The sequence below is a fragment of the Bordetella sp. H567 genome, assembly GCF_001704295.1.
GTDB lineage: Bacteria > Pseudomonadota > Gammaproteobacteria > Burkholderiales > Burkholderiaceae_B > Bordetella_C.
Map to the genome: position 1 here is coordinate 2957502 of NZ_CP012334.1, position 113931 is coordinate 3071432.

At 67.7% G+C, this 113931-nt stretch carries 97 protein-coding genes and 3 pseudogenes (2 of these 100 running past the window's edge); 49 read left to right on the top strand and 51 right to left on the bottom strand.

Features of this window, described 5'->3' with window-relative positions; translation table 11 throughout:
* Positions 1–822, top strand: the 3' portion of a protein-coding gene (locus AKI39_RS13315) for an NAD(P)-dependent oxidoreductase (RefSeq protein WP_066636696.1). The gene continues 141 nt to the left of window position 1, outside the view; the window shows 822 of its 963 coding nt (coding positions 142–963); its start codon lies off the left edge, out of view; it ends in the stop codon at positions 820–822.
* A gap of 29 nt (positions 823–851) precedes the next feature.
* A complete protein-coding gene (locus AKI39_RS13320) occupies positions 852–1994 on the top strand; it encodes a mandelate racemase/muconate lactonizing enzyme family protein (RefSeq protein ID WP_066636701.1) in 1143 nt (380 codons plus the stop codon).
* Between the two features lie 23 nt (positions 1995–2017).
* Here AKI39_RS13320 and AKI39_RS13325 read toward each other — a convergent pair whose 3' ends face one another.
* On the bottom strand, positions 2018–2929 hold the full coding sequence (locus AKI39_RS13325) for a LysR family transcriptional regulator (protein ID WP_066636707.1): 912 nt from the start codon (positions 2927–2929) through the stop codon (positions 2018–2020).
* Between the two features lie 146 nt (positions 2930–3075).
* On the opposite strand from AKI39_RS13325, the gene AKI39_RS13330 reads away from it, so the two are divergent.
* The 4 genes from AKI39_RS13330 to AKI39_RS13345 all read left to right on the top strand — a co-directional run bounded on the left by AKI39_RS13330 (position 3076) and on the right by AKI39_RS13345 (position 7017).
* Positions 3076–3930 carry a polysaccharide deacetylase family protein gene (locus AKI39_RS13330; protein WP_066642930.1) on the top strand — a complete coding sequence of 285 codons (855 nt, stop codon included), beginning with the start codon at positions 3076–3078 and terminating at the stop codon, positions 3928–3930.
* A 97-nt stretch (positions 3931–4027) separates the two neighbouring features.
* Positions 4028–4999, top strand: coding sequence for a Bug family tripartite tricarboxylate transporter substrate binding protein (locus AKI39_RS13335; RefSeq protein ID WP_066636710.1), 972 nt, complete (start codon positions 4028–4030; stop codon positions 4997–4999).
* A 131-nt stretch (positions 5000–5130) separates the two neighbouring features.
* Positions 5131–6396, top strand: coding sequence for an Hsp70 family protein (locus AKI39_RS13340; RefSeq protein WP_066636714.1), 1266 nt, complete (start codon positions 5131–5133; stop codon positions 6394–6396).
* Between the two features lie 72 nt (positions 6397–6468).
* Positions 6469–7017: a hypothetical protein gene (locus AKI39_RS13345; RefSeq protein WP_083228834.1), complete on the top strand. Its 549-nt coding sequence runs from the start codon at positions 6469–6471 to the stop codon at positions 7015–7017.
* Positions 7018–7029: 12 nt separating this feature from the next.
* Here the strand turns inward: AKI39_RS13345 and AKI39_RS13350 are convergent, their stop codons facing one another.
* The 17 genes from AKI39_RS13350 to AKI39_RS13430 all read right to left on the bottom strand — a co-directional run bounded on the left by AKI39_RS13350 (position 7030) and on the right by AKI39_RS13430 (position 24756).
* Positions 7030–7371 (bottom strand): cytochrome C oxidase subunit IV family protein, encoded by a 342-nt coding sequence (locus tag AKI39_RS13350; protein ID WP_066636715.1) that lies wholly within the window; start codon positions 7369–7371, stop codon positions 7030–7032.
* A 61-nt stretch (positions 7372–7432) separates the two neighbouring features.
* Positions 7433–8065, bottom strand: a complete 633-nt coding sequence (locus tag AKI39_RS13355) for a cytochrome c oxidase subunit 3 (protein ID WP_066636718.1) — start codon at positions 8063–8065, stop codon at positions 7433–7435.
* A 73-nt stretch (positions 8066–8138) separates the two neighbouring features.
* Positions 8139–9731: a cytochrome c oxidase subunit I gene (ctaD, locus tag AKI39_RS13360; protein WP_066636720.1), complete on the bottom strand. Its 1593-nt coding sequence runs from the start codon at positions 9729–9731 to the stop codon at positions 8139–8141.
* On the bottom strand, positions 9728–10675 hold the full coding sequence (gene coxB / locus AKI39_RS13365; protein ID WP_066636722.1) for a cytochrome c oxidase subunit II: 948 nt from the start codon (positions 10673–10675) through the stop codon (positions 9728–9730). The genes ctaD and coxB overlap by 4 nt, the downstream gene beginning before the upstream one ends.
* Positions 10672–11511, bottom strand: a complete 840-nt coding sequence (locus AKI39_RS13370) for an SCO family protein (RefSeq protein WP_066636723.1) — start codon at positions 11509–11511, stop codon at positions 10672–10674. The genes coxB and AKI39_RS13370 overlap by 4 nt, the downstream gene beginning before the upstream one ends.
* Positions 11508–11825, bottom strand: coding sequence for a hypothetical protein (locus AKI39_RS13375; protein ID WP_066636724.1), 318 nt, complete (start codon positions 11823–11825; stop codon positions 11508–11510). Before AKI39_RS13375 ends, AKI39_RS13370 begins: the two co-directional genes overlap by 4 nt.
* A 38-nt stretch (positions 11826–11863) precedes the next feature.
* Positions 11864–13045, bottom strand: coding sequence for a hypothetical protein (locus tag AKI39_RS13380; RefSeq protein ID WP_145925271.1), 1182 nt, complete (start codon positions 13043–13045; stop codon positions 11864–11866).
* On the bottom strand, positions 13042–13689 hold the full coding sequence (locus AKI39_RS13385) for a c-type cytochrome (protein WP_235610643.1): 648 nt from the start codon (positions 13687–13689) through the stop codon (positions 13042–13044). Before AKI39_RS13385 ends, AKI39_RS13380 begins: the two co-directional genes overlap by 4 nt.
* Positions 13686–14234, bottom strand: a complete 549-nt coding sequence (locus AKI39_RS13390; RefSeq protein ID WP_066636733.1) for a DUF3341 domain-containing protein — start codon at positions 14232–14234, stop codon at positions 13686–13688. The genes AKI39_RS13385 and AKI39_RS13390 overlap by 4 nt, the downstream gene beginning before the upstream one ends.
* Positions 14231–15652 carry an NrfD/PsrC family molybdoenzyme membrane anchor subunit gene (nrfD, locus tag AKI39_RS13395; protein ID WP_083228836.1) on the bottom strand — a complete coding sequence of 474 codons (1422 nt, stop codon included), beginning with the start codon at positions 15650–15652 and terminating at the stop codon, positions 14231–14233. The genes AKI39_RS13390 and nrfD overlap by 4 nt, the downstream gene beginning before the upstream one ends.
* Entirely contained in the window at positions 15645–18665 is a 3021-nt protein-coding gene (locus tag AKI39_RS13400; protein WP_066642937.1) for a 4Fe-4S dicluster domain-containing protein, read from the bottom strand. Before AKI39_RS13400 ends, nrfD begins: the two co-directional genes overlap by 8 nt.
* An 11-nt stretch (positions 18666–18676) precedes the next feature.
* On the bottom strand, positions 18677–19327 hold the full coding sequence (locus AKI39_RS13405; RefSeq protein ID WP_066636736.1) for a cytochrome c3 family protein: 651 nt from the start codon (positions 19325–19327) through the stop codon (positions 18677–18679).
* A 272-nt stretch (positions 19328–19599) separates the two neighbouring features.
* Entirely contained in the window at positions 19600–20796 is a 1197-nt protein-coding gene (locus AKI39_RS13410; RefSeq protein ID WP_066636738.1) for a fumarylacetoacetate hydrolase family protein, read from the bottom strand.
* 146 nt (positions 20797–20942) lie between these two features.
* Entirely contained in the window at positions 20943–21959 is a 1017-nt protein-coding gene (locus tag AKI39_RS13415; protein WP_066636739.1) for a tripartite tricarboxylate transporter substrate binding protein, read from the bottom strand.
* A gap of 92 nt (positions 21960–22051) precedes the next feature.
* Positions 22052–22459: a GFA family protein gene (locus tag AKI39_RS13420; protein ID WP_066636742.1), complete on the bottom strand. Its 408-nt coding sequence runs from the start codon at positions 22457–22459 to the stop codon at positions 22052–22054.
* 117 nt (positions 22460–22576) lie between these two features.
* Positions 22577–23746, bottom strand: a complete 1170-nt coding sequence (locus tag AKI39_RS13425) for an alpha/beta hydrolase family protein (RefSeq protein WP_066636745.1) — start codon at positions 23744–23746, stop codon at positions 22577–22579.
* Positions 23747–23757: 11 nt separating this feature from the next.
* Positions 23758–24756 carry a tripartite tricarboxylate transporter substrate binding protein gene (locus AKI39_RS13430; RefSeq protein WP_066636747.1) on the bottom strand — a complete coding sequence of 333 codons (999 nt, stop codon included), beginning with the start codon at positions 24754–24756 and terminating at the stop codon, positions 23758–23760.
* A 146-nt stretch (positions 24757–24902) separates the two neighbouring features.
* Here AKI39_RS13430 and AKI39_RS13435 point away from each other — a divergent pair, with 146 nt between their 5' ends.
* Complete coding sequence (locus AKI39_RS13435) at positions 24903–25823, top strand: LysR family transcriptional regulator (RefSeq protein WP_158515177.1); 921 nt, start codon at positions 24903–24905, stop codon at positions 25821–25823.
* Positions 25824–25841: 18 nt separating this feature from the next.
* On the opposite strand, the gene AKI39_RS13440 is transcribed toward AKI39_RS13435, so the two are convergent.
* On the bottom strand, positions 25842–26789 hold the full coding sequence (locus AKI39_RS13440) for a LysR substrate-binding domain-containing protein (RefSeq protein ID WP_066636754.1): 948 nt from the start codon (positions 26787–26789) through the stop codon (positions 25842–25844).
* A 149-nt stretch (positions 26790–26938) separates the two neighbouring features.
* Here AKI39_RS13440 and AKI39_RS13445 point away from each other — a divergent pair, with 149 nt between their 5' ends.
* On the top strand, positions 26939–27940 hold the full coding sequence (locus AKI39_RS13445) for a Bug family tripartite tricarboxylate transporter substrate binding protein (protein WP_066636756.1): 1002 nt from the start codon (positions 26939–26941) through the stop codon (positions 27938–27940).
* A gap of 13 nt (positions 27941–27953) precedes the next feature.
* Positions 27954–29099 carry a mandelate racemase/muconate lactonizing enzyme family protein gene (locus tag AKI39_RS13450; RefSeq protein WP_066636759.1) on the top strand — a complete coding sequence of 382 codons (1146 nt, stop codon included), beginning with the start codon at positions 27954–27956 and terminating at the stop codon, positions 29097–29099.
* A 2-nt stretch (positions 29100–29101) separates the two neighbouring features.
* Here the strand turns inward: AKI39_RS13450 and AKI39_RS13455 are convergent, their stop codons facing one another.
* The 4 genes from AKI39_RS13455 to AKI39_RS13470 all read right to left on the bottom strand — a co-directional run bounded on the left by AKI39_RS13455 (position 29102) and on the right by AKI39_RS13470 (position 32855).
* A complete protein-coding gene (locus tag AKI39_RS13455; protein WP_066636762.1) occupies positions 29102–30067 on the bottom strand; it encodes a Bug family tripartite tricarboxylate transporter substrate binding protein in 966 nt (321 codons plus the stop codon).
* A gap of 95 nt (positions 30068–30162) precedes the next feature.
* Complete coding sequence (locus tag AKI39_RS13460) at positions 30163–31305, bottom strand: acyl-CoA dehydrogenase family protein (protein WP_066636765.1); 1143 nt, start codon at positions 31303–31305, stop codon at positions 30163–30165.
* 98 nt (positions 31306–31403) lie between these two features.
* A complete protein-coding gene (locus AKI39_RS13465; protein WP_066636768.1) occupies positions 31404–32015 on the bottom strand; it encodes an enoyl-CoA hydratase/isomerase family protein in 612 nt (203 codons plus the stop codon).
* A gap of 3 nt (positions 32016–32018) precedes the next feature.
* Positions 32019–32855 carry an enoyl-CoA hydratase-related protein gene (locus AKI39_RS13470; RefSeq protein WP_066636771.1) on the bottom strand — a complete coding sequence of 279 codons (837 nt, stop codon included), beginning with the start codon at positions 32853–32855 and terminating at the stop codon, positions 32019–32021.
* 224 nt (positions 32856–33079) lie between these two features.
* On the opposite strand from AKI39_RS13470, the gene AKI39_RS13475 reads away from it, so the two are divergent.
* Positions 33080–34069, top strand: a complete 990-nt coding sequence (locus AKI39_RS13475; protein ID WP_066636779.1) for a Bug family tripartite tricarboxylate transporter substrate binding protein — start codon at positions 33080–33082, stop codon at positions 34067–34069.
* 100 nt (positions 34070–34169) lie between these two features.
* Here AKI39_RS13475 and AKI39_RS13480 read toward each other — a convergent pair whose 3' ends face one another.
* On the bottom strand, positions 34170–34820 hold the full coding sequence (locus AKI39_RS13480; RefSeq protein ID WP_066636781.1) for a TetR/AcrR family transcriptional regulator: 651 nt from the start codon (positions 34818–34820) through the stop codon (positions 34170–34172).
* Between the two features lie 180 nt (positions 34821–35000).
* On the opposite strand from AKI39_RS13480, the gene AKI39_RS13485 reads away from it, so the two are divergent.
* From AKI39_RS13485 to AKI39_RS13495, 3 genes are all read left to right on the top strand, one after another.
* Complete coding sequence (locus AKI39_RS13485) at positions 35001–35795, top strand: enoyl-CoA hydratase/isomerase family protein (RefSeq protein ID WP_066636783.1); 795 nt, start codon at positions 35001–35003, stop codon at positions 35793–35795.
* A gap of 177 nt (positions 35796–35972) precedes the next feature.
* Positions 35973–36866, top strand: a complete 894-nt coding sequence (locus tag AKI39_RS13490; protein WP_066636786.1) for an HpcH/HpaI aldolase/citrate lyase family protein — start codon at positions 35973–35975, stop codon at positions 36864–36866.
* A 5-nt stretch (positions 36867–36871) separates the two neighbouring features.
* Positions 36872–39028, top strand: a complete 2157-nt coding sequence (locus AKI39_RS13495; protein ID WP_145925273.1) for an AMP-binding protein — start codon at positions 36872–36874, stop codon at positions 39026–39028.
* On the opposite strand, the gene AKI39_RS13500 is transcribed toward AKI39_RS13495, so the two are convergent.
* Positions 39000–39623, bottom strand: coding sequence for a cysteine dioxygenase (locus AKI39_RS13500; protein ID WP_066636792.1), 624 nt, complete (start codon positions 39621–39623; stop codon positions 39000–39002). The two genes, AKI39_RS13495 and AKI39_RS13500, sit on opposite strands and share 29 nt — an antisense overlap.
* 76 nt (positions 39624–39699) lie before the next feature.
* On the bottom strand, positions 39700–40614 hold the full coding sequence (locus AKI39_RS13505) for a LysR family transcriptional regulator (protein ID WP_066636796.1): 915 nt from the start codon (positions 40612–40614) through the stop codon (positions 39700–39702).
* A 265-nt stretch (positions 40615–40879) separates the two neighbouring features.
* Here AKI39_RS13505 and AKI39_RS13510 point away from each other — a divergent pair, with 265 nt between their 5' ends.
* The 3 genes from AKI39_RS13510 to AKI39_RS13520 all read left to right on the top strand — a co-directional run bounded on the left by AKI39_RS13510 (position 40880) and on the right by AKI39_RS13520 (position 44855).
* Complete coding sequence (locus AKI39_RS13510; protein ID WP_066636800.1) at positions 40880–41842, top strand: Bug family tripartite tricarboxylate transporter substrate binding protein; 963 nt, start codon at positions 40880–40882, stop codon at positions 41840–41842.
* A gap of 78 nt (positions 41843–41920) precedes the next feature.
* Positions 41921–43006, top strand: a complete 1086-nt coding sequence (locus AKI39_RS13515; protein WP_066636803.1) for a mandelate racemase/muconate lactonizing enzyme family protein — start codon at positions 41921–41923, stop codon at positions 43004–43006.
* A 289-nt stretch (positions 43007–43295) separates the two neighbouring features.
* The gene (locus tag AKI39_RS13520; protein ID WP_066636806.1) at positions 43296–44855 is read left to right on the top strand and encodes an ABC transporter substrate-binding protein; all 1560 of its coding nucleotides are present in this window, start codon (positions 43296–43298) and stop codon (positions 44853–44855) included.
* A gap of 83 nt (positions 44856–44938) precedes the next feature.
* Here AKI39_RS13520 and AKI39_RS13525 read toward each other — a convergent pair whose 3' ends face one another.
* The gene (locus AKI39_RS13525) at positions 44939–45853 is read right to left on the bottom strand and encodes a LysR substrate-binding domain-containing protein (protein ID WP_066636809.1); all 915 of its coding nucleotides are present in this window, start codon (positions 45851–45853) and stop codon (positions 44939–44941) included.
* 83 nt (positions 45854–45936) lie between these two features.
* On the opposite strand from AKI39_RS13525, the gene AKI39_RS13530 reads away from it, so the two are divergent.
* Genes AKI39_RS13530 through AKI39_RS13565 form a run of 8 tightly spaced genes read left to right on the top strand, consistent with a single transcriptional unit; the run spans position 45937 to position 53833 of the window.
* Positions 45937–47064, top strand: coding sequence for an NAD(P)/FAD-dependent oxidoreductase (locus AKI39_RS13530; protein WP_066636812.1), 1128 nt, complete (start codon positions 45937–45939; stop codon positions 47062–47064).
* Positions 47045–47341, top strand: coding sequence for a (2Fe-2S)-binding protein (locus AKI39_RS13535; RefSeq protein WP_066636814.1), 297 nt, complete (start codon positions 47045–47047; stop codon positions 47339–47341). The genes AKI39_RS13530 and AKI39_RS13535 overlap by 20 nt, the downstream gene beginning before the upstream one ends.
* Positions 47338–48738, top strand: a complete 1401-nt coding sequence (locus tag AKI39_RS13540; RefSeq protein ID WP_066636817.1) for an NAD(P)/FAD-dependent oxidoreductase — start codon at positions 47338–47340, stop codon at positions 48736–48738. Before AKI39_RS13535 ends, AKI39_RS13540 begins: the two co-directional genes overlap by 4 nt.
* Positions 48735–49970 carry an NAD(P)/FAD-dependent oxidoreductase gene (locus AKI39_RS13545; protein ID WP_083228840.1) on the top strand — a complete coding sequence of 412 codons (1236 nt, stop codon included), beginning with the start codon at positions 48735–48737 and terminating at the stop codon, positions 49968–49970. The genes AKI39_RS13540 and AKI39_RS13545 overlap by 4 nt, the downstream gene beginning before the upstream one ends.
* Positions 49967–50908 carry an ABC transporter permease gene (locus AKI39_RS13550; RefSeq protein WP_066636819.1) on the top strand — a complete coding sequence of 314 codons (942 nt, stop codon included), beginning with the start codon at positions 49967–49969 and terminating at the stop codon, positions 50906–50908. Before AKI39_RS13545 ends, AKI39_RS13550 begins: the two co-directional genes overlap by 4 nt.
* The gene (locus tag AKI39_RS13555; RefSeq protein WP_066636822.1) at positions 50905–51783 is read left to right on the top strand and encodes an ABC transporter permease; all 879 of its coding nucleotides are present in this window, start codon (positions 50905–50907) and stop codon (positions 51781–51783) included. The genes AKI39_RS13550 and AKI39_RS13555 overlap by 4 nt, the downstream gene beginning before the upstream one ends.
* Positions 51780–52772, top strand: a complete 993-nt coding sequence (locus AKI39_RS13560; RefSeq protein WP_066636824.1) for an ABC transporter ATP-binding protein — start codon at positions 51780–51782, stop codon at positions 52770–52772. The genes AKI39_RS13555 and AKI39_RS13560 overlap by 4 nt, the downstream gene beginning before the upstream one ends.
* Complete coding sequence (locus tag AKI39_RS13565; RefSeq protein ID WP_083228841.1) at positions 52769–53833, top strand: ABC transporter ATP-binding protein; 1065 nt, start codon at positions 52769–52771, stop codon at positions 53831–53833. The genes AKI39_RS13560 and AKI39_RS13565 overlap by 4 nt, the downstream gene beginning before the upstream one ends.
* Before the next feature lie 11 nt (positions 53834–53844).
* Here AKI39_RS13565 and AKI39_RS13570 read toward each other — a convergent pair whose 3' ends face one another.
* Positions 53845–54492 (bottom strand): IclR family transcriptional regulator, encoded by a 648-nt coding sequence (locus AKI39_RS13570; RefSeq protein WP_066636826.1) that lies wholly within the window; start codon positions 54490–54492, stop codon positions 53845–53847.
* A 104-nt stretch (positions 54493–54596) separates the two neighbouring features.
* On the opposite strand from AKI39_RS13570, the gene AKI39_RS13575 reads away from it, so the two are divergent.
* From AKI39_RS13575 to AKI39_RS13590, 4 genes are all read left to right on the top strand, one after another.
* The gene (locus AKI39_RS13575) at positions 54597–56648 is read left to right on the top strand and encodes a hydantoinase/oxoprolinase family protein (RefSeq protein ID WP_066636834.1); all 2052 of its coding nucleotides are present in this window, start codon (positions 54597–54599) and stop codon (positions 56646–56648) included.
* Complete coding sequence (locus AKI39_RS13580) at positions 56645–58654, top strand: hydantoinase B/oxoprolinase family protein (RefSeq protein ID WP_066636836.1); 2010 nt, start codon at positions 56645–56647, stop codon at positions 58652–58654. Before AKI39_RS13575 ends, AKI39_RS13580 begins: the two co-directional genes overlap by 4 nt.
* Positions 58655–58689: 35 nt before the next feature.
* Positions 58690–60024 (top strand): NAD(P)/FAD-dependent oxidoreductase, encoded by a 1335-nt coding sequence (locus tag AKI39_RS13585; protein WP_066636839.1) that lies wholly within the window; start codon positions 58690–58692, stop codon positions 60022–60024.
* A 162-nt stretch (positions 60025–60186) separates the two neighbouring features.
* Complete coding sequence (locus tag AKI39_RS13590) at positions 60187–61179, top strand: Bug family tripartite tricarboxylate transporter substrate binding protein (protein ID WP_066636842.1); 993 nt, start codon at positions 60187–60189, stop codon at positions 61177–61179.
* A gap of 309 nt (positions 61180–61488) precedes the next feature.
* Here AKI39_RS13590 and AKI39_RS13595 read toward each other — a convergent pair whose 3' ends face one another.
* From AKI39_RS13595 to AKI39_RS13605, 3 genes and pseudogenes are all read right to left on the bottom strand, one after another.
* Complete coding sequence (locus AKI39_RS13595; RefSeq protein ID WP_066636845.1) at positions 61489–61935, bottom strand: hypothetical protein; 447 nt, start codon at positions 61933–61935, stop codon at positions 61489–61491.
* On the bottom strand, positions 61925–62944 hold the full coding sequence (locus AKI39_RS13600; RefSeq protein WP_066642944.1) for an AraC family transcriptional regulator: 1020 nt from the start codon (positions 62942–62944) through the stop codon (positions 61925–61927). Before AKI39_RS13600 ends, AKI39_RS13595 begins: the two co-directional genes overlap by 11 nt.
* 316 nt (positions 62945–63260) lie before the next feature.
* Positions 63261–64070: pseudogene (locus AKI39_RS13605) on the bottom strand (isocitrate lyase/PEP mutase family protein); the annotation flags it as partial.
* 266 nt (positions 64071–64336) lie between these two features.
* Between AKI39_RS13605 and AKI39_RS13610 the strand changes: the two are divergent.
* Entirely contained in the window at positions 64337–64885 is a 549-nt protein-coding gene (locus AKI39_RS13610) for a DUF1003 domain-containing protein (protein WP_235610646.1), read from the top strand.
* Here the strand turns inward: AKI39_RS13610 and AKI39_RS24925 are convergent.
* Positions 64874–65404, bottom strand: a complete 531-nt coding sequence (locus AKI39_RS24925; protein ID WP_076879698.1) for an MOSC domain-containing protein — start codon at positions 65402–65404, stop codon at positions 64874–64876. The two genes, AKI39_RS13610 and AKI39_RS24925, sit on opposite strands and share 12 nt — an antisense overlap.
* Positions 65405–65631: 227 nt before the next feature.
* Here AKI39_RS24925 and AKI39_RS13615 point away from each other — a divergent pair, with 227 nt between their 5' ends.
* The 5 genes from AKI39_RS13615 (at position 65632) to pdxR (ending at position 70652) form a co-directional block, all read left to right on the top strand.
* Positions 65632–65946 (top strand): high-potential iron-sulfur protein, encoded by a 315-nt coding sequence (locus AKI39_RS13615; protein ID WP_066636851.1) that lies wholly within the window; start codon positions 65632–65634, stop codon positions 65944–65946.
* Positions 65947–66229: 283 nt separating this feature from the next.
* Positions 66230–67261, top strand: a complete 1032-nt coding sequence (gene tauA, locus AKI39_RS13620) for a taurine ABC transporter substrate-binding protein (RefSeq protein ID WP_066636853.1) — start codon at positions 66230–66232, stop codon at positions 67259–67261.
* Between the two features lie 21 nt (positions 67262–67282).
* Positions 67283–68104, top strand: coding sequence for a taurine ABC transporter ATP-binding protein (locus tag AKI39_RS13625; RefSeq protein WP_201258505.1), 822 nt, complete (start codon positions 67283–67285; stop codon positions 68102–68104).
* Positions 68097–68924 carry an ABC transporter permease subunit gene (locus AKI39_RS13630; RefSeq protein WP_066636856.1) on the top strand — a complete coding sequence of 276 codons (828 nt, stop codon included), beginning with the start codon at positions 68097–68099 and terminating at the stop codon, positions 68922–68924. Before AKI39_RS13625 ends, AKI39_RS13630 begins: the two co-directional genes overlap by 8 nt.
* A gap of 189 nt (positions 68925–69113) precedes the next feature.
* Complete coding sequence (pdxR, locus tag AKI39_RS13635) at positions 69114–70652, top strand: MocR-like pyridoxine biosynthesis transcription factor PdxR (RefSeq protein WP_066636859.1); 1539 nt, start codon at positions 69114–69116, stop codon at positions 70650–70652.
* 80 nt (positions 70653–70732) lie between these two features.
* Here the strand turns inward: pdxR and AKI39_RS13640 are convergent, their stop codons facing one another.
* Together AKI39_RS13640 and AKI39_RS13645 are read right to left on the bottom strand one after the other, a co-directional pair.
* Entirely contained in the window at positions 70733–72058 is a 1326-nt protein-coding gene (locus AKI39_RS13640; RefSeq protein WP_066636861.1) for an MFS transporter, read from the bottom strand.
* A gap of 106 nt (positions 72059–72164) precedes the next feature.
* A complete protein-coding gene (locus tag AKI39_RS13645; protein WP_066636864.1) occupies positions 72165–73781 on the bottom strand; it encodes a GMC family oxidoreductase in 1617 nt (538 codons plus the stop codon).
* A 251-nt stretch (positions 73782–74032) separates the two neighbouring features.
* Between AKI39_RS13645 and AKI39_RS13650 the strand changes: the two genes are divergently transcribed.
* From AKI39_RS13650 to AKI39_RS13660, 3 genes are all read left to right on the top strand, one after another.
* A complete protein-coding gene (locus tag AKI39_RS13650; protein ID WP_083228842.1) occupies positions 74033–74842 on the top strand; it encodes an IclR family transcriptional regulator in 810 nt (269 codons plus the stop codon).
* A gap of 147 nt (positions 74843–74989) precedes the next feature.
* Positions 74990–75967 (top strand): AAA family ATPase, encoded by a 978-nt coding sequence (locus AKI39_RS13655; RefSeq protein ID WP_066636868.1) that lies wholly within the window; start codon positions 74990–74992, stop codon positions 75965–75967.
* A complete protein-coding gene (locus tag AKI39_RS13660) occupies positions 75964–77706 on the top strand; it encodes a cobaltochelatase CobT-related protein (RefSeq protein WP_066636870.1) in 1743 nt (580 codons plus the stop codon). The genes AKI39_RS13655 and AKI39_RS13660 overlap by 4 nt, the downstream gene beginning before the upstream one ends.
* Here the strand turns inward: AKI39_RS13660 and pta are convergent.
* Entirely contained in the window at positions 77592–78659 is a 1068-nt protein-coding gene (gene pta / locus AKI39_RS24930; RefSeq protein WP_076879699.1) for a phosphate acetyltransferase, read from the bottom strand. The two genes, AKI39_RS13660 and pta, sit on opposite strands and share 115 nt — an antisense overlap.
* 80 nt (positions 78660–78739) lie before the next feature.
* Positions 78740–80551, bottom strand: a complete 1812-nt coding sequence (xsc, locus tag AKI39_RS13670) for a sulfoacetaldehyde acetyltransferase (protein ID WP_066636876.1) — start codon at positions 80549–80551, stop codon at positions 78740–78742.
* A 236-nt stretch (positions 80552–80787) separates the two neighbouring features.
* Between xsc and AKI39_RS13675 the strand changes: the two genes are divergently transcribed.
* Together AKI39_RS13675 and AKI39_RS13680 are read left to right on the top strand one after the other, a co-directional pair.
* Positions 80788–81177, top strand: a complete 390-nt coding sequence (locus AKI39_RS13675; protein WP_066642950.1) for a nuclear transport factor 2 family protein — start codon at positions 80788–80790, stop codon at positions 81175–81177.
* A gap of 131 nt (positions 81178–81308) precedes the next feature.
* The gene (locus AKI39_RS13680; RefSeq protein WP_235610829.1) at positions 81309–82667 is read left to right on the top strand and encodes an NAD(P)/FAD-dependent oxidoreductase; all 1359 of its coding nucleotides are present in this window, start codon (positions 81309–81311) and stop codon (positions 82665–82667) included.
* A gap of 12 nt (positions 82668–82679) precedes the next feature.
* On the opposite strand, the gene AKI39_RS13685 is transcribed toward AKI39_RS13680, so the two are convergent.
* The gene (locus AKI39_RS13685; protein ID WP_066636882.1) at positions 82680–83432 is read right to left on the bottom strand and encodes an IclR family transcriptional regulator; all 753 of its coding nucleotides are present in this window, start codon (positions 83430–83432) and stop codon (positions 82680–82682) included.
* Between the two features lie 38 nt (positions 83433–83470).
* Entirely contained in the window at positions 83471–84235 is a 765-nt protein-coding gene (locus AKI39_RS13690; protein ID WP_066636884.1) for an IclR family transcriptional regulator, read from the bottom strand.
* A gap of 204 nt (positions 84236–84439) precedes the next feature.
* Between AKI39_RS13690 and sauS the strand changes: the two genes are divergently transcribed.
* The 3 genes from sauS to AKI39_RS13705 all read left to right on the top strand — a co-directional run bounded on the left by sauS (position 84440) and on the right by AKI39_RS13705 (position 88986).
* The gene (sauS, locus tag AKI39_RS13695) at positions 84440–85888 is read left to right on the top strand and encodes an acylating sulfoacetaldehyde dehydrogenase (protein ID WP_066636887.1); all 1449 of its coding nucleotides are present in this window, start codon (positions 84440–84442) and stop codon (positions 85886–85888) included.
* A complete protein-coding gene (locus AKI39_RS13700) occupies positions 85885–87504 on the top strand; it encodes an AMP-binding protein (RefSeq protein ID WP_066636890.1) in 1620 nt (539 codons plus the stop codon). Before sauS ends, AKI39_RS13700 begins: the two co-directional genes overlap by 4 nt.
* Before the next feature lie 126 nt (positions 87505–87630).
* A complete protein-coding gene (locus tag AKI39_RS13705) occupies positions 87631–88986 on the top strand; it encodes an MFS transporter (RefSeq protein WP_066636893.1) in 1356 nt (451 codons plus the stop codon).
* A 9-nt stretch (positions 88987–88995) separates the two neighbouring features.
* Here the strand turns inward: AKI39_RS13705 and AKI39_RS13710 are convergent, their stop codons facing one another.
* The 3 genes from AKI39_RS13710 to araD are packed head-to-tail and all read right to left on the bottom strand — an operon-like array spanning position 88996 to position 92535.
* Positions 88996–89985 carry a Bug family tripartite tricarboxylate transporter substrate binding protein gene (locus AKI39_RS13710; protein WP_066636896.1) on the bottom strand — a complete coding sequence of 330 codons (990 nt, stop codon included), beginning with the start codon at positions 89983–89985 and terminating at the stop codon, positions 88996–88998.
* 39 nt (positions 89986–90024) lie between these two features.
* Entirely contained in the window at positions 90025–90744 is a 720-nt protein-coding gene (locus AKI39_RS13715) for a ribonuclease activity regulator RraA (RefSeq protein WP_066636899.1), read from the bottom strand.
* A gap of 60 nt (positions 90745–90804) precedes the next feature.
* Positions 90805–92535 carry an L-arabinonate dehydratase gene (gene araD, locus AKI39_RS13720; RefSeq protein ID WP_066636902.1) on the bottom strand — a complete coding sequence of 577 codons (1731 nt, stop codon included), beginning with the start codon at positions 92533–92535 and terminating at the stop codon, positions 90805–90807.
* A gap of 184 nt (positions 92536–92719) precedes the next feature.
* Between araD and AKI39_RS13725 the strand changes: the two genes are divergently transcribed.
* Positions 92720–93421 (top strand): GntR family transcriptional regulator, encoded by a 702-nt coding sequence (locus tag AKI39_RS13725; RefSeq protein ID WP_066636910.1) that lies wholly within the window; start codon positions 92720–92722, stop codon positions 93419–93421.
* A gap of 107 nt (positions 93422–93528) precedes the next feature.
* On the opposite strand, the gene ydiK is transcribed toward AKI39_RS13725, so the two are convergent.
* The 3 genes from ydiK to AKI39_RS13740 form a co-directional block, all read right to left on the bottom strand.
* On the bottom strand, positions 93529–94725 hold the full coding sequence (ydiK, locus tag AKI39_RS13730) for an AI-2E family transporter YdiK (protein WP_066642952.1): 1197 nt from the start codon (positions 94723–94725) through the stop codon (positions 93529–93531).
* Positions 94726–94941: 216 nt separating this feature from the next.
* Positions 94942–96366, bottom strand: coding sequence for a tetratricopeptide repeat protein (locus AKI39_RS13735; protein WP_158515178.1), 1425 nt, complete (start codon positions 96364–96366; stop codon positions 94942–94944).
* A 115-nt stretch (positions 96367–96481) separates the two neighbouring features.
* Positions 96482–97258 (bottom strand): helix-turn-helix domain-containing protein, encoded by a 777-nt coding sequence (locus tag AKI39_RS13740; protein ID WP_235610648.1) that lies wholly within the window; start codon positions 97256–97258, stop codon positions 96482–96484.
* 434 nt (positions 97259–97692) lie between these two features.
* Between AKI39_RS13740 and AKI39_RS13745 the strand changes: the two genes are divergently transcribed.
* Positions 97693–98064: a TraR/DksA family transcriptional regulator gene (locus tag AKI39_RS13745; protein WP_066636914.1), complete on the top strand. Its 372-nt coding sequence runs from the start codon at positions 97693–97695 to the stop codon at positions 98062–98064.
* Positions 98065–98085: 21 nt separating this feature from the next.
* Positions 98086–98565 carry a MarR family winged helix-turn-helix transcriptional regulator gene (locus AKI39_RS13750; RefSeq protein ID WP_083228844.1) on the top strand — a complete coding sequence of 160 codons (480 nt, stop codon included), beginning with the start codon at positions 98086–98088 and terminating at the stop codon, positions 98563–98565.
* 90 nt (positions 98566–98655) lie between these two features.
* Here the strand turns inward: AKI39_RS13750 and AKI39_RS13755 are convergent, their stop codons facing one another.
* From AKI39_RS13755 to AKI39_RS13765, 3 genes and pseudogenes are all read right to left on the bottom strand, one after another.
* Entirely contained in the window at positions 98656–99750 is a 1095-nt protein-coding gene (locus AKI39_RS13755; RefSeq protein WP_066636917.1) for an NAD(P)H-dependent flavin oxidoreductase, read from the bottom strand.
* A gap of 89 nt (positions 99751–99839) precedes the next feature.
* Positions 99840–100730, bottom strand: a pseudogene (locus AKI39_RS13760) (LysR family transcriptional regulator).
* A 63-nt stretch (positions 100731–100793) separates the two neighbouring features.
* The gene (locus AKI39_RS13765; protein ID WP_066636920.1) at positions 100794–101945 is read right to left on the bottom strand and encodes an iron-containing alcohol dehydrogenase; all 1152 of its coding nucleotides are present in this window, start codon (positions 101943–101945) and stop codon (positions 100794–100796) included.
* A 150-nt stretch (positions 101946–102095) separates the two neighbouring features.
* Here AKI39_RS13765 and AKI39_RS25900 point away from each other — a divergent pair.
* Positions 102096–103346, top strand: a pseudogene (locus AKI39_RS25900) (aconitase X); the annotation flags it as partial.
* A 27-nt stretch (positions 103347–103373) separates the two neighbouring features.
* Positions 103374–104024 carry an aconitase X swivel domain-containing protein gene (locus AKI39_RS25905; protein ID WP_201258595.1) on the top strand — a complete coding sequence of 217 codons (651 nt, stop codon included), beginning with the start codon at positions 103374–103376 and terminating at the stop codon, positions 104022–104024.
* 93 nt (positions 104025–104117) lie between these two features.
* Here AKI39_RS25905 and AKI39_RS13775 read toward each other — a convergent pair whose 3' ends face one another.
* Both AKI39_RS13775 and AKI39_RS13780 read right to left on the bottom strand, forming a co-directional pair.
* Positions 104118–105566: an AMP nucleosidase gene (locus tag AKI39_RS13775; RefSeq protein WP_443103619.1), complete on the bottom strand. Its 1449-nt coding sequence runs from the start codon at positions 105564–105566 to the stop codon at positions 104118–104120.
* A 256-nt stretch (positions 105567–105822) separates the two neighbouring features.
* Positions 105823–106950 (bottom strand): branched-chain amino acid ABC transporter substrate-binding protein, encoded by a 1128-nt coding sequence (locus AKI39_RS13780; protein WP_066642974.1) that lies wholly within the window; start codon positions 106948–106950, stop codon positions 105823–105825.
* Between the two features lie 269 nt (positions 106951–107219).
* On the opposite strand from AKI39_RS13780, the gene AKI39_RS13785 reads away from it, so the two are divergent.
* Both AKI39_RS13785 and AKI39_RS13790 read left to right on the top strand, forming a co-directional pair.
* Complete coding sequence (locus AKI39_RS13785) at positions 107220–107807, top strand: RBBP9/YdeN family alpha/beta hydrolase (RefSeq protein ID WP_066636926.1); 588 nt, start codon at positions 107220–107222, stop codon at positions 107805–107807.
* 327 nt (positions 107808–108134) lie between these two features.
* Entirely contained in the window at positions 108135–111521 is a 3387-nt protein-coding gene (locus AKI39_RS13790; RefSeq protein ID WP_066636929.1) for a hypothetical protein, read from the top strand.
* Here AKI39_RS13790 and AKI39_RS13795 read toward each other — a convergent pair.
* Positions 111518–112468, bottom strand: a complete 951-nt coding sequence (locus AKI39_RS13795; protein ID WP_066636931.1) for a LysR substrate-binding domain-containing protein — start codon at positions 112466–112468, stop codon at positions 111518–111520. The genes AKI39_RS13790 and AKI39_RS13795 overlap by 4 nt on opposite strands.
* A gap of 51 nt (positions 112469–112519) precedes the next feature.
* Positions 112520–113931 carry the 3' portion of an ATP-dependent DNA helicase RecG gene (gene recG / locus AKI39_RS13800; RefSeq protein WP_076879700.1) on the bottom strand. It continues 682 nt past the right edge of the window, so only the last 1412 of its 2094 coding nucleotides appear in the window; its start codon lies off the right edge, out of view — the gene reads right to left on this strand; its stop codon occupies positions 112520–112522.

Below are 113931 nucleotides of genomic sequence, written 5' to 3' on the forward strand. Positions count from 1 at the left end.
TTGGTCGTACGCAACGTGCTGCCCGCCGATATTTTCGATGGAGCCTCCCGCCTGAAAGGCGTGGTGCGGCATGGCGTGGGCCTGGACATGATTCCCATGGAGGCGGCCAACCGGCATCGCATCCCGGTCGCCAACATCCCGGGATCCAACACCGCTTCGGTGGTCGAATACTGCCTGGCCGCGATGCTGCATCTGCGGCGCCGCTTGCCGGCGGTGGACGCGATGCTGCGCGCCCAGGGTTGGGCGCCGGCGCGCGCCTACGGCGAAGGCGGCGGCGAGCTGGCCGGCGCGACCTGCGGCATCGTGGGCGTGGGCGCCATCGGCGGACGGCTGGCGGCCCTGGTGCAAGCGATGGATATGCGCGTGCTGGGCTTGACCCGCCGCCCCCAGACCCTGCCGGCAGGTGTGCAGGCGGTCGACAAGGCCACCCTGATGCGCGAATCCGATGTGATCGTGCTGGCCTGCCCGCTGAACGAACAGACGCGCGGGCTTATCGACGCGCCGGCCCTCGCCCTGTCCAAACCGGACGCGCTGTTGATCAACGTGGCGCGGGGGCCCGTGGTGGACGCCGCGGCGTTGCTCGCGGCGATTCGCGAAGGCCGGCTGGGCGGCGCCGCGCTGGACGTGCACGATGTCCAACCCCTGCCGGTCGATGCCGAGGTGTTCCGGCATCCCGGCATTCTGCTGACGCCGCACCTGGCCGGTACCACCACCGCCAGCATGCGCCGCATGAGCCAGGGCGCGGTCGACGAAATGCTGCGCATTCTGCGCGGGGAAGCGCCCGTGAACTGGGTGAACAAGGACGCAATGGCCCAGGCCTGAGCCGCGGGCCAGTTCGAGAGGAAGACACTATGCGAATCACCGATCTCAAAGCCGTCCCAATCTCCTTTCCTGTTCCGGAGAACAAATCCGTGCGCCTGGGCATCGGCCGCAGCGTCAAGCGCGACGCCGTGCTGGTGCGCGTGGAGACCGACGAAGGCGTCGTCGGCTGGGGCGAAGCCCATCACGGCCGCTGCCCTGGCGCCATCGCCAAACTGATCGATACCACCATGCGTGAACTGGTCCTGGGCATGGACCCGCGTGACGTCAGCGGCGTCACGGCGCGGGTCCTGAAGATGCAGTTCGCCAGCCACGGCATGGGCGCCGCCGCCGCGCTGGCCTTGAGCGGGGTGGACCTGGCGCTGTGGGACATCCGCTGCCAGCTCACCGGATGGCCGCTGTATCGCCTGCTGGGCGGCGCCGCGCGGCCGGTCAAGGCCTATGCGGGCGGGATCGCGCTGGGCTGGCAGGCGCCCGAAAGCCTGGCGCAGGAAGCCCTGGGCCTGGTGGAGCAAGGCTACCGCGCCCTGAAGCTGCGCGTCGGGGACACGCCGGCACGCGACATCGCGCGCGTGCGCGCCGTGCGGGCGGCGGTGGGCGAAGACATCGACATCCTGGTCGACGCGAATACGAACTATCGCATCGAGGACGTGCGCCGCGTCATGCCGGCCTACGATGAATGCCAGGTCGTCTGGCTTGAAGAGCCCTTTCCCGCCCATGATCATCACGCCTACGCGGTGGCCGCCCGGCTGGGACGCGTCCCGCTGGCCGCCGGTGAAAACCACTACACCCGCTACGAATTCGGCCCGCTGCTGGCATCGGGCAGCGTGGGATACGTGCAGCCCGACCTGTCCAAGGTGGGCGGCGTGACCGAGGCGATGCGCGTGGCCGCCATGGCCGGCGCGCTGAAACTGACGGTGAACCCGCATACGTCGGCAACCGCGATCAATATGGCGACGTCCATCCATTACCTGTGCGCGGTGGACAATCCCGGCTACTTCGAGGCGGACGTCACGGCGCTGAATCCCTTCCGGGACGAGATGATGGACCAGGCGCCGTATGCGCTGGATCAGGACGGCTGCGTACAGCCGCACGACGGCGTGGGCATCGGCCTGCGCATCGACCAGGACTTCCTGGCCGCCCATCCGTTGATCGAAGGGCCTTGCTACGTGTAAGCCGGACCACGGCATCGACCGGGCTATATAAGGCTGGTCGCGCCGCGCGCCCGCGCGAATTCGGCCAGGCTTTTCAGCATGAGCTCGTGCATGTGTACCGCGGCCGGCAGCAGCGATTGCTCAGCGCGCCGCAGCGTACCGATGATGCGCGTCACGCGCGGCGCGGTCAGCGGCACGAAGGCCAATCCGTGCGACGCCGGCGGACGCGCCAAGGTCGGCAGTACGGTAATGCCCAATCCGGCCTGAACCGCGGCGATGAGCGAGCCGCGATTCTGCAAGACGAGATCGGGCGTTTCCAGCCACCTGCCCAGATCATGCCCCTGCAAGGCATGAAAAGTGGTGTTGCTGATCAGCGTCTCGTCGCGCAAGGCTTTCCACGGCACCGATTTGCCCGCCGCCGCGATGCGATGATCGGGCCTGCAGACCACCCCGAAGGTATCGCGCGCCACCGGCGTGGCGCGCAGCAGCACGTTGGGTGTCGCCAGGCCGGCCACACCCAGTTCCGCCAGGCCACTTTCCACCATTTCCGCCACGCGCGGCGAGGACACGTCGGCGGCGTGGATCTTGACCCCAGGATGCGCCTGGCGATAGCGGCGCAGGATGCCGGGCAGCCATTCCTCGGCCAGCGAGGGCATCAAGGACAGCGTCACCGACCCCTGCTCGCCCCGAACGATGCGGCGCATCTCGTTCTGCACCCGGTCGTGCACCGTGATCAGTTCAGTCAGCAGCGGCAGCAGCGCCTGGCCCAAGGGCGTCAAGCGCGCCTGATGGCCGTCCTCGAACAATTGGCCACCGGCTTCCTCCTGCAGGGCGCGCATGGCCAGGGTGATGGCGGCCTGCGAACGATGGGTTTCCAAGGCCGCGACGCGGAAGCTCTGGTTGCGGGCGGCGATGACGAACTGGCGCAATTGCTGGATCTTGAGCGGCGCGGCCATGGCAAGTCCCTAGGAAACCTTAATTTTAATTATGAAAATTCAAATTGTGTTTGGAGCGCCCGAATCGCATAGTGCAGGCGGCGCGGTTGCACATTGCCGCGAATGAACGGCTGCCCCCCCTGACGCAACCTTTTTCCGGATGCACGATGCCCTCCACCCCTACGCTATGGCCCAATGGCGCCCGTACCGCCGTCGTCCTGACATTCCTGGTTGAAAGCTGGTCCGAGGGCAAGGCCCCGCCCTATTCCCCGATGACCAGCCCGCCCAGGCCCGGCGCCCTGGACTTGACGGGCATTCAATGGTCCGAATACGGCGCCCGGGCGGGCGCCTATCGGCTCATGCGCCTGGCGCGCGACCATGGCCTGCCCGCCACCTTCTGCGTCAACGCCCGCGTGGCGGAGCTGTTCCCGGCCGTGGTCAAGCAGATCGTCAAATCAGGCTTCGAACTGGCCGGCCACAACTATGCGCAGGATCAAGTGCTGCCCGGCTTGAACGAGCGGGAAGAGCGGGACGTGATCCACGGCAGCCTGGATATCCTGGAACGCGTGTCAGGCGTGCGTCCGTGCGGCTGGCTGAGCTCGACGATCGCGGTCACGGAGCGCACGTCCTCGCTGCTCGCCGAGGCCGGCATGCTGTGGCACGGCGATTACAACTATCTGGACCTGCCCTGCAAGCTGGATACGCCCAAGGGCCGCCTGGTGGCGATCCCGCACAGCGACTATGCCGACAACCGCGTGCTGCGGGCCTCGCCGCGCGATTTCCTGCAGTGCTACCTGGACACCTTCGAATACCTGCACCGCAAGGAACCGAACGGATTCATCAACATCACGATGCATGGCCACTTCGGCGGGCGTCCGCTGATCAGCGCCATGCTGGATCGGATCCTGACCCAGCTGCGCGCCTTTCCGGATGTCTGGTTCCCCCGCCATGACGAACTGGCGCACTGGGTAAACCGCAACGATATCCGCGAACTGAGCTACGCCGACCGCTTCGAACTCTAGCCGTGACGGCAGGCCGGCGCCAGCGCGCGCGACGGCCCGGGCAGGCGAGCCGGATGCGCGAACAGAAAGGCCCGCTGGCTGGCCCCGAGGAGACATCATGAAGCCCATCATCCGTCTTGCCGTCGCAGCCCTGTGCGCCCTGCCGCTTCCGGCCTGGAGCCAGTCCTCCTATCCGGACCACGCCATCCGCATGGTGGTTCCCTTCGCGGTCGGCGGCGCCGCCGATACGGTGGCGCGGTCCATCGCGCAGCGCATGGGCATGGACATGGGGCAAAGCGTGATCGTCGACAACCGCGCCGGCGGCAATAGCCTGATCGGCTCGGATTTCGTGGCCCGCGCGCAGCCGGACGGTTATACCCTGCTGATGCAGGTGGGACCGCCGCACACCACGCTGCCCTTCTTTACCCGCAACATGCCCTTCGATCCAGTCAAGGACTTCACCCCCATCGCCGTTGTCGGCACGGCGCCGCAGGCGCTGGTGGTCAATGCGTCCTTGCCTATCGGCAACATCAAGGAGCTGATCGCCTATGCGAAGGCGCATCCGGGAAAGATGTCCTATGCCACGGCTGGCATAGGCACGTCGCAGCATCTGGGCGGGCAGCTGCTCAACGCCATGGCGGGCATCGACCTGATGCACGTGCCCTACAAGGGCGGCGCGCCGGCACTGAACGACGTCGTGGGCGGCCAGGTGCCGGTCGGCATCCTGGTGCTGTCCAACGTCCTGCCCTTCGTCAAGACAGGCAAGCTGAGGGTGCTGGGCGTACTGGAGGCGCAACGCGCCAAGGCCGCCCCCGATGTCCCGACCTTGGCCGAAGCAGGCGTACCAGGCTTTGCGTTGCCCAATACCTGGGTCGGCCTGCTGGCCCCGGCAAAGATGCCGCCACAGGTGGTCGCGAGGCTGCACGACGAAGTCGAAAAGGCGATGCGCACGCCAGCCGTGCGCGAACAACTGGACACCGCCGGCTTCGAAGTGGCCGGCGGTTCGGCCGCGGACTTCGATCGGCTGATACGGAGCGGGACCTCGGTGTATCAAGGCATCGTGGAAAAGGCCGGCATCCGGCCGGAGTGAAGCGACGCGACACCATGGCCGGCACTACGGCCCACGGGCCGCCGCGGTACCAGACGACGGCCGGTCGTACAATTCGCCTTCACTAGCCTGACATGAGCCCCGCGTCGGATCGGCGCGGGGCGTTCGCATTTATGACTATCCCCTCGCCCGCGCTTGCCTGCGGGATCGATTTCGGCACTTCCAATTCCGCCGTGGGTTGGAAACGGCCCGGCCATGCTCCCCTGCTGCCGCTCGAAGACGGCAAGCCGACGATGCCGTCGGCGATTTTCTTCCATGACGAAGACGCGGCGGTCAGCTACGGACGCGCCGCGCTGGCCGACTACCTGGCCGGCTACGATGGTCGCCTGATGCGATCCATGAAAAACCTGCTGGGCAGTTCCCTGATCGACGGCCACACGGAGATCCGCGGACGCGGGGTGCCGTTCCGCGCGCTGCTGACCCACTTCATCGCACAGTTGCGGCTGCGCGCGCAGGAGGCCGCGGGCCGCGAATTCACATCGGCGGTATTCGGCCGGCCGGCCTACTTCGTGGATGGCGATGCGGCCGCCGACCAGCTCGCGCAGGACACGCTGGGCGAAATCGCCGCGGCGGTGGGATTCACCCATGTCGAATTCCAGTACGAACCCCTGGCCGCGGCGTTCGACTACGAATCCCAGATCTCCCGCGAGGAACTCGTCCTGGTCATCGACATCGGCGGCGGCACTTCCGATTTCTCGCTGATCCGCCTTGGCCCTGGCCGCGCGGCCATGCCGGACCGGCGCGCGGACATCCTGGCCCATGGCGGCGTCCATATCGGCGGCGGGGACTTCGACCGGCAATTGAGCCTGCATAGCTTCATGCCGCTGCTGGGCTTGGGCCGCCAGCTGCGCAGCGGCAAGGACGTGCCGTCCACGCAGTACTTCAACCTGGCCTCCTGGCATACGATCAACTTCGCGTACACCAACAAAGCCTGGGAGCATCTCTCCTACATTCACGCCAATGCCGCGGAGCGCGACAAGATCGAATTGCTGCTGCACCTGGTCAAGGAACGTGCGGGACACTGGCTGGCGCTGCAGGTGGAAAAGGCCAAGATAGAACTTTCCGAGGCCGCATCCACCTGCGCGGACCTTGGACGCATCGCCGGCGGCCTCGCCCTGGACCTGACACGCGCGGACCTGGAGCGCGCCACCGCCCCCTTGATCGACCGCATAGAGAATACCGTCGCCGCCCTGCTGCGCGATGCGGATGTCGCCGCGCAAGGCATCGATACCGTATTCTTCACTGGCGGTTCCAGCAGGATTTCGCGATTGCGCGAACGCATTTCCGCGCTGCTGCCCCACGCGCGCAGCGTCGAAGGCGACCTCTTCGGCAGCATTGGTGCCGGTTTGGCGCTGGATGCGGCACGCAAATTCGGCTGAGCCGGATGCGAGCGCCGGATGGACGACGGGTGTTAATCTGCCCGTGATCTCGCCCAACATCGGGAGAACATCATGGCCAGATGGCTATCCTTGCTGGTTTTCCTGCTCCTGGGCTGCGCCGCCCACGGCGATAAGCGTTACACCGCGGATGGGCACCCGACGGCGGGCCGGCCAGATGCCGGCAAAGAGAGGATATCGATGGCACAGGCATGGCAGTATCAGGTGCGGATGAACGTTTCCCAGGAACTGGCCGATGCATACCGGGAAAAACGGAACACGCCGCAGCTCGCGAGGCTGTACGCGGTGCTGGCCACGCATCACGCGACGTTCATTTCCCAGTACGACGCCTTCGCCGGCTATGTGGCCGAAGCCGAGCGTGAAGGTGTCCAGGGATACCCGCTGTACCAATGGACGTTGGACACCATCCGGAATCCCGCCAAGCAGTCGAAGTACCAGCGGGTTTTCACGGTGTACGTGGGGGACAAGGCCGTCTACGGCGAGGACGTCGCGGATGCCTTGCGCGCGGACTTGTCGGCGCTGGGTGAGCCGGCCGGTATCCTGGAGGTGACGAAGCTCGACACCAATCCGGCCAACAGTCCGCAGCCGCCGGGCAAGCGCTAGCCCGATCGTGCGCTAGCGCGATATGGCAGGGGCGCCCGCCCGCGGAACGTCGGGCCGGCCGTCGCGGGTGTAGTAGTCCACGCCGCTGAGCGCGAACATGACGATCAACATGGTCGCCGCGATGATGCCGATCATGCGGGGTACGGCATAGGGGCTGGCCAGGTGCATGAAGAACACCGCGATCAGCACGGCCTTGATGGCGGCGATCAGGATGTTGATGGCCATGTTGGCCGCGCCCAGCGGAATATAGGCCGTGCCGACGGTCAGCGCGGCGAACAGCACCAGCGCAAGCCACACGGCCAGTACGCCCAGCAGCCGCCTTCGAAGTTCGGGCGTCAGGGTACCGCCGCTCATGATGATCTCCTTGCCACGCTCGAATTCCCCGCCCGAGATCGCGCAGCCGTCGCGCCGTCCGTCATGACGCCCTCCCCGCCAGGTACAGGATGGGAAAGAGGAACACCCACACGATATCGACGAAATGCCAGTAGAGGCCGGTGGCTTCCAGCCGCCGCAGCACCGGAACGGCCGGCGCCCGCGCGGCCTGGCGCAAGACGGCCAGCACCAGGCAGATGCCCACCGTCAGGTGGACCGCGTGCAGCCCGGTGGCGACGAAATAGAGGAAAAAGAACAGCCGCGCGCCGGCTTCCCCGGCCAGGCCGGCCGCATGGAAGCCCGCGGCGGGAAAAAGGCCTTCCCGCACATCCTTGACGTACTCGTAGCCCTTGATGGCCAGGAACACGCAGCCCAGCACGACCGTCAGCCACATCAGCCGCCGCGCCAGGCGCATGGCGCCGCCGCGCGCGCACTCGGTCGACGACGCGATCGCGGCGCTGCTGGTCAGCAGCACCATCGTATTGATCGTACCCAGCACCACGTCGGTATGATGACTGGCCGCGGTGAAGGCGTGCGGCAGATGCAGGCGGCCGACCGCGTAGGCCAAGAAGATGGGCCCGAAGAACATCATCTCGGTGGCCAGGAACACCCACATGCCCAGGCGCGCCTGGTAGGCGCGCGCGGTGTCCGGCAGGTCCAGGGCGGTCTCGCTCATGGGGAACTCCTGTAGGCCGCGCTCACACGGGTTCCCCTGGCGGGACCCGCGAGCCATGGCTGGCACGCAGGGTTCATGAAGCGCTCCTCGACGCATAGTCATAGGGATCATGGCCGCCATCGGGCGGCGTGTCGAAATTGTTCTTGGGCGGCGGCGAGCGCGTATGCCATTCCAGGCCGCTGGCGTCCCAGGGGTTGTCGCCCGCAGGCTGCCCGCGGAACCACGACCACAGCAGGTAGCACAGCGGCAGCAGATAGCCCACCGCCAGCACCGCCGCGCCCATGGACGACAGGATATTCAGGACCTGGAATTCCGGCGGGTAAGCATGGTAGCGGCGCGGCATGCCGTCATAGCCCAGGATGTATTGCGGAAAGAACGTCAGGTTGAAGCCGAAGAAAATCGTGACGGCGGCGATGCGCCCCAGCATTTCCGGGTACATGCGCCCGCTGATCTTCGGCCACCAGAAATGCAGCCCACCCAGGTAGGCCATGACCGCGCCGCCCACCATGATGTAGTGGAAATGCGCGACGACGAAATAGGTGTCGGTGACGTGGACGTCGATGGCCAGCGTGGCCAGGAACAGGCCGGTCAGGCCGCCGATCATGAACAGCCCCACGAAACCCAGCGCGTACAACATGGGCGCGCCGAAGGTGATGGATCCCTTGTACAGGGTGGCTGTCCAGTTGAAGACCTTGATGGCCGACGGCACGGCCACCATGAAGCTGAGCAGCGAAAACGTCATGTTGGCGTAGACGGACTGCCCGCTGACGAACATATGGTGTCCCCACACCAAAAAGCCGATCACCGCGATGCCGATGATGGCATAGGCCATGCTGCGATAGCCGAAGACGCGCTTGCGCGCGAAGCAGGGAATGATCTCGCTGGCCACGCCCATGGCGGGCAGGACCATGATGTACACCGCCGGGTGGGAGTAGAACCAGAACAGATGCTGGAACAGCAGCGGATCGCCGCCCAGCTGCGGATCGAAGAAGCCGATGCCGAACAATCGCTCCGCGGCCAGCAGCAGCAGCGTGATGGCCAGCACCGGGGTGGCCAACACCAGGATGATGCTGGTGGCGTAGTTGGCCCAGACGAACAGCGGCAGGCGGAACCACCCCATGCCCGGCGCGCGCATCGTATGCACCGTGACGATGAAGTTCAGCCCCGTCAGGATGGACGAGAAGCCAACGATGAAGACGCCGAACAGCGTGATCACCACGTTGCTGTGCGAGAACATCGTGGAAAACGGCGTATAGAACGTCCATCCCGTGTCCACGCCGCCCAGCACCAGCGCGGCGAGCGTAAAGGTGCCGCCGATGACGTACAAGTACCAGCTCATCAGGTTCAGCCGCGGGAACGCCAGGTCCTCCGCGCCCAGCATGAGGGGAATCAGGAAATTGCCCAGCACCGACGGGATGGACGGGATCAGGAACATCCACACCATGATCACGCCGTGCGCGGTGAACAGCTTGTTATAGGTGTCGGCGCTGACAAGATCCCCCTGGGGCGTCACCAGCTCCAGCCGCATCAGCGCGGCCGCGCAGCCGCCGATGGCGAAGAACGCCGTGATGCTGACGGCATACAGGATGGCGATGCGTTTGTGATCGTGCGTAAGCAGCCAGGATCGCAGGGAATAGCCGTCGTTCAAATAGGTGTGCAGGGTCATCGCGGGGCGGCCTCCTTGGGACGATCGGACTTCAGGTAGGCGATCAGCGCCATCAGGTCCGGCTCGCTGAACTGGCCGGCGAACGAAGGCATGATGGGCGCGTAGCCCGCCACCACGTCCTTGCGCGGCTCCAGGATGGAATCCCGGATATAGGTTTCGTCCGCGACGACCACGCGGCCGTCCTGCAGGAAGACGCGGCGGGCGAACAGGTGGTCCAGGTCGGGCGCATGGACGCTGGACCGGGCATCGTGGCAGCCCATGCATCCATGTTCGCGGAACAGCTGGTAGCCGCGCTGTACGAGGTCGGGTCCGTCCTGGCCCTGGGCCAGCCAGCGCGAGAACTGCTCGGGGGGCATGGCGACGATGCCGCCGCCCATGGCGGCATGGTCGGTACCGCAGAATTCCGCGCACAAGAGGTGATAGGTGCCGGCGCGGCTGGCGGTGAACCACAAGCTGGTGTAGCGACCCGGCAGCACGTCCTGCTTGACGCGGAACTCGGGGACGTAGAAGCTGTGGATGACGTCCTGCGAGCTCATCAGCAGGCGCACCGGCTTGCCGACGGGTACGTGCAACTCGTCGATTTCCCGCTTGCCGTTGGCATGCTGCACCGTCCACACCCATTGCTTGGCGACCACGTAGACCGGCATGGCGTCATCCGGCGGCCGCGTCAGGGCGCTGTAGTCGTAGGCGCCCCACAGGAACAGGCCGATGAAGGCCAGCAGCGGCGTGATCGTCCAGGTCCATTCCAGGCCATTGGCATGTTCCGGCGCATTGCGGCGATCCGCGCCCGAGCCCTTGCGGTAGCGTATGCAGAAGACGACGGCCAGCACGGTCAACAGCACGGCCATGAAGGCCGACAGGCCCAGCAGGCTGTAGAACAAGGCGTCCGTGCGGTGGGCGATCGCCGATGCGGCGGCCGGCATCAGGGTGGGCGTCGCGGTCATGCATGCCCCCCCTTGCCGCCTCTCCGGCGCAGCGCGAACAGACCCCACAGCAAGGCCAGCAGCGTGCCCAGGCCGGCGGCGCGGGCCATGGCCATGGCGGCGACGTTGTAGCGGCCGGTGGCGGGATCGTAGTGCGAGCACAGCAGCACCAGGCGATCGGCCAGGCCGCCCACCTTGCCGCTGGACGCTTCCACCAAGGCCAGCCTGACGTCGCGCGCCGAGAAGCCCAGGCCCAGGAAGTAGCGCGAGATGCGCCCCTGCGGCGTCAGGACCACGAAGCCGGCGGGATGATAGTACTGGCCGCTGTCGGGATCGCGCTGGTAGGGAAATCCGACCGCGTCGGTCAAGGCGGCGATGGCCGCGGGCGTCGCCGTAAGCAGATGCAGATGCGAGGCAAGATCCGTGGCGCTGCCCGTATTCGTCAGGCCGCGGTAATAGCCATACTTGCGCGCGGCGTCGCCTGGCGTCTCCGTGGGGTCGATGCTGACCGCAACCACCTCGAACGGTACGCCGATGCCGCGCACGCGCTCCAGCACGGCATCCATCAGCGTCGAACACAGCACGGGGCAGTGGTAATAGCCCAGCACGAAAATCACCGGCCGCTTGCCCAGATAGTCGGCCAGGCTCACGGCGCGCCCGTCCTGGTCGCGCAGTCCCTGAGCCGGCGGCAAGGCGCGGCCGGGGTGCTGGCGGAACGCCAGCGCCGCGGCGTCCGGGGGAGCCGCCGCCATCCTCGCCAGGCACGGCGACACCAGCAGGAGCAGCACCAGCAAGAGCAGCGGCGACCATGCCGCCCGCTCGCGGGAGGTCCTGGACCACGCGAGCACCCGCCTCATGGACGGGCTCCTTCCGCCACTGCCTGCATGGCCTTGTCCAGCGGGATACGGGCGATACCGGCCTGGCGGTCGACCCAGCCATAGCCGTCCATCAGTTTGCGCTTGGCCTGCAGATATTGCGCCATGTCGGCCTGGGGCTGGGTTTCCAGCAGCGGGCCGGAAATCCAGGACCGGGGCGCGGCGGTCTGGCCAGGCGGACGGTCGTCGTCCCACCGCGAAGTCAAGCGTATTGCGCCCGCGACGACCACCACCAGGACGACGATCGCGCCGATGCCGATGCGGGCCACGCGCCGTACGTCGATGCCGTCACGCATGTTTACCGTCCTCCATTGCGAAACGTATGCCGATGCGGTCACGCATGCTTGCCCTCCTCCGCCGCCTGTTCCGCGCGGACAACAGGCGGCAGCGCCGTGGGAAACAGCATGGACGCGGCCAGCGTCACCAGCCCCATGCCGCCCAGCGCAAGTGCCAGCATCCAGGCGGCATGCGCGCTTACCGGCTCCCCGGACGCGCCGACCGACGGCAACACCCACCATGCGGTCTGACCTACGGCGACGGCCAGCAAAAGGCCCGCGACCGCGCGCAATCCCCCCGCGGACCGCTTGAAGGCGTGGGAAAGCAGCAAAGGCACCGGCACGGCGAATCCCGCCACCACCAAGGCGATGCCCATGGCTTCCCAGGCACCGTGCAGGCGCGGCAGATACCAGGAAATTTCGGCCGGCAGGTTCTCTGCCCAGATGATCTGGAACTGGGTGAAGGCCAGGTAGGCCCAGGTCAGCACGTACATCAGCAGCAGGTTGCCCAGGTCGCCGCGCACGCCGCTGGACGAGCGGCGCGCGCCCACCCATGCGGCCGCCGCCATCGCGGCTTGCAGCTGGGCGGTCAGGATCACGAAGCCGAACGCGGTCGAATACCATTCCGGCGTCAGCGACATCAGCAAGTCGACGGCAACGATGCTGATCGTGAACGCATACAGCAGCAGGCCCGTTGCCGCATAGCCGGCGCGCCGGGACGCGCCCCGCCCGGCCCCGTCGATACGCGCCAGGATGCTCCACAGGGCGGCGCATGCCAGGACACGCAGCGCCATGCCCGCATGCGTGAACCAGAAATGCCGGAATGCCGGCTCGGTCGCCGTGTCGAGCCAGCCGGCGCGCGCCCAGGGATAGATGAGCCCGGGCCAGGCCAGCACGGGCAGTATCAGGATGCCCACGGCCGGGACGGCCGCTCGCAGGCGGTCCAAGGGGACCGCGATCGGGACGATCCACGCGCCCCCCGTCAGGCGCTGCAGCCACAGCGTGGCCTGCGCGCCCAGTGCCAGCCCCATCCAGAACCACCAGGCGGTCAACCAGGCGGCCAGGAAGCCGCGGGCGTCCAGGAACGCCCCAAGCGCGCAGAGCGCCAGCAGAACGATGCCGGCGCAAAGCGGCGCCAGACCGCGGCGCCGCAGCGTATCCGCCTCGCGACGCACCTGCGTATCCGTATCGGGGCGCCTGCGCGTATCCGTCTCGCGGCGCTTGCCCGGGTCCATGCTCATGGGCTGCCCCCGGACGTCATTGCCGACTGCGCCTGGCCCCGCACATCGGGCGGCAGCTTCGACACCTGGGCATGCTGGCTGAGCTGCAAGGCCCGCACGAAGGCCACGATGGCCCAGCGGTCCTCCGGCCGGATGCGGTTGCCGTACGGCGCCATCACGCCATAGCCGTTGCTGATGACGTCGTAGATATGGCGGTCCGGCACGCCGCGCAGCCGGTCGCTGTGATAGGTGGGCGGCGCCGGAAAGCCCCGCTCGACGATGCGGCCGTCCCCATCGCCCACGGGGCTATGGCATGGCATGCAGTACACGCCATAGAGTGTCTGGCCCTGCTTGAGCATCGCCGGCGTGACTGGATCCGGCAGGGAAGTCGCGCCCTGCGCCCGCGCATCGCGGCTGACGTCCTCGGTCCCTTCCCTGCCGCTGGTCGTATCGGCCTGGCTGCCGCGCGCGTAGGCCTGCGTGCCGGGCGGCGGCGTGCGCGACATGGCCCCGTCCGGAAAAAGCGGACTCGCGCGGTAAGGCTTGCCGCGCGGCTGGTCGTACATGTTCTGCGCCGCGCGTTCGCAGCCGGCCAGCAGCGACGCCAGCAGGCAAGCCAGGGACAGGGCTCGCATGGCCGGCCAGGTCGCGCCCAGGCACTTCATGCCGGCACCTCGCGGACCGCGATGGGTTGCTGCCGTGCCAGCACCGCGCGCGCGGCATGGCAGGCCTCATCGTCTTGCGTGCATCCTTCCGGCAGCCGCACGCAAAGGAAAAACCGATCGCGGCTGGCCAGATCGAAGTCCGGCGTCGCGAAGACGGGGTGGTTCAACCGCGGCAGGCCATTTGCCCAGAGCATCGACACCACGGCGAAGATCGCCGCGCACAGGATGGTCAGCTCGAAAGTCACCGGGATGAACATGGGCCAGCTGTGCAGCGGCCGGCCGCCTACGTTGATGGGATAGGACTGGGTCGCCGCGTACCACTGCATGAAGTACCCGCCTGTCCCGCCCAGGATGCCGCCGGCCAGCGTCGCGCGCGGCACCGCGCGGCTGCCGGTAAAGCCCACGGCCTCCGGCAGTTCCGGCACTGCGAAGGGGGCATAGGCCTCGATGTCCGCGTGGCCCTGTTCGCGCACGGCGCGCGCCGCCCGCACCAGGGCATCGGGCTGGCGGAATTCCGCCATCAGGCCGTACAGGCGCGGCTTCATGCGTCCGGCCTCCGCGATGCGGGGGCGCCCGCGGGTGGCGTCGGAGCGCCGCCTGCGCCGGCCGCGGCCGGCCCACGCGTTTCGTATTCCATTTCGCGCACCTCGCTCATGGAGATCATCGGCAGGAAGCGCAGGAACAGCAGGAACAACCAGGCGAACATGCCGATCGACGCGAACAGGAAGGTCCAATCCCAGGCGGTGGGCACGAACATGCCCCAGGCCGATGGCATGAAGTCCCGATGCGTGCTTTGCACGACGATCAGGAAGCGCTCCATCCACATGCCCAGATTGATGACGATGCTGATGGCGAACAGCCACGCCGGGCTGGTGCGGACGCGCCGGCTCCACAACACCTGGGGGATCAGCACATTGCAGACGATGACGGCCCAGTACACTGGCGCGTAGGCGCCCGTCCAGCGGTCCATGGTCATGGCGATCTCGAATTCGTCGCCGCCATAGAAGGACATGAACGCTTCCGAGACATAGCCATAGGCCACCATGGCGCCCGTGGCCAGCAGCACGCGCGCGGCCAGCGACAGGTGCCGGATCGTGATCAGGTCGTGTAGCCGGAAGTAATGCCGCAGCGGGATCGCCAGGGTCAACACCATCGCGAAGCCGGAGTACAGCGCGCCCGCCACGAAGTACGGCGGAAAAATGGTGGAGTGATAGCCCGGTGTGTTGCCGATCGCGAAATCCAGCGAGACCACCGTATGCACGGAGACCACCAGGGGAGTGGCCAGCCCCGCCAGGAGCAGATAGGCGCTTTCATAACGAGCCCAATGGCGCGCGTCGCCGCGCCATCCCAGGGCGAACAGGCCGTAGGCGATCTGTTTCGCGCGGCCGCGGGCGCGGTCGCGCAGCGTCGCCAGGTCCGGGATCAGGCCGACATACCAGAACATCAGCGAGACCAGCAGATAGGTGCTGATGGCGAAGATGTCCCACACCAGCGGACTGCGCCACTGCGGCCACAGGTTCATGCGGTCCGGATACGGCAGCAGCCAGTAGGCAAACCAGGGGCGGCCCAGGTGCAGGATGGGAAACAGGCCGGCGATGCTCGCGGCGAACAGCGTCATGGCCTCCGCGAAGCGATTGATGGAGGTGCGCCATTGCTGCCGCAAGAGCAACAGCACCGCGGAAATGAAGGTGCCGGCGTGGCCGATACCGATCCACCAGACGAAATTGCCCAGCGCGTATCCCCACGCCACCGGAATGTTCACCCCCCACAGCCCCACCCCGACGACGAACAGCCAGGCGCTGGCGGCGCAGAACACCAGCGTGGCGGCGAAGGTGACCAGGAACAAGGCCCGCCAGCGCCAATGCGTGCGCCATCCGGCGCGCCATCCCGCCGGGCCGGCCCGGCGGCGCGCCAGGACGATGTCGGAGATGCGATCGGTGATGCTGGCGTAGGTATCAGGCATCGTCCGGCTCCAGGCGGGCGTCGGCATCCGCCTGCCGCGCCAGGTAACGCGTGCGGGGACGCGTATTCAGTTCCTCCAGCAGTGTATAGGCGCGGGGCGAGGCGCGCGTGGCATTCACGCGGCTGCCGGCCTCGTTCAAGTTGCCGAACACGATGGCCTGCGTGGGGCACACGGCCTCGCACGCGGTGACGACCTCGCCGTCGCGCAGCGGCCGGTCTTCCTTCTGCGCGCGGATGCGCGCGCGGCTGATCCGCTGCACGCAATACGTGCACTTTTCCATGACGCCGCGCTGGCGTACCGTGACGTCGGGGTTTTGATGCGCGGCGGCATCCTCGGAACGATCGGAATACTCGAAAAAATTGAAGCGCCTGACCTTGTATGGGCAGTTGTTCGAGCAGAAGCGTGTCCCCACGCACCGGTTGTACACCTGCGCGTTCAGGCCCTCGGCATCGTGCACCGTGGCGCCGACCGGGCACACCAGCTCGCAAGGCGCGTTTTCGCAATGCATGCAAGGTACCGGCTGGAACAAGGTCTTGCGCGCTTCGCGGTAGACGTCCACCCGCACCCAATGCATGACGCGGCCACGCCGCACCTCTTCCGCGCCCACCACGGGGATATTGTTCTCGGCCTGGCACGCGGCGGTGCACGCATTGCAGCCGATGCACTTGTCCAGGTCGATCGTCATGGCCCAGGCGTAGTCCGGGTATTCCACCTCCGGGTACAGCGTGGGCTCGGGGCCTTCGGGCTTTTTGCCGGCCTTTTCCCCCGGCTGCGCCGCGCTCCCTGCCGGGGACGCCGCCTTCGCGGGCGGGATTGCCCCGATGTCCTCCACGCGCACGATATCGCGGCCGTGCGTGGACATCTCGGTCTGCACATGGGCGAACGCGTGCGTGCGGCCGGTGCGTTCCATCGCGACGGCCACGGCCGGCAGCGGCATGCCCGCGCCGTCGCTGCCTTGCAGCACGTAGGCATCGAAGCCGACGCCATCGCCCACGCGGCCGGCGTGCCGGCGCCCATACCCCAGGTGGAGGGTCACCGCGTTTTCGGCATGGCCTTCCAGTATGTGCACCGGGCCGCCCACGGTTGCGCCGTGGTCCGCCGTCAGCCGCACCACATCGCCCGTGGCCAGACCATGGGCCCGCGCCGTCTGCGGCCCGATGAATACCGCGTTGTCCCAGACCAGGCGGGTCAGCGGACGCGGCAGTTCCTGCAGCCACGCGTTATTGGCGTCCGCGCCTGCGCCCAGATAAGGGTCCGGGATGACCTGGGCGATCAGTTGGCCAGGCGTGCGCCGCGCGGGGTCGGGTAGCGTGAACGGGCCGCCACCCCTTGGAGGCTGATCGCCTTGCGGCCCCGCTGGAGCGCCCTGCGGCGGGCGCTGCGCGCTTGCCGGCGCGGCGGCCACAGGCGCAACGCCAGGATTTCCGGCGCTGGAGGGCGACGCGCCGTCCACCTGCCCTGCCCGCAAGGCCGCGGGCCACCGCTGCTCGAAATCCGTGCCCCAGCGCGCCTGCCACGTCTGGCGGACTTCCGCGTGCGCATCCGCCTCCGCGCCATCCAGCAGCACTCGTAGCAGCGTGTGCGGCGTATGCCCGCCATGCAGCGGCGCGATCATCGGCTGCTGGATCGTCGGCGTGCCGTCCCAGGCCAGCGCGTCGCTCCAGCTTTCCAGCTCGTGGGCACGCGGTATGTGCCAGGTAGAGGCGCGCGCCGTCTCGTCGCGATAAAGCCCCAGGTGCATCGACAGCGGCACGCGTCGCAGCGCGTCGGCGAAGCGCTGCGCGCCGGGGCTGTCGTAGACGGGGTTGGTATCGATCAGGACCAGGGTGTCGACGCGGCCGTCGCGCATGTCGGCGAGCAGCGCGCCCATGCCGGGCACCGCCTGCGTCCGGACCGGCATGACCGACTTGCCCGCGGCGCCCAGATGGGCGTTGATGGACCACGCCAGCGCATGGTCTTCCACCGACAGCGCGGGCCCGGCCGCGACCAGCGCGGCGCCGCCGTGCTTCTTCAGTTCATCGGCGAGGCGGGATTCCCAAGGTGCGCCCTGTCCTTCCGGCGCCGGCGCGCCCGGCACGCCCAGCGCATGGGCCAGGCGACGCAGCACCGCGCCCATGGCAGCGGGCGTCATGGCCCAGCGCTGGTCGGCCATCGCGCCGGTCAGGCCGGGCATGGCCTCCATGGCGTAAAGGCGCAGGCGCGGCCGCGATGCGCGGGCGGCGGCCTGCGCGTCGCTGGGCGCACCGGCCGGCGCGGCATCGCCGCGGCCGCGCGCGAAGTCCCGGGCGTAGCGCACACCGGCCGGCGTATCCATGAAGAGGTCGGCGCCCACGGCCAGGACGACGCTGGCCTGGTCCAGGCGATACAGGGCATGCGCGGGATATCCCAGCGCCTGCCGTGCACCGGCTTCGGCGGCGGCATCATGCAGCGGATCGTGCCGATAGCGCCGCATATTGGGATAGCGCGCCGCCAGCGCGTCCAGTTGCCGCGCCAATGTCGGCGAGGTGCTACCGCCGGTCAATATCCGCAGGCCCGCGCCCCCGTCGGCCGCATGGACGCCAAGGCGCTCCACCAGCGCGTCGCGCGCCGCTGTCCAATCCGACACCGCCTCGCCCCGCATCACCGTGCGCGAGCGATCCGGATCCCACAATTGCAGGATGGCCCCCTGGGCCCAGGCGCTGGTCGCGCCCTGGCTCATGGGATGCAGCGGATTGCCTTCGATCTTGGTGGGCCGGCCCATATGGGTTTCCACCAATACCGGCTGGGCGTAACCGCCCCGGGTCACCGCGCTGGCATAGAAAACCGGTTCATCGCCCGGACCGCCCTCCGGCATATGCGCATAAGGAACGATCGCTTCGTCAGGGGGGCCGCTGCAGCCCGCCGCGGCCAGCGCCGCGGAAGCTGCCATCCATTTCAGCAGTGTCCGGCGCGCCGGATCGTCCGGCCCAGCAAGCGCGGCGCGGGCATCTTCCCCGGGATCGTCCGTAGCGTGATGGATAGGAATGGTACGCATGGCGCCCCCGGTCAGCGATGGCACGTCGTGCAGCTGGTCATGCGATCCTCGCTTTCGAAGTGGTAGATGCGCCGCAGCGATGCGACATCGTCGTCCGAGAGCGCAGGCGGATCGCGCATGGCGAATACCTTGTCGGGCGGCCCCACTCTTTTGTCCGGCGCGCGATGGCAATCCAGGCACCACTGCATTTCCAGCGGCTGGTTGCGCACCAGCTGCGGCATCTGGTCCACCCGGCCATGGCAGGTCCCGCAGGCCACGCCCTTGGCGACATGCACGCTGTGATCGAAATACACGAAGTCGGGCAAATCGTAGACGCGGTTCCAATGTATGGGTATGCCGGTCGCCGCGCTGGCATGCAGCGGCGCCAGCACGGGCGCGTCCTTGAACAATACCGCGTGGCAGGTCAGGCAGATTTCGGCCGAAGGCATGCCGGCTGACGCGGAGGTCTGCACCGACACATGGCAATAACGACAATCGATGCCGTCATCGCCGACGTGATGCTTGTGGCTGAAGGGTATGGGCTGGGCGACCGCGACGCCGCCGGCCACGGGCGCATTCATCTGCCAGACGACCACTGCGATCGACACGGCGAGAAGTCCCGCGGTGCCTATCAGCACCAGCTTTACGCACAGGACTGCGGCTTTATCGAATACCTGGCTCATTGCCCCATGCGGCTGTCTGCTGCGCCCTTGAAGAAATCCTGGGGGTTTTTCAGCCGGGGACGATACCCGGCAAAGACCCTGAAAAACACGGAAAAATCGCGCGCAGCACAGCAAGCGCCGTGCCTTCGCACGGCGCCATTCATTCAGCTTTTCGTCAATCGACAGGGGCGTGTCGTAAGGCGGCGCGATGCTTGCAAGCCGCCTTCAAAACCATGACAGGGGCGCGCGCGGCCGACAATCCGCGGCGTGCGCCCGAGCGGCGGAACCGCCGCCTAGCGGAGCAGTCCGCGGCGCGCCAGGTTGGCGTACAGCTTGCGCACGCCGTAGGTCCACGGCGGGATCTCGGTGCATATCCGTACCGTATTGACCAGCTTGCCCAGGCCCGGGGAAGCGATCGTTACGCGGTCGCCCACCTTGTGGGTGAAGCCGCTGCCCGGCGTGCCGCGGTCCTGGATAGGCGAAAACATCGTGCCCAGGAACAGCATGAAGCCATCCGGATACTGGTGGTGGCGGCCGTAGGTCTGCGCCACCAGTTCCAATGGGTCCCTGCTGATCTCGCGCATATGGCTGACGCCGTTCAGCACGAAGCCGTCATCCTGGCCCTCGATCAGCAGCGACACGCTGTCGTCGCGCACGTCGTCGATGCCATAGTGCGCATCGAACAGGCGGATGAAGGGACCGATGGCGCAGGAGCCGTTGTTGTCCTTCGCCTTGCCGAGCAGCAGCGCGCTGCGGCCTTCGATGTCGCGCAGATTGACATCGTTGCCCAGGGCGGCGCCCACGGTTTCGCCGCGGCTGTTCACGGCCAGCACGATCTCCGGTTCGGGGTTGTTCCATTCGGACGCGGGCAGCAGGCCGACATCGGCGCCGAAGCCCACCGCCGACATGGGCTGCGATTTGGAAAACACTTCGGCGTCGGTGCCGATGCCCACTTCCATGTACTGGGACCAGGCGCCACGGCTGATCAGGGTTTCCTTCAGCCGCAGCGCGCCCTCCGATCCGGGCTTGATGCGGCGCAGGTCGGTGCCCAGGGTTTCCTGCAGCGTCGCGCGCATGGCTTGCGCGGCGCCGGCGTCGCCGCCCGTGCGCTCCTCGATCAGCCGTTCCAGCAGGCTGACGGCGAAGGTGACGCCGCAGGCCTTGATCGCCTGGACGTCGCACGGCGCCAGCAGGGTCATAGCCGCGGGATGGGCGGCGGCGTCCGCGCCGCCGTGACGGATGCTGGCCTGCAACAGCGGCCCTACCGGGCCCAGCGACTCGCCGGGCGCCGAACGGGCAACGTCGGCCGGATCGGGATGATCCAGCAGATCGGCCATGGTGGGCGCGGTGGCCGTGATGTCGTAGACCAGCCCGTTGCGCACCGCAACGATGCTGGGCCCGTCGATGGGCGCGGGACGCCAGACGCGCCCCACGAGGGTGGCATGCGCCGCGTCACGCGGCAGATAGTCCAGGTCGTTATTGTTGGTCATGGTGAGCTCCTCCTCGCGATCAATCGGCGAAGCTTATCGGCTGCCGGGGGCGGCTGTCCATGCCTACGTGCGCGTGGGGCGGCATCCGCGCACTGGATACGATTTTTGCCCGGGCGCTCATCGGGCGCCGATACGGTCCTGGGCCCTCATTGGATGTGGATATTGCCCTCGGCCATGACCTTGGACCATTTGCTGTTTTCCGCGGCGATGAAGGCGGCGGTCTGCGCCTGCGTCATATACGTGGGATGTTCGCCGGCCTGCTCCAGCCCGCTGAGCATGGCTGGGCTTTGCAGCGCCGTCTTGACGGCCGCGTTCAGCTTTTCCAGCACGGCGGCCGGCGTACCGCGCGGAGCCAGCAGCGCCGTCCAGAACTGCACGCGGAAGTCCGGAATGGTCTCGCCGACGGTGGGCAGCTCGGGCAGCAGCTTGCTGCGTGTATCGCCCGTCGTCGCCAGCCCCCGCAATTGCCCTTTCAGGATGTATTGCGACGCGGCCGGCAAAGTCGCGAAGGCGAAGTCGATACGGCCGCCGATCAGGTCGGTCATCGCCGGCCCGCTTCCTTTGTAGGGGACGTGCACGAGATTCGCCCCCGTGCGCAGCTTGAGCAGTTCGCCCGCCAGGTGCGGGCTGGAACCCAGGCCGGCGGAAGCGAAGGTCACGCCTTCGCGGCTTTGCCTGCCCGCGGCCACGAGGTCGCCCAGGCTCTTGATGGGAGAAGCGGCGGGTACCGACAGCACCAGCGGCGACACCGTCACGGTGGCAACGGGCGTCAGGCTTTGCGGATCGTACGGCAAGTGCCGCATCAGGCTGGGATTGGTGGCGAAGGCCGGGTCGGCCAGCAACAAGGTATAGCCGTCGGGCGCGGCGCGGGTCACCACGCTGGTCCCGATCACGCTGGCGCCGCCGGGCCGGTTCTCCACCACGACGTTGACGCCCAGCACCTTGTCGAGCTCGCGCGCCAGCAAGCGCGCGACCAGATCGGTGCCGCCGCCGGGCGGATAGGCCAGCACCAGGGTGATGGGATGGTCGGGATAACCGTCTGCCGCCTGGACGCCCGGCGTGGCCAGGCATAGCCACGCCAGGCACAGCGCCGCCGCGGCGTGCAGCGCCTGGCGCGTGCGCGCACAGGCAGACCCCGGCCTCTTGGCCACGCTTGCTCGCATACCTTCCCCTTTGCCGCGTCATCCCAAAATACGAACATATACCAAAATTGGTAATTAGGACAGGCCAGGGGCTTGATTTCGAAGCGTCCCGCTCAGGGCTGCCCTTCGACCTCCGGTATGTCGTGCAGGGGCGGCATCCAGCCGATACGGCGCCGCGTCCAGATCTGCCGTACCGGACGCCCCAGTTCATTGCGCTGGTCCAGCGCGCCCAGGCGCAGGGAATAGGTTTTCGGATTCTCCACGGCGCTGGAATATACCGGCGACCCGCAGTGCTCGCAGAACGCGTGCACCCGCTTGGCCCCGCTGTCCGCCGTCTTGATGTAGCGGCGCGGTTCACCCTTGATGATGCGAAAGTGTTCGGCGGCCGCCGGTATGTTCACGCGGAAGATGCCACCGCTCAGGCGCTGGCAATCGGTGCAATGACAGATGGCGACGGTGTCCGGATCCACTTCCGCCTGGTAGACGATGGCGCCGCAATGGCACTGGCCTTGCACTTTCATGGGCGATCTCCTGGGTGTTTGCCGTGTCGACGCGGCACCGGACACGGCCCGCTGCCGCGGCCGATGCCGGGATGCCCATGATAAACGCCAGCCCGCGCCAGGGCGTGTTGACAGACCCTAGATGCCGGCCACCGCGGCGTCCAGGCGTTCAGCCACCCAGTCCGTAATGTAGTCGGTCACCATGGTGCTGTTGTCCGCGCCGCAATGTTCCGCCCCGCCATCGAACAGGCTGAAGACCTTCAGCTCGCGGTCCCTGCTGTTGACCGCGGCCTGCACCGTGCGTTCGGCATGCCACAAGGGGATCTGCCTGTCGTTCTCGCCGTGCACGACCAGCAGGGGGCACGTGATCTTGCCCGCCACCTGTTCCAGGCTCATCTGGCGGACAACCTCCAGCGTGTCGGCGAACTTCTGTTTACCGAATACCCAGTTCAGGTGTTCGCCGAAGCCGGGCACCGAGGGCTCGCCATTGCCGTCCATGCGGCTTTGCACCGCCTTGCCGTAATCGAAGATCGCCCCCCACGCCACACAGCAGGCGAAGCGCGGCTCGAAGGCGGCGGCGCGCGGCGCGTAGTAGCCGCCCAGGCTCAGCGCGATGATGCCGATGCGCTTGGGATCCACATCAGGCCGGGTTTCCAGGTAGTCCACGCAGGCCGACGCGGGCTTCTCGGTGTCCGGCCCGCTGGTCAGGCCCTGCAAGCGCAGCGCCGCCCCGACGCCGGGGTGATCGACGATCAGCAGCGATACCCCCCGGCGGCGGAATTCGTCGGCGATCGCGGAATAGACGATTTCCTTGGTCAGGTCCAGCCCGTTGAAATGGACCATGCAGGGTCGCGCGCCGCCCCCCGGTGCCTTCATGAAGATCGCCGGCAGCGTCGTGGCCCCGTACGGGACGCGCACGTACTCGACGGGTTCGCGGCGCAGCGCCAGGCCTTTTTCATAGGCGGCGATGCCTTTCTTATAGGCCACGAGGCGGCGCGGGTCCTTGTGGCTGGGCATGCGTTCGGCCAGCATGAAATACAGACCGACGCGCAGCAGCTTGCGGCCCGCCGACAGCGGATGGCCCGCCGCCTCATCGGCCTGGGCCAGGCGCTCTACCCGCTCGGCCATCCTGCACCAGCTTTCGAACCAGGCATTCTGCGCGACGGCGTCGCCGTCCAGGGCGCGCTTGGCCGCGGCATCGTGCAGCGGCCGGCAGGCCTCGTCGATTTCCGCGATCTGGCCGCCGCGATTCAGCGCCGACATGACGGCCAGGCTCCAGGTGTAGTTGTTGGGAAAGTACTGGTACATGGCAAAGGCCCCTACTGTTGCGCCACGTTGGCGAGTTTCATCAATTCGCGCTGGTCCTGGATGTCCTGCTCCAGGAATCCTTGGAACGCCTGGGGCGTGGTACCCATGGTGATCAGCCCCATGTCCTCGAAGCGTTTGCGCACCTCGGGATCCGGCAGGAAGCGGGCCACCTCGCGTTGCACGCGGTCGACGATGGCCTTGGGCGTGCCGGCTGGCAGCCACAGGCCATACCAGCCCTGGATCTTGCTCATGCCCGGCATGCCGACTTCGTTGAAGGTGGGAACCTCGGGCAGCACCGGCGCGCGCAACGTGCTCGTGATCGCCAGGGCCCGCAGCTGTCCTGCCTGGATGGCTGGCAGGCCACCCGAGGTGGAGACGAAATTCATGGTGATCTGCCTGGCGATCACGGCCTGGAAGGCCTGCCCGCTGCCGCGATAGGCGACATGCTGGATATGCGTGCCGGCCAGGTGATTGAACAGCGCACCGGCCAGGTGGGTGATATTGCCCTCGCCGCTGGAACTGAAGTTCATGCTCTCCGGATGGGCCTTGGCCAAGGCGATGAAATCCTTTACGGTCCTTGCCGGCACGTCAGGATTCACGGCCATCACCAGTCCATAGGACCGGGCGATCTGCGTCACGGGCACGAAGTCCTCCATCGGCCGGTACGGCAGTTTCTTGTAAAGCACGCCGTTGGCCGTGAAGGAGCCCGTGTTCATCAGCATGGTGTAGCCGTCAGGCGCCGCCTTGGCCACCATGTCGGTGCCGATGATGCCATTCGCGCCGCCGCGATTGTCCACCACCACCGATACGCCCAGCGCCTGTCCGAGCCTTTGCGCCATGGTGCGCGCAACGACGTCCAGCGAGCCGCCCGCGGCGAAAGGGACCACCAGCCGGATGGGCCGGCTGGGCCAGTTGTCCTGGGCCTGCGCGTGCGCCGTCGCGGCGGCCAGCGCCACCCCGGCCGCGAGCGTCCACGCCATGCGGCGGCCGATTCCGTGGAAGGATGCCATAGACCTGTCTCCTCTATCCGCGTCGATGAATGGCGTGCGCAAAGGCCGCCCGCGCCGCGCGGTTGCACTCATTCTGGGATTGCCCGGGCCAACTGAAAAGCATATATTTCAGAGCCCTTCCATCGAATAAAAGCATGGGGCCGCATATGGACCTGCGACAGCTGCGCTACTTCGTCACGGTCGCGGAAAGCGGCAGCATCAGCGCCGCCGCGCAGCTTCTGCACGTGGCGCAATCGGCGGTCAGCCGCCAGATGAAGGTGCTGGAGGAAGACGTGGGCGGCGCGCTGTTCCGGCGCAGCGTGGCCGGGGTGGCGCTGACCGATAGCGGCGCCATGCTGCTGGAACGCGCACGCTTCATCCTGCGCGAAGTGGAAAGCGCCGCCAACGACGTGTCCACATTCAGCCGCGGCATGCGCGGCGTCGTGCGCATGGCCGCGCCCGCCAGCGTGGGCCGTGCGCTGTACGTGCAGACGGTACCGCCCTTCCGCCTGCAATACCCGCTGGTGCAGCTCGAACTGAGCGAAAGCCCGACCGACGACGTCCTGCATCGGCTGTTGAGCGGCTCGCTGGACCTGGGCATCGTTTCCGACCCGCCGGCGCAGGACACGCTGACGTTCGAGCCGCTGATCCGCGAAGAAACCGTGCTGCTGTGTGCGCCCGGCAGCCCCCTGGCGCGGCGGCGCTCGGTGGCGGCGACGCGGCTGCGCGCGGAATCCATCATCATTTCCGCCGGGCTGCGCCGCATCTATGCGGACCGCTATGGCGACCTCCGGCCCGCGGTGCAGATCGACGGGATCGGCGCCTCCGCGCGCCTGGCGATGGCGGGCGCCGGCTATGCCGTCTTCCCGCGATCGACGATTTCGACCTCCGACGTATTGACGAACCTGGTCGCCGTGCCGATCGAAGGCTTCGACATCATGCGGATGATGGCCACCGCGCGCGGACGGCCCGCAAGCCTGGCGGTACGCGCATTCCGCGCGGCCATCGAGGCGCAGTTCGCGCACTGCGTGCAGGATGGGGTTTTCACGCGGCGGACACGCGCCAGAGGGGCGCGGACGGGCGGATAGGCGCTCACGGTGCCGGCATCACGCGGCCGCCTCGCGCAGCGCCTCGCGGAAGCGCGCGACGGGTTCGAAGGCGGCCGCCTCCTTCAAGGCGAAGAACGACAAGCGCGTCGGCGCGAGCTGCATGGCATCCCCCCGCAGCATCCGCAGGGACAAGGCGTCGCGGTACCGCGCGACAAGGCTGTCGGGCGCGATCCCCAGGAATGCGCCGTTCGCGACGATATGCGCGCCGGAGTGCACCGACGAGCACACCAGCCGGGGGCGCGGCGCCGCCATGCCTCCGTTCAGGAACAGCCGCTGGAAGGCCGCATGGGTCCGTGAGCCGGGATTCGGCACGACCCACGGCCACTGGGCCAATTGCTGCACGGAAACCTGCCTGCGCCGCGTCAATGGATGGCTGGCCGCGGCGAAGACCCCCATCCGGCCCGACCACAAGGGCTCGATGCTGTAGCGATCCAGGTCCACCGCCGCCGCGATGGACTCGTCCAGCCACGCGACCGCGCAGTCCAGCTCGCCCGCCCCCAGCGCCTGCAGCAGGCCCTGGCTTTCGCCCTCCTGGATCCGCGTATAGGCCAGCGTGCCATCCGCCAGAAGACGGGACAGTGCGCCGGGCAGCGCGGTAAAGCCGGCGATCTGCACGCAGCCCACGCGCAGCGTCGGTATCGTCCCGGGCGCCTGGGCGGCTTCCATCGCCTGGCCCAGGATGGACATCGCGATCGCCAGCCGCTCGACAGCGCTGCGCCCCTGCGGCGTCAGGCGGGCACCCCGGGCGTCGCGTTCCACCAGGATGGCCTCGAACACCTGCTCCAGTTCGCGCAGCAGAAGCGTCACGGCCGGCTGGCTGATGCCCAGCTCCCGCGCCGCCGCGCCCAGGGACCCATGCTGCGCAACGATTTCCAGCAGCCGCAGATGCCGCACGCGCAGGCGGTCCAGGCGATAGCGCGCCGAAGCGGTAAGGTTGGCGGTCATGATGGCTCATACGCAATCAATATGAGCTGATGATAAATCCATAATTGATCCTGAATACCCATCCCCTCGATAATCCAGGGCAGGCCCGGGCGCGGCCGCCATCGCCGCGGCCATCGAACCGGCCGCCATTCGAATATGTGGAGACATCGATGACAGACCTGTCCAACCGCGCCCGGCGGTCCCTTCTGCATGCCGCGGCGGCGCTTGCCCTGGGCGCGGCCCCCTTGCACGCGCTTGCCGCGGACGCCTATCCCAGCCAACCCATACGGCTGATCGTGCCCTTCTCGCCGGGGGGCGCCGTCGACGTGTACGCCCGCATCGTGGCGCCCGCGCTGGGCAAGGAGCTGGGCCAGAACATCGTCGTGGATAACCGCCCCGGCGCCAGCGGCATCATCGGCACGGAGCTGGTGGCGCGCTCGCCCGCCGACGGCTATACGCTGGTGCTGGGCAATATCGCGACGCTGGGCATCAATCCGGTCATCTACAAGAACAATCCCTTCGATCCGCTCAAGCAGCTGACGCCCATTACCAAGACGGTCGTCGTCAACTACGTACTTGTCGTCAATCCCGACAAGGTGCCGGCGCGCACGGCGGCAGACCTGGTTGCCTATGCCAAGGCCCATCCCGGCGCGCTGAGCTACGGCTCCTCCGGCACCGGCAGCATGCAGCAAATGGCCGCCGCGCTGTTCGAGGCGCGCACGCAGACCAAGATGCTGCACGTGCCCTACAAGGGTACCGGCGCCCTGCTGGGCGACCTGGTGGCCGGCCACGTGGACATGATCTTCGCGGACCAGGGCACGATGATGCAGCAGGTCAAGGCCGGCAAGCTCGCCGTGCTGGGCGTGGGCGGGCTGCACCGGGTGCCGGAATATCCCGACATTCCCACCATCGCCGAAGCGGCCGGATTGCCGGGCTTCGAGGTCGTGGCCTGGCAAGGGCTCGCGGGGCCGGCCGGACTGCCCGCCGCCGTGGTGGACACGTTGAACAAGGCCGTCAACAAGGTCCAGGCCGACAAGGACATCCGCGCCAGGCTGCTGGAGGCCGGCCTGGTGCCCGACGCCGGGTCGCCGGAGGACTTCCGCCGCTATATCGGCGCCGAGCTTCAGAAATGGGGCAAAGTGGCCAACGACCTGGGCGTGAAAGCGGATTGAGCGGATATACCGAATGACGATCGAACGCGTTGAATGCCATGTCTTTCGTGCGCCCATCGCCACGCCCGTCCGGGCGGCGGTGGGCAGCTTCAGCGACCGGCCGGCGGTCTTTGTGCGCATCGCCGCCGCCGACGGGGCCTGGGGCTGGGGCGAGGTGTTCTGCAACTTCCCTGCCGTGGGCGCCGAACATCGCGCGCGCCTGACACGCGCGCTGGTCGCGCCCATCCTGGCCGGCACGCCCAGCGACGATCCCACGGGGACGTGGCGCATGCTGAGCGGCACCCTGCGCCGCATGGCGATCCAGTCGGGCGAACCCGGCCCCATGGCACAGGTGGCCTCGGCCATCGACCAGGCGCTATGGGATATGCGGGCGCGGCGGGCGGGACAGCCGCTGTGGCGCGTCCTGGCGGCGGCGGCCGGTACGTCCAGCGATGCGGCGAACGGGCGCGTCCTGCCCTATGCCAGCGGCATCGGGCCCGACAAGGTGGCCGAGACGGCGCTGGCCAAGCGGAGCGAAGGCTACAGCGCCTTCAAGTTCAAGGTGGGATTCGAGCCGGCCCGTGACCTGGCGAACTTCCGCGACATCCGGGATGCGCTGGGGCCCGATGCGCGCATCATGGTCGACGCCAACCAGGCATGGACGCCGGACATCGCGGCCGAACGCGTCGCGGCGCTGGAAGCCTTCCGTCCTTACTGGGTGGAAGAACCCCTGGCGGCCGACGAAGCCCTGGCCGACTGGCGCTGCCTGGCACGCGGCACCACGCTGGCATTGGCGGCCGGCGAGAACATCCGCGGCCAGGCGGAGTTCCAGACCGCCGTCGACAACGGACATCTGCGCTTCATCCAGCCGGACGTCGGCAAATGGGGCGGAATTTCAGGCTGCATGGCGGTGGCCCGCTATGCGCAGATCGCCGGCCTGACTTTCTGCCCGCACTGGCTAGGCGGGGGCATCGGATTGGCTGCTTCCATGCATCTGCGCGCGGCGCTGGGGCCGGCGGGCATGGTGGAGGTGGACGCCAATCCCAATCCGCTGCGGGAAAGCGTATGGACGCTGCCGCAGATGGCCAACGAAGACGGCTGGATCACGCTGCCCGAAACGCCGGGCATCGGCGTCGAGCCGGACCTGGCGGCGCTGGCGCGGTATCACGTGCCGTACTGACATCAGGCCTTGATGCCCTGCTCCTTGATGATGCGGCCGTACTTCGCCGTTTCCGCGGCGACGTACTGGCGCAGCCCATCCGGCGTGGTGTGCATGGCGTCGGCGCCCAGGTCTGAAAACTTCTGCTTCAGTACGGGGTCGTCCATGGCGGTGACCAGCGCCTGGCGGAAACGCGCCGCGACCGGCGCGGGCACGCCGGCCGGCAGCCAGATGCTCCAGCAGTTCGCGCCGACCAGCTCCTTGTAGCCCGCTTCCACTACCGTGGGGACATTGGCCAGGTGCGCATTGCGCTGCGCGCCCGTATAAGCCAGCGCGCGCAGATTGCCGGAACGGATATGCGGCAAGGCCGCGGGCGGATCGACGGCGATCAGGTCCAGCCGGTTGGCCAGCACATCGTTCAGCGCCTGCGCCCCGCCCTTGTACGGCACATGCGTGATCTTCACGTGGGCGGCGTCGTTCAGCATGGCGCCCCACAGATGCGCGAATGTGCCTATCCCGCCGGAGCCGTAGTTCAGCTTGCCGGGATACGCGCGGGCCGCGGCAACCAGTTCCTGCAGGGTCTTGTAGGGCGAAGCCGCCCCCACCACCACGACGGCCGGCCCCGTGGCGATCAGGGACACGGGCATGAAGTCCTTGTTCATGTCGTAGGCCATCTGCGAGATCAAGGGTTGGGTGATGGCCGATCCCAAGGTGCCCATGGTGAAGGTGTAGCCGTCCGGCGGCTGGCGGGCCGCGTAGACCATGCCGATGGCGCCGCCGGCGCCCGCGTGGTTCTCGACGATGATGGCCTGCCCGAAGGTTTCGCCCAGCTTCTGCCCGAAGATGCGCGCCATCGTGTCCGCTGCCCCGCCCGGCGGGAAGTTCACCACGAACTTCAGCGGACGGGACGGGTACGCGTCGGCCGCGCCTGCCCAGCGTGGGGAGGCGGCCGCAAGCAGCGCCGCCGCCAGAAATCCTCGTCTGGTCATGATGGTCTCCACCAGTGATAGATTCATGCGCCGGCCTCTGCGGGCCGCTCCGGTCCGGGATGCCCCGGTGCCGTGGGTAATGCCGTTTGGAACGCCTACAGCCCCAGGCTGGCGGCAATGATGTTCTTCTGGATTTCCGACGTGCCCCCGCCTATCGTCGCCAGCCGCGAATCGCGGAAGAAACGCTGCATCGGGTATTCCATGCAGTATCCGTAGCCGCCCAGGATCTGCAGGCACATGTCCGAGATCGTCTTGTACGACTCGGCCACGTAGTACTTCAGCACCGCCGTATCCGCCCGCTCGGCCTGGCCATGCTCCATCAGCCAGGCGTAGCGGCGGATCATGGTCTGCGACAGGTCCAGCATGACCTTCATGTCCGCGAACTTGTGCTGCGTGACCTGGAAGCTGCCGATAGGCTTGCCGAACTGATGCCGCGTCTTCGCGTAGTCCAGCGCGTATTCGAACGCCCGCCGCGCCGCGCCGATGCGGGCGGCCGACAGGCACAGGCGTTCATAGCGCAGCGTGTCCTCGCAGACGGACCAGCCCTTGTCCAGCTCGCCCAGCACGGCGCTGCGCGGCACGCGCACATTGGTATAGGTGACCTCCGTCGTACCGATGGCGTGCTGGCCCAGCGTGGGGATCTTGCGGATCTCGATGCCGGGCAGCCTGGTATCGACCAGGAAAGTGCTGATGCCCAGTTGCTTCTTGCCCAGGTCGCTGGTGCGCAGCGCCAGCAGCACGTAATCGGCGATATCCATGCCGGAGGTGAAAACCTTGCGGCCATTGATGACGAAGCCGTCGCCATCGGCGACGGCCCGCGTCTTCAGGGCAGCCGCGTCGGAACCGGAATCGGGCTCGGTCAGCGCGAAGGCGAAGGAGATCTCGCCCTTGACCACGCCCGGCACGATGCGCTGCTTCTGTTCCTGCGTGCCGTGCTTCAGCACGGCGTAGCAGCCGTAGGTGAAATTGCGGAACAGCCAAAGCCCCAATTCCTCGAAATGGTTGCCGGCTTCCTCCAGCAGCAATGCCAGGTCGGTGGGCGTGCCGCCGGCGCCGCCGTATTCCTCCGGCGCGATCAGCCCCAGCCAGCCGTTGGCGGCCAGCGCCTGGAACGCCTCGCGCGGCGGCGTCATGGTTTCATCGCAGCGGGCGGCGTATTCCATGCTGCACACGTCGTCCAGCAATACGCGGACGTGGTCGCGCATGGCTTCCTGTTCACTGGTCAATCCGAAGTTCACGCTGGGGCATCCTTTCGAAAAAGCCGGATAGGGGCCGCGACTGCCGGCCCACGGCCATCCACGGCACAGAATTCAATCACTTGATTGAATCATACAGTTCAATTCGAGCCGGGGTCAATGCGGCGCGCCGCCGCCAATGCCGCGTCCAGGGGATCGCCGTCCACCACACGCGTGACCAGCCCCCAGCGCAGCGCCTGCGCCGCATCGAAGGGCCGGCCGGTCAGCGCGGCGTAGTACAGGCCGCGCCGCGACATCATGTTGGTCGCCGACTTGATGATCTGCCCACCCGGCACGAAGCCGAAGTTGATTTCCGGAAAGCCGAAGCGCGCATCGCGGGACGCGATAACGATGTCCGACGATTCCAGAATAGGCATGGCGCCGCCCAGGCAATAGCCCTGCACGGCGCTGATGATGGTCTGCGGCATCGCGCGCAGCAGGCGCGTGCGCCAGTTTTCCGTCGCGGCCCGGGCGCGGCGCAGCTCCTCGGGCGGCCGGGTGGAACTGTCGAAGAAGTCCTTCATATCCATGCCGGCGGAAAAATGCCCGCCGACGCCGTGGAACACCAGGGTATGGATTTCCCGCACATACCGGGTGCGCAGCAGGACGTCTTCGAGCGCCAGCGTCAGCTCCACGCCGATCGCATTGCGCTTGGCCGCGCGGTCCAGGCCGACGCAGCGTATGCCGCTGTCCAGGTCGCTGATCTTCAGCATCCATCACCCTCCCAGGCCAGGCTTGCTCTTGCCCGCCAGGAAGCTTTCGACGGCGGCCGCGCGCGTCGAGGGTTGGCCGGCCTGCAGCGTTTTCAGCTCCGCGAATTTCGCGGCCGTGAAACTGAGCACGCCGTCCCAGCTCATCGCGCCGACGTGACGCAGGGTTTCCTTGGTGAAGCGCAAGGCGATGGGGTCCTTCGCGGCGAGTTCGCCGGCCAGCGCATAGGTGGCCGCCTCCAGTTCGGCGGCGGGCAGACTGCGGGTCGCCAGGCCGTTGCGCTCGGCCTCGGCGCCGTCGAATTCCTCGCCGGTCAGCAAGAAATAGCCGGCCGCGCGCGGCGTCATGACCTCGGACGCCGACTTGGCGGTCGCCCCGTAAGGCAGCGCGCCCTCCAGCGGACCCACGGCGGAAAAACGCGCGTCTTCGGCCGTGTGAACGATGTCGCAGCTTTCCAGGATGGAGAGCGCCCCGCCGCGGCACGCGCCCTGCACCATCGCAACGACGGGCTGCGGCAGACGGCGCAGGGCACGCACGCGCCATTCGTCCGCGGCGTCGCGCAAGGCGCGCAGCTCCGCGGTATCGCGGCCATCGGGATCGAAGAAATCCGGCGCGTCCAGGCCGGTGCAGAAGCTGCCGCCGGCGCCGCGCAGCACCACCACACGCACGGCGTCGTCGGCAGCGACGGCGGACAGCAGCGCTGTCATCTCGCGGCTCATCGCGGCGTCGATGGCATTACCCAGTTCCGGACGGTTGAGCGTAACGGTAAGGATGCCGCCGTCCAGCGCAGCGGTGACGCACCGCAGCGCGCCGGCATCGATGCTGGTAGTTGAATATTGCATGGCACCTCCCGCTCGTTCTTCCGGCAACGCGACTGCGCGGGTCGCTCAGGCGGGCCCGGCCGGCGCCACGGCGTGTCCGCGGCGGACAGCCAGTGTATCTCAATCATTCGATTGATTGAATCACCTGATTGAATGGATCAAGCGATTGCTTTACCATCCCCACAGCTCGCCATGGCAACGCCGTAACGGAACCGAAAACTAAAACGCGAGCGGAAAGGAGACATATGAAATCCCCCATCCGAACAGCCTCGGCGCGCGCCGGGCTGGGCCTGCTGCTGGGCATGGCCCTGGGTCTGGCCGCGCCTGGCGCCCGCGCCGACGGCTACCCGAGCAAACCTATCCGCGTCATCGTGCCCAGCTCGCCGGGCGGCAGCCCGGATGTGCTGGCCCGCATCATCTGCGCGCCGCTCAGCCAGGAGCTCGGCCAGCCCCTGGTGGTGGAAACGCTGCCGGGCGCGGCGGGCATCGTGGGCACCGCCAAGGTCGCGCAGTCGCCGCCCGATGGCTATACGCTGCTGTACGGCTTTAACCAGATCGCGACCATGAACCCGCCGCTGTACAAGAAGCTGCCCTACCAGCCGGAACGCGACCTGGCGCCGATCGGGTTGACGCTCAACCTGAGCTATATGTGGATCGCCAACAAGGACTTCCCGCCGTCCAGCATCGCCGAGCTGACCGCGCTGAACCGCGCGCATCCGGGAACAGTGACCTATGCATCGACCGGCCCGGGCTCGGCCGCGCACCTGGGCGGCCTGTTGCTGGAACGCATGACCGACACGCACATGATGCACGTGCCCTACCGCAGCAACACCAACCCTGACCTGCTGGCCGGTGTCGTGCAGCTGAAGCTGGACCCGGTCGCGGCGTCGATTGGACTGGTCCAGAGCGGCAAGGTAAAGGTGCTGGCGGTCAGCGCGCCCCAGCGGCTCGCCGTGCTTCCGGACGTCCCCACGGTGGCCGAGACGGTGCCGGGCTACGAGATGGTGGGTTGGCAAGGGCTGTGGGCGCCGGTCGGCACGCCGGAGCCCATCATCCGCAAGCTGAACGCGGCGATGATCAAGGTGATCAATACGCCCGACATGCAGAAGCGCATCAAGGACTTGGGCTACGAGCCGCTGGGATCGTCGCCGGACGAAATGGCCAAGCGCATCCACGCCGAACTCGAACAGTGGACGCGCATCGTCAAGCAGGAGAACCTGTCGCTGGATCAATAGCGCGGGGGTCAGGGCGCCGGTGTGCCCGCGCAAGGATGCCTCGGTGTGAGCGTCACGGCGCCGAGGCGAGCGTCATGGCGCCGCCCGCTCCGGACGCGTTTCAAGGCGCGCGGAATCCGGCGGCCACGAAGCGGACCATGTGTTCCAGGGCGGCTTCCGGGTCCGTCGTATCGATTTCGCCATGGGAGATCGACTCGATGCGCCCCGGCCGCGCCATGGTGTAGACCATGGCGCCCAGCATGAAGTGAAAGCGCCAATAGAGCTCGTGCCGCGACAGCTTGGGCAAGGCCTTGGCCAGGGCTTGCAAGGCCATCTCGTTGGTGCGCCCGAAAGCGTGGTCCAGCACATTGCGCTTGACCTCTTCGCGCTCGAACACCATGCGCGAACGCAGCATGGTGAACGCCAGTCCTTCCGGGGTGTTCAGCATGTCCAGGGCCGGCCGCAGGAAGGCGCGCAGCACCTCTTCCAGGATGGGCCTGCCCTGCCGGTCCGTTTTCACTTGCGACAGCAAGCGTTCGCGCTGTTCGGCGATGGGGCGCGAGCGCACGGCGAACAGCTCGTCCAGCACCGCGTCCTTGGACCCGAAGTGATAGTGCGCCGCGGCGCTGTTCACGCCGGCGGCCGAGGTGATTTCGCGCAGGCTCACGTCGCCGATGCTGCGTTCGCTGAACAGGCGTTCGGCCGCCTGCAGGATGCGTTGCGGCGTGCTCATTTCCACGTCCGCGATAACTTTTTTTGTCGCTTTGGCCATGACGTCGTCGTAGGGAATCGGAAGTCGATTGTAGAAGAAAGCGGGCGGGCGCTTTAATCAAGCAGTTGATTGACTTGTACGCGCACGCGTCGTACATTTCAATCACTCGATTGAAATTTCGCCCGACAAGGCTCGGCCGTCGCGCCCACGCCCGCCGGAATCCCCCCTGCCCCAGATACCATGACCGCAAGCCCACTCGAAACCCTCCACGTGACGCGCCTGGGCCAGGTCGCCGTCATCAGCCTGAACCGGCCACAGGCGATGAACGCCATCGATATGCGCATGCGGCGCGAGCTGCGCGACACGCTGGACGTGTTGCGGCGCGATGCGGAGATCGGGGCCGCCGTGCTGACCGGCAGCGGGCCGAAGGCCTTTTGCGCCGGGATGGATCTGCGCGAATTCGCCGAGACCAGCGCGGGCCAGCCCATCACGGAAATGCGCCGGTTTCGCTGGGAGCAGCCCGAAGGCATCGCCGCCTTCGACAAACCCATCGTCGCCGCCGTCAACGGATTGGCCATCGGCGGCGGCGTGGAGCTCGCGCTGCTGTGCGACATGGTGTACGCCAGCGATGCCGCGACCTTCGCCTTCGCCGAGGTCAAGCGCGGCCTGATGCCCGGAAACGGCGGCACGCAGCGGCTGTCGCGACGCATCGGCACGCCGCGGGCGCTGGAGATGATCCTGACGGGACGTACCGTGGAGGCGGCCGAGGCCCTGGCCATCGGGCTGGTGGAATATGTGGTGCCGGGCGCGGAACTGCGGGACCGCGCGGTGGCGCTGGCGGCGCAAATGGCGGCCAACGCGCCGGCAGCCGTACGCACCGCCAAGGCGGCGGTGCACCGCGGCGCGGACATGCCGCTGGAGGCCGGCTTGCGGCTGGAGCAAGACCTGGCGGCCTTCCTCTACACCACGGAAGACGCGAAAGAAGGCCCGCGCGCCTTCCTGGAGAAGCGTCCCCCGCGCTGGCAGGGACGATGAAGGCTCTGCTCCATCACGAATCCATTACCGCATCCATGGCCGCGATCCTTGACCGCGATCCATGACCGCGTGCCATCACTGCAATCGATGCCCCCACCGGTGACTGCAACGCATGAGCGCGTTCCCGATCGTCATGCGCACCGGCATCCCGAGCAACACCGTAATCGAAGGACATCCATGACCGCATCCCCCGCGAAGCTGTACCGCACCCTGTTGTTCGCGCCGGGCAGCCGCCCGGAACTGATGGAGAAGGCGCAGGCCGGTGCGGCGGACGCGCTGATCTTCGACCTGGAAGATTCTGTTGCGCATAACGCCAAGGACGAAGCGCGCGCCAACGTCGCGGCCGCGCTGGCCGGCGGTCTGAAGAAGCCCATGTACCTGCGCATCCAGAATCCACGGTCCGGCGACTTCCGCGCCGATCTGACGGTGCTGGAAAAGGCCCCGTCGCTGGACAACGTCATGGGCATCATCGTGCCCAAGGCCGAACTGGAAGCCGACCTGCGCGATGTCGCCGACGGCCTGGCGGCCATCGAGCGCGCGCGCGGCCTGGCGGAAAACCGGCTGTCCGTGATGCCGCTGATCGAAACCTGTCTGGGGCTGCGCAATACCTACGAACTGTGCAAGGCCACGCCGCGCATTTCCGGCGTCGCCCTGGCCAGCGCCGAACAAGGCGACTTCATGGTGGACCTGGGCGGACGCTGGACCCCACAAAGCCTGGCGCTGGCCTATCCGCGCGGCAAGATGGTGGTGGACGCGCGCGCTGCCGGCATTCAATGGATCGTCGACGGCGTGTTCATGAACCTGAAGGATCTGGACGCGCTGCGCACCGAGTGCCTGCTGGCGCGGGAGCTGGGCTGCACCGGCAAGATGGCGATCCATCCCACCCAGGTCGACGTCATGCACCAGGTGTTTTCGCCGACGGCCGAGGAAATCGAATACGCCCGCGGCCTGCTGGAGGCCTTTCGCGAAGGCGAGGCGCGCGGCCTGGGCGCCGTCAAGTATCGCGGCATGATGGTGGACTACGCCAATGTCCGCCTGGCCGAACGCACCCTTTCCCTTGCCGGATGCTGACCGACATGTCCACCCTGCCTGAAGCCCCCCGCTCCGCCGCCGCGACCGCGGCCCCTGCCGAGGCCAAGACCGCTACGGCGGCCCCAGCGCCAGCGCCAGGCGCAGCCCCGGCCCCAACCGCGGCGGCAACCCTTGCGGTACCTGATATCGGTCCCGCCGGCAGCGTTCCCGTCCGCCCCTACGCGCCGCTGCGCACGCTGGCCGACATCCTGGAAATCGAGAAAACGCCGCTCGACCAGCGCATCACACGCTGGGATTTCGCCCTGAACCTGCTGGACGGCTGCAGGCACAAGCCGGCACGCGCGGCTATCCACGCGACGCACAACGGCAATATCGACGGCGCCCTCGTCACCTGGTCGTTTGCCGACCTGGAACGGCACTCGCTGCGCATCGCCAATCTGCTGCGCGCCAGCGGCATCGGCGCGCAAGACCCCGTGGCCATCGTCAGCCCGACGGTGCCGGCCCTATTCGCGACCTTCATTGGCGGCCTGCTCGCGGCGCGGCCCTTCCCCATCAACTGGATGCTGGATGCCCATGCGCTGGCCGACCTGATCGGCCGGTCCGGCGCCAAGGCCGTGATCGCGTTGGGGCCCACGCCGGGGTTTTCCATCTGGGAAAACGTCAGCGCCGCGCTGGCGCTGCTTGCGGACCGTGCCGGCCATGGCGCGGGCGAAGCGGCGGCCGATACGGCGACTACCGCAAATGCGACGAATGACAAAGATCCCGCGGCGATGGCGGCCCTGCCGCGCCCTCCCCGGCTGTTCACCCTGCATGATCCCTTCGCCTCGCCGCACGATCACGATCTGCTGACAGCAGCCGCCGCGCACGCCGGCGACCGGCTGGAATTCCCGCGCGAGACCGCGACGCGCGCGACGATCGCCTGCTATGTCCACTCGGGCGGCACCACCGGCCACCCCAAGATCGTCAAGGTTACCCATGGCGGGATGGTCTTCCGCCAATGGGCGGCGAATTTCTGCCTGGCCTTCACGCCGGACGACGTGGTGCTGTCCGATACGCCGCTGTTCCATATCGGCGGCCTGCTGGTGCGCGGCCTGGTATCCACCGCCGATGGCCACACGACCGTGATTCCCAGCATGCACGGCGCGCGCGATAAAGACTACATCGCCAACTACTGGCGCTATGTGGAACGCTTCGGCGTCACGCAGATTTCCGGCGTGCCCACCACGCTGTCGGTGCTGGCCAAGCAGCCGCCAGCGACGGAAGACATTTCGTCGCTGCGGCCCTACTTCGCCACGGGCTCCACGGCGATGGCCCCGGTGGTGCAGGAACGCATTGAAGCGATTACCGGCGCGCGCACGCTGCAAACCTATGGCTTGACCGAAAACACCAGCCACGTCACGGTGGACCCGCGCGATGGCGAGATCCGGCGCGGCTATTCGGGCCTGCGGGTGCCATACACCACCGTGCGCATCGCACAGGTGGACAAGGACGGCGAGATCCTGCGCGATTGCGCCACCGGCGAGATCGGCATGGTGCTGGTCCGCAGCCCCGGCGTGGCGGCTGGCTACCTGGACCCGGCGCAGAACCGCGGCGTGTTCCGGCCCGACGGCTTCCTGGTGACGGGCGACCTGGGCTGTGTCGACGGCGACGGCTATCTGCGCATCAGCGGCCGGCAAAAAGACTTGATCATCCGCGGCGGTCACAACATCGAGCCGGGGATCATCGAGAACGCGCTTGTGCAAGCCCCCGGCGTGGCCCTGGCCGCCGCTGTTGGAAAGCCCGACGCATATGCCGGCGAATTGCCGGTCGCCTACGTGGAACTGCAGCCCGGCGCGCAAGTGACGGCGGAAGAACTGCTGCGCTTCGCGGCGGAGCGCATCCCGGAGCGACCAGCCGTACCGAAGGAAATCATCCTGGTCGACAAGCTGCCGTTGACGGCGGTGGGCAAACCGATCAAGCACCTGCTGCAGCTGGACGCCGCGAAGCGCGTTTTCAACGAAGTACTGCGGCCAGTGGCCTGCGAGTGGGAGTTGGAGGTCGTCAATACCGGGGGCAGCGGATTGAAAGTGTCCGTCGCGCTGAAGGACGCGACCTCCGAGGCCCGGCGGCAAACAGAGGAAATACTGTCCGCATTCTCGGTTCCCTACTCGATCAGCGAAACCGGCGCACCGGCTACTTCCCCATATCGATCTGGGACCTGAGGTGCGCGGAGCGGTCCCAGATGTTGGGAAGCTGCGCGGCGGAATACCCCGAGACGAAGGGCTTTGCCCGGCCGGATACCGGATCGAACACGCTGCGCCGCACCGCCCCGATATTCGCGCCGTACATGTGCACGCTGATGGAGACCCGATCGGCGTGGGCATTACGCACCTCATGGATGTCGCCTTCGGAGGGCGACAGGGCTTCGACCATGCCCGGCTTCAGGTGGGCCGGCTGGCCAACCGGCGCATAGCCCACGCCATCGTCCGCCCGCGCATAGCGCTGGCTGATTTCCTCGCCGCGCAGCATGCCGACATATCCCCACACGGTATGGTCATGCACCGGCGTGCGCTGACCCGGTCCCCACACGAAGCTGACGATACAGAAGCGCTCCAGCGGATCGCAGTGCAGCAGGTATTGCTGGTAGTGCGCCGCGTGCGGCACGGCGCAGTCCGCGGGCAGCCAGTCGTCGTGGCTGACCAGGTCGCGGAATGCGGCTAGCAATTCGGGGCCGGGCATCCCCGCAGCCCCTTCCCGATCGGCACGGCGCGTCGCATCCGCGACGAAGTCGCGCAGCCTGTCGATACCTGTACTCATGGCAGTCTCCCTATGACGATGCCGACCGGAAAGATTCATCGTAGCAGGCCACGACTCCAGCACTCCCCTCTTGTCTTCATGTAGCGCCAACGCCGGATCGCGGGCCATCCGCCGGATAGAGTTCGTGCACCACCTGCACGAAGTCCCGCACCAGCCGCGTTTCCGGCCGCGCTTTCGGCGTGGCCAGCACCAGCCGGTTCCGTATCGCCGGCGGCCCGATCTGCGCCGTCTGCAGACGCAGGCGATTGCCGTCGTGCAGCAGCATGCTGGCCGGCACCGCGGTATAGCCCAGGCCGTCGCCGACGAGCTTGAGCAGCGTCAAGACCACCCCGGCCTCCGCGACGATGTTCAATTGCACGCCGCGCGGCGCCAGCACCGAATCGACCTGCGAGCGCATGGCGTTCGCGCGGCCCGGCAGCACCATGGGGTAGCCGGCAAGCGCGGCCAGCGACACCCGCTTGGGCAGCGGCGGCGCGCTGGCGGGGCCCACCAGCAGGAAGGCTTCCCGCGTCAGCGTGCGATAGGCCAGCTGGGGCGAAGGCGGCGGGTCGTACAGCAGCGCGACATCCAGCCGCCCTTCGATCAGCAGTTCGCGCAGGTGCAGGCTGATGCCTTCAGAAATGGAGACGATGGCGCGCGGCAGGCGCTGCCGCATCTTCGACACCATCGGCGACGCCATGGACAGCGCGACCTGCGACGGCAGGCCGACCGCAAGCCGGCCGGACGGGTTCAGGTGCAGGTCGCGCAGGTCCTCGCGCGCCTTGCGCGCGGAATTCAGCATCGCGCGCGCATGCACCAGCAGGGCGGCGCCGGCCTCCGTGGGGACCGCGCCGCGGCCGGTGCGCGCCAGCAGGCGCTGGCCCACGTCCGCTTCCAGCAGCGCGACCTGGTGGCTGAGCGTGGATTGCACCAGGTTCAGCGCGATGGCCGCCCGCGTGAAGCTTTTCGCGTCGGCGACCGCCACGAAATAGGTCAGTTGTCGTAGATCCATGGGAGTACGTCGCGCCCAGCCCGAAGGTGCCGCCCACGGCCGCAGCCGCGCCCCCCCGGAACGGGCGGCGGACGGCCGGCCGGCGAGTGTGCCGGGGCGATCGAGATCAAGCATAGCTGATATCGAAGAACGCCCCCCGCGCCGCCGCGCCGATGACGACATAATCCCTCCGCCCTTGCCGCGCCCCGGGGCGGCGAAATCACACGAAACAAGACACGCGCGACAAGAGCCCGGCCGCAGTCCGGGCAGATCGAGAGGAGCAATCATGCGCTTTCTGCTTGCCATCCTGATGGCGCTTTTCACCACGGCCGCGGCCGCAGCCGATGCCTACCCTAATCGTCCCGTGACCATCGTCGTGCCGTATACGGCGGGCGGCGGCGTGGACACCGTCACGCGGATACTGGCGCCGCTGCTGTCCCAGCGCCTGGGCCAGCCCGTGCTGATCGAAAACCGCGCCGGCGTGTCCGGCATGGTGGGTTCGCAAATGGTCGCGCGCGCCAAGCCGGACGGCTATACGCTGCTGGCCGGCAACACGACCACCAACGTCTCCAACCTGTTCGTCTACAAGCAATTGCCCTATGACCCGCGCAAGGACTTCACGCCCATCGTCATGGTGGACCGCGGGCCCTGCGTGCTGGTGGTGCCGCCGGACAGCAAGTTCAATTCCGTGCAGGACATCATCGGTGAACTGAAGTCGCAGCCGCCCGATACGCTGGATTACGGCACCAGTGGAAATGGCAGTTTCCACCATATGTCGGCCGCCTTGTTCATGAGCATGACGCACACCCACATGCGGCAGATCGCCTACAAGGGCAGCCCCAACGTAATGACCGACCTGATGGGCAAGCGACTGGACATGGCCTTCGAGGTCATCCCCGTGGCCGAACCTCTGATCAAGGCAGGCCGCCTGAAGGCGCTGGCCGTGACCAGCAAGACGGAAATGACCGCCCTGCCCGGCGTGCGTCCGGTCGCGGACCTGGGTCTGCCTGGTTTCGAGATGGTCGCCTGGAAAGGGATATTCGCGCCGGCCGGCACGCCGGCGCCCATCGCCGACCGGCTGGGCCGCGAGCTATCGGCCATCGTTCGCATGCCGGACGTGCAAAAGCGCCTGGAGGCCCTGGGCGTGATCGCGGATGGCCGCCGCAACGAGGAATTCGGCAAGGTGGTGCAGTCGGATATCGCCTACTGGGGCCCCATCCTGCACGATGCCGGCGTCGTCCCTGAATAGTCTCGCGATGTGCGCCGGCGCCCTTCGCAGCGTCCCGCTCGCGCCCACCCCATACGCCTGGAACAACCGCAGCGATCCATGAAAATTACCCAACTGAATCTGCAAGTCGTCAGCGTCCCGCTGCCTGCACCCATCCCCAGCGCACGCATCGTGATCAAGACGGCGGACTGCGTGCTGGTCACGCTGCAAACCGACGAGGGCGCGACGGGCGAAGGCCTGGTGTTCACGCTGAACGGCCACCGCCTGGCCGTCCTGCACGAGACCCTGCGCAGCCTGGAGCCGCTGGTGCTGGGCCTGGATCCCGGCATGAGCGGCGCCTTCTGGTCGCGCGCCTGGTCGGATATCGCCTTTCTGGGGCATCGCGGCGCGACCGTGGTCGGCTTGTCGGGCATCGACATGGCGCTCTGGGATTTGCGCGGCAAGCAGGCGGGATTGAATGTCGGCCGCCTGATTGGCGCCTGCCGCGACACGCTGCCCATCTACCGCAGCGGCAGCCTGCGGCTATCGTCCTCCATCGATCAACTGCAGGCGCAAGCCGCGGGTTTCGTGAAGGAGGGATATCGGGCCATGAAGATGTCGCTGGGCAAGCCCGCCATCCAGGAAGACGTGGACCGCGTACGGGCCGTGCGCGAGGCCATCGGACCGGGCGTAAAGCTGATGGCCGACTGCAATCAGCAGTTCACGCCCGATCGCGCGATCCGGCTGGGACGTCGGCTGGAAGAGTTCGAACTGGGCTGGATCGAAGAGCCGGTGCCCTATCATGACCACGCCGGCGAGGCCGCCGTCGCGGCGGCGCTGGATACGCCCGTGGCCAGCGGCGAGAGCGAATACGCGCGCTTCGGCATGATGGACATGCTGCAGCGCAAGTCCGCCGATATCCTGATGCCGGACCTCCAGCGCATGGGAGGCCCCACGGAGTTCCTGAAGGTGGCGCATGTGGCCGAAGTGTTCAACACGCCGATCTCGCCTCACCTGTTCACCGAAATGAGCCTGTCGCTGGCCGCCGCCCTGCCCAACGCCTTGATGGTCGAACACATGCCGTGGTTCGCCCCGCTGTACAGCGAGCAAATCGAGCTGGATGCCGATGGCAACGTCAAGGTGCCCACGGCGCCCGGCTGGGGCTATGCGTTCGACCGGGAGGCGGTGGCGCGGTTCGCGGTTTGAAATCGAGCCGAAAAAGGCGCTTCTGGCCGCCCTGTCACAGGCGGCCCCGACCGGCCGGTCCCGCCCCTTTTCACGGCGCGTCACCGGGTTTTTTGTAACGGCGACGGCTCAGTACTAACCATTACAGGCGGATGAGCCCGTGCCGCGCCTCCCAGGCAGCGGCGGGTCCGCCCATACAAGCCTATAACCCAGGGGAATACCTTTAGTCACGGACAGACTTTGACGCTATGGCCCGTCCAGGTCTACCTTGCGACCGTCGCGACACCGCATGCGGCCTCCAAGGGGAACCATGAAACGTCCTGCACTGCCTGTCCTCGCCATCGCCCTGCTCGCCCTCGGCGCCACCGCCCACACGCCGGCGCGCGCCGCCGACCGCCCTGAACTACGCATCAGTTCCGGCGCCGCCGACAACGCCACCCTGGACCCGCATCGCGCCACGTCCACCGTGGACAAGGGCGTCGTCTCGGAGATGTTCGGCGCCCTGGTGCGATTCCCGCCCGGCAGCGCCGACCCGAAAGCGCTGGAGCCGGACCTGGCCACGCGCTGGGAGGCGTCGCCCGACAGCAAGACCTGGACCTTCCACCTGCGCCAAGGCGTGCAATTCCACGGGGGCTATGGCGAGCTGAAGGCCGAGGACGTGGTCTATTCCCTGCAACGCGCCGCCGACCCCAAGCGATCCAGTTTCGCGTCCACCTTCGACGTGGTGGACAAGGTGGAAGCGCTGGACGACTACACCGTCCGCATCACCCTGAAGTATCCGGACGCCGCCTTCCTGGGACGGGTGTCCAACTACCACGGCGGCAATATCGTCAGCAAGAAGGCCGCCGAAAAACTGGGCGATAAGTTCGGCGCCGGCCCGATCGGCACCGGTCCCTATGCCTTCGCCGAACATGTCACCCAGCAATACGTCAAGCTGGTGGCCAACGACGCGTACTTCCGCGGTAAACCGAAGGTCGGCGCCATCGTCTACCGCATGATCCCGTCGGACAGCGCGCGCGAACTGGCGTTCACCTCCGGCGAGATCGACATCATGCAGGGCAAGCGCGAACAGCGCTGGGTGGAGCGTTCCGCCAAGCGCGGCATGAAGGTCGACATTTTCGATCCCGCCGAATTCCGCACCCTGCACATCAACCGCACCATCAAGCCGCTGGACAACTTGAAGGTACGGCAGGCCATCGCCGCCGCGGTCAACGTCGACGAGATCGTGCGCTACGCCGGCAAGGACGTGGCCGACAAGGGCTGTTCCGTGGTGCCCAACGGCTACCTGGGCGAGGACTGCAGCGCCGGCGCCTATGCCTACGACGTCGCCAAGGCCAAGAAGCTGCTGGCCGAAGCCGGCTTTCCCAACGGCATCGAAATCAAGTCCGTGGTGTCGAATATCTCCGCGCAGCAGCCCATCATGGAGATCGTCCAGGCCCAGCTGGCCAAGGCCGGCATCAAGCTGGACATGGAAGTGGTCGATCATGCCACCTACCAAGCCAAGAGCAGGAAGGACCAGAGCGCCCTGGTGTTCTATGGCGCCGCGCGTTTTCCCAATGCCGACGCCTACCTGAGCGAGTTCTACGATTCGTCCGCCGCCATCGGTGCGCCGGCGGCGCAATCCAACTTTTCCCACTGCGCCGTGGCCGACGACGATATCCGCGCCGCGCGCAAGGAGCCGGATGCCAAGAAGCAGCTGGCCCTGTGGAAGGACGCCCAGGTCAAGATTCACGACGACGTCTGCGCCATTCCGCTGTTCGGGCTGAAGCAGGTCTGGGCGCACGGCAACGGTGTGGATTACGGCTACACCCTGAAGGGCGCGCTGAACCTGCAGCCGCCGGTCACGGAGGCCACGACGGTCAAGCGTTGAGCGGACAACGGAAACGGGCGCGCAAGCAAAGCCGGCCGCAGGACAGCTGGAACGGACACCGAGGCAAAGCCGGCAGCGCCGGCCTAGCCCTTGCGCAGATCGCGCGGAACCTGCGCCGCCAGGATGCGGGCTTCCTCGACGAAGGTCTCCACCAGGCCGGCATTGCGCGACGCCTGCATCCGGCAGAGCTGGAAGTGGAACTGCATGTCAGGCTCGAAGCGCCGCAGCACCAGGCGATTTTGAAACCCATCGGCAAAAAGCGGATGAATCAAGGACACACCCAGGCCCGCCGCCACGAATTCGCAGGCAGTCGGCGCCGTATTGGTATCCAGCACGACGTTCAGCTGGGCCTCGGCCTGCCTGAAGGCGGCCTGTGCCAGCTGGTGCGTCTGGCTGTCCGCGCCGAAGGCGATGAACGGCAGGCCCGACAGGTCGCGCGGCCGGATCACGCGCTTGCGGGTCAGCTCGTGGTTCACGGGCATGGCGCACATCAGCGCATGCTGGAACATCGGTTCGCGATCGATATAGGGATTGTCCACGCGGCTGCCCACCAGCGCCACGTCGATCTGCCGCGTCGCCAGCCAGTCCGCCAGGAATTGCGAACCGCGCGTCTGGATATGGACGCGCACGTCGGGATGTTGACGCAGGAAATTCATGGTCACGCGGCGGATGAAGGAGCCCGACAGCGCCGGCAACACGCCCACGAAGAGCGTGCGCTGTTCGTCGCGGCGGATCGAATCCACCGCTTGTTCCACCTGCCGCAGGCCGGTAAAGATGCGATCGACCTCTTCGTACAGCCGCATGCCATGCGGCGTGACCGCCAGCTTGCCGCGGACGCGGTCGAACAGATGCAGGCCGGTTTCGGCTTCCAGGTGCGCCAGCAGCTTGCTGACGGCGGGCTGCGACACGCCGAGCACGGTCGCCGCCTGGCTGACCGTGCCATGTTCGATCACCGCCTTGAACGCTTCGATCTGCCGCAGATTCAGCGTTTGCGCCATTCCTGTTCCCCTATAACCCGGTGGAAACCATCACGGGCCCATCCGCCCGCGGGTTATAGCTTAACCGCCCCGGGAGAGACGGCATGAATCGCGACCATGACTTCATCGTCGCCGGCGCGGGCATGGTGGGATCGGCCATCGCCATGGGCCTGGCCGGCGCGGGCAGGCGCGTCCTGATGCTGGACGGCGCCGACACCGACTATCGCGCCGCGAAGGCCAATTTCGGGCTGGTCTGGGTGCAGGGCAAGGGCTACGGCAATGTGCCCTATCAACGGCTGTCGCACGAAGCGGCGCGGCTGTGGCCGGATTTCGCGCGGGATCTCGAACGGGAAACAGGCATCGCGCTGCACTACGAAAACGGCGGCGGCCTGCATTTCTGCGTGGGCGCGGCGGAATTCGAGGACCGCGCCACACGCATGCGGCAATGGGACGCCAACACGCCGGAACTGCCGGATAGCATCGAAATGCTGGACCGTGGCGCCCTGGTGCGCCGCTTTCCCATGCTGCGGCTGGGCGACGCGGTGTCCGGTGCCAGCTTCTGCGGCCGGGATGCCCACGTCAATCCGCTGCGGCTGCTTGCCGCCCTGCAGGCCGCGTTCCTGCGCCGCGGCGGCGTGCTGCTGAGCCGCCGCCCCGTGGAAAACATCGAGCCGCGGGCCGGCGGCGGCTTCGTGGTCCACGCCGGCGCCGATCGGTATGCGGCCGCGAACGTGGTGCTTGCGGCGGGACTGGGCACGCGCGCACTGGGCGGCATGGTCGGGCTGGACGTGCCGCTGCGCCCGCAACGCGGCCAGATCCTGGTCACCGAGCGCCTGGCCCCGCTGCTGCCCGTGCCCGCCAGCGGCGTGCGGCAAACCGGCGAAGGCACGGTGATGATCGGCCTGACGCAGGAAGACGTCGGCTACGACCTGAACACCACCGCCGCCGCCGCCGCGCGCATGAGCCGCAAGGCGCTGCGCGTGCTGCCCGACCTTGCCGGCGCGCGCCTGGTGCGCCAGTGGTCGTGCCTACGCGTCATGACTCCCGACGGCCGCCCGGTGTACGCCGGGTCGGCCCAGTATCCCGGCGCGTGGACCGCGCTTTGTCATTCCGGCGTCACGCTGGCCTCCTTCCATGCCGGGCCCCTGGCCCGTGCGCTGGAGGGCGGCGCGCTGCCGGCCACTCTGGATGCTTTTCACCATGAGCGCTTCGATGTTTCGCAAGCTGCATGAACCCGGCGCGCACGCGCTGAAGGTATACATAGACGGCGACGCTGTCTGGGCGGAGCCCGGCGAGACCGTGGCCGCCGTGCTGCTGCGCCAGGAAACCCCCGCCACCCGCACCACGCCCGTGCAGGAAAGCCCGCGCGCGCCCTACTGCATGATGGGGGTGTGCTTCGACTGCCTGGCCATCGTCGATGGCGTGGCGTCGACACAGACCTGCCTGGTCACGGTGCGCGACGGCATGCAGGTACAGCGCCAGTTCGGCAAGCGGAGCGTGCTGCCATGATCCGTGAATTCGACGCCGTCATCGTCGGCGCCGGCCCGGCCGGCATGAGCGCGGCCATCCGCCTGCGCGCGCACGGCATGAATGTGCTGGTGGTGGACGAACAGCCGGCCCCGGGCGGACAGATCTGGCGCGCCGTGGAAACAGTGGCCGCCACGCCGGTGGGCGACCTGCTGGGCGACGAATACCGCGCGGGCGCCGCGTTGGCCGAGGCCTTCCGCCGCTGCGGCGCCGTCTACGAACCCGGCACGCAGGTCTGGCAGGTCGAGCCGGACTGGCATGTGTACATGACGCGCGCCGGCCGCGCGGAGGTCGTGCGCGCCGCCCAGGTGCTGCTGGCGACCGGCGCTCAGGAACGCCCCAATCCCTTTCCCGGGTGGACGCTGCCGGGCGTGCTGACCGTGGGCGCCGCGCAGATCCTGCTGAAGACCTCGCGCCAGGTGCCGGCGCAGCCGGTCTGGGTCGCGGGCAGCGGGCCGCTGGTGCTGCTGTACATGGCGCAGCTGCTGCGCGCGGGCGGACGCATCGCCGGTTGGCTGGACACCTCGCCGGCGGACGGCTGGCGCCGCGCCCTGCCCTACCTGGTCGACGCGCTGCGGCGCGCCGGTGAAATCGGCAAGGGCCTGGGCTGGCTGCGCGAGCTGCGCCGGGCCGGCGTGCGGCGCATCCGCGGCGTGCGCGGCTTCCGGGCGCTGGGCGAAGGCCGGCTGCAGCAGATCGAATACACCACGCGGGACGGGCGCACCCTACGCGCCGACGCGCACGTGCTGCTGGCGCACGAGGGCGTGGTGCCCTCCATCCACATGACGCGCGCGCTCGAATGCGAGCATGCCTGGAATGACGCCCAAGCCTGCCTGGCGCCCGTGCTGGACGCCTGGGGCCAGACCAGCCGCGCGGGCGTCTACGTGGCCGGCGATGGCGCCGGCATCGGCGGCGCGACCGCGGCCACCGCGCGCGGCGAGATCGCGGCGCTGGGCATGGTGCTGCACGCCGGCAGGATGGAACCGGCCAAGGCCGCGTCGACCGCCGAGCCGCTGCGCCGTGCGCTGGCCGACATGCTGCGCCTGCGCCCCATGCTGGACGCCATGTATCCGCCCCGCCCCGGCGTTTTCGCGCCATCGGACGACACCATCGTGTGCCGCTGCGAGGAACTGACCGCCGGCGATATCCGCAAGGCGGCGGACCTGGGCCAGCCCGGTCCCAACCAGATCAAGTCCTTCACCCGCGCCGGCATGGGTCCCTGCCAGGGCCGCCAATGCGGCTACACCATCGCGCACATCCTGGCGGAAAAGCAGCGGCGTCCCGTGGCCGAGGTGGGCTTCTACCGTATCCGGCCGCCGCTCAAACCCCTGACGCTGGGCGAACTGGCCAGCCTGGACACGGGAGAGGACGTCAAATGAGCAACCGTGCCTACGATGCCATCGTCATCGGCGGCGGGCTGCATGGCCTGTCGGCGGCGCTGCACCTTGCGCGCGGCGGCGCACGCGTGATCGTCGTGGAAAAACACTGGGTCGGCCGCCATGCGTCCGGCGCCACCGCGGCGGGCGTGCGCACGCTGAATCGCGACCTGGGCGAACTAGACCTGTCGCTGGAAGCCATGGACATGTGGCACGACATGGCCGCCCTGGTGGGCGACGACTGCGGCTTCCATGCGAACGGCCAGGTGTGCGTGGCGGAGACCCCCGCGGCGCTGGAGCGCCTGCAGGCGCGCGTCGACGGCCTGCGCGCGGCCGGCTACCGCCATGAGGAGATCATCGGCCCGGACGAATTGCGCCGCATCCTGCCCGAGCTGAGCACGCATTGCGTGGGCGCCTCCATCGCGCGCCGCGACGGCGCGGCCGATCCGCATCGCGCGCTGCGCGCCTTCCGCGCCAGCGCCTTGCAGGCCGGCGTGGAACTGATCGAACATTGCGGCGTCACGGCCATCGAACGGCGAGGCGCGGATTGGCAGGTCGTCGGCGACGGCGGCCGCGCGTGGACGGCGCCGGCCGTGGTCAATGCGGCGGGCGCGTGGTCGGCGCGCATCGCCGCGCTGGTCGGCGACGAGATTCCCCTGGCAACGAAATCGTCGATGATGATGGTCAGCGAGCGGCTGCGCCCCTTCATCAAGCCGGTGGTGTCCATCATGGGGCGCTCGCTGTCGTTCAAGCAGTCGGACCAGGGCACGCTCGTTATCGGCGGCGGCCTGCAGGGGATACCCGACCTGGACAAGGAAACCTCCACGGCGCGCATGCGCATACTCGCCAAAGGCGCGAAGGCATCCACGGATCTGTTCCCCGCCGTGCGCGACATCCGCATCGTGCGCGTATGGGCAGGCCTGGAGGCCAAGACGGAAGACCTGCTGCCGGTGGTGTGCCCGTCGCCCCATGCACCGGGCATCTTTCATGCCTTCGGGTTTTCCGGGCACGGTTTCGAACTGGTGCCCGTGGTGGGCGCCGCCATGGCGGACCTGGTGCTGCGCGGGCAGACCGCGCGTGCCATCCAGAACCTGGACGCGCGCAGGCTGATGGCGGGCGCGCCCAAGGATGCCGGTACGCCGTGGGTGGTGGGCGCGCCGCGCGACGCGCCGCATACCGTGGAGCCATCCGTGCAAGGGACCGCGCAGCGCACGGTGCAAGGAACCCCATCATGACGCGCTACGCCGTCAAGCGCCTGCTGCTGGCGATCCCCACCCTGCTGGCGATGCTGACGGCGGTGTTCGTGCTGGTGCGGCTGGTGCCGGGCGATCCGGCGGCCGTCATGCTGGGCGACCAGGCCAGCGCCGCGGCGCTGGCGGCCTTGCGCGAACGGCTGGGCCTGGACCTGCCGGTGCAGGTGCAATACCTGAACTTCCTGCGGGATATGCTGTCCGGCAACTTCGGTGTATCGATGGCCAGCGGCCGCACCGTCCTGCAGGAAGTGGCGCTGGTGCTGCCCTGGACGCTGCAGCTGACGGCCGCCGCCATCCTCATCGGCGTGCTGTTCGGCCTGCCGCTGGGCATGTGGGCAGCCCTGCGCCGCAACGCATGGCCGGATTACCTGGGCCGCGTGCTGTCGTTGACAGGCCTGTCCTTTCCCGCCTTCGTATCGGCCATCCTGATGCTGCTGGCCTTCTCCATCGAACTGCAATGGTTCCCGGTGATCGGCAGCACGGTGTCGGGCAATTGGAACGCGCAGCTGCGCGCGCTGGTCCTGCCCGCCTTCAACCTGGGATTGATCATGACTGCCTACGTCATGCGCGTCACCCGCTCGTCCATGCTGGGCGTGATGGGCGAGGACTACGTGCGCACGGCACGCGCCAAGGGCGTGCGCCCGCTGCGGCTGGTGCTGCGCCACGGGCTGCGCAACGCCTTGATCCCCATCGTCACCGTCGTGGGGCTCTATTTCGGCACGCTCATCGGCAATTCGGTGCTGACCGAGATCGTCTTCAACCGGCCCGGCCTGGGCAAGCTGATCCTGGGCGCGCTGAACACGCGGGACTACACGCTGCTGCAGGGCCTGATGGTGGTCTTCGCCGCCTGCGTCATCCTCGTCAATCTGCTGACCGACCTGGTGTATGGATTGGTCGATCCCCGGGTGAAATACAAATGAGCGCCGTCACCGCCCCCGCTCCTGCCGCCGCCCGGCCCAATGCGCTGTGGCTCGCCCTGCGCCGCAACCGCCTGTCCTGGGTCGGCATCGGCCTGCTGCTGCTGATCGCGCTGGTGGCGCTGCTGGCGCCATGGCTCGCGCCGCACGATCCGCTGCAGCAGAACATCGCCTATCGCCTGGACCCGCCGTCCGCGGAATTCTGGCTGGGCACGGACAGCTACGGCCGCGACGTGCTGTCGCGCCTGATCTACGGGGCCCGCGTCTCGCTGCTGGTGGGCTTCGTCGCCATCCTGATCGCCATGAGCATCGGCGCGTCGCTGGGCATCCTGGCCGGCTACGTCGGCGGCCTGCTCGACCAGCTGATCATGGGGCTGGTCGACGTACTGCTGTCCTTTCCGACGCTGCTGCTGGGCCTGATGGTGGCGGCGATGCTGGGCGCCAGCCTGGAAAACCTCATCATCGCCATCGCCATCACGGAAATCGCGCCCTTCGTTCGGGTCGCGCGCGCGCCCACCATCGCCTTGAAGCAGCGCGACTTCGTCGAGGCTGGCCGCGCCCTGGGCTACGGCCCGCTGCGGCTGATGGGCGTGCACATCCTGCCCAACATGATCTCCGACGTGGTGGTACTGGGTTCGCTGTGGATGGCATCGGCCATCCGCACCGAGGCCTCCCTGAGCTTTATCGGGCTGGGCGTGCCGCCGCCCGCCGCCACCTGGGGCGGCATGATCCGCGAGGGCTTCGAGAACATCCTGGACGCCTGGTGGCTGACCGTCTTTCCCAGCGTCGCGATCCTGCTGACGGTGCTGGCGCTGAACCTGCTGGGCGACGCGCTGCGCGACGCCATCGATCCCAAGCTGCGCTCGGAGCACGCATGACGACGACGGACGCCGTTCTGGAGCTGCGCGACCTGCGCACGGAATTCCGCATCGGGGGCGCCTGGCACGCGGCCGTGCGCGACGTCTCGCTATGGGTGAACAGGAACGAAACGCTGGCGGTGGTGGGCGAATCTGGCAGCGGCAAGAGCGTGACCGCGCTGTCCATCCTGCGCCTGCTGCCGTCCACCGGCGCGCGGCACGGCGGCGGCCAGGTGCTGCTGGAAGGCCGGGACCTGGCCGTCCTGCCGGAGAAGGACATGGCGCGCCTGCGCGGCGATGCCATCGCCATGATCTTCCAGGAGCCGATGACCTCCCTGAATCCCACCATGACCGTGGGCGACCAGATTGCCGAGGCCATCCGCCAGCACCGCCGCATGTCGTGGCGCGAAGCGCGCACGCTGGCCCTGCAAGCGCTGGAAGAGGTGAAGATTCCCGCCGCGGCCAGCCGCTACGGGGACTATCCGCACCAGTTTTCCGGCGGCATGCGCCAGCGCGTGATGATCGCCATGGCGCTGGCCTGCAAGCCCAAGGTGCTGCTGGCCGACGAGCCCACCACCGCGCTGGACGTGACCATCCAGGCGCAGATCCTGAGCCTGCTGGCCGAGCTGAAAACGGCGCGCGGCATGGCGGTGGTGTTCATCACGCACAACCTGGGGGTGGTGGCGCAGATCGCCGACCGCGTGGCGGTCATGTACGCCGGCGAGATCGTCGAAACCGCCGACGTCGACACGCTGTTCGCACGGCCCACGCACCCCTACACCGAGGCATTGCTGCGCGCCATGCCGCGCGTGGACGCCGACGCCGAGGCGCTGGCACCGATCGCCGGCAGCGTGCCGGCGATCACCGCCATCCCGCCCGGCTGCGCGTACGCGCCGCGCTGCCCGCTGCGGCAACCGCGCTGCGAAACCATGCACCCCACGCTGGAAGCCGTCGACGGATCGCACCAGGTGCGCTGCCTGGTGCGCGCGCCATCGAAAGGACAATCATGAACGGCACGAATGCGCCTGCGCCCAACGGCGCGGCTTCGGTTGAGCGAAACGGCGCGGCGTCGCCGTTGCAATCCGGCGCGGCGCCACTTCTGCAAGTGCGCGGCCTGGTCAAGCAATTCCCCAGCGGCGGCGGCTGGCTGGGCGGCCGCAAGCAGATCGTCCATGCGGTCAACGGCGTGTCCTTCGACGTCGGACGCGGCCAATCGCTGGGACTCGTCGGCGAGTCCGGCTGCGGCAAATCCACCGTGGCGCGCATGCTGCTGCGCCTGATCGAACCGGACGCGGGCAACATCCGCTTCGAAGGCCAGGATCTGGCCGCCGCCGGCGCCGCGGAACTGCGCGCGCTGCGCCGGCGCATGCAAATCGTCTTCCAGGATCCCTACGCATCGCTGAACCCCCGCCTGACCGTGCGGCAGGCGCTGTCCGAACCGCTGCGCGTGCATCGCCTGGGTGATGCCGCCAAGATCGACGCCAAGGTATCGCGCACCCTCCAGGAAGTCGGACTGCCGCTGTCCGCGCTGGACCGCTATCCGCACGAGTTTTCCGGCGGACAGCGCCAGCGCATCGGCATCGCGCGCGCCCTGGTGCTGGATCCGCAATTGATCGTCGCCGACGAACCGGTATCCGCGCTGGATGTGTCGGTGCAGGCGCAGATCCTGCAGCTGCTGGAACGCCTGAAGCGCGAACGCGGCCTGTCTTTCGTGTTCGTCTCGCACGACCTCGGGGTGGTCCGGCATTTCTGCGATACGGTGTGCGTGATGTACCTGGGCCGCGTCATCGAACAGGGTCCGACGCGCCAGGTGCTTGATGCGCCCCAGCACCCCTACAGCCGGGTGCTGCGCGATTCATCGCCCGTGCCCGATCCGCGCGCCCGCATCACGCTGGCAAGGATCAGCGGCGAAATTCCCGCCCCCACCAATCTGCCGTCCGGATGCACTTTCCATCCGCGCTGCGTTTACGCACGCCCGGATTGCGCCACGCGGATACCGGAGCTGACTCACCGCGCGGGCGCCATGGACCGGGCTGTCGCCTGTTTCTATCCGCTGGTCTCGCCGGAATGAAGCGCTAAGACTCACACCTCGCCCAAGCGCATCAAGCGCCGGATCTGCTCGCGCTCCGTGCGCAAGCCGGCGACCAGTTCGGTCTCTATCCGCGCCATCGGATACTCATCGTCGTTCACCGACAAGCCCAGCGAAAGACTGCGCGACGGCCCCTTGAACAGGGGAATACCCACCGTCGTGACCTTCCGGTCCGGATACCGCGCGATGGCCCATTCGTCCTCCGGCAGATCCAGCGCCGAATACAAGGCGCTGCCGCGCGGCAGCGAACTGCCCACGCGCAGGTTGACCACCACGATCTTGCGCCGTTCCTGATCGGAACTGGCGCGGGCGATGATGATGACCTCGTCCCGGCTTTTTTCGCCGATATTCACCGTGCCGTTGCACCGGCTGGCCAACTCCTGCAGCGACGATTGGATGAATTCGTTCACCCCCGTATTGGCCAGCGCCGCGAAGCCGATCTCCAGCAACTGGGGCGTCAACGACCACAGCGTGCCTTCCTTGCGCACGTAGCCTTCCCCCTGCAGCGTATTCAACAGCCGCAGCACCGTGGAGTGCGGCAGATCCACCGCCTTGGACAGGGCAGTTAGGGATTGCCCGGGGCCGCTGCGAAAACCGCGCAGGATCGCTAGACACCTCTGGACCGACCGATTATCATTCATTTGACCACTACATGAAATCATTGTTCATCTAGTGAACATTCTAGCCGGCTTCCCGCCCACCGCGCAAGCCGGCCAGGTGTTCCGCAACGCAGGCCGGGGGCAGCATGGGCTACAGGGTAGGCGTCGATATCGGCGGCTCTTTCACGGACTTCGCCGTCTTCGATGAAGACAGCGGGGAAATCAAAAGTCTCAAGGTCTTCTCCCGCCCGGACCAGCCCGGCGAGGAAGTCATCGCCGGGATACGCATGCTGGGCGAACGCTATGGCATCCAGCCGGACCAGATCAGCTATTTCACGCACGGCACCACGGTGGGCATCAACACCGTCATCCAGCGCAAGGGCCTGAAGCTGGCCTTGTTCGCCACCGAGAATTTCTGCGATGTGCTGGAATTGGCGCGCCTGAAAACGCCCGACATGTACCACCTGCTGTCGCGACGGCCGGAACCGCTGATCAAGCGCAGCATGGTCTTCGGCATCGCCGAGCGCATGGCGCCGGATGGTTCGGTGCGCACGCCGCTGGACGAGCAAAGCGTGGGGCGCGCCGTGCAGGCGGCCCGCGATGCCGGCGCCGAAGGCATCGTGATATCGCTGCTGCATGCCTACCGCAATCCCGCGCACGAGCTGCGCGTGAAGGAAATCGTCGGCGCCTTAGCCCCGGACCTGCCGGTGTCGTGCTCCAGCGAGACCTGGCCCATCATCCGCGAGTATGAACGCACCATCACCGCCGTCATCGGCGGCTATGTGCAGCCGCGCGTCGCCCACTACCTCGGTTCCTTGCAGAGCGCCTTGAAGGACGCCGGCGTGCGGCCCGAGCCACGCCTGACCAAATCCAACGGCGGCGTCATGACCGCCGAACAAGGCAAGCGCGACTGCGTGCAGATGATCCTGTCCGGCACGGCGGCGGGCGTGATCGGCGCCAGCCACGTCGCCGCCACCGCGGGCATCCCGCGCTGCCTGAGCCTGGACATCGGCGGCACCAGCGCGGACATCGCCGTCATCATGGACGGCAAGCCACAGTACGGCGTCGGCGAGCTGATCGGCGATTTCCAGATCCATATTCCTTCGGTGTCGGTATCGTCGGTCGGTGAAGGCGGGGGCTCCATTGCCTGGGTCGACCCGCTAGGCGTGCTCAAGGTCGGTCCGGAAAGCGCCGGCTCGCGGCCCGGTCCGGCCTGCTACCGGCGCGGCGGCACGCGCGCCACCATTACCGATGCCTTCGTCTGCTGCGGCCTGGTGGGCCATTCCGACCTGGGCTACCAGGCGGTGGAAGTGGACGCCGAAGCCTCGCGCAAGGCAGTCGGCGAACTGGCCGCTCAGCTGGGCCGCGGCATCGAGGAAACCGCGGAAGCCATCATCCAGATCGCCGTGTCGGGCATGTATACGGAAGTCAGCGGCCTGGTGTCGCGCTATGGCATCGATCCGCGCGAGTATGCGGTGCTGGCCTTCGGCGGCGCCGGCCCCATGCTGGGCTGCTTCCTGGCGCGGGAAATCAAGGTCCAGGAAATCGTCGTGCCGCCTTCGCCCGGCACGCTCAGCGCGCTAGGCGGGTTGATCGCCGACTTGAAAAGCGACTTCCTGAAGACGGTCTACACCGACCTGACGCCCGCCAACCTGGACATCGTGCGCCAGGAATTCGCGGCGCTGCGCGAACGCGCGGACCAATGGCTGCGGGAGGAACAAGGACACATCGACGATGCCGAGTACGTGTATTCCGCGGAAATGCGCTACCGCGGGCAATCCTATGAAATCGACACCGTGCTGGACCCGGCGCAGGTGGCGTCGGGCGACGTGCGCGCGGTGGGCCAGGCCTTCCACGACATGCACCGCCGCCTGTATGGCCACGCCGACGAACGCGCGCCCGTACAGATCGTCAGTCTGCGCGTGGTGATTTCCGGCAACAACGACAAGCCCGGCTTTCCCCGCCACGAGCCGCGCCCCGGCACACCGGTGCCGGAGCGCGCCGTGCGCGTGTGGCTGGACGGCGGTTTCCGCGACGTGGACCTGTACAGCCGCAACGCGCTGAGCGCGGGCCAGCGCTTCAGCGGCCCGGCCATCGTCACCCAGGACGACTGCACCACCGTGATACCCGCCGACCATGTCTGCCGTGTCGACGACTACGCCAATCTGCGCATCACTTTCGAAGGAGCCGCGTCGTGACCGTGGACAACTTCCGCCTGCAGGTGCTCGCCAACCACTGCACCGCCGCCGCCGAGGCCATGGGCTATACGCTCATGCGTACCGCCTATTCCACCTTCGTCAAGGAAACCGAGGACTTCTCCGCCCAGCTGATGACGCCGGCCGGCAAGACCTTCGCCTCGCCCAAGACCTTCGGCGCGACCTGGTACACCGGCCTGGACTATGGCCGCGTGATCCAGATGTTCGACGACTACCGCGAGGGCGACATCTACCTGACCAACGATCCCTACAGCGGCTATGTCGCCACCCACACGCCCGACATGCACGTGTGGAAGCCGGTGTTCCGCGACGGCCGGCTGGTCTGCTTCGTGGGCAGCCACATCCATAACACCGACATGGGAGGCGCGGTGCCGGCATCCCTGTCGCGCACACTCACCGAGGTGCACCAGGAAGGATTGCGCATTCCGCCCATGCTGCTGATGCGCGACGGCGTGATCGACGACAAACTGCTGCGCATCATGCAGGTCAACGTGCGCATGCCGGACCAGAACCACGGCGACCTGAACGCGCAGATCGCCGCCTTGAACGTCGGCGAGCGCAAGGTGCACGAGATCATCGACCGCTTCGGCGTGGACGAATTCATGCAGGGCGCCGAGGCCATCCTGGACTACGCGGAACAGCAGACGCGCGCGCTGATCCGCGACATTCCCGACGGCGACTACGAATTCTCCGAATACGCCGACGAGGATGCCGTGGGGGGCTATCCCTGCCGCATCCACATCACGCTGCGCGTGCGCGGCGATGAACTGGAAATGGACTTCACCGGAAGCGATCCGCAGGTGGCCTCGTCGCTGAACGTGCCGACGGGCGGCGATGGCCATCATTCCGTCATCACGGTCGGGCTGATCTATGTCATGCATACGCTGGCGCCGCGCAACGTGCTGAACGCCGGCTCGGTGCGCCCCATGCGCGCCGTGCTGCCCGAAGGCTCGATCGTCAATCCGCAGGCGCCGGCCGCGGTGGGCATGCGCAGCCTGACGGCGGCCGTGATCCAGGCCTGCACCTTCGGTGTCTTCAACCGCGCCCTGCCCGACCGCCTGCCTGCCTGCCCCGCCGGCGGCTCCACCCTGCTGAACGTCAAGACCGCCACGCGCGGCGGCCGCCAGGTGCTGTCCTCCATCGGCCCTTGCGGCGGTGGGGGGGGCGGCGGGCCGGAGTACGACGGCGTCGAGGGCTGCGGCGCGAACAGCGCCTTCCTGAAGAACACGCCGGTGGAAATCAACGAGGCGGAAGTGCCCATCGAAGTCATCCGCTACGGCCTGGTACCGGACACCGGCGGCGCCGGCCGGCTGCGCGGCGGCAACGCCGCCACGATGGAATTCAAGCTGCTGGCGCCCAACGGCGTGGTCACCGCGCGCAACCGCAACCGCTCCGAACTGGCGGCCTGGGGCGTCGTGGGCGGCAAGGCCGGCGCGAACTCGCGCTTCATCAAGAACCCGGACGGCCCCGCGCCGGAGGAACTGCGCAACAGCGACCTGGTGAATTGCGCGCCCGGCGACGTGATCCGCCTGCAAGGCCCGGCCGGCGGCGGCTATGGCGATCCCCACGAGCGCCCGGTCGAAAAAGTGCTGGAGGACGTGCGCTGCGGCTTCGTGTCGCGCCAGCGCGCACGCGACGCCTATGGCGTGGTGCTGCGCGAGGACCTGTCGGTGGACGAGGCCGCGACGCGCGCGCTGCGCGCGGGCGGCCGGCGCCAACCGGACCACTTCGACTACGGCCCCGGGCGATCCCGCTTCGAAAGCATCTGGACGGCGGCCCGCTACGACGCCATGACGCGCATCATGGCCGCGCTACCCATCAGCTGGCGCCATTTCGTCAAGCACCAGATGTTCGCTGCCCTGGCCGGCACGGAGCCGCCCCAGGACGGCGGGGCGCAGGACATCGAACGCATCTACCGCCAGCTCACCGAACGCTACGCGGACCTGCCCGCGTTCGACGCCATCGCCGGACACCCGGCGGCGGCCTGAGGCCCGCGGCCGCGTTCCGGATTCAGGAGCATCGCATGGCATCTTCCGCGGACATCTTCGCGCCCGGCTTCCAGAGCCGCCCCTACTGGTGGGAAGCCTACGAGCCGCCCGAACCGGGCGAGGACGCCCTGCCGCGCCACGCCGACGTGGTGATCGTGGGCGGCGGCTACACCGGCGTCTGCTGCGCCCTGACGCTGCGCGAGGCCGGCATCGACGCCGTGGTGCTGGAAGCCGGCCGTCCGGGCCAGGGCGCCAGCACGCGGTCCGGCGGGCAAATGTCGGGCGGCGTGAACGTGCAGAAAAAGGCGCTGGCCGCCGTCGGCGAAAGCCCCGAACAGCGCGAGACGCGCCTGGCGGCCCGGCTGCGCGACGCGGCCGCGTCCATGCGCTATGTCGAATCGCTGATCGAGCGCCACCGCATCGACTGCGGCTGGCAGAAGACCGGACGGCTCACCACCATGTGGCTGCCCCAGCACTACGAAAGCTGGAAGCACCGCATGGACCAGCTCAACGCCTGCACCGGCTCGAACGCCCGCATGATTCCGCCGGAGGAATTGGGACGGGAGATCGGGTCCACCGTCTATCACGGCGCGGCCCTGATCGAGCAGGCCGGGCATCTGCACCCGGCGCGGCTGTACGGCGGCATGCTGGCCGCGGCCCGCGCGGCCGGCGCCCGTGTGCAGGGCAACACGCGCGTGCGCGCCATCGAACGCACCACGGGGGGCCATGAGGTGCACACCACGCGCGGCACGATACGCGCGCAGCAGGTGGTGATCGCGACCAACGGCTACACCGGTCCGGACCTGGGCGACCTACACCGCAAGGTCGTGCCCATCGCCACCTACATGATCGCCACCGAGGAGCTGCCGCCTGATCTGGCGGCCAGCATCCTGCCCACCAACCGCGCCGTGTCCGAATCGCGCCGCGTGGTCAATCACTACCGCCTCTCGCCCGACGGCCGCCGCCTGCTGTTCGGCGGCCGCGCACGCTTCACCCCGGCCAGCGAGGATACGACGGCCCGGCTGTTGTATCGCGCCATGCTCAAGCGCTTTCCGCAGCTGGCCGGCACGCGCATCACCCACAGCTGGGGCGGCAACGTCGCGATGACGCTGGACGCCATGCCGCACATCGGGGGTTCGGACGGCCTGCATTACGCCCTGGGCTGCAACGGCAGCGGCGTGGCCATGATGAGCTACCTGGGACACAGCGTGGGCCGCAAAATCGCCCTGCGGTCCCGGGATCCGATCAACGCTTTCGACATGGGGGAGATTCCCGGGCATCCTTTCTACTTCGGCAACACCTGGTTCCTGTTTGCCATCGGCAGCTGGTACCAGGCGCGCGATGCCTACGATCATTGGCGTGCCCGCTAAGCCGCGGGCCGCTGGCCGACGCATCCAGCATTGCTGAACCCGGGCTGTCCGCGCACCCGCGCGCCGGCCGACTCTGTGCTTGCACCGTCCGATGCGGACCCTGGCGTGGTGCCCGGGCCGTGAACAAGGGATCGGACGTGGACAAAACCGTTGGAGCGATCCATGAATATGCAGCGACGCAATGCCTTGAGAGTCCTGACCGGCGTGTGCGGGGCGGCCGCCCTGCCCCGGTACGCGCTGGCGCAGCCGGCGGCGTATCCCGCCGGCCCCGTCACGGTCATCGTGCCCTATGGATCCGGCGGCAGCACCGACGTGATCGCCCGGCTGCTGGTCAACGATGTCAGCGAACGCCTGGGCGGCAAGTTCATCGTCGAGGACAAGCCCGGCGCGGCCGGCAATATCGGCACCCGCCAGGTGGCGGTCTCGCGTCCGGACGGCAGCACCCTGCTGTACTCGACGGCGACGCCGTTCTGCATCAATCCCTATGTGTACCGCACCTTGCCCTTCGATCCGGACAACGACTTCGCCGCCGTTTCGCGCACCGCGAAGCTGCCGCTGGTCCTGGTCGTCAACGCGGGGCTGGGCATCAAGGACGCGCACGCATTCGTGGACTACCTGCGCCAGCACCAGAAGGAAAGCAGCTTCAGTTCCTACGGCATCGGCACATCCAGCCATATCGCCGGCACCATCTTCACCAAGAAGATCGGCGCCCCTGGCGTGCTGCACGTCCCCTACAAGGACATGACAGCGATGTCGGACCTGGCGGCCGGCCGCAACACCTTCCACATCGACGCCTGGTCCGTCGTGGACCCGCTGGTCAAGGCCGGCAAGCTGGTGCCGCTGGCCGTTTCCAGCGCCGAACCCCTGCCCTGGGCCCCACAGCTGCCGACCATCGCGAGCGTGGTGAAAAGCGACTACGAGGTCGTTACCTGGCACGCGGTCTTCGCGCCGCGCAAGACGCCCACGGACGTCGTCGACCTGCTGAACCGCGAATTCCAGAAGACGATAGACAAGCCCATCGTCCAGAAGACCTATCGGGAACAGGGTTTCCTGACCTATCCGCCCGCCACGCCCAAGGAGATCGACGCGTTCGTCAAGGCGGACAAGGCACGCTGGAAGGCCTATGTGGAGGCGGCGGGCATTACGCCGTCATAGCCTGGGACCGGGTCGCGATCGCGCCACGCTTACGCGCGCGCGACCCGGCGCGCGCAAATGGGCGCTTGCGGCGCCTGATACCCCGTCAGCCGGCGTATAGATCCCACACGGGGTCCGAGTTGTCGTCCATGGTGCCGCGGATGAGCGTCGCGCCGCAGTCACGGCACACAAAGCGTGTTTGCGGTCGGACGACATCATGGTCGATGGCGATAGACGTCCGGGAAACATCAGTCCACGGCATCAACGCGGGGTGAGGAGCGACGTCGGCAGGCCGGTGACGCAGCTGCTCACATGCGGCGCAAGTGGCGCTCACGCGACGGCCGTCAATTGAAAATTCTTGCCATTCCATTGGCAAGCGTCGCCGGCACGCTTGCCTTCCAGGCATTGGTAGATTGGCGCCTGGGTGGATATTCCCAAATATGTGGTCCCTTGACAGACGAAGGGCGCGGTAGCCGCCCCCACGACGAACCAGCGGTCATTCAGCTGAATGACCGCGCCTGGCTCGACTTCGGTTTTTGGACCGAAATCGATTGCGCGGATCGCCGCGATCGCATCTTCGTAGCTATGCAGCGGGCATTCGAAGGCCTGCGCCACCTCGGCTTCGCTGAATCTCAGGGAGAACTCGCCGTGATCCCTCGCCTCGCTGTAGTCAGGCGAACTATCGTGCAGATAGTCCACATAGGATTGCTTGGCATAGGCCAGCTTCTCGGCTTCGAGGCCAAGCATGGTGCGCTTGAGCGCTGATTTATCGTTCATGTTGATTTCCATGTTCCGTTTCAGGGATTCTCTCGTTGCGGCGCTGGGCGCGATAGTCAGAAGGATAGACGCCGAAGGCAGCATGAAACGCCCTCAGGAAGCTGCTTCGGCTGGTATATCCCGCTAAACGCCCAATCTGATCGACAGAGAGATCGTTGGTGGTAAGCATCGACGCGGCCTGGCGCATCCGCAATTCCCGTAACACCGTCATCGGAGGCATCCCCAGTACGTCCGTGAACCTCGCCATAAAGGACGACCTGCTCATACAGGCGGTGCGGGCGAGGCTATGGACCGAATGTGGTGCGCCAGGATGTGCCGCCATATGGGAGAAGGCCCGCGCGATGCGTACGTCTCCCAACAAGGAAAAGCGTTCGGCCCACAAATTGATCGAGGTCAACGAACGTCTCAGTAATGCGATCAGCACCACCTTCAGCAGCGTCGCCGTCATGGCCCCCATGCCCACCTCCTGGTCGATGAGTTCCTGCAGCGCCGCCTGGAGCGTCCGATCAATGCGCTGCGCGCTGTCGAATTGCTCCACGATAGGGGTATCCAAGGTGCCGAACAGGTTCGCGGAGCGGCCATAGGAAGCCTGGAAGTAGCCACAGATCAACATCAGTTGTGGCTCGCCATCTCCGGCAATGAAGCGCCGAATCTCACCCGGCGGGAATGGCTTCCAGCGGCCATCGACCTGGTGGCCTACCTCGACATTGAGATCTCGTCGCGGTACTTCGATATGGAAATACTGACCCGGCGGCGTGATGACAAGCGTGTGGGGCGACAGCTCGATGGCGGGATGACCGTCCAGGACCATGCGGCCATGCCCGCCCAGGTTGTAATGGATACCCGGTGCAGGCGCACCTCCCAGATCCAGGCGCCAACCCGGACTCACCGAGCATTCGGTCAGCTGGACAAATTCCACACTCAATGCGGATAGCAGGCCATCCAGTCGCGCAGGCGCCATCCGCGCCATCGGCTGGTGTCCATGGGAGTGTGTCGCGTCCTTGTTCATGGAAACGTTCATCGACGAGCCCCGCGCGGCATCCACCATCGTTTCAACGCCCCAGGCCTGCTCATAGGGGCAACGGTGGCACGTTCGCGATCGCGATCGCACCGTCCGCGACATATTGGCAGAAGTTGGCTACCGGCATCGCGGCGACGCCCCTGGCTGTGCCGTCAGACCATGTGACGACCGCATCGACCGCAGTCGTTTCAACTTCGACCTTGCCCTTCGGGATCGTGAGCAACGGTCCATCTCCTTCGCGGTACTCCACTTTTCCGGTGATACTTGCCGGCTGCGCCGCCAGCCGACGTTCGCCGGTGACCTGGAAGTAGGTATTCAATTGACGGCCATTTGCCAATTCGCCAAAGCCGTTGAGCTCACCGCGCGCCAAGGCGGCCGCTGCCCGCATGAAGCCCCCCCACGCGGACCGTGCCAGAGCCGCTCCTACGCTGATGCGCCGCACTCCCAACCGGGCGATTTCCTGCAGTGTCAAGGTGCTATCCGATCCGATGAGAAGATTGACCGGCTTGCCACCCGCTGCAGCGACGACTGCCGCTATCTCCTGCGGCGTCGATATGCCAGGCGCATACAGAATGTCGGCCCCGGCTTCGGCGTAGGCCTTGATACGCGTCACCGTATCGGCCAGATCAGGACGTCCGATGAAGAAATTCTCGGCGCGGCCCACCAACAGTGTGTCGCCGCCCATCTCATCGATGCGGCTTCGCGCCACACGCAGGCGTTCGACGGCTTCATCGATCGAAAACAGTGGGGAATCTGCATCGACCCTGGAGTCCTCGATGGAAAGCGCGGCCACGCCTGTTTGCACCGCGCGGCAGACGTTTTCACCCAGTCCGTCCAGGTCATCGGCAAATCCGTTCTCGAAATCCGCGTTCACGGGCAGATCCGTAGCCCGGACGATATCTCGCATGCGCTGCAGGACCATCTGGCACGACGAGGTATTGTCCGCGCGTCCGTCGGACCAGGCAAAACCGGCGCTGGTTGTTGCCAATCCGTCGAATCCCAAGCCTTGCAGGAACCGGGCGCTGCCCACGTCCCATGCATTGGGCAGAATGAAACAGCCTTGCTCGTGCATGGCGCGGAACGCAGCCCGCTTATCGGCGGTGGTATGTGTCATGGAAATCTCCTGACCAAAGCGAGCGTTCCAGTGTAGAACGCGGATGCGATTCACAAATCCCAATGTTGTGTCCTATCGTCCAATTCAGGGCGCCATGCCATCCCGAATGGCGGCCCCCGCTGAATTCCCGGATCGCGAGCGATTCTGTGCTGAGAAGTCCGGAAAAGCTATCCTTGCGTCCAAATCGGCAATCGGCGCTTCCGTGCCTAAGCCGAAGCTCATAAAGTGCGTTGGCGACCAGGACAATGGTCCACGGATGGATAGACATGGAACAGACAGAACAGGAACTCCTCGCTGACTTGCGATTGCTTAGACGCTCCCTGCGCCCGGACGACGTGGAAGAATGCACGGTGAAAGAGCCGCTTACGCTGGGCCAGCGCGTGGCGGATGCCGTGGTCAGCGTCATGGGATCATGGACATTCATCATTGCCCAGTCACTCGTGCTCTTGGGCTGGATCGCGGCGAACCTGTTCGGTGCGATGCACCGCTGGGATCCTTACCCTTTTATCCTGCTCAATCTCGCGCTCTCTTTCCAAGCCGCTTACGCTGCGCCTTTCATCATGATGAGCCAGAACAGGCAGCAGGACATCGACAGAAAGGCCGCTGCGAACGACTATCGAATCAACATCAAGGCCGAGCTCGAAATAGAGCTTCTTCATGAAAAGATCGACCAGCTGCGTGCGCAGGAAGTCCTGCGACTGACCGAAGCGGTGACGCGTCTGACCGAGCTCTTGCAAGAGTCTAGAAAAGAGAGGCTCTCGGATCGGACGGATGAAACAGGCGAGGTTGCAGCGACTACGGGATCAGGTGTCTGATGCGGCGGACGCCTGGGGTTCGTCCGGCACGGCTTCGACAGAGTCTTCGACACGTACGAGACCGCTTTGGAGAACGCGCGCGGTGATTCCGCCGATGCCTCGCATCGCATTGTATCCACCCACGCCTAGATTCTCTTCCATTCTCGAACATGGATGACATTCCCCAGTCACTTCGAGTATGGCTTCACCGACGCGCAAGCGCCGCCCCTTGAGCGCGAGCAGATTGATGCCGCTGGTGACGATGTTGCGGCGCACCCAGCTGGGATCCACATGGTCTTTGCGTAAATAGCTGGCGACCGCCGCAAGATTCTCCGATTGGATCAGGGTCACTTGCCTGGGGCCCTCTGGATTGCGATAGTGATCGCCCAGGACGCCTCGGCCGGCTTCCAGGCGCACCTCGTTCACCGACAACGGCACTGCCCGGCGCTCCGGCCGAATGCCCATCCATACCACGCGACCTGGGCGCATGGGAGCGTTTATGAGGGCGCCCAGTAGCGAGCGCGGGTTGAATTGATTCATCGGCTTGGGGATTTACAGGTACGCCGGCCGAGTCTAACAGTGCCACGCCTGCATTGCCGCAAAAGCGGTTGGCCGGACGTACGCATCTGCACTTTCTGGACGCGCGGATACAAAAAATGGACGACCACGCCGCGGGGGCGCCGGAATTTATCGACGGGAAGGTGCAAACTAACGCCCGTAGCGCCATGGCATGCGCCTGATGCTCGCCTTACTTCATAGGAGCCGAAATGACTACCCGCCGCATTTTCCTGAAGAACGTTTCACAGATCCTTGCTGTCTCCGCTGTCGGGCTTCCGGTGGCCTCGCGTGCCGCCGCAGCCAAGCTCGAGGAGAATGACCCGCAAGCCATGGCGTTGGGCTACAAGGACGACACCAAGCAAGTGGACCAGAGCAAATTCCCGAACCACAACGCCGCCCAGCGTTGTGGCGACTGTCAACTCTACCAAGGCGGCACCGCCGCCAATGGGCCCTGTACGATCTTTTCCGGCAAGATCGTCGAGGCAAACGGCTGGTGCAGCGCATACACCAAAAAGACCGGGTAGCTGAATGGCGAGGGCCGCCCGGTTCATCCCGTGGCGGCGGGCTTTCCGGTCAGGGAGGCGCGGGTCGCAGCGGCTCGGCCGCCCGTGGCGACAGCCGGCCTACGCCGTCCTGGCTAAGTGGTAATCCCTAGACAGGCGCTTGCACAGAGCACAGCGCCTGCTCTGGCTCCTACTAATGCGGGCATCTGGACCTAGTGCCGCGGTGTGCCTCTGGGCACACTGGCCCGGCAACTATCCCCATCCCGAGCGGCGCCCGTGCGCCGACGCCCGCAAGGAGAAATCCATGAGATTGTTTCCACGTATTGCGTGCCGCGCGATGCTGCTCGCGTTGGGCGCCCTGCTGGCCGGTGGCGCCGCCCAGGCGCAAACCAAGGTGGTCGTCGGCTACCAGCTTATCGTCGGTCCCTTCCTGACCGCCATCGCCGACGGCAGCTTCGATGCGGCCGCCAAGCAGGCGGGCTACACCATCGACTGGCGGCAGTTCAAGTCCGCGGGCGATATTTCGACGGCGCTGGCCTCCGGCAACGTCCCGATCGGGGTGCTGGGCTCCACGGGCATCACCGCCGCCGCCACGCGCGGCGTCGGGCTCGAATTGTTCTGGATCCTGGACAACATCGGCAAGTCCGAGGCCCTGGTGGCGCGGGACGGCAGCGGCATCAACAGCACGGCCGACCTCAAGGGCAAGCGCATCGCGGTGCCCTTCGTCTCCACCTCGCACTTCCACCTGCTGGTCGGGCTGGAGAACGTGTGGAAGATCCCGCCCCGCGACGTACGCATCCTGAACATGACGCCGCCCCAGATCGTGGCGGCATGGCAGCGCGGCGATATCGACGCCGCGTACGTGTGGCCCCCGGCGCTGACCGAAATCCAGAAATCGGGCAAGACCATCGCGGATTCCGACGAGATCGGCAAGGCCAGCGTGCCGACCTTCGACGGCATCGTCGCCGACAAGGCGTGGGCACAGAAGAACCCGGCCTTCATGGCCGCGTTCACGGGGGTGTTGGCCAAGGCCTATGCCGACTACCGCGCCAACGGCAAGAGCTGGACGGTCGATTCGCCGCAGGTCAAGGGCATGGTGCGGCTGATCGGTGGCAAGCCGCAGGACATGGTGGACGCGCTGAAACTGCTGGACTACCCGGTCGCCGAGGCGCAGGCATCGCCCACCTGGCTGGGAGGAGGCAAGCAAAGCGGCGCGGTGCGCGCCCTGCAAGCCAGCGCGACCTTCCTGCAATCGCAGAAGCAGATCGACAAGGCGCTGGGCGACTACAGTCCCTACGTCGAGGACCGCTACGCCAAGGCGGCCGCGACGCAGTAACCGCGACCGGAGCCGCCGACGATGGAACAGATCGAAACCCTGCAGCTGCGCGATGTCAGCGTGACGTACCCGGGCCTGCGCGACAGCGGCCCCGTCACGGCCTTGCAGGGCGTGAACCTGACAATGGAGCGTGGCGATTTCGTGGTGGCCCTGGGCGCGAGCGGCTGCGGCAAGACCACGCTGCTGAGCCTGCTGGCCGGCTTCCTGTCACCCAGCACCGGCGAGATCACCCTGGGCGGACGCTACATCAACGGTCCCGGCGCGGACCGCGGCGTGGTATTCCAGAAACACGCCCTGCTGCCGTGGCTGAACGTCATCCAGAATGTCGAGTTCGGGCTGCGTCTGCAGGGCGTGCCGCGCCAGGAGCGCCGCGAGCGCGCCACGCGCAACCTTGCCCTGGTCGGCCTGCAGGATTTCCACCAGCACATGATCTACCAGCTCTCGGGCGGCATGCAGCAGCGCGTGGGCGTCGCCCGCGCGCTGACCTGCGATCCGGCCATCCTGCTGATGGACGAGCCCATGGCGGCGCTGGACGCGCTGACCCGCGAGAGCATCCAGGAGTTGCTGCTCGAGGTCTGGCAGCACACCGGCAAGATGTTCTTCTTCATCACGCACAGCGTCGAGGAAGCCCTGTTCCTGGGCTCGCGCCTGATCGTCATGTCGCCGCGGCCGGGGCGCATCACCCATACCTACGCCCTGGATTTCAACCGCCGCTTCCTGGAGTCGCACGATGCACGCGCCATCAAGTCAAGTCAGGATTTCATCGAAATGCGAGAGCGCATCCTCGGCATCATCTATGGCGACGAGCGCGCGGCCGGCGAGACGGAAATGGTTCATGGCTGACCCGCGCCGGGGCGGCCGTCCGGCGCCTCCCGGCAAGGTCTATGGCGCTCCCGGCGCCGGCTACAGCGGCCACATCAGCCTGCTGACGGCCCTCGCGCTGGTGGGCCTGTGGTTCCTGCTGACCAACACCGGCCTGGTCAAGCCGCTGTTCCTGCCCTCGCCCCAGGCCGTGTACGAAAAATTCATCCAGGCCTCGGTCGATGGCGTGGCGAATTCCACCTTGTGGGAACACACGCAAGCCAGTCTTTCGCGGGTCTTCGGTGCCTTCGTCCTGGCCTGCGTGACCGCCGTTCCGGTGGGCATCCTGATGGGCGTGAGCCGCATCGCGCGCGGCATCTTCGACCCACCCATCGAGTTCTACCGCCCGCTGCCGCCCCTGGCCTACCTGCCGCTGGTCATCATCTGGTTCGGCATCGGCGAGTTCCCCAAGATTTTCCTCATCTACCTGGCGATATTCGCGCCCATGGCGATCGCCGCGCGCGCCGGCGTGCGCTCCGTGTCCATCGAACAGATCCACGCGGCCTATGCGATGGGCGGCAGCCCGCTGCAGATCATCCGCCATGTCATCCTGAAGGCGGCCATGCCGGAAATCTTCACCGGCATGCGCATCGGCATCGGCGTGGGCTGGACCACGCTGGTCGCGGCCGAAATGGTGGCCGCGGACCGCGGGCTGGGCTTCATGGTGCTGAACGCGGCGCAGTTTCTCGCCAGCGATACCGTCATCATGGGAATCATCGTCATCGGGGCCTTCGCGTGGGGCTTCGACCTGCTGGTGCGCCAACTGGAGAAAATCCTCATCCCCTGGAAAGGCCGCGTCTGAACCCTTCCCCGCGGGCGTCCCGCCCACCCCCCGCGCCTGCCCTGCCATAAGGGTAGGCACCGGGTTTTTCGGCTTTGCCCGATCGGTGTATCTTGCGCTAGGGCCTGTCCACGCGGAAAGCGTGGACACGTCCCACGCGAACCATCATGGCAGCGGCCGCGCGCCGCGCCACGCGCAAGGGGGAAATCCATGTCCTGCCAGGCCGCTCGGGCCCACACCGTCATGTGGGACCAATTGTTCGAACGCGAAAACGACAGTGCGCTGAGCCTGCAGGAACGGGTGCGGCAGATGCTGGTGTCGGCCATCCTGTCCGGCCACCTGCCGCCAGGCGCGCCCGTGCCTTCCAGCCGGCACCTGGCCGATCAGCTGGCCATTGCGCGCAACACCGTCGTGTTCGCCTACCAGCAGCTGGTCTGCGAAGGCTACCTGGTGTCGCGCGAGCGCAGCGGCCATTTCGTCAGCGGCGACGTGCTGGACGGCAGGCTGGCCGCGCCGGCGCCCCGGCCGGCCACGCCCGCCGCGGAAGGCCAGGACCGCTGGGACAAGCGGCTGCGCTTTCGCCCGTCGGCGCAGCGCAACATCGTCAAGCCGGCGAACTGGCAGAAGATGCCTTATCCCTTCGTCTATGGCCAGTTCGACGCCGGCCTGTTTCCCACGGCGGAATGGCGCGAATGCTGCACGCGCGCGCTTTCCGTGCTCGACATCCGCAGCTGGGCGCCGGATCTCATCACCCACGACGATCCCGCGCTGGTCGAGCAGATCCGCACCCAGGTGCTGCCGCGGCGCGGCGTATGGGCCAGCGCGGACGAAATCGTCATCACCGTGGGCGCCCAGCACGCGCTTTATCTGATCGCCGACCTGCTGGTCCACCACGAGACGGCCGTCGGCATCGAGGATCCGGGCTATCCGGACGCCCGCAACATCTTTGCCAGCCGCACACCCTGCCTGCACGGGCTGCCCGTGGACGAGAACGGCTTGCGCATCACCGCCCGGCTGGCCGAGTGCGACTACATCTTCGTCACGCCCAGCCATCAATGCCCCACGACCGTGACCATGCCCATCGACCGCCGGCAGGCCTTGCTGGACCTGGCCCGCGATGCGGACTGCATGATCATCGAGGACGACTTCGAAAGCGAGAACCGCCACGGCGACGCGCCCATTCCCGCGCTCAAGAGCCTGGACCGCAGCGGCAACGTGATCTACGTCGGCAGCTTGTCCAAGGCCTTCGCGCCGGGCTTGCGCATCGGCTATGTCGTCGCGCCGCGCGAACTGATCGTCGAACTGCGCGCCCTGCGCCGGCTGATGCTGCGGCATCCCTCGGCCTACATCCAGCGTGCGTTTTCGCTGTTCATCGCCCTGGGCCACCATCATGCCTTGCTGCGGCGCCAGTCGCAGGCCTACCAGGAACGGGCGGACAGGCTGAGCCAGGCGCTGCGGCGGCACCTGCCCGACTTCGAAGCCGTGCCGATGACCGGGGGCTCCTCGTGCTGGGTGCGCGGACCGGCGTGGCTGGATACCAACCGGCTCGCCACGGCGGCGGTCGCGCGCGGCGTGGTCATCGAACCCGGCGACGTGTTCTTCAAGGAAGCCGCGGAAATGCCGCTGAACACGATACGGCTGGGATACAACTCCATCGGACCCAGCCAGATAGACGCCGGCATCGAGATGCTGGCCCGCGTCGTGCGCGAACTGCAGGGACAGGCGATGGGCAGGGCCGTCACGGCGTAGCCGCGCGGCGCCTTCGCGCCCGGCACGCGGCCATGGCGCTCAGGCGCGCCCGATGCCGCCACGGCGGCCCGCGCCAGGCGTCACGCCGGCGGTGCCGCCGTATATGCGGCGGCTTGCTGGTTGCGGACGATGTGGCTCTGGATCGCCTTGGCGCACCACGCCGACACCAGCCCGGAAAACAGCACATAGCCGCAGACATACCAGGGCGAACCATCGCCGGCGCGCACCAGCACCGTCGCGATCATGGGCGTGATGCCGGAGGCGAATATCCCGGAGAACTGGTAGACGAAGGAAATGCCGGTATAGCGCACGCGCGTATCGAAGAGCTCGCAGAACAGCGCGGCCTCCGGCCCGTACACGGCGGCATAGAAGATACCGAACGGAATGATGATGGACAGCCACAGCACCAGCGGGTCGCCGCCGCTGCCCATCATCAGCCAGAACGCCGGAAAGGCGGAGATGCCGCTGACGATGGCGCCCCAGAAATACACCCGCGTGCGGCCCAGCCGGTCCGACATCCGGCCGAAGTACGGGATGAAGAAGCACATGATGATGGCTGCCGCCATCACGCCGCCCAGCGCCTGACCGCGGCTGACATTGACGCTCTGCGTCAGCCACGAGATGACGAACACCCCGAAGACGTTGAAGAACACGCCGTCGATGTAGCGCGCGCCCATGCCCTTCAGGATGTTGCCGGGATAGCGGCGCATCATGTCGGCGAAGGGCAGGTCCGTCTGCCGGTTGCGGCGCTTCACTTCCGCGAACTCGGGGCTTTCCTTCACGTTCAGGCGGATGTACAGGCCCACGAACACCATGAGTCCGGACAGCAGGAAACCGACACGCCAACCCCAGGCCATGAATTGCGCGTCGGTCAGCAGGGCCGACAGCAATGCCACCACGCCAGAGGCCAGGCACAGGCCGATGGACAGTCCCATCTGCGGGATGGATGCATAGAAGCCGCGTTCCTTTTGGGGCGCGAACTCGTAAGCCATCAGCACCGCGCCGCCCCACTCGCCGCCCAGGCCGATGCCCTGCGCCACCCGCAACAACAGCAAGGCGACGGGCGCCCACAGGCCGATGCGGTCGTAGGTGGGCACCAGGCCGATCAGCACCGTCGACACGCCCATGATCATCAGCGTCAGGATCAGCATGCTCTTGCGGCCGATGCGGTCGCCGAAGTGCCCGAAGATCACGCCGCCCAGCGGCCGGGCGATAAAACCCACCGCGAAGGTGGCATAGGCAAGCAAGGTCGACACCAAGGGATCGCCGGCGGGGAAATACAGCTTGTTGAATACGATGCCCGCGACGACCCCGTACAGGAAGAAGTCATACCACTCGATGGTCGCGCCGATCACCGAAGAGATGACGACCCTGCGGACCTGTGAACGTTCAGCGTGATGCGCCATGGTTGTCTCCTGTTTTTTTCCCACGGCCCCCTATCGCGGGGCGGCCGGCCATGGGTGTATCCGGGCACGCCCGGCCGGGCGCCCCAATGCCCTCTGGCGGCGCTTGCTACGTGCGGCCGCGGGCATCCTCCAGAATCATGTCCGCCGCCCGTTCCGCGATCATCACCACCGGCACGTTGGTGTTGCCCGACACCAGCGTCGGCATCACGGAACAATCCACCACCCGCAACCGGTCCACGCCGCGCACGCGCAAGCGGCTGTCGACGACCGCCATGGGATCGCCGTCCGGCCCCATCTTCGCGGTGCCGGACGGATGGAAAATGGTCGCGCCCCGCTCCCGACAGAAGTCCAGGATCCCTTCGTCGCTCTCCACCTCGCGCCCGGGGCGGAACTCGGCCGCCATCAGCGGGCGCATCGGCTCCGTATCGGCGATGCGGCGGGCGTAGCGCACCCCCGCGATCGCCATGCGCCGGTCCAGCTCGGTGGACAGGTAGCGGGGCTGGATGGACGGGGGCTGCATGGGATCGGCACTGCGCAGCCGCACGTGGCCACGCGATTCCGGGCGCAATTGGCAAACCGAATACGTGCATCCCGAAAACGGATGCACGTCGCCGCCCGCCATGTCGGCCGACAAGGTGCCGAAATGAAACTGGATGTCCGGCCGATCCGACGCGTCCAGCGCGCGGGCGAACAAGGCGCCCTGGTTGATCCCGATGGCAAGCGCGCCGCCCCGATACAACAGCCATTGCAGCGCCAGCCGCGCCTTGCCGCCCAGCGTGCGCAGATCGTCGTTCGTGGTGATGGGCCGGCTTACCCGGTAGATCAGGCGGATCTGCAGATGATCCTGCAGGTTCTCGCCCACGCCCGGGAGGTCGGCCCGCACCGGAATGCCCAACTCGCCCAGCAGGCCGGCCGGGCCGATGCCGGATAGCTGCAGCAGTTGCGGCGAGTTCAAGGCGCCGGCCGACAGCAGCACCTCGTGGCGCGCGGCCAGTTCCTGCACCGCGCCATCCGGCGCGCGTACCCTGACGCCGCACGCGCGGCGGTCGCGCAGCACGACCGCCAGGACATGCCGTCCGGTCAGCACGGTCAGGTTGCGCCGCTTGCGCGCGGGACGCAGGTAGGCGACGGCGGTGGAACGGCGCAGGCCGCGATGGGTCGTCAATTGGTAATAGCCCACGCCCTCCTGCTCGCCGGTGTTGAAATCCTGGCGCAGGGGCACGCCGTGGGCGCGAGCCGCGTCGATGAAGGCATCCACCAGGGGATGGCGTGTCTTGATCGATGTTGCGTGCAAGGGACCGTCCACGCCGCGCGTGGGACCGGGCCCCAGGTCGTTGGTTTCCAGCTTGCGGAAGTACGGCAGACAGTCGTCCCAGCCCCAGCCGGCGTTGCCCTGGCGCGCCCAGTCGTCGTAGTCCGCCTTCTGGCCGCGTATGTAGATCAGGCCGTTGATGGAGCTGCTGCCGCCCAGGGTGCGGCCGCGCGGCCAATAGATGCGCCGTCCGTTCATGCCGGGGTCGGGATCGGTATAGAAGCCCCAGTTCAAGGTCTTGTGGAACATCGTCTTGCCATAGCCGATCGGCAGATGGATCCACGGATTGCTGTCGGGCGGGCCGGCTTCCACCAGGCAGACCGTATAGCGGCCGCACGCGGACAATCGATTGGCGAGCACGCAGCCGGCGGAACCGCCGCCGACGACGATGTAGTCGAACGCCTGCTTCATGCTTTTGTCTCCATCGCGCGCGAGGGCTGATGAAGCGATGCCCCCTGCAAGAGGACACGCCGCGCTGGAACTTGTTTTTGCGCGGCCCCTACGCTACGTTGTGGCCTATTCTGTCGCCGCGCCGGACACGGTGTTGACTGACGCGGCGCAGCAAACGCGAAACTGGAACGGAAAGCGCGCAAATCGTGCCACAACCGGTACGCCAAGATCGCGCCGACACCGATACGCCGTCGCAGGAAAGGCCCGTCAACATGACCGACACCGCCGATGCCGCGCGCGCCCTGCGCGTGCTGCGCGTGATGGAAACCGTCGCGCGCTCGATCGCCCCGCCCACCCTCGCCCAGCTGGCGGCACGCATGCATGTGCCCAAGACCACCATGATGAGGCTGGTGCGCGATATGCAGCAGGATGGCTGGCTGGTGCGCGTGCCGCACTCGGGCGGCATCCTGCCCGGCCCACGCGCGCGCACGCTGGGCCTGGACATGCTGAAAGGCGGTCCCGTCCTGCGCGAATGCGTGGCCGTGCTGCGCCAACTGGTGCACGACATCGGCGAAACCTGCAACCTGACCGCGCTGGACGGCGACCAGGTGCTGTACATCGCGCGCGTCGAGGCGCCGCATCCGCTGGGCTTGCATTTCAGCGATGGCGTGCGCGTTCCCATGCATTGCACGGCCAGCGGCAAGCTGTTCCTGGCACGCATGCCCGGGCCTGCCCGCCGGCGCATGCTGTCGCTGTTGCGGCTGGACGCCCACACCCCGAACACCACCACCCGCGCCGACACGCTCGAACGCGAACTGGACGAGCCGCGCGCGCGGCGCTTCGGCGTGGACGACGAGGAATTCATCCTGGGCATGGTGGCGGTGGCCGTGCCCATCCTGGACGAAGCGGACCAGATGATCGCCGCGGTGGCTTGCCACGGCCCCACCGCGCGCAAGACGGTGGACGAACTGCTGGCCAATCTGCCGCTGCTGCAACAGGCCAGCGCGCGCCTGCGCGCCATCCTGCTCGGGGTCGAGCCGGAGGCCTGCGCGGCCGCGCCCCTGCGCCACCAGGTCGGCTAGGGCCTGTCAACGCCCAAGGGAGCGCGGCACTGGCGAGTCCCGATATCCGCGATTTCCCGTCCACTTCGCTGCGCCCCCGGCCTCGCGCCACGTTATTTCGATATGATTTGTTCCGGAAAACGATGTTTACTTGCGGAGCCGCCTCCCGTGACGCCCAGCGAGAACCCCCACCGCCTGGTCCCCGCGCGCAGCCTTTTCGGCATCGACACGCCGCTGATGGTGCCGGTGCTGGACACGCGCGACGAGCATGTGCCGGAGATCGATGCCGCCTATCGGTTCAACCGCGACGTGACGCTGGCCATCCTGGCCGGCTTCATGCACAACCGGCGCGTCCTGGTGCAGGGGCTGCACGGCACGGGCAAATCCACGCACATCGAACAGGTCGCCGCAAGGCTGAACTGGCCTTGCATGCGCGTGAACCTGGACGGCCACATCAGCCGCCTGGAGCTGGTGGGCAAGGACGTCATCAAGGTGCGCGAGGGCCATAACGTCACCGAGTTCGAGGAAGGGATCCTGCCGTGGGCGCTGCGCCGGCCCATGGCGCTGATCTTCGACGAATACGACGCCGGGCGTCCGGACGTGATGTTCGTCATCCAGCGCGTCCTGGAAAAGGACGGCCGGCTCACGCTGCTGGAGCGCAACCAGGTGATCGCGCCGCATCCCGGCTTCCGCCTGTTCGCCACCGCCAACACCGTCGGCCTGGGCAACGTTAACGGCCTGTATCACGGCACCCACGCGCTGAACCAGGGGCAGATCGACCGCTGGAACATCGTCGCCACCCTGGACTACCTGGCCCACGAGGAAGAAGCAGCCATCGTGCTGGCGCGCGTTCCCGCCATGGACACGCCGGAAGACCGCGACCGGCTGGACGCCATGCTGCGGCTGGCGGCGCTGACACGGCGCGGCTATGCGGCCGGCGACCTCTCCACCCTGATGTCGCCGCGCACGGTCATCACCTGGGCGGAAAACATCCGGATATTCGGCGATACCGCGCTGGCCTTCCGGCTGAGCTTCCTGAACAAGTGCGACGAGGCGGAACGGCCCATCGTGGCCGAATACTTCCAGCGCTGCTTCGACGCCGAACTGGAAAGCCCGCCGGGCCGCCCGGCGCCGGGTGGCGGATGAGCGCGGACGCAGCCCGGCTGGCGCGCCAATACCGGCTGGTGGCACTGTGCTCGGCCACGCTGCGCGCGCTGACGGGCGACGGCACCCTGCATTATCGCGAGGGCGTCCTGTGGCGCGGCGATGCCGCGGTGGACTTGTCCGCGCCGCATCTGCGCCCGGATCCGGACCTGGATGACGGGCCAGCCCTGCGCGGCATGGCCGATGCCGCCGCGATGCGGCTGATCCATTCGGATTCGGGACTGCACCAGCGCATCCGTCCGCCCGGCGGCGTGCAGGCGCTGGTATTCGAACTGCTGGAGCAACTGCGGGCGGAAAGCCTGGCGCCGGCGCACATGCCCGGCTTGCGCCGCAACCTGCGCCACCGTTTCGAATCGTGGTCGCTGGCATTCATGCAGGCGCGGCTGGCCGACAGCGAGAGCGGCCTGCTGCTGTTCGCGGTGCTGCAACTGGCGTGGATGCGGCTGACCGGATGGCCGCTGCCCGAGCCGCTGGAAGGCATCATGGAAATGCCGCGTGCCACCCTGTCGCCCATCCTGGGCGCGGCCATGCGCGAACTACGCGAGCGGCGCGGCGACCAGGCCGCCTACGGCGAAGCGGCGCGCGAGGTCGCGCGGCGGGTCGCCCATCTGTTGGACGCCAAACCCGCGCCCGCGCGCGCCGACGCCTCGCCGCCGGATGCGCGCGCCGCGCGGCTGGCCTTTACGCTGGTCACCGCGCCGGCGGACCCGGCCGGCAAGGAGAGCGGCGCCGCCGGCGCCGCGGCAGGCGACGCGTCCGCCGCCCAGCCATACCGCGACTATCGGGTACATACCCGCCGGTACGACGTCGAGGTCAGTGCGGCCCGCCTGGTACGTGCGGCGCAGCTGCGCGCGCTGCGGGATGCGCTGGACCAGCGGGTAGCCGCCGCGGGCCTGAATCGGGCGCGGCTGACGCGGCGCCTGGCCGCCGCGATGTGCGCGCCGCGCGAGGACGGCTGGTCCTTCGAACAGGAAACGGGCCGGCTGGACGGGCGGCGCCTGGCGCAGGTGGTCAGCTCGCCGGCGCAGCGGCACGTATTCCGCCGGCCGCACATGCGCCGCCAGGCCGATGCGGCGGTGACCTTCCTGATCGACTGCTCGGGCTCGATGAAGGCCCGCATCGACGCCATCGCCCCCATCGTCGATACCCTGGCCCGGGCGCTGGACGATCTGGCCGTGCCGACTGAAGTGCTGGGCTACACCACCGGCGCCTGGCATGGCGGCCGGGCGCGCCTGGATTGGCTGGCGCAGGGACGGCCGGCGTGCCCCGGAAGGCTGAACGAGGTCTGTCACCTGGTCTTCAAGGAAGCCGGCCGATCGTGGCGCCGCGCGCGCGCCGATATCGCGGCGCTGCTCAAGCCCGACCTGTTTCGCGAAGGCATCGACGGCGAAGCCGTCCAGTGGGCAGCAGCGCGACTGATGCAGCGGGATGCCCGGCGCCGGCTGCTGGTGGTGGTTTCCGACGGCGGGCCGATGGACGCCGCGACGGTGCAGGCCAACGGCGCCGACTACCTGGACAGCCACCTGCGGCACGTCGTCGGGCGGCTGGAAGCCGCGGGCCGGATGGCCATCCTGGCCGTGGGCGTGGGGCAGGACCTGACGCCGTATTACAGGCGCGGCATCGCGCTGGACGTCTCGCGCCCGGTCGACACGCGGCTGCTGATGGAAGTCGCGGAGGCCATGTCCTGCGCCTGCACCACCGTGACAGCGATCACCCGATAGATGTCATCGGCATCGCACCCACGCGACAAATCGTTCGCCGGCTTGCGCAGCCCCTGCAGCAAGGGGCCGATGGCTTTCGCGCCCGCCAGGCGTTCGGCCAGCTTGTAGCCGATATTGCCCGCTTCCAGGCTGGGAAACACCAGCACGTTGGCGTGGCCATGCACGCGCGAATCGGGAATCTTGCGATGCGCGATTTCCTCCACCAGCGCGGCATCCAGCTGCACGTCGCCGTCGACGGCCAGTTCTGGCCGCCGGGCCCGCACCTGGCGCACCGCATCGGCCACCTTGTCCACCGCGGGATGCCGGGCGCTGCCGTTGGTCGAAAAGGACAGCATCGCCACGCGCGGTTCTTCCTCCAGCAGCGTACGCGCGCTGTCTGCCGCCGCGACGGCGATGTCGGCGAGCTGCGCGGCATCCGGATCCACCACCAGGCCGCAGTCGGCGAAGATCATGCTGCCCTGGCAGCGATGGTAGGGCTCGCAGAACATCATGATGAAGAAGCTGGACACCAGCCGGAATGCCGGGTCCACGCCGACGATCTGGATGGCGCAGCGCACGACGTCGGCGGTGGTATGCAACGCGCCGGACACCGCGCCATCGGCCTGCCCTTCCCGCACCATCAGGTTGGCGAAGCACAGCGGATCGCGTACCGCCTGGGCGGCGGCCTCGCGTGTCATGCCCTTGGCCTGGCGCAAGCGGTACAAGGCCTGCGCATAGGCGTCGCGCAAGGGCGATGCGGCGGGATCGTGCTGTTCGATGCCGTCCAGGACGACGCCGGCCTGCCGCGCGGCGCCGGCGATGCGGCTCGCCTCGCCGACCAGCACGATGCGGGCGATGCCCTCTTGCCGGGCGCGCGCGGCCGCGCGCAGCACGCGAGCGTCCTCGGCTTCGCACAGGACGATGCGGCGCGGATCGGCGCGCGCGTTTTCCAGGATGTGATCGAAGGCAAGCATGCCTTACCCCGCTGAAGATCCATGGGCCAGGAGGCGGCCGGCGCGATCGCGCCGGGCCGCAACGACGGCGATGCCGCCGATCAGGTGTAGTCCCTGTACTTCTCCAGGTAGCGCACCGGCCGGGACAGGGCATCGCGGCGGAAGGGATCGCCCAGCTCGCGCGTGCACATGATTTCCAGGATGGTGGTCTTGCCGTGGTTCATCTGCAGGTCCACGGCCTTGCGCAGCGCCTCGCCCACCTGCTCGATGCGGTCGACGACGATGCCTTCGGCACCCATCGCCCTGCCGATCGCCGCGAAGCTCTGGTTGTCCAGCTCGCCCGCCACGAAGCGGCGGTTGTAGAAATCCACCTGGTTCTTCTTTTCCGCGCCCCATTGCCGGTTATGGAAGACCACCGCCGTGACCGGAATGTTGTGGCGCACGCAGGTCATGGTTTCCATCATGCTCATGCCCCAGGCGCCGTCGCCGGCATAGGAAATCGCCGGGCGGTGCGGGGCCGCCACCTTGGCGCCGATGATGGTGGGAAAGGCATAGCCGCAATTGCCCCAGCTCATCGCCGCGAACATGCTGCGCGGCTTGTCGAAGCGCAGATAGCTGTTGGCCACGGAGTTGATGTTGCCGATGTCCGTCGACACCATGACGTCCGGCGGCATGGCCTTCTCCAGCTCGCGCAGCACCTGCCGCGGATGCAGGTACTCGCCGCCGTTGAAGGTTTTCTCGCGCTTCTGCTCCTCGATCATGTCCAGGCTGTAGGGATCGCGCTCATGCGTCCATTCGTCCAGCTCTTTCTCCCAGGCGGCCTTTTCGCCGGCGATTTCGTCGGCGCGCTGCGCCTTGGTGGCGTCGCAGGCCAGCGTCTTGCCTTGCAGCCGCGTCATCAGGGCCTTGGCCGCCGCCTTCGCGTCACCGCAGATGCCAACGGTGATCTTCTTCACCAGTCCCAGCATCTTGTGATCGGCATCGATCTGGATGATCTTGGCGTCCTTGGGCCAGTAGTCCATGCCGTGCTGCGGCAAGGTGCCGAACGGACCCAGGCGCGAACCCAGGGCCAGCACGACGTCCGCGCGCGAGATCAGCTTCATGGCCGCCTTCGAGCCCTGGTAGCCCAGCGGCCCGCACCACAGCGGATGGCGCGCCGGAAAGGAGTCGTTGTGCAGATAGCTGTTGACCACCGGCGCGCCCAGCCGCTCGGCCAGCGCCTTGCATTCCTCCACCGCGTCGCCCATCACGACGCCGCCGCCGGAAATGATGACGGGAAAGCGGGCCTGGGCCAGCAACTGCGCGGCTTGCTCCAGGCTTTCGTCGCCGCCGGGACCGCGGTCCAGCCGCCGCGGCTGGGGGATTTCCGCCTTGATGTCGCCGTAGAAGTAATCGCGCGGGATATTCAGCTGCGCAGGGCCCATTTCGGCCATGGCGCGATCGAAGCAGCGCGCGGTGAACTCGGCCATGCGCGCGGGATGGGTCACATGGCCCTGGTATTTGGTGAACTCCTGGAACATCGGCAACTGGTTGGTTTCCTGGAATCCGCCCAGGCCGATACCCATGGTGCCGGCCTCCGGCGTGACGATGACCACGGGACTGTGCGCCCAGTAGGCTGCCGCGATGGCGGTCACGCAGTTGCTGATGCCCGGGCCGTTCTGGCCGATCACCACGCCGTGGCGCCCCGATACGCGGGAATAGCCGTCGGCCATGTGGGCGGCGCCCTGCTCATGTACCACGGGGATCAGCCGGATGCCGGCCGGCGCGAAGATGTCCATGGCATCCATGAAGGCCGAGCCCATGATGCCGAAGATGTCGGTCACGCCGTTGGCCGCGAGGGTCTCGACGAAGGCCTCGGACGGCGTCATGCGTTGCGGACCGGATGCTTGCGATGGTGCGGTGCTGGATGTCATGGGCTGGCCTCCTCGTTGGCGTCTGGCGATAGCGTGCGGTTGTCTGGGTATTCCGAAAACCGGAACGTTTCATACCACTTATTTTTTGCCACTCTAGGCGCCGGGCGGCCCGCTGTCAACCGGAAGTTGCGTGCCGGCCTGGACCCATCGAACGCTGCGCACTGGTACTTAGCCGCGCGGTCCGCGCTACGTACGCTGTGCCGCACATCCACGATGAAACAGGAAAGGAGATGCCCATGCCCGCCACCGTCAGCGCCGATCTGCTGGCCGCCTTCGCCGACGCCTGGAACCGTCACGACATCGAGGGCCTGATGTCCTTCATGCATGAGGACTGCGTCTTCGAAACCGTGGCGGGACCGGAGGCGCATGGCAGCCGCCACGTGGGCCGCGAGGCCGTGCGCGAGGCCTTCGCGGCAGCGTGGCGCAACGTGCCCGATGCACAGTGGCGCAACGGCACGCATTGGGTCGCGGGCGACCGCGGCGTATCCGAATCCACCTTCACCGGCACCAATCCCGACGGCACGCGCATCGAGGCCAACATGGTCGACCTGTTCGTTTTCCGCGACGGCAAGATCCTGGTGAAGAACGCATTCCGCAAGAACCGGCCGCCGCTGCCCGCGCGCTGAGCCGCCGGCCGTCCATAGCGTCACCCCCCATCGTCCCTTTCCCACTGACCTCCTACTGGCGATACATCGTGGCCGCATACGTCCCCACGCCCGCTCCGGCCTCCACGGCCGGCGTCCCGCCAGGTCCGGGCCTGGCCCCCTATGACCCCTTGTTCGATCCGCTCGTCTCCCGGACCGGACACGGGCAGGACTACGCGCCGACCTACTGGGTCGCATCCGCCGGTGCCCCGCCGCCCGACGATGGACCGGTGCGCGGCGACATCGACGTCGACGTCGCGGTCATCGGCTCCGGGTTCACCGGCCTGTCCACGGCGCTTGCGCTGGCGCGCGACCACGGTGTGCAAGCTGTCGTGCTGGAGGCCAACCGGGCCGCGTGGGGCTGCACCAGCCGCAACGGCGGCCAGGGCCAGAACGCCTCCGGCCGGCTGTATCGCTCGCAGTGGATCGCACGCTGGGGACTGGACACCGCGCGGCGGCTGGATGCGGAAATCCGGGAGGGCTTCGAATACTGGAAGAGCCTGGTCGCGTCTATCGAATGCGACGCGCAGCCCGGAGGCCATCTCTACACCGCGCATCGCGGCAAGAAGCTGGCCTTCCTGGAGAACGAGGCCCGCATCATGCGCGAGCTGTTCGGCTACGACGCGCGCATGTTGAGCCGCGAGGAGCTGCATGCGCGCTATACGGCGGATCGCGAGGCCGCCGGCGCCCTGCTCGAACCCGACGGCATCGGCGTGCATCCGCTCAAGCTCGCGTACGGCTACCTGCGGCAGGCGCGCGCGCTGGGCGCCCGCGTGCACACGGCCAGCCCCGTGCAAGGCTGGGAAACGGTGGGCGGCGTCCATCAGCTGCGCACGCCCGGCGGCGTCGTACGGGCGCGCCGCGTGGCGGTGGCCACGGGTGGGTATACGCCGCAGGGCCTGCATCCGGCCTTGTCGGGGCGCATCATGCCCATTCTGTCCAATTCCATGGTGACACGCGTGCTGACGCCCGCGGAGCGCGAGGCGGCCGGCCTGCGCAGCACCGTGTTCATCACCGATACGCGCACGCTGCGCTTCTACTACCGGCTGCTGCCGGACGGCCGCATGCAGATCGGCAGCCGCAGCGCGGTCACGGGCGCGGACGCGCGTCATCCGCGCCACCTGCGCCTGCTGCAGGAGGGGCTGGCACGCAAGTTTCCCGCCTTGCGCGATGTGAAGATCGACTATTCGTGGTGGGGATGGGTCGACGTCAGCCACGACATGATGCCGCGCATCGCGCGGCCCGACCCCGGCCAGCACATCTACTACGCCTGCGGCTACGGCGGCAACGGCGTGTCGTTTTCCGCCGCCGCCGGCCGCCGCATGGCGCAGCGCATCGTCGGACAGGCGGGCGCGCAGTGGGATCTGCCGATCTACGACTCGCCCCTGCCGGGACATGCCTTCGCACCCTTCCGGCGCATCGGCCAAGCGCTGCTGTACAAGTGGTACTACCTGCGCGATGAAGTGATCTAGGGCTTGCTGACGCTAGAAGGTCTTGGACAGGTCGCGCGCGGCCTGCTGCAACTGCGGCACGAACTCGAGCGCGCGCGACAGGGGCGTGCGGGGCACCGGCGCGTGCACCGCGATCGCCGCCAGGCAAACGTCGTTCTTGTCCATCACCGGCGCGGCCACGCAGACGATGCCGGTCAGGAACTCCTCGTTGTCGATGGCGATGCGCTTGCGGCCGATGCGGTCCAGCTCCGCCTCCAGCAGCTCGACGTCGGTGATGGTGTTCGGCGTATGGCGTTCCAGTTTCAGCGCATGTACCAGCGCGGTACGCCGCGCCTGGGGCAGCATGGCCAGCAGCAGCTTGCCGCTGGCGGTGCAATGGGCCGGCACATGCGAGCCGGGCTTGAGGTCCAGCCGCAACGGCCACGGCGCTTCCATGCGGTCCAGGTAGAGGACCTCGCTTTCGTGCAGCATGGTCAGGTTGCAGGTTTCGCCCAGCTCCGCCACCAGCCGCGACAGTATGGCATGCCGCTGGCGCCGTTCGCCGGCCAGCATGACGATGCCCAGGCCCAGCTGGGCCAGCCTGGGGCCGACCGCGTAGGCGTTTTTCTGTCCCGGTTCGCGGATGACCAGCCCGCCCGCCTCCAGCGAGGCCAGCATGCGGTGCAGCGAAGCCTTGGGCGCGGGGAATTCCTGCACGATCTCCGCCAGCGAAACCGGCCGCTCGGCCCGCACCAGGTGCTCCAGCAACGCGAACGAACGCAGCGTCGGGGTATCCGCCTTGGTCATGCCAGCCGTTCCGGAAAATGAGACGAGGTATTGTAGCCCTACATGCGGAAAGTCTCCGCTGTCTCGGCCGCGGCGGCGCGCAGGTCGGGTACGAAGGCGGCCAGGTCGTCCAGCGTGAGCCTGCCCACCGGCGCCTGCACGGCGATGGCGGCGCAGGCGCGCGTGCGATCCAGCATCACCGGCACCGCGATGGCGATCAGGCCCTGCAGGTGTTCCTGGTCGTTCACCGCCAGCCGCCGCTTGCGCGTCAAGGCGAGTTCCTCGCGCAGCCGCTCGCGATCGACGATGGTGCGTTCGGAATAGGCGCGCAGCGGCAGCGTGGCCAGGATGCGCTCGCGCCGCTCGTGCGGCAGGAAGCTCAGCAGCAGCTTGCCGCTGGCCGAGCAATGCAGCGGCACATGGGAACCCGGCTGCAGATGCAGCCGCAGCGGCCAGCGGGTTTCGACGCGGTCGACATACACCACGTCATTGCCGGACAACATGGTCAGGTTGCAGGTCTCGCCGATGCGCTCGACCAGTTGCTCCAGCAGCGCATGGCGCGCCGCGGCCGGGCCGGCGTGCATGAGTACATTGACGGCCAGTTGCCGCACCCGCGACGAACATTCGTAGAGCCGGTCGCCGGCGCCGCGCGTCACCAGCCACGCGTCGGTCAGCTGGCTCAGGATCCGATGCACCGTCTGCTTGGGAAGGCCGAGGGTGTCCACCAGCTCGGTCATCGAAAGCGGGCGTCCCGCGCTTGCCAGGGTTTCCAGCACCCGGAAAGCGCGGACGGCCGCCGCATTGGATTGGTTCCAATTCGTCATGCCTCCTCCTGCGGTCCCCTCTTCTTGTCGTCCATCCATTTTTTTGTGACGACTTTATTGTTTTTCGGGACAACGTCGGTCCCGAAAAGCGTTTTTTTCGATTCTAGCGGAACACGCTGGCGCGCCAGATGAAAAAAACGGGACTTTGCTGCGATGCGAGTGGACCTAGAGTGGGGGCCGGTTCTCTTGCAAGGAAGGAAACGCATGAACGCCACCGCAACACTGGCGGCCGCCCCCCCGGTTCCCGCAAGGACCGGCGCCGGTGCCGCCGAGATCGCCGCCATGATCGAACGCGCCCGCGCCGCGCAACGCAGCCTGCTTGCCGGCGGGCAGCAGAGCCTGGACACCGCGGCGCAGGCGGTAGCCTGGGCCATCATGGAGCCCGGCCGCAACCGCGTGCTGGCCGAACTGGCCGTCGCCGACACGGGATTGGGCAATGTGCCGGACAAGATACGCAAGAACCATCGCAAGACCCTGGGCCTGATGCGCGACCTGCAAGGCGTGCCGACCACCGGGGTCATCTCGCGCGACCCGGCGCGCGGCCTGATCGAGATCGCGCGGCCGGTGGGCGTGGTCGCCGCCATCACGCCATCGACCAATCCCGCCGCGACGCCGGCCAACAAGATCATCAATGCGCTGAAGTGCGGCAACGCCATCATCGTGGCGCCCTCGCCCAAGGGCCATTCCACATGCGCGCGCCTGCTGGACTATGCGCACGCGCAGCTGGCGCGCTGCGGGTTGCCCGCGGACCTGGTCCAGATACTGCCCGCGCCGGTGAACAAAGAGGCCACCGCGGAACTGATGCGGCAGGCCGACCTGGTCGTCGCCACCGGTTCGCAGTCGAATGTGCGCATGGCCTACCAGAGCGGCACGCCGGCCTTCGGCGTGGGTGCCGGCAACGTCGCCGCCATCGTCGATGCCAGCGCGGACCTGCCGCTGGCGGCGCAGCGGATCGCACGCTCCAAGATGTTCGACAACGCCACCAGCTGCTCCTCGGAGAACAGCGTGGTCATCGAGGACGCCGTCTACGCACGCATGCTGGAAGAACTGAGCGCGGCGGGCGGCGTGCTCCTGGACCCGGCCGACAAGGCAAGGCTGCAGCGCGCGATGTGGCCGGACGGCAAGCTCTCCCACGCCATGACCGCGCGCGACGCCGCGACGCTGGCCGCGCGCGCGGGGCTGGCCGCCATCGCCGCGCGGCAGCCGGGCTTCCTGATGGCCGAGGAAGACGGCTACGGGCCGGCGCACCCCTATTCCGGGGAAAAGCTGTCGCCCGTCCTGACCGTCTACCGCGCGCGCGACTTCGCCCATGCGTGCGATATCGTCGCGCGCATCTACGCCTATATGGGCGCGGGCCATTCCGTCGGCTTGCATACCGCGACGCCGGAACGCGCCGAAAGCCTGGCCCGCGAGCTTCCGGTGGCGCGCGTCATCGTCAATCAATCGCACTGCTTCGCCACGGGCGGCAACTTCGACAACGGCCTGCCGTTCTCGCTGTCCATGGGTTGCGGCACATGGGGCCGCAACAACTTCTCCGACAACCTGAACTACCGCCACTACCTGAATATCACGCGGGTCGCCCACCCCATCCCGGAACGGGTCCCGCACCTGGACGACGTGCTGGGCGACTTTTTCGAGAGGTACGGACGATGAACGCGGCCACCACCGTCCGGGAATTGATCGACGCGCGCGCGGCGGTGCATCCGGACAAGCCCTACCTGATCGCCCTGGACGAGGACAAGGGCCATGCGGACGCGGCGCAGGCCCCGGGCGGCGCAACGGTCCTGACCTACGGCAAGCTGCGGGACGATTGCCGCGCGCTGCAGGCTGCCCTGCACGAAGAAGGCCTGCGGCGCGGCGACGTGGTCTCGGTCTATATGGGCAACTGCGCCGACGCCGCGCGCCTGCTGCTGGGCCTGATGTATAGCGGAATGGTGGCCAATCCCATCAACCTGCTGTGCCAGCCGGTCCAGACCCGCCACATCCTGCGCCATTCGGATACGCGGCTGGTCTACACGACGGCCGCGACGCAGGCGCCTGTCGATGCCGCGCTGGCCGAGCTGCGCGCCGAGGGACATACGGCCCTGCCGCGCCCGCTTCGCGTCGACAGCGGCGCTGTCGCGTCATGCGCACCGCGCGCGCGGCACGCCGTCCTGGCGGACGGCGAGCCCGCCTCGGAGGCGTGGGAAGATGCGCCCGACCCCGCCGCCCACCCCCACGATGGCCCGGCGCCAGATCACGATGCACTGCTGATGTACACCTCCGGCACGACCGGCACGCCCAAGGGGGTGTTGCTGACGCACGCCAACCTCTTGGCCAACGCGCGCATCATCAGCGCCGAACACGGCCTGGGGCCCGACGACCGCGTCATGGCGTCGCTGCCGCTGTACCACATCAACGGGCTGGTGGTGACGCTGCTGGCGCCGCTGGCGCATGGCGGCTCGGTCGTCATGCCACCGCGCTTTTCCGCGCGCACCTTCTGGCGCGACGTGACGGGCCACGGATGCACCTGGATCAACGTCGTGCCCACCATCGTCGCCTACCTGCTGAACGGCGACGACCCCGTCGATGCCGAGGGCCTGCGCCGCATCCGTTTCTGCCGCTCCGCCTCCGCGGCCCTGCCGCCGGAGCACCACCGCGCCTTCGAGCGGCGCTTCGGCATCGGCGTGATCGAGACCATGGGCATGACGGAAACCGCCGCGCCGCTGTTCAGCAACCCGATCGCCGCGGACCGGCGGCGCATCGGCAGCATCGGCCTGCCTTGCGGCGCGCAGGCCAAGGTGCTGCTGCCCGACGGCCGCGAAGCGGGCCCAGGCGAATGCGGCGAGATCGTCGTGCGCGGGCCGCAGGTCATGCGCGGCTACTACAAGCAGGCCGACGAAACGCGCAAGGCCTTCACGGACGACGGTTGGCTGCGCACCGGCGATCTGGGCTACCGCGACGCGGAGGGCTACTTCTACATCAACGGCCGCGCCAAGGAATTGATCATCAAGGGCGGCGAGAACATCGCGCCGCGCGAAATCGACGAAGCCCTGCTCAAGCACCCCGGCGTGCTGGAGGCGGCCAGCGTCGGCATGCCGGATCCCGCCTACGGCCAGGAGATCGTCGCCTTCGTCGTCCCGCGCGGCGACGCCATCGATGTCGAGGACCTGCGCGCGCATTGCCTGCGCGAGCTCGGCCGGTACAAGACCCCCAAGGAGTTCCGCACGGTGGCCGAACTGCCGCGCGGGCCCTCGGGCAAGGTACAGCGCCTGAAGCTGTTGAGCTAGAGGCGGGTAAGGGCCTGTTAACGCTAGAAGGAGCCTCGCATGAGTACGCAATCAGGCGCCTGGCTGCGTTAACAGGCCCTAAGCAAGGACCGACCGGACGACCGGCGCAGACAGGAAGGAGACGACATGGGAAAGCGACTACCGCACGTGAAGACCCGCCACATCATCCTGGGGGTCATGTGCCTGATGTATTTCATCTCATATATCGACCGCGTGAATATTTCGGTGGCGGCGCCCATGATCCGACAGGAAATGGGCCTGACCAGCACCCAGCTGGGACTGGTGTTCTCGGCCTTCGCCTATCCCTATGCGGTCATGCAGATCGTCGGCGGCTGGCTTGCCGACAAATACGGCCCCAAGCGCGTGCTGATCGTGCTGTCGCTGATCTGGGGCGTGGCCACCCTGGCAACGGGGTTCGCGGGTAGCGTCGGCATGCTCGTAATGATGCGCTTCCTTCTGGGCGTGGGCGAAGGCGGCGCGTTTCCAACCGCCACGCGCGCCTTTACCTATTGGATGCCGGCGACCGAGCGCGGCTTCGCGCAAGGCATCACGCACAGCTTCGCGCGGCTGGGGGGCGCCGTCACGCCGCCGCTGGTCCTGGTGGTCATCGCCTTCGGCGGATGGCGTGACGCCTTCCTGCTGCTGGGCGTGCTGAGCCTGGTGTGGACCACGCTCTACGCCCTCGTATTCACCAACTCGCCGGAACAGCACCGGCGCATCGACGCGCAGGAGATGGCCGAGATCGGCTATCGCAAGGGCGACTGCGAGCGCGCGCGCACCGCGAAGACGCCGTGGCGCATCCTGGTGCGGCGCATGTGGCTGGTGACTTTCGTCGACTTCTGCTACGGCTGGCTGCTGTGGGTCTACCTGACCTGGCTGCCTTCCTATCTGAAGGAAGCGCGCGGCTTCGACCTGAAGCAGCTGGCCCTGTTCACCGCACTGCCCCTGTTGGCCGGCGTCATCGGCGACACCCTGGGCGGCGTGGTTTCGGACCACCTGTACAAGAAGACCGGGCGGCTGCGCATGGCGCGCTGCGCCGTGCTGGTCACGGGCATGCTGGGATCGCTGCTGTTCCTGGGCCCTGTCGTGTTCGTGCGCGATCCGGTGGTGGCCGTGCTGCTGCTGAGCGCGTCCTTCTTCTTCCTGGAGATCACCAATCCGGTGCTATGGACACTGCCGCTGGATATCGCCGGCAAATATGCGGGCACGGCGGGCGGGATGATGAACACGGGCTTCGGCATCGCCGGCATGGTCTCGCCCGTGGTCTTCGGCGTATTGATCCAGGCCACCGGCAGCTATACCGTGCCCTTCGTGATCTCCGCCTGCCTGCTGGCGGTCGGCACGGTGGCGGCGCTGTTCATCGACACCGGCAAAACCGTGGAGGCCGACGAGGCCCGGCAAGCCGCGGCGGCGGCCAGCCGCGCGCCGGGGCGCGCGACCGGAGAATTCGCCGGCGTGGCCGTGTGGCGCAGCGGCAAGTAGCCGCGCGCCTTACTCGGCCTTCGCGCCCGACTTCTTCACGACCTCTGCCCAGCGCGGGATTTCCCGCGCCATCAGCTCGCGCAACTGCTCGGGCGAACCGCCGACCAGTTCCATGCCCATGGTCTTGCCCAGTTTTTCCTGCACGTCCGGCTCCTTCAGGATTTCGGCGATTTCCCTGGACAGGCGATCGACGATGGGCTTGGGGGTGCCCTTGGGGGCATACACCGCCTGCCATGAAGACACGTCAAAGCCGGGCACGCCGGCTTCCTGCAGCGTCGGGACATCCGGCGCCAGCGCGATGCGCTTGGCCGTCGTCACGGCCAGCAGCTGCAGCTTGCCCTGCTGCAACAGCGGCAAGGCGGCGGTCATCTGGTCGAACATGAAGGTGACGTTGCCGGAGGACACGTCCACCATCGCGGGCGGCGTGCCCTTGTAGGGAATGTGCGTCAGCGGCACGCCGATGGTCTGGGCGAACAGCTCGCCCGTCAGGTGCGTCGACGTGCCGGCGCCGGACGATGCGAAGGTGCGCTTGGACGGATCCTTCTTCAGCAGCGCGACCAGGTCGGCCACCGACTTCAGCTTCAGGTGCGGGTCGACCAGCAGCACATTGGGCAGCGTGGCCACCAGCGACACGGGTTCGAAATCCTTGACCGGGTCGTAGCTCAGGTTCTTGTACAGGCTGGGGTTGATGGCGTGCGTGCTGATCGTGCCGCCGAACAGGGTGTAGCCGTCCGGCGTGGCCTTCGCCACATAAGCCGCGCCGATGGCGCCCGCCGCGCCCGGCTTGTTTTCCACCACCACCGACTGGTGCAGGCGCTCGGAGAGCTTCTGTGCGATGACGCGGCCCACGACGTCGGTCGAACCGCCCGGCGTGAACGGCACCACATAGGAAATCGGTTTCTGCTGGGGCCAGTCGGCGGCCTGGACCGCGGCGCCCACGGTCGCCAGCAAGCCCGCGCCCATCAAGGCGGCGAGCGCCTTGCGTCGTTGCGATGTCATGGTTGTCTCCTGTTTATCGGTATCTACTATCGGTATCTACTAGCGCCCGCGCGCCTTGCGCCATTCGGCGTAGGCCTCGCGCGACGCCGGGTCGGTGGGCGGATACAGCCCCAGCGTGGAGGCGCCCTCGCGCACGCGCTCGGCGACGAAGTCCTCGAATGCCGTCATCTCGGTGGCCTCGGCCGCGATCTCGTCGGCCATATGCGCGGGTATCACGACCACGCCTTCGCCGTCGCCGACCACCACATCGCCGGGAAACACCGCGACGTCGCCGCAGCCGATCGGCACGTTGATGTCCAGCGCCTGGTGCAGGGTCAGGTTGGTGGGCGCCGACGGCCGCTGGTGATAGGCGGGGAAGCCCATCTTGGCGATCTCGGGCGAATCGCGGAAGCCGCCGTCGGTGACGACGCCCGCGGCGCCGCGCTTCATCAGGCGCGTGACCAGGATGGAGCCGGCGGACGCCGCGCGCGCATCATTGCGGCTGTCGATGACCATGACCGCGCCTTCCGGGCAGGTCTCGATCGCCACGCGCTGCGGATGGGTGCGATCCTCGAATACCTTGATGTGGTTCAGGTCTTCGCGCGCCGGGATATAGCGCAGCGTGAAGGCCTCGCCCACCATGTTGGGCAGGTCGCCGTTCAGGGGATGCACGTTCTGGATGAACTGGTTGCGCAGGCCGCGCTTGAACAGGGCCGTGCACAGCGTGGCCGTGCTGACCTGCGCCAGCCTGGCCTTGGTATCGGGTTTGAGTTGCGACACGGGGACTCCGGAATCGGTGGAGGGACGCGCGGCGGTGGCCGCGCGCCGGATAGGAAAAACCTAGAAAATCTCGGGCTCGGAGACCGGCGCGCCGAATTCCGTTTCCAGGAAATCGAAATCGCAGCCTTCGTTGGCCTGCAGGATGTGCCTGGAATACATCCAGCCGTAGCCGCGCTCGTAGCGGCGCGGCGGCGGCGTCCAGGCGGCGCGCCGCGCGGCCATTTCCTCGTCGCTGATGTTCAGGTGGATGCGGCGCGCCGGCACGTCCACCGTGATCAGGTCGCCCGTGCGCACCAGCGCCAGCGGCCCGCCGATATAGGCCTCCGGGGCGGCGTGCAGGATGCAGGCGCCATAGCTGGTGCCGCTCATGCGCGCATCCGACAGGCGCAGCATGTCGCGCACGCCCTGCTTGACCAGCTTGGTCGGGATGGGCAGCATGCCCCACTCCGGCATGCCCGGGCCGCCTTGGGGGCCGGCATTGCGCAGGATCAGGATGTGATCGGCGGTGACGTCCAGGTTCTCGTCCTCCACCGCGGCCTTCATGCTGGGGTAGTCGTCGAAGACCAGCGCCGGCCCGGTGTGCTGCAGGTATTGGGGCGCGCAGGCGCTGGGCTTGATGACGCAGCCGTCCGGCGCGATGTTCCCGCGCAGCACGGCCAGCGCCCCTTCGTCGTAGATGGCCTTGTCCAGCGGCCGGATGACGTCGTCGTTGTAGACCTCCGCGCCCTGAATGTTCTCGCCGATCGTCTTGCCGTTGACCGTCATCGCGGACAGGTCCAGGTGCTGCTTGAGCCGGTTCATCAGCGCCGGCAGGCCGCCGGCGTAATAGAAGTCTTCCATCAGGTAGGTATCGCCGCTGGGACGGATATTGGCGATGACCGGCACCTTGCGGCTGGCCGCATCGAAATCGTCCAGCCCGACCGCGCAGCCGGCGCGCCGCGACATGGCGACCAGGTGCACTATGGCATTCGTGGAGCAGCCCATCGCCATGGCGACATTGATGGCGTTCTTGAAGGACGCCACCGTCAGGATTTTTTGCGGGGTCAGGTCCTGCCAGACCATCTCCACCGCGCGGCGGCCGCATTCGGCGGCCATGCGCATGTGGTTGACGTCGGCAGCCGGAATGGACGACGCGCCCGGCAGCGTCATGCCGATGGCTTCGGCGATGGCGGTCATGGTGCTGGCCGTTCCCATCGTCATGCAGGTACCGTAGCTGCGCGCGATGCCGCCTTCCACTTCCGTCCATTCCACCTTGCTGATATTGCCGGCGCGGCGCTCGTCCCAGAGCTTCCAGGCGTCCGAACCCGAGCCCAGCACCTTGCCCTTCCAATTGCCGCGCAGCATGGGGCCGGCCGGCAGGTAGACACAGGGCAGGCCCGCGCTGATGGCGCCCATGACCAGGCCCGGCGTGGTCTTGTCGCAGCCGCCCATGAGCACCGCGCCGTCCACCGGATGGCTGCGCAACAGTTCTTCCGTCTCCATCGCCAGCATGTTGCGATAGAGCATGGTGGTGGGCTTGACGAAGGATTCCGATACCGACAGCGCCGGCAGCTCCACCGGGAAGCCACCCGCCTGCAGCACGCCGCGCTTGACGTCCGCCACGCGTTCCTTGAAGTGCATATGGCAGGGCTGCAGGTCGGACCAGGTGTTGATGATGGCGATGATGGGCCGGCCATCCCAATCGTCCGGTCCGTAGCCCATCTGCATCATGCGGGATCGGTGACCGAAGGAACGCAGGTCGTCCTTGGCCATCCAGCGCGCGCTGCGCAGGCTTTCGTAAGTACGTGTCATGGAGTCCACTCGTGTAGGTGTAATGGGGCGGGCAGCACGTGGGGGCTTGTCTCGGCTGGCATTGAAACACTAATGTATTAGTATGTCAACGCGGCGCGGCCGCTACAATTCCGCACCCCTTTATATCCCGACCCCGGCGGCCCGGCCAGCCATGACGGCCGGGCGCCGGCCACCTAGCAGATCCATGTCCCTGACGGAAATCCTCTCCACCCTGCGCCTGGACCGTTCGCGCCATGCGGCGCCGCAGGTCTTCGAGAAACTGCGCGAATTGATCGTGTCGCTGGAGCTCGCGCCCGGCACGGTGCTGTCGCGCCCGGAGCTGGCGGAAGCCTTCGGCCTGAGCCAGACGCCGATCCGCGATGCCCTGCTGCGGCTGAGCGAGGAAGGACTCGTCGATATTTTTCCGCAGCACACCACCGAGGTCAGCCGCATCGATATCGCCGCGGCGCGCCAGGCGCACTTCCTGCGCCGCTCGCTGGAACTGGAAATCGTCCATATCCTGGCCGGACGCGCGGACGCCCTGCTGGCCGCCCGCCTGCAAGCCCATATCGACCTGCAGCGCGCCAGCCTGGCGGCCAACGAATACGCGGCGTTCATCGCGGCCGACCAGGCCTTCCACCGCGAAATGCACGAAGCCGCCGGCGTGTCGGGGCTGTGGGAGCTGGAGCAGCGCTACAGCGGCCACGTCGACCGCCTGCGCCGCCTGCACCTGCCGGAGGCCGGCAAGGCCGAACGCATCCTGCAGGACCACCAGCGTGTGCTCGACGCCATCGTCGCGCAGGACGCACCGCGCGCGCAGCAAGCCCTGCGGGAACACCTGTCGGGCACGCTCAGCCAGGTGGAAGATATCTGCAAGCGGTATCCCGACTACGTTCGCGCGGCTTGATCACGAAGCACGCACACCCGCCGCGGCGGGGCAAGGTCGCGCTTGTCGCATCCGACGCCCGACGCGGGGAAGATGGCGCTTGTCGCGTCAGCGACGCGGGGCGCGGCTCAAGGCAGTGCCGATGGTTCGCCGTGCCGCTCCGGCGCTGCCCTGGCGACTTGCATGGCCTCCATGCCTTCCAGCGACGCCGTATCCGCCGCAGGGGTATGCGTGGGTTCGACGACAGGGGAAGGCGCCGGGATATCCTGAGCCAAAGCCCCGCCGTCCACCCAGGAACGCAACATGACTTGCGTGATGGCGAGGATGACCGGACCGATGAAAAGGCCCGCAGGGCCAAGCGCCAACAGGCCGCCCACCACGCCGCACAGGATCAGCAAGAGGGGCAGCTGCACGCCCCGGCTGATCAGAAACGGCCGCATGACGTTGTCCATCGTGCCGATGAACAGCGACCACAGCAGCAGCAGCGTCGCGGCCACGTTGGCGTCCAGCCGGTATAGCCAGATCACGCCCACCGCCATCGGCAGCAAGGGCCCGATCTGCGCCACGCACAGCAGCAGCATGACGGCCGTGAGGATGCCCGCCGCCGGCACGCCGGCCACCCAGAGCCCCACCCCACCCAGCGCGGCCTGGACGACCGCGGTCAGCACGACGCCCAATGCCACCGCGCGTACGGCCTGGCCCGCCAGCCGGATGGCGCCCTCACCCGCCGGGCCCGCCAGGCGCACGGCCAGCCGCGTGACGAAAGCCGCGGCGGCTTCGCCCCGCGCGTACAGGATGCCGGAAAAAATCAGCGTCACCAGCATGTGGATCAGGAACTGCCCCAGCACCGCGACATTGGCCATCATCCACCGCACGCCCGCCGTCAGATAGGGCTCCATCCGCGCCAGCAGGCCCCCCGGGCCCGCATCCGACAATCTTTGCCACTCCGTCGACATGCGATGGCCGACCAGGGGGATGTCGTGCACCCAGTGTGGCGGTGGCAGCAAGGCATACGTCGGCAGATTGCGTATCGCGGCGGTGATCCGGTTAGCCTGGTCCGCCAGGGTGGCGATGGTCTGGTACAGCGGCAAGACGATCACGACCACCAGGCCGGCCATCATGACCGTGACGGCGAGCCATCGCCGATTGCCCAAGCGGCGCTGCACGATCAGCAGCAGCGGCCAGGACGCCGCCACGATGGTGGTCGCCCAGATCAACCCGGGAATGAAGGGCCGCAGGATATAAAGGCTGCCGCCCATCAAGATCGACAGCACGACGATCAGGAAGAAAAGGCGGACAGCGTCACCGCGATCGGACGGACCCATGTCGCACACAGCCTCGGCCCGCATGGACCGGTTGTGGTGATGTGCCAATTTACTCCGCCGCATGCGTCGCTTACGCGCCCCTAACATTTGCTTTCGCGGCCGCGGAGCACGAAGGCCCGCGCGCCGCCGGGGCGGCGGGGATCCGGTGCGGGGCGCGTATGTCGTGCGGCTTAGTCCCGCCGTTCGCCCACATCCGCGGTCCTTTGCGGCCGGCGATCAGGAGGAATGAACGCGAATCCGGCGCGTCATCAGGCCATGAAACGCATCCAGGATGTTCTGGATATAGGCGTTCTTGAAGCGCAGCCCGTCTTCCTCGACCTCCGGATGCACCAGCATCGTCGCATTGGTTTCGAACACCAGCACGCGGCCGTCGGGCAACAGGGCGAAGTCGATGCCGCAATAGTCCAGGTCCATGCGCGCGCCGATGGCGCGCAGCGCGGCCCAGGCCCGCGCGCCCAGGACATGCTCGGGATCGTCCAGGAAGCGGCGCTCTTTCTCCAGCTTCCACGCGCCGGACAACATGTCGGCCGAAAAATAATGCAGCAGCCACTGGCTGCCGATGGCCAGATGATACGGATACGGCTCGCGGTCGATGAAGATGACGCGGTACTTGCGGTAGTAGCCGTCGGCGGACCGGTAATCCCGGTAGGCCGTCATATACATTTCGCCCATCGACGGCAGCGTGGACCCATCCACGGGCGAATCCAGCAGCACCACGTCCTGGCCGCCATGGCCGCCCACCGGGCGCACGATGACCGGATAGTCCAGGCCGCGCGCCGCGATCGCCGCATGCACGGCCGCGGCGGGGCCGTGCGCCCGGTCCCAGCGGACCGTGGCGGGAACATGGATGCCGGCGATTCCGTCCAGCAAGGCGCCGATCCGCTCGCGCGTCGTACGCTCGATGCGATCCGGCCGGTTAAGCAGCGGCGTGCGCGCCGTGGCGGCGAAGCGCGCCAGCGTTTCCCGGCATGCCGCGCCCAGGTCGGCGTCGCCCACCACGTTGAACGCGATGTCGTGGGGCGGCAGGCCGCGGCTGCGTGCGTGCGCGATACCGACCACGCCCAGATCGACGACCCAGCGGACCACCCGGTTCAGCGCTGGCGGCAGCAGATGCCGGAACGGCACATTGGCGTATCCGCTCGAGCACAAGATCAGGACAGTGCGGCGCCGCGCGGACGATTTGGCCTGGATGAAGGCGGCCTGTCGCCGATAGACGCGATGGACATGCCGGCTGTGTTCGGTCTGGCGGCCCAGCTGCCTCAGCACCCAGGCCATGCAGATGTGCGCCGCCAGCAGGCCGGGATCGATGATCAGGGCGCGCTCGAGCCAGTGGCCGGCGGCGTCCCACTGCCGATGCCGGGCGTACACGCGGCCGATTTCGAACAGGTCCACCGCACGCCGCCGTTCGATGGCATCGATGCCGATACGGGCCGACGCGGCGTCGGCCACCTGGCCGCTGGCGTCCAGCGCATCGACCAGCGCACGATAGACATCGAGATCCAACGGTAGCTGCGCGGCCGCCCGCTGCAGGGCCTTCACCGCTTCGGCGTGCTGGCCCGCCTTGTGTAGCGCGCGCCCCAGGGCAAGCCATTGCTCGCCCGCAAACGTCGGTACAGCGTCGGAAATGGCGGGAGTCGGCATGCCCGAAAAAAGAGCCCACTGTAGCCAGGCGCGGCTGAATTGCGCCTGTACCGCCGGCTCGGGCGACACCATCCTGGCACGGCCCGCCACGACACCCGGCCGTGGCGCCCTTGCCTTACACCAGCCGGAGTGCCGGCAAGTCGAGGATCCGTACGTCCTTGCCATGCAGGGCGATGAGGCCGCGCTGCTGCAGGCGGGAAAACATGCGGCTGACGGTTTCGAGCTTCATGCCCAGGTGCGAACCGATTTCCTCGCGGCTCATGCGCAACGTGAAGGCAAGCGCGGAATAGCCGCGTTCGGCATAGCGGTCCGATAGATCCACCAGGAATGCGGCGACCCGCTCTTCGGCGCTCAGGTTGCCCATCAGCATCAGCAGTCCGGCTTCACGCACGATTTCCTGGCTGAGCATGCGCTCCATGCCCCGGCGCACGTCGGTGTAGGCATCGGCCAGGGCCTCGATCTCCCGATACGGCAGCACGCACACCACCATATCCTCAAGCGCGATGGCCTCGGTCTGGTGGCGTCCCGTCGCGATGGCGTCCATGCCGAGGAATTCGCCGCCCAGTTGAAACCCGGTGATCTGCTGACGCCCGTCGCGATAGAGCCGGATGCTCTTGCTGGTTCCCGCACGCGACGTGTACAGGTTGCGCAAGGGGTCGCCGGCGCGATAGACGGCTTCGCCGGCCTTGACCTTGCGGGCGCAGACGGGAAGCGACACGGGCCTATCGTCGCCGCCGCGGCATAGCTGAGCCGCCTGGCAGAGCCGGCGGGCTCCACAGCCTTCGCAGGGAACGCGCGCCGGCGCCGCGCTTGAAACCCTGGCGTCCTGCGACGGCGTCAGTCCGGTCATGAACTCGGAAAAAGCAAGCGCGTCGGTCTGTAGGGTTTCCATGGCGGGCTCCACGCTGGGATGTTGTTGGCGGGTCGCATCGGCGGCGCGAAGCGACACGCCGTCAGCAGATGAACAGCATTGTGCCCGCCGGCTCGCGTTGTCTCTATCGGCGTTTCCGGGACAGTTTTTGTAGGGCATCCCCTACGCGCCACGCGGCCATGGCCAGGCCGCGATCGGCGCCTACCGCGGGCCGCGCGCCGGTACGCGCCATGTTCACCGACATGCACCCGGGCGGCCGCCGTATGCGCAACGGCGCCCATTCCTGCTCGTCCATCGCGGACGATACCCGCGCCTTGCGTGGCGTGCTGCATGGGCCCGCCCTGGAACGCTATTTGATATGCCTCCATGCCCGGCCCGCAAGGGATGTTGACCGCCGTCAAGCCTGTCGCGCCCCGACCGGCGGACAATAATTGTCGTGAACAAGGAGCGAGGCCATGTCCCATCTATCCGCCGCGGAGCTCGGCGCCCTGGCGCAACGATTGCGCGATATCCGGGCTCGCGCACTTCAGGAAGCGCACGGCGGTGGCGATCCCGGCAAGGACGATGCCGATGCGCGCCAGGAGCCCGGCGATCCCGCCGATATCGCCGAACCGCGCCGCCAGGAAGAAGTACGGTGGGCCGAAATGGAAATCGACCGCCACACGGTCGCCAATGTCGACCGCGCGCTGGCGCGCCTGGCCCAGGGCGAGTACGGCATCTGCATCGACTGCCAGGGGGCCATCCCGCAGGCCCGCCTGTTCGCCTTGCCCACGGCCATCCGTTGCGCGGCCTGCCAGGCCGTGGCGGAGGCCAGCGGGCGAGCATGAACTCGCTGTACCATAGCCGGCATGTCGCGTTCTCCCCTTCCCCGCCTGGCCCCGCAGTTACCGCGGCGATCCGACGCCGGCACCTCGCGCCACCTGCGCGAGGCGGACTTCGTTGCGCTCGCGCGCTTGCGCTTCGCCTTGCGGCAATTCACCGCCTTCAGCGAAAGTGCGGCCGCCGAACGGGGCCTGACGCCGCAGCAGCACCAGGCCCTGCTGGCCATCAAGGCCGCACCCGGGGAAACGATGACAGTCGGGGAAATCGCGGATTGGTTGCTGCTGCGCCCGCACAGCGCCGGCGAGCTCATCAACCGCCTGGAACGCATGGACATGGTCCAGCGGCAATCTGACGCGGTCGACCGACGTAAGGTACACGTGGGCCTGACGCAGGCCGCGCAGGACAAACTGGATGCCTTGTCCGCCGCCCATTTCGAGGAGTTGCGCGCCATCGGCCCGATGCTGCGCGACCTGCTGGGGCACTTCGATTCCAACGGCAGCGAATAGGCGATCGGCCGCGGGCCATGCGTCGCAAGGCTGCTTGGCGGCATCTTGCCCGGCAAAGCCCGACACCGCCGGGCGCTCTTCCCTCGACGGCTATGCCGCCAACGCGCCCAGGCCGCGCAAGGCCTCCTGCAGTTCCGTGTCCAGCACCGCCACCAGCTCGCCGGCCGGCAAAGCGCGCGACAACCTGACCGCTTGCCCTGCCCATTGCGCGGCAAAATCGCTGTTGCCGCGGGCCTTGGCCGCCGCGTTCAACGCCTTGCCGGCATCGTAGGCGATCGGATAATCCGGTACGGCCGGGCTGTCGTGCGCTTCGCCCAGCTGCATCAGCCGGTTGTACAAGCCACGCGCGCGGCGCCCGGATATGGCGGCGGTCATGGCCGTGACCGCCCGCGTATCGGTCAAGGCGGCGCGGAATGCCGCATCGGCGGAGGATTCCGGACAGCCCACGAAGGCCGTGCCCAGTTGCGCCGCCTGTGCCCCCAGGGCCAGGACCGCGGCGATACCCGCGCCGTCCATGATGCCGCCGGCCGCCACCACCGGCACGTCGACGCGGCGCGCCAGCAGGCGGGTCAAGGCGAAGGTGCCCAGGCGCTCGTCGCGCGCCTCGGGGTCGAACACGCCACGGTGGCCCCCGGCTTCATAGCCCTGTGCCACGATCGCGTCGATGCCGGCGTCCTGGATGCGCAGTGCCTCTTCCACGCTGGTGGCGCTGGCCATCAGGTAGATGCCGGCGTCGCGCAGCGCGCGGATGCGCGATGCGTCGGGCAGGCCGAAATGAAACCCCACCACCGCGGGACGCGTTTCCAGGAAGACGTCCAGCATCGCATCGTCGTTGACGAAGGTTTTGTAGATTTCCCCCAATGCCGTGGGCGGCTCGGCGCCGAATTCCCGGAACGCCGGCGCCAGGTAGGACAGCCACGCCGCCTCGACCGCCGCATTGGCGACGGCGGGACGATGGCAGAACACATTCACGCCGAAGGGCCGCTGCGTCAGGGCACGCGTATCGGCGATCGCCTTGCGCGCCACCGGCGCCGTCATCGCGCCGACGCCCAGGAATCCCAAGGCGCCGGCATTGGCCGAAGCGGCCGCGAGCGCGGGCGTGGTCACGCCGGCCATGGGGGCCTGGATGATGGGCGTGGATATTCCCAGGCGCTCGGTGAGCGGAGTTCGGATACGGGCGGGCATGATGGGCTCCTTGGCTGGCGATGAGTGGGAAGAAGGTCGCGAACGGGCGCTTGTGCTCGATGGCGCGGCGGTGCCGCCGTCCGGCCGGCTCAGGCCGCGGCGCGCCGCATCTCCTCGTAGAAGGCGTTGTAGGCGGATGTCCCAAACCCGGAACGGCGGATCAGGAAACTATTGACCGTGCGCAAATAAGTGGTGGACGCGCCGGCCGCGGCCGGATGCATCTCGAATACGGATTGCGGGACCGCCGCCACCGCCGTGCCGGCCATGACGCACGCCAGGATGGAGGCGTAGGAGCCTTGCTCCATGATGCCCCAGCCGTCCAGGCTGTCGCCGTCCCGCGCCAGCCAGTCGTCGATGCAGCTGCGGTACGTGCAGCCCTGGCCGAACGCCGCGATATTGCGCACGCGCACATCGCGCGCGCGCCGGATGCGTGGATGCGAGGGCGGCGCTACCAGCAGCAGCCGCTCGGAAAACAGATAGCTGCCCTCCAGGTCCGGCCCCAACCGTGCCATGTCCGCCTGTTCGGGGCGGCCCTGGCCCGGATGCGCGACGATGGCGCAGTCCAGGCGATGCGCGCTGACGGCGTCGGCCAGCGCCTGCGTGGTACCGGTCTTGATCTCGATGTGTACCGCGGGCCATTTGCGATTGAAGCTGGCCAGCACGGTCGGCAAGCGGCTGGCCGCGGCCGCTTCCATCGATCCCAGGCGCAAGGGCCCGCGCGGCGCTTCGTCGCGCACGGCCTGGCGTGCTTCGGCGGTGAGCGCCAGGATGCGTTCGGCATAATCCAGCAAACGCTGGCCTTCCGGCGTCAAGGTCATGCGCTTGCCGCCGCGCTGGAACAGCGCGGCGCCCAGGTCCTCTTCCAGGTTCTTGACACGCGTGGTCACGTTCGACTGCACGCGTCGGAGGCGCTTGGCGGCGCGGGTGACGCTCTACTCCTGGGCGACGGCGCGGAAGATTTCGAGTTCGGCGATTTCCATCGGATTTCCAGATTCTCCGATGGGAATGCTAGCGCGATTCAGATTCTTTTTTTGAGATACTTTTCAGAGTGCCTGGCGATACAGGGCCGCCGCGTCGGCATGGGACACCTCGCGGGGGTTGTTGACCAGCAGGCGGGTCTGCCGCATGGCATCGTCGGCCAGGAGGCCGATGTCCGCCGGGCCGATACCCACTTGCGACAGCCGCGCCGGCAGGCCCAGGTCGGCTGGCAAGGCTTCCAGGGTCTCGATCAGCGCGGCGGCGCGCGCTTCCGGCGACCCGGCCGCGTGGGGCAGTACCTGCTCGGCCAGTTCGGCGTACAAGGGCAGCGCGGCCGGCAGGTTAAAGCGCAGCACCGGGCCCAGCACCAGGGAGTTGGACAGGCCGTGCGGTACGTGGAAGCGCGCGCCCACCGGGTAGGCCAGCGCATGCACGGCGGCCACGGGCGCGTTGGCGAAGGCCATGCCGGCCATGCAGGCCCCGACCAGCATGGCCTGGCGCGCCTCCCGGTCCGAAGGCGTGCGGCAGGCGCGCCGGATATTGGCCGACAACAGCCGCAGCGCTTCACGGGCTAGGCTGTCGGACAGCGGGTTCTTCAGGCGCTTGCTGGTATAGGCCTCGATGGCGTGGACCATGGCGTCGATGCCCGTCGCGGCGGTAACCGGCGCGGGCAGGCCCAGCGTCAGGTCGGCATCCAGCAGCGCGACGTCCGGCAACAGCACCGGCGAGACCACGCCCTGCTTCATGTTTTCGCCGGTCGTGACGATGGCGATGGGCGTCACCTCCGACCCCGTGCCCGCCGTCGTGGGGACCAGAATCAAGGGCAGGCGGCCGCCACGCACCTTGTCCACGCCATAGATGTCTTCCAGCCGGCTGTCCCCGGCCGCCAGCAAGGCGGCCAGTTTGGCGGCGTCCAGCGAACTGCCGCCGCCGAAGCCCACCACGCATTCGGCACCGCTGGCGCGCGCCTGGTCCGCCGCGCGCAGCACCACCGCCACCGGCGGTTCGGGCTCGACGTCGGCAAAGCACGACACCGACAGCCCGGCGCCGCGCAAGGCCTGCAGCACGGGCTCCACCAGCCCCGCGCGCGCGACGCCGGGGTCCGTGACCACCAGCACCGACCGCGCGCCCAGGCGCGTTACGTGGTCCGCCAGCTGGCCGGCCGAGCCCGGCGCCACGATGACGGATTTGGCGGCATGAAAAGCGAAGGATTGCATGACGGGTGTCTCCTGGAACGCGGGCTGCGCACATGGAACGCGGGCTGCGCACACGGTCGTTGTTGCCTCACGTTACGCGGGACATTGCCGCCCGGCAAGCAGGGAAGATCACTACAATTCCCTCTTTCGCCGCCGCAAGGAAGCTTCCTCGTGATCGCGCTTTCCGACTACGACCAGGCCCTGCTCCAGGGTGACCGCGGGGCAGCGGCCGCGTTGGCCATGCGGGTGCTGGTCCGCTCCGCCGCCGTCATGGGCGCGGACAGCCTCATCGATATCGAAAGCGCCCATATCGACGGCTGCCTGTACCACGGGCAGGCCAGCCTGGATTTCGTCGAAAGGCTGGTACAGGGTGGCGGCAAGGTCGTGGTCCCCACCACGCTGAACGTGGGCTCCATGGACCTTATTCATCCGGAACTGTTCCGCGGCGACGACGCGCTGCGCAGCGCGGGCACTCGGCTGATGCAGGCCCATGTCGAGCTGGGCTGCGAATCGACGTTCACCTGCGCACCCTACCAGCTGGCGCGACGGCCACGGCTGGGCCAGCAGATCGCCTGGGCCGAATCCAATGCCATCGTCTTCGCCAATTCCGTCCTGGGCGCGCGCACCAACCGCTATGGCGACTTCATGGACCTGTGTGCCGCGCTGACCGGCCGCGCGCCGCGCTGCGGCCTGCATCTGCCGGAAAACCGCCGCGCCGGCATCGTATTCGCGCTGGGCGACGATTTCCCGCGCGACCCGGCCAGCCGCGACATCTGGTACGCGGCACTGGGCCTTTTGATCGGCCAGCGCGCCGGCGGCGCGGTGCCGGCTGTCACGGGCCTGCCCGCCGATACGACGGAAGACGAGCTCAAGGCCCTGGGCGCCGCCGCCGCGTCCAGCGGCGCCATCGCCCTCTTCCACGCCGTGGGGATCACACCGGAAGCGCCCACGCTGGAAGCGGCGCTGGCCGGCGGCCCCACGGCGCGGACCATCGCCGTCGGCCGCGAGGACTTGCGCGACGTGCGAGCCATGCTGAACCAGGCGGCGCCCGGCGCACCGCTGGCCGCCGTGAGCGTGGGCACGCCGCATTTCTCGCTGGCCGAATGCGCCGCACTGGAAGCGCTGCTGGCCGACTCGGCGGACCGCTTCGCCGTGGATTTCTACGTCAATACCAGCCGCTACATCCTTTGGGAGCTCGAAGCCTCGGGACGGGCCGACCGCCTGCGCGCCGCGGGCGTGCAGTTCGTCACGGACACCTGCACCTATATCACCCCCATCATGCGGCAGACGCAGGGCCTGGTGATGACCAATTCCGGCAAATGGGCGCACTATGCGCCCGCCAATATCGGCGTACAAGTGGCCTACGGCAGCCTGCGCGAATGCGTGCGCTCGGCCCGGCAGGGAAAGGTGTGTTTTGACGAAGCGGATGTACCGTGTACCGCATCGCCCATGGCGACGGGGGACGGCCACGACGCCGTCGACTCGGCTATCGGCACGGCAATCGGGTCGGCAATCGGCTCGGCTATCGACTCGGGGATCGACTCGGCAATCGACTCGGCGACCGACTCGGCAATCGGCGCGGCACCCGGCGGGGCCACTGGCGCCGGTGTGGCGGCCGCGCGGGGCGTGGCGCGCGCCGCCGCCGGGCCGGTATCCTCGGCATCCTGCTCCGGTATCGCCATCGTGCCGGGTATCGGCGCGGGCGGCTTGCTCGTGCTGGACGAACCGCTCAGCTTCTGGGGCGGCTACGACGCGCAGGCCGGCACCATCGTCGAACCGCGCCATCCGCAATTCGGCTTGGCGCTGCGGGGCACGTTCCTGCTGATGGCGCGGGCCAAGGGATCGAGCTCCAGCAGCAGCGTGCTGGCGGAAGCCATCCGCAACGGCACCGGCCCCGCGGCCATCGTGATGCGCGAACGCGACCTGATCGTGGCATTGGGCTGCATCGTTGCCTCGGAACTGTATGGCGTCGATGTGCCGATCGCGGTCGTGGACGAGGCCGGATGGCAGGCATTGGCGGCGCTGCCGCCCGGCACCCCGCTGCGGCTGGAAGCCGGCGAGGCGCGGTGCGACATTACCGCCGGAACACTGCCTTCATGATGGCTGGCGGCGATGCCGGAAGAATGCCGTATCCCTGAAGACGCACGGCGATGGCCGCGCGAGCACGCCGCCCCATGAGGCCGCGCGTCGCCATCACTGGAACGCGGTCTCCATGAAGCTGCGCAGCTTGCGCGAATGCAGGCGTTCCGGCGGCATCTCGCGCAGGCGCTCCAGCGCGCGGATGCCGATTTCCAGATGCTGGCCTACCTGGCGCCGGTAAAACGCCGTCGCCATTCCCGGCAGCTTCAGCTCCCCGTGCAGCGGTTTGTCGGACACGCAGAGCAAGGTGCCGTAGGGTACCCGGAAGCGAAAACCGTTGGCCGCGATGGTGGCCGATTCCATGTCCAGGGCGATGGCGCGCGATTGCGCGAATCGCTGGACCGGCTCCGTATGGTCGCGCAATTCCCAATTGCGGTTGTCGATCGTCGCCACCGTGCCGGTACGCATGATGCGCTTCAAGTCCCATCCCGACAGCCCCGCGACTTCCTCCACGGCCTGTTCCAGCGCCACCTGCACTTCGGCCAGGGGCGGCACCGGCACCCAGGTGGGCAGGTCCGCGTCCAGCACGTGGTCGTCGCGCACATAGCCATGCGCCAGCACGTAGTCGCCCAGGCGCTGCGAGGTGCGCAGGCCCGCGCAATGCCCCAGCATCAGCCAGGCGTGGGGACGCAGCACGGCGATGTGGTCGGTGATCGTCTTGGCGTTCGACGGCCCCACCCCGATATTGACCAGCGTGATGCCGGAGTGGTCCGCACGGGTCAGGTGATAGGCGGGCATCTGCGGCAGCCGGCCCGGCGCGGCATCCGCGGCGATCGGCTCGCCGCGCCGCGTGACGCGGTTGCCGGGCTCGATCAAGGCGTCGTAATCGCCTTCGCCGGCCGCGAGCATGGCACGCGCGCGGGCGCAGAATTCGTCGACGTAGAACTGGTAGTTGGTAAACAGCACGTAGTTCTGGAAGTGCGCCGGCGCGGTGGCGGTGTAGTGCTGCAGCCGGTGCAGCGAATAATCCACGCGCGGCGCCGTGAACGGGCCCAGTGGACGCGGCTCGTTGCTGCGGCCGTGCCAGGTGCCGTTGACGATCGCATCGTCCGTGATCGCCAGGTCCGGCACGTCGAAGATGTCTCGCAGCGGCCGCTTCAGGCCCTCCAGGTGCTCGCCTTCGATATAGGCGCCGTTTGGAAAGGCGAAATGCAGCGGGATGGGCACGTGGGATTCCCCGACTTCCACCGGCACCTTGTGGTTCAGCAGCAGATGGCCGATCTGCTCGAGCAGATAATCCTTGAACAGGCCCGGCTGCGTGATGGTCGTTTGGTAGACGCCGGGTTCGGCCACGTGGCCGTACGACAGCCGGCTGTCCACGGGGTCGTAGGTATGGACCGCGATGCGCACGCTGGGATAGCAGGCCCGCACGCGGACGCCCTGCATCTCGTCGCCATGGGTGATGCGCTGCAGGCCGGCGCGCAAATAGGCCGTGTTGCGCTCGTAGATCTCGATCAGGCGCGTGACCGCGGCCTCGGCGCTGTCGAACGCTTCGTACGGCATGAAATCCGGCCGGACGGTGGGGGGTACTGCGTCGCCACTACTCATGGATAAAGTCTCCTTTTTGTCGCCGGGCCGTCCCAAGACAAAAAACGGCCCCCTTGGGGGGGAGCAAGCCGACTTGTCGGCGCCGCGTGGGGGGCCCCTTTTGTCGCTGGGCCGTCCCAAGACAAAAACGGCCCCCTTTGGGGGCCAGCAAGCCGACTTGTCGGCGCGGCGCGGGGGCCCCGTCCGTGTGCCCTCGCGCCGCGCCGCCGGTTTATGGCGCCGGCGTATGCGAACCGTCTTGGTGCCACTCGTACACTTTGAAGGCGAAGCTGTTCAAATCGCCTTGCGAGTTCCACGATACCTTACCGATGGGCGACTCGATGCTGTTTTTGTGCAGCCATGCCGCCACCTTGGTGGGATCGGCCGCGCCCACGCCCTTGATGCCGTCGACGATGGCCATCGTGGCCGTGTAGGCCGTCAGCTGGAAAGCGCCGGACGGATTGCGCTGCTTATCCTTGAACGCCTTGACCAGTTCCGTGTTCTTGGGATCCTGGGAGAAATCGGCCGGCAGCGTCAGCAGCATGCCTTCCACGGCCTGCCCGGCGATCGCGTTGATGTCCGGATTGCCCGCGCCTTCCGGGCCCATGAAGCGGGCCTTCAGCCCTTGTTCCGCGCCCTGCCGCATCAACAGGCCCAGTTCCGGGTGATAACCGCCGTAATAGACGAAGTCGACGTTCGCGCTCTTCAGCTTGGTGATCACCGCCGAATAATCGCTGTCGCCGGCATTGATGCCCTCGAACACCGCCACGGGAATACCGGCCTTTTCCAGCTGGTTCTTGACCGAGGTGGCGATGCCCTGGCCATACGACTGCTTGTCGTGCAGGACCGCGACCTTCTTGGGCTTGATCTTGTCGACGATGTAGGCCGCCGCCGCGGGCCCTTGCTGATCGTCGCGGCCGATGGTGCGGAAGATGAAGTTGTACTTCTTGCCGTCGGTCAGGGCCGGGGCGGTGGCCGACGGCGTCACCATGACGACGCCTTCCTGCTCATAGATGGGAGCCGCGGCGATCGTGGCGCCCGAGCACACCCCGCCCACGACGAAGCCGATCTTTTCGTTCACCACCCGGTTGGCCGCCGTCGGACCCTGCTTGGGCTCGCAGCCATCGTCGATAACCACGGCTTCCAGCTTGCGTCCGTTGACGCCGCCCGCGGCATTGACCTGCTCGATGGCCGTGTGGACGCCTTCGCGCACCATGTCGCCGTATTGCGTGACGGCACCGGTGGTGGGGCCCACCACGGCGATCTTGATCGCGATCGCCTGGGCCTGTGCCGGGGTGGCCAGCATGCCGGCCGTGAGTGCGAGCGCGGCCATGGCCGCCAAACGATGGTGTTTTTTCATCTTCATCTCCTGTTGCGCTCCATGCCAAATGGTGGACTCGTGGTCCGCCAGGGGCGATTCCACCGGCCACGGGCCGGCGAAAGGGTCCAAAGGATACCGTAAAGCGGGACCGATTCATGGCGGCCGCGAACGAGCCCGGCAAATATCGGCCAGGTCCTTTTAAACGGTGCAATGCCAGGTTTCAACGCCTCATTTATATAACGGAAGGCATATAACCAATCGCAAATTAAGTCGTTTGCGCAATGAGGGCCACGGGGCATTATCGCCCCATGCGATTTCAACCCATCATCGTCCCGGGTTGGCGGAATTCCGGCCCCGATCACTGGCAGACCCTGTGGCAGCACAGCCTGCCGCACGCCGTGCGGGTGTCCCAGCGGGACTGGGAAAACCCCAACCCGGACGACTGGATCGGCGCCGTGGCCGCCTGCGTGGAGGCCGCGCCCTGGCCGGCCTTGCTGATCGCCCACAGCCTGGGGTGCATCGCCTCGGTTGCCCTGCCGACGGCGCTGCACGGCCGCGTGGCCGGCGCGCTGCTGGTGGCGCCGGCGGACATCGAGCGCCCTGGCGCGGCGCCCGGCCTGGCGTCGTTCGGCCCCATCCCGACGCGTTCGCTCGGCTTCCAGAGCGTGGTCGTCGCCAGCGACAATGATCCCTGCTGCGCCCTGCCCCGGGCGCGCGATTTCGCCCACCACTGGGGCAGCCGCATCGTCGTGCTGTCCGGCGCCGGCCACATCAATGCGGCGGCCGGCTTCGGCGACTGGCCGGACGGCCTGAAGATACTGCGCGCGCTGCGCCGCCGCGCCGCGTGGCGCGTCAGCGCGCCGATGCGGCGCATTCCGGCAATCGCGCGCGCCTGAGAATAATCCCATGGCCGCAATGGCATGCACGCGCGTCCCGGACGGCCCGTGCCCCTGGCGCGCAGGCTGATCCCTACAAGACCCGGCGCCAAATCGGCGCGGCACGCACCGTTGCGCTTATGGATGCCAGGCGAGCACGCATCTAGACTGGCTGGGCTATCCGCCCTGCACCAACCAGACTGGCCGGGCTACCCGCCCACACCGATACAACGCAACATGCCTCCCATTACTGGAGCCAGCGCGGCTCCCCTCACCCTCGTCACCTCGTCCCAGTCGATCCAACCCTCCTGCCGTGTCCAGGGCCCTGGCTTCAAGGCGGTCCAGGGCGTGGCAAAGCGTATACACAAATGGCCGGGAGGCACGCATGCCGCCTCCCGCGCACCGTTCACCCTGCTGCGCGGCGAGCACCAAGCGCGTGTAAACAAGGCCGCGCGCTGCCGCGACCGCATTGCCGAGGCAAGCCGGCATCTGCAGGCCAACACGGGACGCGCGCCCGACGCCGGCGACCTGGCGGCGCTCGAGCGCAGCGAAGCCAAACTGCAAGACCAGACCAAGGTCCATGCCTCGCTGCGCGACGTACTGGTCGACCAGACCATCCGCGCCTACCTGCCGGAAAATACAGGTCGCCGGCAGGCCAAGCAGCGCTACAAAGGCTTGATCAAGCTGCGCCAAGGCCCCCTGAATAAACCACACCGGGCCGGATCGGCGCCCGATGCCGTCCGCTGCGCGCTGGACACGGCCACGGCGCTGGAAGCGTCCGCCCGGCAGGTCCAGGCGATCGGCCAGGCGTACCAGGCCGGCGACGGGCGGATCGTGCTATCGGGGCAGATGGTGGATGAACTGGTCAGCCTGCTGAACGGCATGAAGATGCTGCGCCCCCAGGAACAGGATCCTGCCGACTTTCTTTACCCAGCCGTGAAGCTGATGCACGAGGCGAACCGCGGCGCGGCGCCCGGCGACCCGCTGTTGCCGAAACTGCTGCGCGACCTGGGCAACGCGGGGCGGGACGACGCGCAGGGGCTGCGCGCCCAGCTGATGCGCAAATGCGATGCGCTGGACTTTTGGCTCGCCCACCATGCCGAGGAGTCTTATGCCCACGCGCCTGCCGCGACGCGGCAGGGCTTGGCCGCCGCACTCGATGTGCTGCTGGATGGATTAGCCGGCGCGGCCCGCAAGGTGCTGCACGAAGAACTGCAGGCCTGCGTGCCAGGCTGGGCACGCCAGGCGCAGGCCGGCCTGTTCCGGGATGCCGGCATCCTGCATGACAGCGCGCAGCGCTGGCGGGACCACGGCCTGGCGCACGGCGACGGCGTGGCGGTTTTGCAGGCTTCCCCGGCCGAAGCGGTGAAGATGCTGCTGGAGCAGGCCGCGAACGAGGCGCTGGGTACGGCCGCCGCGCCCGCCGGCGAACGCGCGCCGCTGATCCATGGGTTAAGGAGCCGACTGGACCCGCTTGCCCAAGTCATCCAGCGGGCGCTGGACGAAAAGGGGCTGGCGAACCATGCCACGCCCAACGAAATCGCCGCGCTGCGCCAGTCGCTGATGCAGGCAGTGCTGGAAGAGACCGGCATCCTGGGCGAGATCCATCGGCTGCGGGCCGCGGACATTCCAACTGCCGCCTCGCCGTCGCAAGGCGCCACACCCGCTGTCGGGTCGCGACAGGCGCAGCCCCGCCGCGCCCCGCATCCCGGCAATCTGCGCACGGCCTCCGATCCCTTCGGGGCTCCCAACCGTCCTCTGCATTCCCAGGTGCTCAAGCGCATGAAAAACGCCGGCGCGGACGCGCAGCGCCAGATCATCAAGATGCTGACGGCGTGCCGGCAAAGCGGCGACAAGTCCTTGTCGGGCCACAAGCTGCGCGCGCTGAACGGCGCATACGCGGCCCTGCAGGCTGTCCACGGCAACGCGGCCCAGGGCGTATGGCAGGCGCTGCTCAAGGACGAGACGATGCGTCTGAAGGATCGCGACCTGCAGGCGCTGAACAGCGGCGTATTGTGCGCGCGCGCCGGCGGCGCGGCCAACCCGGGGTCCGTTGTCGCGGACGACGCCGAACGTGCCGCCAGCGACAGGCTGCTGGACGAGATCTGGACCGCCGTGCGCGCCACCTCGGCCAGGCGCAGTGCCACGCCCTTGCTGAAAAGCTGGTGCGCGTCGCCATCCGCCACGGCGGACACGGTGAGCGGCCCCGCGCTTGCCCGCCAGACGGAAGTCTTGCGCGACCGGATCGGCATGCTGGAGGATGGCAAGGTGGACGTCCGGACACTGCTGGACGCCGCACTGGAAGAGTTGGACAACCGGGAATTGAAAGCCTTGATCGCGGCACTGGCGAGGGCGCCGGCGGCAGACTCGGCCACCCGTGCCACGTCGATCCGGACGGTGGACGTCGCGGCGACTTTGCCGTTCACGTCGAGGGCGGCCTCCGGGGCACGCTCCGCGGCCGACGCCACGACGATGCCCGCGGCAAGCGCCACGGCGATGTCGGCCATAACGTCCGCTGCCGCGGCTGCGCTCGACGCGCCGGCAACACAGCCCATCGACGCCGGGACGTCGACGCTGCGCCGGCGGCTGGCGCGATTACTGCGCGGCGGCGATCGCCGTCCGAGCGTGCAAGCCCAGCCCGCAGCCACCGCCCCGGCCCCAGCCCCGATGAACACGCAGGTCTTCGTGGACCAGCTATATGCCGCGGCGCGCGGCCAGGCGGAGAAGCGCATGGAGGCGCTGCGCGACACGCTGATGCCGCCCTTCCTGACCACGCTGTTCGCCCAGGCCGGTGTTCTCCATGCCATGATCGACACCCCGGAAGCGCGCGCCGTCAACGGGCCGCCCGCGAAAACGCTGGAACGCCTGATCCGCGATGCCGTCCGGCAAGGCAAGCTGACCCATCAATCCAACGCGGACACGGCCGCCGCGCTGACGGGTACCTACTTCCTGCGCACGACGCGGGGCTACGACATCGTGCGCGACCTGACACGCACGCTGGCCAACGAAACGGCGTCGCTGCATGCGCGCCTGGCAGCCGGCATGGAAGACCTGGGCATTGCACACTTTTGCTCCGCCAGGGCCGCCGCCGAATGGCGCGACGGCGCCATCGAACATATCCTGCACAAGACCGGCATATGGGAACGCCTGGACCTGGCGGTGGCACGCCGCGCGCCCCGCATCATGGCAACACAGCGGGATGCACCCGGCCTGGCCGGCATCGACGGGCGTCCTTCCCTGATGCGTGGCGAGGTGCGCGCCAGCACCCGTTCGACGCAGTCGGTGGACCGCAACGGCTATGCCATATTCGGAGCGCTTCCGGGCAGGGCCGGGATGGAGTCGGTGCCTGAGGAAGCGGGCCACGCCGCCATCGACCGCCGCGTCGACGAACCGATCTATGCGACCATCGACCAGCCCGTCGACGCGCCGATTTACGCCGCCATCGACCAGCCCACCGATGGCCCCGCCGACGCCGCCATCGGCAGGCACATCGATGAGCCGCCCTACGCCGGCGTCCAAAAACGCGCCAGCACGGTGGCCTCCGACGACAGCGGCATCGGCAGCGCCGACGACGCTTCGCAGATCTCCATCAACGGCCATCCCTACGAGGCGACCCGCGGGTCGGCTTACACCACGCCTAGGACGCGCATGGCAAACGCCGTCGACCCACAGCTGGCCGCCGCCTTGCGCGCCGCGCTGGAGGAACGCAACCGTGGCGCGTGGAACCGGGCCTAGTCCTGATGCGCGGCGGCCAGGCCTTCCAGCATGCGCACGCCCGGCATGGGCGTGGCATAGACCGCCTGCGCGAGCGCTTCGATGGCGGCCAGCCGCGGGAAGCTGCGCCGCCAGGCCAGCACCACGCGTCGATCCGGCACCGGCTCTTCCAGCGGCACGTAGCGCAGCAGGCTGTCGGCCGGGGGATTCTCCGGCACGGCTGTCACCGGCAGCACCGTGATGCCGATGCCTGCCGCGACCATATGGCGGATGGTTTCCAGCGAGGACCCTTCGAAGGTGCGCTGGATACCGTCGCTGGCGGCGGAAAAACGCGACAGCTCCGGACAGACTTCCAGTACCTGGTCGCGGAAACAGTGCCCGCTGCCCAGCAGCAGCATGGTCTGCTGCTTCAGGTCCTGCGCCGGGATGGCCGTGCGATCCGCCCACGGATGGTCCCTGGGCACGGCAACCAGGAAAGGCTCGTCATACAGCGGCTGGATGACCAGGCCCGCTTCCGGCAGCGGCAGGGCCATGATGGCGCAGTCGATCTCGCCCTGGCGCAGCAGCTCCACCAGGCGCAAGGTGAAGTTTTCCTGCAGCAGCAAGGGCATTTGCGGCGTGCGTTCGATCTGCACCGGCACCAGCCGCGGCAACAGGTAAGGCCCGATGGTGTGGATCACGCCCACGCGCAAGGGGCCGGCCAGCGGGTCGTGCCCCTGGCGGGCGATTTCCTTGATGCTGGCGCTTTCCTCCAGCACCTTCTGCGCCTGCGCGACGATGCGCTGGCCGATGGGCGTGACACCCACCTCCGCCCCGCCGCGCTCGAAAATCGTCACGCCCAGTTCGTCCTCAAGTTTCCGTATCGCCACCGACAAGGTCGGCTGGCTGACGAAACAGGCCTCGGCCGCGCGGCCGAAATGACGTTCGCGTGCCACGGCGACGATGTACTTGAGTTCGGTGAGAGTCATGGTCGGGCTTCCGTATCATGGCCGCTCGCGCGGCGCGTTGAGTCACGATCTTCAGGTACGCAGGAAATCCTCGCGCCCGCGCATCCAGCGCGCCAGGTGCGCCTGCACCGCGTCGGCGTGATCCTTGCGCAGCCAGGCGGCGGCCTCGCGCGCCTGTTCCGCGATGGCCGCATCCAGCTCGATATCGGCAAAGCGCAGCAGCGCCAGGCCGGATTGCCGGGTCCCCAGGAATTCCCCCGGCCCGCGCTGCACCAGGTCGCGCCGCGCGATTTCAAAACCGTCGGAGGTCTCGAACATCGCGCGCAGGCGTTCGCGGGCGATACGCGACAACGGTGCCTGGTACACCAGCACGCAGACCGATTCGGCGGTGCCGCGTCCCACGCGGCCGCGCAGCTGATGCAGCTGGGCCAGGCCGAAACGCTCGGCGTGTTCGATCACCATGAGCGAGGCATTGGGCACGTCGACGCCGACCTCGATCACCGTGGTCGCGACCAGTACGTCGACGCGGCCTTCGCGGAACGCCTGCATGACCTCGGCCTTTTCGTTCTGCGGCAGGCGCCCGTGTACCAGGCCGATGCGCAGGTCCGGGAGGTCGGCGCGCATGGCCTCGTAGGTGTCGACCGCCGTCTGCAATTCCAGCGCCTCGCTTTCCTCGACCAGCGGGCAGACCCAGTATGCCTGGCGCCCCGCGCGCGCGGCCTGCGCGATATGGGCGATGACCTCCTCGCGGCGCGCGTCGGACACCAGCTTGGTGACCACCGGCGTGCGTCCCGGCGGCAGTTCGTCGATAACGGACACGTCCAGGTCGGCGAAAAAAGTCATGGCCAGCGTGCGCGGAATCGGCGTGGCGCTCATGTTCAGCTGATGCGGCACGATGCGCCCGCGCGCCGACTCGCCCTTGCGATTCAGGGCCAGGCGCTGTCCCACGCCAAAGCGGTGCTGTTCATCCACGATGGACAGGCCCAGGCGCTGGAAGGCCACGTGCTCCTGGATCAGGGCCTGGGTGCCCACGATCAGCTGCACGCTGCCGTCGGCCACGGCGGCGGCCGCCTCGCGCCGCGCCTTCGCCCCCACGCTGCCGCTCAGCCAGGCCACCCGCACGCCCAGGGGTTGCAGCCAATCCACGAGTTTGCGGAAATGCTGTTCGGCCAGGATTTCGGTCGGCGCCATCAAGGCCACCTGCGCGCCCGCCTCCATGGCCTGGGCCGCCGCGATGGCCGCGACGACCGTCTTGCCGCTGCCGACGTCGCCCTGCAGCAACCGATGCATGGGAAAGGGCCGGGCCAGGTCGGCCGCGATCTCGGCGACCACGCGTTGCTGCGCCCCGGTCAGCGCGAAGGGCAAGGCGCCGTACAGGCGCGCGACCAGGCCGCCGGCATTGCCGGACGGCGCCAGCGGCAAGGCCTTGTGCGACCGCCGGGCCGCGCGCGCGGCCGCCAGCGAGAGCTGCTGGGCCAGCAGTT

Excerpts from the sequence above, each read along its gene's own strand:
- AKI39_RS13320 (WP_066636701.1), top strand. The coding sequence starts at position 852 with ATGCGAATCACCGATCTCAAAGCCGTCCCAATCTCCTTTCCTGTTCCG.
- AKI39_RS13325 (WP_066636707.1), bottom strand. The coding sequence starts at position 2,929 with ATGGCCGCGCCGCTCAAGATCCAGCAATTGCGCCAGTTCGTCATCGCC.
- AKI39_RS13330 (WP_066642930.1), top strand. The coding sequence starts at position 3,076 with ATGCCCTCCACCCCTACGCTATGGCCCAATGGCGCCCGTACCGCCGTC.
- AKI39_RS13335 (WP_066636710.1), top strand. The coding sequence starts at position 4,028 with ATGAAGCCCATCATCCGTCTTGCCGTCGCAGCCCTGTGCGCCCTGCCG.
- AKI39_RS13340 (WP_066636714.1), top strand. The coding sequence starts at position 5,131 with ATGACTATCCCCTCGCCCGCGCTTGCCTGCGGGATCGATTTCGGCACT.
- AKI39_RS13345 (WP_083228834.1), top strand. The coding sequence starts at position 6,469 with ATGGCCAGATGGCTATCCTTGCTGGTTTTCCTGCTCCTGGGCTGCGCC.
- AKI39_RS13350 (WP_066636715.1), bottom strand. The coding sequence starts at position 7,371 with ATGAGCGGCGGTACCCTGACGCCCGAACTTCGAAGGCGGCTGCTGGGC.
- AKI39_RS13355 (WP_066636718.1), bottom strand. The coding sequence starts at position 8,065 with ATGAGCGAGACCGCCCTGGACCTGCCGGACACCGCGCGCGCCTACCAG.
- ctaD (WP_066636720.1), bottom strand. The coding sequence starts at position 9,731 with ATGACCCTGCACACCTATTTGAACGACGGCTATTCCCTGCGATCCTGG.
- coxB (WP_066636722.1), bottom strand. The coding sequence starts at position 10,675 with ATGACCGCGACGCCCACCCTGATGCCGGCCGCCGCATCGGCGATCGCC.
- AKI39_RS13370 (WP_066636723.1), bottom strand. The coding sequence starts at position 11,511 with ATGAGGCGGGTGCTCGCGTGGTCCAGGACCTCCCGCGAGCGGGCGGCA.
- AKI39_RS13375 (WP_066636724.1), bottom strand. The coding sequence starts at position 11,825 with ATGCGTGACGGCATCGACGTACGGCGCGTGGCCCGCATCGGCATCGGC.
- AKI39_RS13380 (WP_145925271.1), bottom strand. The coding sequence starts at position 13,045 with ATGAGCATGGACCCGGGCAAGCGCCGCGAGACGGATACGCGCAGGCGC.
- AKI39_RS13385 (WP_235610643.1), bottom strand. The coding sequence starts at position 13,689 with ATGAAGTGCCTGGGCGCGACCTGGCCGGCCATGCGAGCCCTGTCCCTG.
- AKI39_RS13390 (WP_066636733.1), bottom strand. The coding sequence starts at position 14,234 with ATGAAGCCGCGCCTGTACGGCCTGATGGCGGAATTCCGCCAGCCCGAT.
- nrfD (WP_083228836.1), bottom strand. The coding sequence starts at position 15,652 with ATGCCTGATACCTACGCCAGCATCACCGATCGCATCTCCGACATCGTC.
- AKI39_RS13400 (WP_066642937.1), bottom strand. The coding sequence starts at position 18,665 with ATGCGTACCATTCCTATCCATCACGCTACGGACGATCCCGGGGAAGAT.
- AKI39_RS13405 (WP_066636736.1), bottom strand. The coding sequence starts at position 19,327 with ATGAGCCAGGTATTCGATAAAGCCGCAGTCCTGTGCGTAAAGCTGGTG.
- AKI39_RS13410 (WP_066636738.1), bottom strand. The coding sequence starts at position 20,796 with ATGACCAACAATAACGACCTGGACTATCTGCCGCGTGACGCGGCGCAT.
- AKI39_RS13415 (WP_066636739.1), bottom strand. The coding sequence starts at position 21,959 with ATGCGAGCAAGCGTGGCCAAGAGGCCGGGGTCTGCCTGTGCGCGCACG.
- AKI39_RS13420 (WP_066636742.1), bottom strand. The coding sequence starts at position 22,459 with ATGAAAGTGCAAGGCCAGTGCCATTGCGGCGCCATCGTCTACCAGGCG.
- AKI39_RS13425 (WP_066636745.1), bottom strand. The coding sequence starts at position 23,746 with ATGTACCAGTACTTTCCCAACAACTACACCTGGAGCCTGGCCGTCATG.
- AKI39_RS13430 (WP_066636747.1), bottom strand. The coding sequence starts at position 24,756 with ATGGCATCCTTCCACGGAATCGGCCGCCGCATGGCGTGGACGCTCGCG.
- AKI39_RS13435 (WP_158515177.1), top strand. The coding sequence starts at position 24,903 with ATGGACCTGCGACAGCTGCGCTACTTCGTCACGGTCGCGGAAAGCGGC.
- AKI39_RS13440 (WP_066636754.1), bottom strand. The coding sequence starts at position 26,789 with ATGACCGCCAACCTTACCGCTTCGGCGCGCTATCGCCTGGACCGCCTG.
- AKI39_RS13445 (WP_066636756.1), top strand. The coding sequence starts at position 26,939 with ATGACAGACCTGTCCAACCGCGCCCGGCGGTCCCTTCTGCATGCCGCG.
- AKI39_RS13450 (WP_066636759.1), top strand. The coding sequence starts at position 27,954 with ATGACGATCGAACGCGTTGAATGCCATGTCTTTCGTGCGCCCATCGCC.
- AKI39_RS13455 (WP_066636762.1), bottom strand. The coding sequence starts at position 30,067 with ATGACCAGACGAGGATTTCTGGCGGCGGCGCTGCTTGCGGCCGCCTCC.
- AKI39_RS13465 (WP_066636768.1), bottom strand. The coding sequence starts at position 32,015 with ATGCTGAAGATCAGCGACCTGGACAGCGGCATACGCTGCGTCGGCCTG.
- AKI39_RS13470 (WP_066636771.1), bottom strand. The coding sequence starts at position 32,855 with ATGCAATATTCAACTACCAGCATCGATGCCGGCGCGCTGCGGTGCGTC.
- AKI39_RS13475 (WP_066636779.1), top strand. The coding sequence starts at position 33,080 with ATGAAATCCCCCATCCGAACAGCCTCGGCGCGCGCCGGGCTGGGCCTG.
- AKI39_RS13480 (WP_066636781.1), bottom strand. The coding sequence starts at position 34,820 with ATGGCCAAAGCGACAAAAAAAGTTATCGCGGACGTGGAAATGAGCACG.
- AKI39_RS13485 (WP_066636783.1), top strand. The coding sequence starts at position 35,001 with ATGACCGCAAGCCCACTCGAAACCCTCCACGTGACGCGCCTGGGCCAG.
- AKI39_RS13490 (WP_066636786.1), top strand. The coding sequence starts at position 35,973 with ATGACCGCATCCCCCGCGAAGCTGTACCGCACCCTGTTGTTCGCGCCG.
- AKI39_RS13495 (WP_145925273.1), top strand. The coding sequence starts at position 36,872 with ATGTCCACCCTGCCTGAAGCCCCCCGCTCCGCCGCCGCGACCGCGGCC.
- AKI39_RS13500 (WP_066636792.1), bottom strand. The coding sequence starts at position 39,623 with ATGAGTACAGGTATCGACAGGCTGCGCGACTTCGTCGCGGATGCGACG.
- AKI39_RS13505 (WP_066636796.1), bottom strand. The coding sequence starts at position 40,614 with ATGGATCTACGACAACTGACCTATTTCGTGGCGGTCGCCGACGCGAAA.
- AKI39_RS13510 (WP_066636800.1), top strand. The coding sequence starts at position 40,880 with ATGCGCTTTCTGCTTGCCATCCTGATGGCGCTTTTCACCACGGCCGCG.
- AKI39_RS13515 (WP_066636803.1), top strand. The coding sequence starts at position 41,921 with ATGAAAATTACCCAACTGAATCTGCAAGTCGTCAGCGTCCCGCTGCCT.
- AKI39_RS13520 (WP_066636806.1), top strand. The coding sequence starts at position 43,296 with ATGAAACGTCCTGCACTGCCTGTCCTCGCCATCGCCCTGCTCGCCCTC.
- AKI39_RS13525 (WP_066636809.1), bottom strand. The coding sequence starts at position 45,853 with ATGGCGCAAACGCTGAATCTGCGGCAGATCGAAGCGTTCAAGGCGGTG.
- AKI39_RS13530 (WP_066636812.1), top strand. The coding sequence starts at position 45,937 with ATGAATCGCGACCATGACTTCATCGTCGCCGGCGCGGGCATGGTGGGA.
- AKI39_RS13535 (WP_066636814.1), top strand. The coding sequence starts at position 47,045 with ATGTTTCGCAAGCTGCATGAACCCGGCGCGCACGCGCTGAAGGTATAC.
- AKI39_RS13540 (WP_066636817.1), top strand. The coding sequence starts at position 47,338 with ATGATCCGTGAATTCGACGCCGTCATCGTCGGCGCCGGCCCGGCCGGC.
- AKI39_RS13545 (WP_083228840.1), top strand. The coding sequence starts at position 48,735 with ATGAGCAACCGTGCCTACGATGCCATCGTCATCGGCGGCGGGCTGCAT.
- AKI39_RS13550 (WP_066636819.1), top strand. The coding sequence starts at position 49,967 with ATGACGCGCTACGCCGTCAAGCGCCTGCTGCTGGCGATCCCCACCCTG.
- AKI39_RS13555 (WP_066636822.1), top strand. The coding sequence starts at position 50,905 with ATGAGCGCCGTCACCGCCCCCGCTCCTGCCGCCGCCCGGCCCAATGCG.
- AKI39_RS13560 (WP_066636824.1), top strand. The coding sequence starts at position 51,780 with ATGACGACGACGGACGCCGTTCTGGAGCTGCGCGACCTGCGCACGGAA.
- AKI39_RS13565 (WP_083228841.1), top strand. The coding sequence starts at position 52,769 with ATGAACGGCACGAATGCGCCTGCGCCCAACGGCGCGGCTTCGGTTGAG.
- AKI39_RS13570 (WP_066636826.1), bottom strand. The coding sequence starts at position 54,492 with ATGAATGATAATCGGTCGGTCCAGAGGTGTCTAGCGATCCTGCGCGGT.
- AKI39_RS13575 (WP_066636834.1), top strand. The coding sequence starts at position 54,597 with ATGGGCTACAGGGTAGGCGTCGATATCGGCGGCTCTTTCACGGACTTC.
- AKI39_RS13585 (WP_066636839.1), top strand. The coding sequence starts at position 58,690 with ATGGCATCTTCCGCGGACATCTTCGCGCCCGGCTTCCAGAGCCGCCCC.
- AKI39_RS13590 (WP_066636842.1), top strand. The coding sequence starts at position 60,187 with ATGAATATGCAGCGACGCAATGCCTTGAGAGTCCTGACCGGCGTGTGC.
- AKI39_RS13595 (WP_066636845.1), bottom strand. The coding sequence starts at position 61,935 with ATGAACGATAAATCAGCGCTCAAGCGCACCATGCTTGGCCTCGAAGCC.
- AKI39_RS13600 (WP_066642944.1), bottom strand. The coding sequence starts at position 62,944 with ATGAACAAGGACGCGACACACTCCCATGGACACCAGCCGATGGCGCGG.
- AKI39_RS13610 (WP_235610646.1), top strand. The coding sequence starts at position 64,337 with ATGGAACAGACAGAACAGGAACTCCTCGCTGACTTGCGATTGCTTAGA.
- AKI39_RS24925 (WP_076879698.1), bottom strand. The coding sequence starts at position 65,404 with ATGAATCAATTCAACCCGCGCTCGCTACTGGGCGCCCTCATAAACGCT.
- AKI39_RS13615 (WP_066636851.1), top strand. The coding sequence starts at position 65,632 with ATGACTACCCGCCGCATTTTCCTGAAGAACGTTTCACAGATCCTTGCT.
- tauA (WP_066636853.1), top strand. The coding sequence starts at position 66,230 with ATGAGATTGTTTCCACGTATTGCGTGCCGCGCGATGCTGCTCGCGTTG.
- AKI39_RS13625 (WP_201258505.1), top strand. The coding sequence starts at position 67,283 with ATGGAACAGATCGAAACCCTGCAGCTGCGCGATGTCAGCGTGACGTAC.
- AKI39_RS13630 (WP_066636856.1), top strand. The coding sequence starts at position 68,097 with ATGGCTGACCCGCGCCGGGGCGGCCGTCCGGCGCCTCCCGGCAAGGTC.
- pdxR (WP_066636859.1), top strand. The coding sequence starts at position 69,114 with ATGTCCTGCCAGGCCGCTCGGGCCCACACCGTCATGTGGGACCAATTG.
- AKI39_RS13640 (WP_066636861.1), bottom strand. The coding sequence starts at position 72,058 with ATGGCGCATCACGCTGAACGTTCACAGGTCCGCAGGGTCGTCATCTCT.
- AKI39_RS13645 (WP_066636864.1), bottom strand. The coding sequence starts at position 73,781 with ATGAAGCAGGCGTTCGACTACATCGTCGTCGGCGGCGGTTCCGCCGGC.
- AKI39_RS13650 (WP_083228842.1), top strand. The coding sequence starts at position 74,033 with ATGACCGACACCGCCGATGCCGCGCGCGCCCTGCGCGTGCTGCGCGTG.
- AKI39_RS13660 (WP_066636870.1), top strand. The coding sequence starts at position 75,964 with ATGAGCGCGGACGCAGCCCGGCTGGCGCGCCAATACCGGCTGGTGGCA.
- pta (WP_076879699.1), bottom strand. The coding sequence starts at position 78,659 with ATGCTTGCCTTCGATCACATCCTGGAAAACGCGCGCGCCGATCCGCGC.
- xsc (WP_066636876.1), bottom strand. The coding sequence starts at position 80,551 with ATGACATCCAGCACCGCACCATCGCAAGCATCCGGTCCGCAACGCATG.
- AKI39_RS13675 (WP_066642950.1), top strand. The coding sequence starts at position 80,788 with ATGCCCGCCACCGTCAGCGCCGATCTGCTGGCCGCCTTCGCCGACGCC.
- AKI39_RS13685 (WP_066636882.1), bottom strand. The coding sequence starts at position 83,432 with ATGACCAAGGCGGATACCCCGACGCTGCGTTCGTTCGCGTTGCTGGAG.
- AKI39_RS13690 (WP_066636884.1), bottom strand. The coding sequence starts at position 84,235 with ATGACGAATTGGAACCAATCCAATGCGGCGGCCGTCCGCGCTTTCCGG.
- sauS (WP_066636887.1), top strand. The coding sequence starts at position 84,440 with ATGAACGCCACCGCAACACTGGCGGCCGCCCCCCCGGTTCCCGCAAGG.
- AKI39_RS13700 (WP_066636890.1), top strand. The coding sequence starts at position 85,885 with ATGAACGCGGCCACCACCGTCCGGGAATTGATCGACGCGCGCGCGGCG.
- AKI39_RS13705 (WP_066636893.1), top strand. The coding sequence starts at position 87,631 with ATGGGAAAGCGACTACCGCACGTGAAGACCCGCCACATCATCCTGGGG.
- AKI39_RS13710 (WP_066636896.1), bottom strand. The coding sequence starts at position 89,985 with ATGACATCGCAACGACGCAAGGCGCTCGCCGCCTTGATGGGCGCGGGC.
- araD (WP_066636902.1), bottom strand. The coding sequence starts at position 92,535 with ATGACACGTACTTACGAAAGCCTGCGCAGCGCGCGCTGGATGGCCAAG.
- AKI39_RS13725 (WP_066636910.1), top strand. The coding sequence starts at position 92,720 with ATGTCCCTGACGGAAATCCTCTCCACCCTGCGCCTGGACCGTTCGCGC.
- ydiK (WP_066642952.1), bottom strand. The coding sequence starts at position 94,725 with ATGGGTCCGTCCGATCGCGGTGACGCTGTCCGCCTTTTCTTCCTGATC.
- AKI39_RS13735 (WP_158515178.1), bottom strand. The coding sequence starts at position 96,366 with ATGCCGACTCCCGCCATTTCCGACGCTGTACCGACGTTTGCGGGCGAG.
- AKI39_RS13740 (WP_235610648.1), bottom strand. The coding sequence starts at position 97,258 with ATGGAAACCCTACAGACCGACGCGCTTGCTTTTTCCGAGTTCATGACC.
- AKI39_RS13745 (WP_066636914.1), top strand. The coding sequence starts at position 97,693 with ATGTCCCATCTATCCGCCGCGGAGCTCGGCGCCCTGGCGCAACGATTG.
- AKI39_RS13750 (WP_083228844.1), top strand. The coding sequence starts at position 98,086 with ATGTCGCGTTCTCCCCTTCCCCGCCTGGCCCCGCAGTTACCGCGGCGA.
- AKI39_RS13755 (WP_066636917.1), bottom strand. The coding sequence starts at position 99,750 with ATGCCCGCCCGTATCCGAACTCCGCTCACCGAGCGCCTGGGAATATCC.
- AKI39_RS13765 (WP_066636920.1), bottom strand. The coding sequence starts at position 101,945 with ATGCAATCCTTCGCTTTTCATGCCGCCAAATCCGTCATCGTGGCGCCG.
- AKI39_RS25905 (WP_201258595.1), top strand. The coding sequence starts at position 103,374 with ATGGCGACGGGGGACGGCCACGACGCCGTCGACTCGGCTATCGGCACG.
- AKI39_RS13775 (WP_443103619.1), bottom strand. The coding sequence starts at position 105,566 with ATGCCGTACGAAGCGTTCGACAGCGCCGAGGCCGCGGTCACGCGCCTG.
- AKI39_RS13780 (WP_066642974.1), bottom strand. The coding sequence starts at position 106,950 with ATGAAAAAACACCATCGTTTGGCGGCCATGGCCGCGCTCGCACTCACG.
- AKI39_RS13785 (WP_066636926.1), top strand. The coding sequence starts at position 107,220 with ATGCGATTTCAACCCATCATCGTCCCGGGTTGGCGGAATTCCGGCCCC.
- AKI39_RS13795 (WP_066636931.1), bottom strand. The coding sequence starts at position 112,468 with ATGACTCTCACCGAACTCAAGTACATCGTCGCCGTGGCACGCGAACGT.